The organism is Actinomadura gamaensis, assembly GCF_042652125.1.
Classification (GTDB): domain Bacteria; phylum Actinomycetota; class Actinomycetes; order Streptosporangiales; family Streptosporangiaceae; genus Spirillospora; species Spirillospora gamaensis.
Genome location: NZ_JBHSIT010000004.1, coordinates 339,529 through 451,034 on the forward strand (window position 1 = coordinate 339,529; position 111,506 = coordinate 451,034).

The window sequence follows — 111,506 nt, forward strand, 5'->3', positions numbered from 1 at the left end:
AGTCGGCGCCCTTGGCCGTCTCGACGGCATGGCCGCCGAACTGGTTGCGCAGGGCGGCGACGACCTTCATGGCGGGGGAGTCGTCCTGGCGGGAGGCGAAGCGGGCGAACAGGGACGCCGTGATCGCCGGGAGCGGGACGGCGTGGTCGACGGCGGCCTGGACGGTCCAGCGGCCCTCGCCGGAGTCGTTGGCGTAGCCGCGGATCTCGTCGAGCTCCGGGTCCTCGGCGAGCGCGCGGTTCATCAGGTCCAGCAGCCAGGACCGGATGACCGTGCCCTCCTGCCAGGAGCGGAAGGTGCCGGGGACGTCGGTGACGAGGTCGGACGCCTCGATCAGCTCGTAGCCCTCGCCGAACGCCTGCATCATCGCGTACTCGATGCCGTTGTGGACCATCTTCACGAAGTGGCCCGCGCCGATCTTGCCCGAGTGGACGAACCCGAAGTCGCCCTCCGGCTTCAGCGTCTCGAAGATCGGCATCAGCCGCTTGACGTCCTCGTCGGACCCGCCGACCATCAGCGCGTAGCCGTTCTGGAGCCCCCAGACCCCGCCGGACACGCCGCAGTCGACGAAGCCGATGCCCTTCTCGGCCAGCTCGCCGCCGTGCTTCTGGTCGTCCACATAGTGCGAGTTGCCGCCGTCGACCACGATGTCACCGGGGGACAGCAGTTCCCCCAGCCTGTGGATGGTCTCCCGGGTCGGGCCTCCGGCGGGCACCATCACCCACACCGCGCGCGGCGCCGACAGCCGCTCCACCAGCTCCTCGACCGAGGCGACGTCGCTGACCTTCGGATCGCGGTCGTAGCCCACCACGGTGTGGCCCCCGCGGCGAAGACGTTCGGCCATGTTGCCGCCCATCTTGCCGAGGCCGATGATTCCGAGCTCCATTGCTTCACTCCCCTGCGTGGCGCCGCCGCGCGCGGCACGCGGCGGCGTAGTGGTCCCCTGGTCGTCCCAGAAGGCCCCGGATCGTCCCGGGGTCCCCTGACATGCCCCCGGTCGAGATGCTTACCCAGAGAGTCGCACAGGCATGATCAGGTACCGGTAGTTGGGGTTCTCCCCATCCTGCGGCGGCTTACCGGTGAGGACGGCCGGCTTGGTCGGCGTCGTGAACGACAGCCGCGCGACGTCCGAGCCGATCGCGGACAGGCCGTCCAGCAGGAAGCCGTGGTTGAAGGCGATGTCGATGTCCTCGCCCTCCAGCGTGGCCTCCAGGGCCTCCACGGCCTGCGCCTCGTCGCCGGTGCCCGCCTCCAGGACGACCTCGCCCTGCCGGAACGACAGCCGGACGGGCGTGTTGCGCTCGGCGACCAGCGACACGCGCTTGACCGCCTCGATGAACGGCGCGGTCTGGATCTCGGCGAGGCCCGCGTACTCGCTCGGCAGCAGCGAGCGGTACTTCACGAAGTCGCCGTCCAGCAGCCGGGACGTGGTGCGGCGGCCGCCGCCCTCGAACCCGATCATGCCCTCGCCCGCGCCGCCCTCGGCGCCGCCCAGCGCGATCGAGACCTCGGCGCCGGCGGTCAGCGACTTGGCGGTGTCGGCGAGGGTCTTGGCGGGCACCAGGGCCACGGCGGAGAAGTCCGGGCGCTCGGGCTTCCAGTGCAGCTCCCGGACGGCCAGCCGGTACCGGTCGGTGGACGCGAGGGTGACGGTCTCACCCTCGATCTCCACCCGGACGCCGGTCAGCATCGGGATCGTGTCGTCGCGTCCGGCCGCGATCGCGACCTGGGACACGGCGGCGGCGAACTCGTCGGAGCCGACCGAGCCCGCGGCGGGCGGCATCGCCGGGAGCGTCGGGTAGTCCTCCACAGGCATGGTGAGGAGCGTGAACTTCGCCGAACCGCAGCGGAGCATCACCTTCGCGCCGTCCGTGGTCACCTCCACAGGGTGGGGAGGGAGGCTGCGGCAGATCTCGGCGAGCAGGCGGCCGGAGACGAGCGCCGTGCCCGGCTCCTCGGTGTCGATGTCGGTGGACACCTGGGCGGAGACCTCGTAGTCGAACGCCGACAGCTTCAGCCGGTCGCTCGCCTCGATGTGCATCCCGGCGAGGACGGGCACCGGGGGACGCACCGGGAGGGTGCGCGCCGTCCAGGCCACGGCGTCGGCCAGGGCGTCTCGGTCGATGCGGAACTTCAAGGGGACCCGCCTCCTGCAGGTTTCGGGCAACGGTGGGCTGGACGGACCTCGGTCGGGGCGGACCTCACGGATTTCCCCAGGCCCTGAGTTGAGATGGATCTTTTCTTGAGTAGAGAGAAGAGGAAGTACTCGTCATAGGGGCGGTGGATAGTGTGGACAACCCCTGTTCTCCCAGGTGAGAGCGCGTGTCCTCGTCCACCGGTCCTGTGCAGGGGCCGTGGACGGCGCGGCGCGGCCTGGGGACGGCGAAACGTTCCCCACACGTCGTCCTCATGTCATCCCCCGGTTGTCCACGAGTTGTCCGCAGGTTTCCCCCGCCCCCACGGGACGGACGCGGCGCGACGCCGGCCGGACGGGTCCCGGGCGCGGTGTTTGCACAGGCCGTCCCCAGGTCGTCCACGGAGTCGTCCCCATGATGCCGGGTGACCGTCCCCAGCCCGTCCCCAATCCGTCCACGAGTCGTCCTCAGATTCAACGGGGTTGTCCGCAGGTTTTCCCCCGGGTTATCCACCGTGTGGGGCGGAGTTTTCCCCAGGCTGTGACAGTCGATCTTGTGCGAGCACCCCCGGGACCGGCCGGAACCGCCGCCCGACGGGCCGGTTCAGCGCTTGCGCGCCTGGTGCTTGATGCGGCCGGTGAGCTCGGTGACCTGGTTGTAGATGGCCCGCCGTTCGGCCATCAAGCTGCGGATCTTCCGCTCCGCGTGCATCACCGTGGTGTGGTCGCGGCCGCCGAACTGCTGCCCGATCTTGGGCAGCGACAGGTCGGTCAGCTCCCGGCAGAGGTACATCGCGATCTGCCGGGCGGTGACGAGCATCCGGGACCGCGACGGTCCACAGAGGTCCTCGATCGTCGTCCCGAAGTACTCCACAGTCTGCGCCATGATCATCGGGGCCGTGATCTCGGGCCCGGTGTCGTTGGGGATGAGGTCCTTCAGGACGATCTCGGCGAGCTTCATGTCCACCGACTGGCGGTTGAGGCTGGCGAACGCCGTGACGCGGATCAGCGCCCCCTCCAGCTCGCGGATGTTCGTCGCGATCTGGGAGGCGATGAACTCCAGCACGTCCGGCGGGGCGGCCAGGCCCTCCTGGCGCGCCTTCTTCTGCAGGATCGCGATGCGCGTCTCCAGCTCGGGCGGCTGGACGTCGGTGGTCAGGCCCCACTCGAACCGGTTGCGCAGCCGGTCCTCCAGGGTGACCAGCTCCTTGGGCGGACGGTCCGACGAGATCACGATCTGCTTGGACGCGTTGTGCAGCGTGTTGAAGGTGTGGAAGAACTCCTCCTGCGTCTGCTCCTTGCCTTCGAGGAACTGGATGTCGTCCACGAGGAGGATGTCGACGTCGCGGTAGCGGCGGCGGAAGCCGTCCGCCTTACCGTCGCGGATGGAGTTGATGAAGTCGTTGGTGAACTCCTCGGAGCTCACGTAGCGCACGCGCGCGCCGTTGAAGAGGCTCTGCGCGTAATGCCCGATGGCGTGCAGCAGGTGGGTCTTGCCGAGGCCGGAGTCGCCGTAGATGAAGAGCGGGTTGTACGCCTTGGCCGGCTGCTCCGCCACGGCTACGGCCGCCGCGTGGGCGAACCGGTTGGACGAGCCGATGACGAACGTCTCGAACGTGTACTTCGGGTTGAGTCGTCCGGGCTCGGCCACCTGCTGGCCGGATCCGTTGATGGGCGCGGGCGCCGTGGGCGAATCGTCGTCCCGGTAGGACGAGTCGTCGGAACGGTACGGCTGGTCTGCGTCGCCACCGCCCCGGTAGGGCGGACGGTCGTTTCCGCCCTGAAAGACGTCCGAGGGGGGGAACGGCGATCCCTGGGGGCCTGCTCCGCCGTCGGGCCGTCCGCCTCGGGACGGCTCGGAGCCGGACCGCTGCGGGTCCCTTTCCGGACGTGCCGTACCGAGCGTGCGGTCGTTCAGGTGCGAGGGCGCGTGCGAGCCCGGCGCGGACGCGCCGCCGCCGATTCCCGGCGCTCCGCCACCCAGGCCAGGTGCGCCGCCGCCCATTCCGGGACGTCCGTTCCGGGGGCCGCCGTAACCGCCGTGATCGGTGACGGGGTAGCCGCCGCTCTGGTCCGGGCCGGAGAACCCGTTCTGGTCACCGACGCCGCCGCCGGCCGGGCCCGGCCCGGAACCCGGGTAGAGCGGGGCGGACTGCTCGGACACGCCGAAGCGGTCCTGGTCTGAGCCCGAATACCGGTCCTGTTCCGGGACGGAGGGGTAGCGGTCCTGGTCGGACGCGCCGGGATATCCACCGCCCTGTGGATTACGGCCCTGCGCGTCGAACGGCGAGCGACCACCGCCTGCGCCGGGACCCGGACCGGGGCCATAACCGGAAGGACGACCCCCGTAGTCGCCGCCTCGCGGAGCCCACCCGCGGTCGTCGTTCTCACGCTGGGACGCCCAGCCGCGGTCGTCCTCGTCCCGCTTCGGGCCCCAACGCTCCTCGTCCTGACCGGACGGGTAGTTCGACGGGCCGTATCCACGGTCTGTGTACGGCTGCTCCGGATAGGGACGCTCGCCGTAGGGACGTCCTTCATAACCCTGGTCGCCATAGGGACGGTCACGTTCGCCTCGGTCGTCCCGTGCGCCACGGTCCGCCCTGTCGTTCCGATCGTTCCGGTCGCCTCGGTAAGGCTGAGCGTCGTCGCCCCGATAGGACTGCGCGTCGCCCTGCCCTTGGCCGCCCTCGTGCGCGGGCGCGGGAGCGGAGGCCCCGGACGGCGCCGACGACTCGGGCTGGACGGTCACCGCGACACGGATCTCCCGCCCGAGCTCTTCGGAGAGGGCCTGAGTGATGAGGCCGCGCAGACGATTCTCCAAGGCGCTCTTGGCGAACTCGTTCGGCGCGGCGAGAAGCGCGGTGTCCTCTACGAGTGCGAGCGGACGGACGAGCGGAAGCCAGGCCCGGTGGTTGGGAGAAAGGTCACGGTCGGCGAGAGCCGCCACCGCGCGGGCCCAGGCGGATCCGAGGTTCTGTCCGTCCATGCGCATGGCCCCTCCCGAAAACTCCGTCACGTCGCCGCGCGGAGTACCCCTCAACCCGATCCACCCCACCGGTACGGGCTGCCACAAAGGCCCGTCCACCACGCGGGAGACTTACTCTCTCACGAGTTGTCCACAGAGTTGTCCACACCATGTGCATGAACATGGGGACGCCTGTGTAAAAGTCCATGGCACGACCCTGGAGGCCGTACGTAAGCAGGGATTCGTGGTCTCGGCGCACCCCGCGAGACCTGCGGGAACTGGGAGAACCGGTCGGCTGAGGCGACACACCGGGAAACTCGTCCCGACACTGTAGGGCCTGACTCCGGAAGGTCGCAACACGCCTCACGAACCCCGTCCGCACCGTGTTCGTCCCCACATGATCCACAGTTACCCACAGCCTTCGCGCGGGCGCATGAGGACAGTCAGAACGCCTTGACAAGCGCCGTCGCGCGGGCGCGCGAGCGCTTGTGGGAAAGGCGCGCGGAGGCGATCGAGCCGCTGTCCGCGGCGCCGCGGAGGACGCGGCGGAGGACGCGGCGGAGGACGCGGCGGGGGTGCGGAGATCGGCGGACGCTCCGTTTGACCAGATGGGCGAGTAGCCCGTAACGTGCTGAGGTCGAGTCGCATCGACGGAGATGACGCGTGCCCGCCGTCTCGCCCCGTTCATGGAGAGCCGGGCGGGCCCCCGCTGCGGGGGACCGGACGCGGCCCGCGGTGCGAATCATCGAGCCTGATCCACACCGACCGCAGCACTGGAGCCTGAAGTGAGCAAGCGTACTTACCAGCCGAACAACCGCCGTCGTCACAAGAAGCACGGCTTCCGGCTGCGCATGCGCACCCGCGCCGGCCGCGCCATCCTGTCTTCGCGGCGTGGCAAGGGCCGCGCGCGCATCGCGGTCTGACCCACCTCTGACGCATGCTGCCGTCCGGACACCGGATGCGGCGGCGGGACGACTTCACCCTGGCCGTCCGGCGCGGACGACGCGCCGGACGGCCAACTCTCGTCGTGCACCTGCACCGTGGGGACACCTCGGCCACGCCCTCTCCTGCCGGGCCGTCCGGCGCGGGGGGCGCCGCCGTGCGCTCGGCCACACACGCCGCGCGCTCGGCTGCAGACGCCGTCCGTTCGCCCACAGGCGAATCCCGGCCTGTGGAAAACCGTCCCGCCGGTGCTAACGACGCGTCCCGTCCACTCGTTTCGAGGGATGTGGACAACGAGCCCGCACTGGTCGGCTTCATCGTGGCCCGGACGGTCGGCAACGCCGTCGTCCGGAACCGGGTGCGGCGCAGACTCCGGCACCTCGTGCGTGCGCGCCTCGACCGACTGCCGGGGGGTAGCCTGCTCGTAGTGCGCGCCAACCCCGCAGCGGGAACGGCGCGCGGTGACGAACTGGCCGCGGATCTGGACTCCGCCCTCGACCGGGTGCTGCGGCAGACCTCCAAGGGACGGACATGACGAGCGGACCGGCGGGTGCGCCACCCGCGGACTCCCCGGTCGGACCCGGCCGCGCGGACTCCCCGGTCGAACCGGGCGCCGAACCGCGCCCGGGACCGATCGCCGCCGCCCTGATCCTCGCCGTCCGCGGCTACCGACGCTTCCTGAGCCCCCTGCTCGGGCCGACGTGCCGGTTCCGGCCGACGTGCAGCGCCTACGGGCTGAAGGCCCTGCAGGAGCACGGCGCGCTGCGCGGCTCCTGGCTGACGCTCCGGCGGATCGCCCGGTGCCATCCGTTCAACCCCGGCGGTTACGACCCGGTTCCGCCGCGCCGCGACCGCGCCTCCGCCCTGGTCTCGGACCCGGACGGACCGTCCACCGAAGGCGCTTCCGGGCGCTCCGCGGGCGGCCCGGCCGATCCCGCCCCGACCGGCGCGCGCGAACGGGCCGCGGAGCCCCCGAAGACCTCCGGCCGCGAGCAGAGCGGCCCCGCCCTAGCAGAGCCCAAGGAGCTGCCCGGTGCTTGACTGGTTGTACACGATCGTCTCCCAGCTCATCGTGTGGATTCACGCCGCACTGAGCGTCGTTGTCCCCAAGGACAGCGGATGGGCCTGGGGCGGCTCGATCATTCTGCTGACCGTCCTGCTGCGGCTGCTGCTGGTTCCGCTGTTCGTCAAGCAGATCCACGCGTCCCGGAAGATGCAGGAGCTCAACCCGAAGGTCCAGGCGCTTCGCAAGAAGTACAAGAACGACAAGCAGCGCCTCAACCAGGAGGTCATGAAGCTCTACCAGGAGAACGGCGCCAACCCGCTGTCGGGCTGCCTGCCGCTCCTGGTGCAGATGCCGGTGTTCATCGGCCTCTTCCAGGTGCTGAAGCGCATCTCCGACGCCAAGCCGGGCCACGGCGTCTTCGAGATGTCCCCCGAGCTGGTGCGCAGCGCGCAGCACGCGTCGATCTTCGGGGCGCACATCCCGAACACCTTCCTGAACGCGTGGAACGCCAACCCCAAGACCTGGAACGCGCTGATCATCACCGGCGTCGCGGTCGTGATCTCGTCCTGCACCACGTTCTTCACCGTGCGCGCCAGCATGAAGCGGCAGACGCCGATGGCGGACGAGAACAACCCGATGATGCAGGCCCAGAAGATGATGGTCTTCCTGGCCCCCGCGTTCGGCCTGTTCGGCCTCGGCTTCCCGCTGGGCGTGCTCATGTACTGGGTGACGTCCAACTCCTGGACGCTCGCGCAGTCGCACTACATCTACAAGAAGTACCAGTCGCCCGAGGCGCTGGAGAAGGCCAAGGACGACGGCAAGACCCCCGCGGCCGCCGGCGCGAAGGCCAAGGCCGGCACCACCGCGAAGGCCAAGAAGGGCGCCGCCGCGTCCGACTCCGCCGCCGCGCCCGACGGGGACGCCGCCGACTCCGCGCCCAAGGTCGTCCGGAACCAGCCGACGCGTAAGCCGCGCAGCAAGCGCAGCGGCTCCCAGAAGCGCTAGTTTTGACCCCGGTCCTCGCCGAAGAAGGAGATCCCGTTGAGCCAGACCGACACCACCGAGGTCGACGTCCAGGCGCTCGAGCAGGAAGGCGAGATCGCCGCCGACTACATCGAGGGCCTGCTGGACATCGGTGACTTCGACGGCGACATCGACATGGACGTCGAGGGCGAGCGCGCCCTCGTCGCGGTCGTCGGCGCCTCCCTGGACGAGCTGGTCGGCAAGCGCGGCGAGGTGCTGGAGGCGCTGCAGGAGCTGACCCGGCTCGCCGTGCACCGCCAGACCGGCAACCGCAGCCGGCTGATGCTCGACATCGGCGGCTACCGCGAGCGCCGCCGCGCCGAGCTGACCAAGCTCGGCGAGGAGGTCGCCGCGGAGGTCAAGCAGTCCGGCGAGGCCAAGCCGCTCGCGCCGATGACCCCGTTCGAGCGCAAGATCGTGCACGATGCCGTCGCCGCCGCCGGGCTGCGCAGCGAGTCCGAGGGCGAGGAGCCCGAGCGCTACGTCGTCGTCCACCCGTCCTGACGCTTCGGCGCTCCGCGCCCTGTCGTTCTGGGCGTCCTGAGGCTCGACGCGTTCTCAGGTTCGACGCGTCCGGACGGTCGGTCGGGCTTCGTCGCGGGACGTGCTGATCGTTTGATCGTTCAAGGCAGAGGCCCCGCACCGGAATCGGTGCGGGGCCTCTGTGTGTGCCCGGCCGCGGACCGCCGCCTTGCGCGCGGCCGGGCGTTCGAAACGCCTTGAAGGCCGGAGACTCAGCGCTCGTGCGGTGCGCGGCGGACCGGAGGCCGGTTGACGGCGGTCGGATTGTTCTGGACGGCCGGATCCTGCGCCACGGCCGGGTCCTGGGCGACCGTCGGGTCCTGGGCCGCGTGCCCGCCGCCCATATCCTCCTGGGTCGCGGGCCGTTCGATCACGCGTTCGACCACTTTGGGCTGATCGGCCCGCTCCACGACACGCTCCTCGACGAGCGGACGCTCCACCACGCGCTCTTCGACGAGCGGACGCTCCGGCTCGGTGTCGTAACCGGGGTCCGCGCCCAGCACCTGCTGCGACCGGCGGCGCGGACGGGTGTAGGCGAGGGTGAAGATCATGCTGATCACGCCGACGAGGATGAGGATCCAGCCGACGAGGTGGATGTCGAGTCCGCTGAGGTTCACGCGTACTGCGAAGGCGAGGATCATCCCCAGAGCTATGAAGGCCAGACTGACGCCGATACCCATGGTTTCGTGCTCCCTCCCGTCGCAAGCAGCGCCGCCACCCTCCTACCCCCTCTGCGACGAATATGCGTTTCGCCCTTCCTTGCCCGCCGTTCTGGGGGGCTGCCGGCGGACGTCCAGGGTGTTCGGCGGTCGTCGGGCGGGCCTCTGAAGGTCGTCAGCGGGCGTCGTCGGGCCGTCGCCGCGACGTGGCGGGCGCGTCACCGGGACGTGGCGGAGACGTGGCGGGCGCGACGTCGGGACCCGGCGGGGACGTGGTGGGGACGATCAGAGAGAGGGAAAGGGGGCGTCCGGAAGGCGTGTGAGCTGGCGTGGCGTGCCCGTCCGTGTACGCCGTGGCCGGTTTTTGTGGAACGATTCGTCTGGTGGGCATTGCACGTGAGGTATTCGGTGACGCGCTGCCGATCGCGGAACGCTACGCGGAGTTCCTCGCCGACGCGGGGGTCGAGCGCGGGCTGATCGGTCCACGCGAGGCGGACCGGCTCTGGGAACGGCATCTGATCAACTGCGCGGTGGTCGCCGAGGCCGTCCCGGAGAACGCCCGGGTCGTGGACATCGGCTCCGGTGCGGGCCTGCCGGGCCTGGTGCTCGCGATCGTCCGGCCGGACCTGTCGATCATGCTGCTGGAGCCGCTGCTCCGCCGGACGAACTTCCTGAACGAGGCGGTCGAGCTGCTCGGCCTCGACAACGTGGAGGTCCGCCGCGGCCGGGCCGAGGAGGTCGTCAAGGAGTTCTCGGTGGACGTCGCGACCGCCCGCGCCGTCGCCCCGTTGGAACGCCTGGCGCGGTGGGCGCTGCCGCTGCTGCGGCCGGGCGGGGAACTGCTCGCCATGAAGGGCGAGCGCGCGGCGGCCGAGATCGAGGAGGCCGCGCCGGTGCTCAAGCGATTCGGTGTGCGGACCACTGAACTACTCCAAGTCGGACAAGGTAAGGTCGAGCCGCCGACAACGCTTGTCCGGGTGGTGGCCGAACGCGCGCCGCGTCCCGCCAAAGGGTCGAAAAAGAGGTCTTCATGAGCACGGGACCGGTACCGGGCCGCTCTGGCAGCCCCGACGAATCCGCTGACGAGCAGGCCGCCTCGAGAGCCGCGGGCGTTCCCGGTCACGCCGATGCGCCGGGCCGCCGCGGCCCGTCCGGTCCCGGAGCCGACCAGGCCGGACGGCCGGACGCGGGCGCGCCGCCCGCCGCGGCCGCCGGCGACGCGGGGGACCGGTCCGCCACGCCGCGACCCGCGCAGGAGGCGGGCGCCGCCCCCTCCGGACACGCACTGTGGGGAAACACGACGTCCGGCACCGCGGAGACCGTCGGGTACGTCCCGACGGGCGGAGGCGGCGCGACGCTGCCCGCCCCGCGGCAGGGACACACTCAGGGGGAGTCAGAACTCGTGCGCGAGGCGCTGAAGGACGCCAAGGTTTCACATGAAACCTCCGTGACCGCGCTCAAGGTGATGCCGGGCGCGGGTCGCCGGGACGCCGAATGGCCGCGGCCGGGCCGCTGCCGGATCATCTCGGTCGCCAACCAGAAGGGCGGCGTGGGCAAGACGACCACGTCGGTGAACATCGCGGCGTCGCTCGCCATGCACGGCGCGCGGGTCCTGGTCGTCGACCTCGACCCGCAGGGCAACGCCTCGACCGCGCTCGGCGTGGACCACCACGCGGACATCCCGTCCATCTACGACGTGCTCATCGAGGACACGCCGCTGGCCGACATCGTCGTCCCCGCGCCGGAGATCCCGAACCTGTACTGCGCCCCGGCCACGCTGAACCTGGCCGGCGCCGAGATCGAGCTGGTCTCCAAGGTCGCCCGCGAGTCGCGGCTGCGCCGGGCGCTGGACGCCTACGACACCGACGGCTTCGACTACGTCCTCATCGACTGCCCGCCGTCGCTGGGCCTGCTCACGGTGAACGCGCTGGTCGGCGGGGACGAGCTGCTGATCCCGATCCAGTGCGAGTACTACGCGCTGGAGGGCCTCGGCCAGCTCGTCCGCACGGTGGACCTGGTGAAGGCGCACCTCAACCCGAAGGTGAACGTCTCCACGATCCTGCTCACGATGTACGACGCGCGGACACGGCTCGCCGCGCAGGTCGCCGAGGACGTCCGGGCCCACTTCGGGGACGTCGTGCTGAACACCGTGATCCCCCGCAGCGTCCGGGTCTCGGAGGCCCCCAGCTACGGGCAGTCCGTGATGACCTACGACCCGGGATCCAGCGGCGCGCTCGCCTACAGCGAGGCCGCTTCGGAGATGGCGCACCGGTGGGTGGAGGCCGCCCAGTGAGCAAGCAGCCGCGCGGGCTGGGCCGTGGGCTCGGCGCGCTGATCCCGACTGCCCCGCCGACGCCGCCCGCCGCCGACCCCGCGGCGGCCTCCGCGGAGAAGGGGTCCCCGTCGGCTTCGCGGGACGCCACGTCGGACGGCGCGTACCCCGAGGCCCAGGCGGTCGCCGGGGCGCACTTCGCCGAACTGCCGCCGAGCACGATCCGTCCGAACCCGCGCCAGCCGCGCGAGCACTTCGACGAGGAGGCGCTCCGCGAGCTGTCGGAGTCGATCTCCATCGTCGGCCTGCTCCAGCCGATCGTGGTCCGGCGCGTCCACGACGGCGGCGAGCACGACTACGAGCTGATCATGGGCGAGCGCCGCTGGCGCGCCGCCCAGCTCGCCGGCCTGGACGCGATCCCGGCGATCGTCCGGGACACCGGCGACGACGCGATGCTCCGGGACGCGCTCCTGGAGAACCTCCACCGCCAGCAGCTCAACCCGCTGGAGGAGGCAGCCGCCTACCAGCAGCTCCTGGAGGACTTCGGCGCCACCCACGAGCAGCTGGCGAGCCGCATCGGCCGGTCGCGTCCGCACATCACCAACACGCTGCGCCTGCTGAACCTGCCGCCGAACGTCCAGCGGCGGGTGGCCGCGGGCGTCCTGTCGGCCGGGCACGCCCGCGCGCTGCTGTCGCTGGAGACCGCCGAGGCGCAGGACCGGCTCGCGCAGCGCATCGTCGCCGAGGGCCTCTCCGTCCGCGCGGTCGAGGAGATCATCGCGATGCGCGAGGCGGACGACGAGCCGAAGGCCCCCCGCGTCCGCGGCAAGCGCCCGGTGGCCCCCGCCCTCAAGCACCTGGCCGACCGCCTCTCCGACCGCTACGAGACCAAGGTCCGCGTCGACATGGGCCGCAACAAGGGCAAGATCGTCGTAGAGTTCGCCACCCTCGAAGACCTGAACCGCATCATCAAGTCCATGGCCCCCGACGAAGCCGTCGAAGACCGCGACTGACCCACTCCCCACAACGCCCGCCTCCCACCCGAGGCGGGCGTTCTCGTTTTCCAGCCTCCGGCCCCCGTCCCTCTCTCCACCAGAAGCCTCGGCATCTCAAGCGCTCGACTTGATCCTCCTGCCCGAGGCCGCCCCCGTTTCACGTGAAACGACGCCCTCGGACGCCTGCCTCCCGCCCCGTGTCCTGACTGCCGTGATGTGGTTTCACGTGAAACGGCGGCGGAGGAGGGTTTCGCAGAGGGGGCCGAGGGTGAGGCCCGCGGCGGCGACGGCGCGGGGGAGGAGGCTGGTCTCCGTCATTCCGGGGGCGACGTTGACTTCGAGGAAATGGACTTCTCCGGCGGCGTCCACAATGAGGTCGGTGCGGGAGAGGTCGCGCAGGCCCAGGACGCGGTGGGCGGTGAGGGCGACGTTCGTGGCGCGTTCGGCGGCCTCGGGGGAGAGGCGGGCCGGGGTGACGAACTCGGTGTCCCCCGCGTCGTAGCGGGCGGTGTAGTCGTAGCGCCCGTTCGGCGTGACGATCTGGACGGCTGGGAGGGCGCGCGGGCCGTCCGGGCCGTCGATGACGCTGACGGCGATCTCGGTGCCCTCGACGTAGCGCTCGACGAGCGCGGCGTCGCCGTAGGCGAAGCAGGAGACGAGGGCTGCGGTGAGCTCCTCGGCCTTGTGGACGGCGGACGCGCCGAGCGCCGACCCGCCGCGCGTGGGCTTGACGAAGAGCGGCAGTCCCAGCCGTTGGACGATCAGGTCGAGCACCGCGGTGGCGCCGAGGTCGTGGAAGAGCTCCTTGGGGAGGGCGACCGAGGGCGGCGTGCTCACGCCGGCCTCGGCGACGACGGACTTGGCGGTGGGCTTGTCCCAGGCGATCCGGCAGGCGGCCGGGCGCGCACCCACGTACGGGACGCCTACGAGTTCGAGGATGTCGCGGATCGCGCCGTCCTCGCCCATGGCGCCGTGCAGGACGGGGAAGACGACGTCCGGCGGATCCGCGGCGAGGCGGTCCAGAAGGCCGGCGTCCGCGTCCCGGAGCTCGACGGGGATGTCGAGGGCGCGCAGCGCGTCGGCGACGCGGCGGCCGGAACGCAGCGAGACCTCGCGCTCGTAGGAGAGACCTCCGGCCAGGACGACGACGTGAGCGAATTCCACTGCGGTTCCTTCGGGGCGGGTCGGCTTCGGGACGGACCCATCATGAAGGCTTTCGCCGTTTCACGTGAAACGGGGGCCGCCTGCGGGCGGGTTATCCACAGAACGCACTTCGACTTTCGGTGGGCTGCGCCCGCCCGCGAGCATGGGTGCATGCGGAGTTCTAAGCAGCGCTCAGACCGTCTGGAGCAGCGGCCGACCGGCGGTCCACAAACGAAACCGCGCCCTCCGCCTGCGAGGCGGAGGGCGCGGAGGAGCCGATCGGGAAGGGGGTGAGAGGTAGGGATCAGAAGACTTCGGGGCCAGGAGTGTCCACGCCGGAGGAGCGGCGGTGGCCCACTCCTCCGAAGGTGTCGAGCGTGCGCAGCTCGTTCTCGATGACACCGGCCAGACGGCGTACGCCTTCGCGGATGCGGTCCGGTTCCGGGTAGCAGTACGAGATGCGCATGTCCCTACGGCCATTGCCATCGGCGTAGAAACCGGTGCCGGGCACGTAGGCGACGCGCTCGGCGATGGCGCGCGGGGCCATCGCCTTGGCATCGAGACCTTCGGGGAGCGTCAGCCACACGAAGAATCCGCCACCCGGGCGCGTCCAGGTGCACCCCTCGGGCATCAGCGTGTCCAGCGCGTCCAGCATGGCGTCGCGACGCTCGCGGTAGAGCAGGCGGAATTCCTTGATCTGCTCGCGCCACGGCTGCGTCGACAGGTACTCCCGGACGGCCAGCTGGGAGAAGCTGGAGTGGCAGAGCACCGCCGACTCCGCCGCGAGGACGAGCTTGGCGCGCACCGCGTGCGGCGCGAGTGCCCAGCCGACGCGCAGGCCGGAGGCGATCGTCTTGGAGAACGTGCCGAGGTAGATGACACGCTCGGAGTCGTCGGCGCGCAGCGCCCGCATGGGCTCGTCGTCGAAGCCGAGCAGCCCGTAGGGGTTGTCCTCGATGATGAGGATGTCGTATTCGGCCGCGAGCTCCAGCAGGCGCGTGCGCCGTGCCGCGGTGAGCGTCACGCCCGCCGGGTTCTGGAACGTCGGGACCGTGTAGAGGAACTTGACCGTGCGTCCCTCCCGCCGGAGCCGCACGAGGGTCTCCTCCAACGCCTCGGGGATGAGGCCGCCCTCGTCCATCGCGACGTGCACGACGTCCGCCTGGTACGACGCGAACGTGCCGAGCGCGCCCACGTACGAGGGTCCCTCGGCCAGCACCACGTCACCCGGGTTCACGAAGATCCGGGTGATGAGGTCGAGTGCCTGCTGCGCGCCGACGGTGACGACCACGTCGTCCGCGCACGCCTGGACGCCCTCCAGCGCCATCACGTCGCAGATCTGCTCGCGCAGCCGCGGATCTCCCTGCGCGGACGCGTACTGGAGCGCCTCGGCCCCGTTGCGCGCGATCAGTTCCCCGACCATCCCGCCGAACTCGTCCAGCGGCAGCGCCGACACGTACGGCATCCCCCCGGCGAGCGAGACCACCTCGGGACGCGAGGCCACGGCGAACAGGGCCCGGATCTCCGAGGCCACCATGCCGGCGGCGCGGTCGGCATAGCGGTCGGTGTAGGCATCTGTACGCGTGTGCTGCTCCACGAGGCACCTCCAGGGTGATCGGATTCCCCTGCAAACTACGGCATCGGGCCTACCCCGACCCGGCGAACCCCCCGCATCTCCCACGACCGGATCAGCCGACACCCCCCAACCGAGTCATCCCCACCTGACTACCCTCCACCCCGCCACCCGCCTTTCTCCGACGGCCTCCAACCCCAAGTCACGCACCCGCTCCACGCCCCGACATGTTGCTCGGGGCGGGCGGGGGTGCGGTCGGTATGATGCCGGGGGTTCTGGTGGTCGCCTCGCGGGGCGGCGGATGGGCGGGGGTGGCGGTCCGGTGTCGCGTCGTCTCGTCAATGTCACGCTGGACAACCTGGACGACCTGCCGCGGCGCTGTCGGCGGTGCGTGTTCTGGGAGCTGGATCCGGTCAGCGGGGCGCGGGCGCTGGAGGCGGGGGATCCCGGGCTGGAGAAGGAGGCGTGGATCTCGTCCACGCTGCTGGAGTGGGGATCCTGCGGGAAGATCGTCTATGTGGACGACGTCCCGGCCGGGTTCGTGCTGTTCGCTCCGCCGCTGTACGTGCCGCGGTCGATCTCGTTTCCCACGAGTCCGGTGAGCGCGGACGCCGTTCTGCTGATGACCGCGCACATCGTCCCGGAGTTCGCCGGGGGCGGGCTGGGGCGGATGCTGGTCCAGGGGGTCGCTAAGGACCTCACGCGGCGCGGGGTGAAGGCCGTCGAGGCGTTCGGGGATCTGAAGGGCGAGGACGGCGGTTGCGTCGTGCCCGCCGACTACCTGCTGTCGGTCGGGTTCAAGACCGTTCGGCCGCATCACCGGTATCCGCGGCTGAGGTTGGAGCTGAAGTCGGCTCTGTCGTGGCGTGAGGACGTCGAGGTCGCGTTGGAACGGCTTCTCGGCTCCATGACCCCGGAGGGGATGCTCCGGCCCGTCTGAGGCACGCTCAGGGCCCCGGTCCTGACGGAGCGGGGCCCTGGAGTGGATCGGATCAGAGGAACTCGGCGAGCTCGCGGACGAGGGCGGCCTTGGGCTTGGCGCCCATGATCTGCTTGACGACCTGGCCGTCCTTGTAGACGTTCAGGGTCGGGATCTGCAGGACGCCGTAGTCGGCGGGGATCTTCGGGTTCTCGTCGATGTTCATTTTGACGACCTCGATCTTGTCGCCGTGCTCGGAGGAGATCTCCTCCAGGATCGGCGCGACCATGCGGCACGGGCCGCACCACTCGGCCCAGAAGTCGACCAGGACGGGCTTGTCGTTCTGGAGGACGGTGGTGCCGAAGTCGGCGTCGGTCACGGCTTTCATCGAGTCTCCCTCGGTTCTCGTATGGGGAACGGTGCGGCGGCCCCCCGCCGCCGCACCTGCGTCATGTCCGCCCGGCCCGATGCGCCCGGCCCGATGCGCCCGGCTTGATCCGCCCGGCCGGATGCGTCCGGACCGATGCGTCCGGACCGATCCGTCCGGCCCACGACCAGTCCAAACCGGTCCCGGGCCCGGCCGGGTCGATTCGCAGGCCGGACCCGGGCTGGTCGGTGGGGTGTGGTCAGCCTTCGCCGGCCAGGACGGCCGGGTCGGTCTGCGGGACGGTGTCGGCCTCGCCCTGGTCCTGCAGCCAGCGCTCGGCGTCGATGGCGGCCGAGCAGCCGGTCGCGGCGGCGGTGATGGCCTGGCGGTAGGTGTGGTCGACCACGTCGCCGGCGGCGAACACGCCGGGCACGCGGGTCCTGGTGGTGGGGGCGTCGACGAGCAGGTAGCCCTCGTCGTCGGTGTCGAGCTGGCCGGTGAACAGCTCGCTGCGCGGGTCGTGGCCGATCGCGATGAACAGGCCGGTGACGGCGAGGTCCTCCTCGGCGCCGGTCTTGACGTTGCGCAGCCGCACGCCGCTCAGCTTCTGGTCGCCGTGCAGGGCGGCGACCTCGCTGTCCCACGCGAAGCGGATCTTCTCGTTGTGGAACGCGCGGTCCTGCATGATGCGGCTGGCGCGCAGCTCGTCCCGGCGGTGCACGACGGTGACCGTGCGGGCGAACTTGGTCAGGAAGATGGCCTCCTCCATGGCGGTGTCGCCGCCGCCGACGACCGCGATGTCCTGGTCGCGGAAGAAGAAGCCGTCGCAGGTGGCGCACCAGGAGACGCCGCGCCCGGACAGCTCGTCCTCGCGGGGCAGGCCCAGCTTGCGGTGCTGCGAGCCGGTCGCGACGATCACCGCGTGCGCGCGGTACACGTCGTCGCCGACCTTGACGATCTTCGGGTCGGAGGTGAGGTCGACCTCGGTCACGTCGTCGGTGATGAGCTCGGCGCCGAACCGCTCGGCCTGCTTGCGCATGCCGTCCATCAGGTCGGGGCCCATGATCCCGTCGGGGAAGCCCGGGAAGTTCTCCACGTCGGTGGTGTTCATCAGGGCGCCGCCGGCGGTCACCGAACCCTCGAAGACCAGCGGCTTCAGGTCGCCGCGGGCCGCGTAGACGGCCGCCGTGTAGCCCGCGGGGCCGGACCCGATGATGATGACGTTGCGGACGTCGTCGCTCACTGTCTCACGTGCCTTTCTCGATGGCCTTCGGTGCCGGAGGGGCGGGGGCGCCGGGCCGTTCCCCGGCGTCGCCGGTGCCGTTCCGGGCCGCCAGTCGCGTCAACCGATCCTAGGGCCCGCAGATTCCCGCCGGTCCCGGGACGGGGGCGAGCTGGACATAAGCTTGCCCACATGGCCCGGATTCTTCTCCTGCACTCCATGTACGGGCTGCGGCCCGCCGTCCACCAGGCCGCCGACCGGCTGCGCGCGCACGGCCACGAGGTGCACGTCCCCGACCTGTACGGCGGGCGTGTCGTGGACGACCCGGACGAGGCGGTCGCGATCAAGGAGGAGATCGGCATGGACGAGCTGCTGAAGCGCTCCATCGCCGCCGCCGCGCCGCTGTCGGAGGGCGGCGTCGTCTACGCGGGCTTCTCCCTGGGCGGCGCGCTCGCGCAGAACCTCGCGTTCGGCGACGAGAACGCGAAGGGCCTGCTGCTGATGCACGGTACGTCCGACATGACGGACGACGCGTCCGCGCCGGACCTGCCCGTCCAGCTGCACGTCGCCGATCCGGACACCTACGAGCCGGTCGACTGGCAGAACGCGTGGTATCTGCGGATGCGGCGCGCGGGGGCCGATGTCGAGGTCTTCCGCTACCCGGGCGCGGGCCACCTCTTCACCGATCCGGACCTGCCCGACTATGAACAGGAGTCGGCCGAGCGCGCCTGGGCGATCGCCGAGGACTTCCTGAAGGCGCTCTGACGAATCTCGATCGAGAATCTCAACGTTGAAGGACTTCTCTGAGAACGATTCTAAGAAGAGCGCCGAAGTGAGGCTCGGGAGGCGTCTCCCGCAGAATCCTCCTCAGAGAAGCCATGCGCGAGGGGCATTAAGGACCTAGTCGTCCCCTGAAGCGCCTCTTCGCGAACAACTCGGCCGAGAGTCCCTTTCGCCTCAGTCGCCGAGAAGGGCGAAAAAGAGAACGACGGCCGTCCTGTCCGGGACGGCCGTCGCCTGGGTGCGCATCGCGGATCGCCTGTCGCTCAGCCGGCCACCTGGGTGTGGCTGATCACCTGCTGGTCCCGCGGCGTGCACGTCGGGCGGACGACCCAGACGTCGTACCGGCCCGCGGACGGGCCCGGCAGCGCGACGATCACCGCCGGGGAGCCGTCGAAGCGGGCCTGGTCGACCAGGACCGGCCGGACCGACTTCGCCAGCGCCGCCAGACACTGCTGGAGCCCGGCGGACGACCCGCTCTGCATGGTCATGTTCCGCGTCCGCCCGGTGAGCGCCTTGGCGACCTGGCCGCCCAGGGACGCCGCGTGGTAGTCCGTCCCGGACGTCACGACCTCGTACCCGCCGGTGGCGGCGGCCGAGGGCGCCACGCCGGAACCGGCGGCGCTCGGCGCCGCCCCTCCGGACGGGTCGGTGACCGGGGACGAGACGCTGGCGCTGCCGTCGTGCGAGCCGCCGCCGCGCAGGAGGTTCGTTCCGACCGCCGCTCCGCCGCCGAGCACGACCACCGCGGCGGCCGCGGCGGACAGGACCCGCCAGTGCCGCTGCTTGCGCCGCTGCTCCAGGCTCACCACGGTGGCCGTGTGCAGCGATTCGGCGGCCAGCGCGGAGTCGATCCGCTCGGCCAGCTCGGCGGGCATGGACGGGAGAGGCGCCTCCGCGAGGATCCGGGAGACGTCCGCAAGGTCGGCGGATCGGTCCCGGCACTCGGCGCAGGTGTCGAGGTGCGCGTTGGCGGAGGCGGCCAGGTCGTCTTCGAGCATTCCCTCGGCGAGGTCCGCCAAGGTGTCGTAGTCGAGGTGCGGGGAAATCATCAGGGTGCGCCACCTCCTTCCACACCTCCGACGTTCCGCGCGTCCCGTCGGTTCCGATGCTGGCGCAACAGTGGCGCGAGCCTCGCGCGTCCGCGCGCGCACCGCGACTTGATCGTGCCTGGTGGGACCTCCAGGACGGCCGCCGCGTCGTCCACCGAATAACCCATCATGTCGACGAGGACGAGCGCCGCCCGCTGCTCGTACGGGAGGTGCGCGAGCGCCTGCTGGACGTCCAGGGAGACGCCGTGCGCGTCGGTGGGGTCGGGCATCTTGGGCGCGACGGCGTCGAAGGTCGCGTCGTCGCCCATGGGCGTGGCGGGGCGCACCGAGCGGCGGCGGATCCGGTCCAGGCAGGCGTTGACGACGATGCGGTGCAGCCAGGTCGTGACGGCGGCGTCGCCCCGGAAGCGGCCCGCGGCGCGGAACGCCGAGAGGCAGGCGTCCTGGAGCGCGTCGGCGGCCTCGTCGGGGTCGCCGAGGGTGCGCAGGGCCACGGCCCACATGCGGTCGCGGTGGCGGTGCACGAGCTCGGCGAAGGCGTGCGGGTCCCCCTGCGCGTGCCGTGCGAGCAGCTCCTTGTCGGGCACCTCGTCCACGCGCGGCGTGCTCACCGAAGCCATGACCGCGCGCCTTCGGTGGACACCCGGCGTCCGGGGGCGGCCGCGCCTGCTGAGGAAGACACCACAGATTCCTGGGGGGAGGGGACATTCTGCTCACAGAGACGATACCGAGAAGCCCCGCCCCACGTCACAACACGGAAACGCGCCGACCGGATCGCCGCCCCATCGTTACCGGTATCAGACGTTCCGTCTGATGCGGCATCCTCTGGAACGTCCGGTGCCGCGTCCGGGGCGCTAACCGGCCGTGCCCAGGATCGTGACCTCGCTCAGCTTGGCCTTGAACCCGTCGGAGACGGGCGTGGTGAACCAGACGCAGACGTACTGCCCGGTCGCGGACTTCTCGGCCTTGATGGAGAAGGCGCCGCTCTCGGAGGTCGCCTTGCCGACGACGTGCAGCGCGCCGATCTCCCTGCCGTCGCCGACGCGGAGCTGCATCGGAGCGCCGCTGACGCCCGCGGTGTTCACGCGGACGCTGTCGACCTTCACCTTGCGGCCCAGGTCGAAGACGACGCCGATGCCCTTGAGGAGGTTGCCGAAGTTCTCCCCGTGGTAGGTGGCGCTCTGCCAGAACCTGCTGTGGCTGCCGCCGCCGCTGGTCAGCAGGTCGAGGTTCTTCTCGAACTGGCTGTCGCGGCTGTCGCCGTCCTCGATCGGGAAGGCGTTCACGGGCTTCAGCGTGGTCGGGGCGGCCTGGGACGGCGAGGACGTCTGGCCGCCGTGCGCGACGCCGCCCTGCTTGCCGGTCTTGCCCGAGTCGTCACCGCCACCGCTGGACAGCGCCCACGCGCCGAGCCCGACGACCACCGTCAGTGCGGCGGCGGCGATGCCGAGCAGCCCGCGGTTCACCGGCTTGCGCGGTGCGCCGTGGTGGGCGGGCCGTCCGACCGGGGTGGTCGGCTGGACGGGCGGAGGCGAGGTGGACGGCGACGGCGACCGGCGCGGACGCGGCGGAACGGCCGTACGCGCCGGGGGAGGCGCCTGCGCCGGCTGGGCCTGCGCGGGCGGCGGCTGTCGGTAGGCGGCCGTGGCGTGCGTCGGCGCCGCGGGACGGGGCGTCGGCGCGCTGCCGAGCCCGGCGAACAGCGGCAGCGGCGTGCGCGGGACGCGGCGGAGCGCGGCGGCGAAGTCGGCCGGAGTGGTGATCGGCTGGGCGTCCGGGCCGCTCGCGGGGGCGGGCAGGCCGAGGCTGCGGCAGACGATGTCGTCCACGGCGGACGGTACCCCCGCCTGCACCAGGCGCGGGGCCAGCAGGGGCGCGGGCTCGTCGGGCGTGGTGACGTTCGCCTTGGAACCGGCGTCCGGCGTGGTGACGTTGAGGTCGGGCCCGCGCGCGGCGGACCCGCCGGGCCGGCCCGCCCCCTTCGAGGCGGCCGTGGGCGCGGCGGGCAGGGACGAGCGGGACGGCTCGCCCGGCCAGTGCGCGGTCAGCGCGGCGTAGAGCATGGACCCGAGGCCGCGGGTGTCCACGGCGGCGGGCGAGTCGGAGTAGTGGTCGGCCAGGACGGCGTCGGTCGCCACGCCCAGCACCTTGACCGTGCCGCCCGTCGTCCAGACGAGGTCGCGCGGGGACAGGCACAGGTGGGCGAGGCCGGCGGCGTGCGCCGCGGACAGCGCCTCGGCCGCCTCGTACAGCAGCGTCGTGGCGCGGCCGGGCTCCAGCGGCGCCTTGGCGAGCATCTGCTCCAGCGTCTCGCCGACGACCCACTCGCTGACCACGTAGGCGCGCTCGCCCGCGTCGTCGGCGTCGAACACCTGGGTGAGGCGCGGGTCGGTCAGCCGGGACGCGGCGCGCGCGGCGGTGACGACCTCGTGGACGCGCGGGAAGCCGGGTTCGAACGTCCGGACGGCGACGGCGCGCGCGAGGATCTCGTCGATGGCCTTCCACAGGGACGAGCCACCCGAGTCCTTGATGCGTTCTTCCAGCCGGTAACGGCCCGCCAGGCGGGCGCCGGGCTCGATGACGGACGTGCTCACGGCAGTGTCCAGCGCAGGTGGTCAGATCCCATGTTCGTGGCGTGGCAGCTTACGCCTCCGACCCTCCTCTTTGCAGTCCCCAGGGTGTCGCCCCGCAAGCCGTAGTCATCCACATGGTAGTGGCTCGCCCGCTCGCGGTCGCCTTAACCGCGCGGGTGCCGCGGACTTTGCGACACCGTCGTGCGGGCCGCGGCACAGACCGCGCGAAACGGGCGAACGGCCGCGACGCCCGGATGCTACCCGCGTCCGGGGGCGTCCTCACCCGCGACCCGGAATCCGGGAGCCGACCATGGAGAGCATCGACTGCACCTCGCCGACGCGCAGCATCCGGGCGAACAGCAGGTAGAGGACCCCGCCGCCCGCGCTGGCGACCACGAGGGCGAGCATTCCGGGCAGCAGGCCGCGGCCGAGTGCGGCCTCGATCACCGCGTGCACGGCGTAGGCGAAGCCGATCAGCGGCCAGAGCGCGACGAGCAGCTTCAGATGGGTGCCGATCACGCGCGGGCCGTCCAGGCCGCCGAGCTTGCGGCGCAGCACGACCCAGCAGACGACCGTGCCGACGACGTTGGCGAGCGCGAACCCCGACGCGATCCCGATGATGATCCACTTGACCGGCAGCAGGTAGTAGGCGCCGACCGCGCACAGGATGTTCGTGCCGACCGTCCCGAAGGCGATGAACGCGGGGGTGCGCGTGTCGTTGTGCGCGTAGAACACCCGCAGCATGAGCTGGTAGGACGAGAACGGGACGAGCGCGATCGCGAACGCCTGCATGACGCGGCCGATGACCTCGGCGTCCGGCACCGAGGTGGAGCCGTGCGCGAACAGCACCACCGAGATCTCCGGGCCGAGCACGGCCATCAGCGCCGCCGCCGGCAGGATGATCACCGAGGACAGCCGCAGCCCGGCCGAGAAGTCGTCCCGGACCAGCTCGGACGCGCCCTCGGTGGCGTGCCGGGACATCCGCGGCAGCAGCGCGGTGATCACCGACACCGCGACGATCGCGTACGGCAACTGGAAGATCATGTAGGCGGTGGAGTACGAGCCGTACCCGTACACGTCGCCCGCGCCCGCGTTGTGCGCCTTGGTTCCGGCGCTGTTGCACAGGGCCGTGACCACGGTGAACGCGACCTGCGTGAGCATGACGTACAGCAGCGTCCAGCCGGCGAGCCGGCCGACGCCGCTGATCTCGCCCTTCTGGAAGTTCAGCTTCGGCCGCCACCGGAACCCGACCCGGCGCAGCGACGGCCACAGCGCGACCGTCTGGAGCACGATGCCGCCGGTGGTGCCCGCCGCGAGCAGGTAGAACTCGGTGTCGGTGATCGAGGACGCGTTGACCCGCGCGCCGTCGGACACCCACAGGAACGCCCCGCCGACGGCGATCATGACGATGTTGTTGAGCACCGGCGCCCACATCGGCGCGCCGAACGACCCGCGCGTGTTCAGGATCGCGCCCGCGAACGCGCCGACGCCGTAGAAGAAGATCTGCGGCAGGAAGAACAGCGCGAACAGGATCGCGATCTTCCGCTCGTCCCCGTGGTAGGACGGCGCCGACAGGGTGATCAGCACCGGCGCGACGAGCATCGCCACCGCCGACAGCCCCAGCAGGCCCAGCACCGACAGCGTGAAGACGCGCTGCTCGTACTGCTCGCCGTAGGCCTTGTCGCGCTCCTTGGCGCGGACGAGCAGCGGCACGATGACGCTGGTCAGGATGCCGCCGAGCAGCAGGTCGTAGATCTGGTTCGGGAAGGTGTTGGCGGTGTTGTAGATGCCGAGCAGGGTCCCGTTGGACAGCGCGGCGACGATCGCCGCCGTCCGCAGGAAGCCGGTCACGCGGGACGCGATCGTGCCGAGCGCCATCATCGCGCCCGACTTCAGCAGGCTCGAACCGCCGCCCTTTCCGGCTCCGCCGCCTCCGCCGGCTCCGTCACCGGCCGTTTCGGCGGCGGCCGCGGTGGGCGCCGTGGGCACGCTCGGAGCCTCGGTGCCGGGCGGGAGCGGCAGGTCGAGCGCCGTCTCAGCGGCGGCGTTCATCCCCATCTGATGGCGGCCCATCGCCGGCGTCCCCGGACCCACCGCCGGACTCGGGCTCTGGCCCGGATGCTGATTCGGACCCGGACCCGGACCCGTTCCCGGGGGCCGACCCGTTCCCGGACCCATGCCGGCTCCGTGCGCCGAACCAGCCCCCGGCCTCGGTCCATTCGTCGGCCCCTGCGGACCGGCCGGACCGGCCGGACCCGGACGGCCCGGAACCGGCATCTGGACCGTCGGCTGCCGTCCCGGCGCGGCTGGAGGGTTCTGCCCGGCCGGAGGACCAGGAGTCCCGTACGGTGGCGCGGGAGTCGTTCCCTGGTAGTGGTGTCGGCCCGGTGCCGTTTCCGGACGCGTGGCCTCCTGCGGCCCGCCCGGACGACCCTGCCCCGGCCCCTGTCCCTGCGCCGTGTTCGGAGCGGGCGGCGTCCGAGGCTGGTCCCATCGGGTACCCGGAGCCGGGGGACCCTGCCGGTACCCCGGCGGAGGCGTCTGCCCCTGCGGAGGCCCCGGAGGCCCCGGAGGGACCTGGCCCGGCCTGGACCCCTGAGGCCGTCCCGGAGCCCCGCCCTGCGGATGCTGGGGGTGCTGCGGACGGCCCTGACGCGGATCCCGCGGAGGCGTCGGCGCTCCCGGCCCCTGAGCCTGGCCCGGCGTGGGGGGCTGCCCCTGCCGCGGCTCCTGGCGGGCCCCCTGCTCCTGGTCCGGGTTCGGGTAGCCCGGAGTCTCCCGCGACCAGGGGTTCCGCTCCGGGGTAGTAGGTCCCCGGCGCTCCGGTCGCTGGTTCCGTTCCGGTCCGTCCGTCACCGGCTGCCTCCGCTTTCCGGCGGCGCCTCGCTCGCATGGCCCGCACTCCGACGCCCACGAAGAGTACGGCAAGTGCGCCACCCGTGATGAGCAGCGACGTCCGTCCATACCCGGTGGTCCGGACGGTGATGACGTGCGGATCGCCGTAGTCGTCGCCGTCGGCGGAGGCGAGCTGCACCAGCAGCCGGAACCGTCCGTTGCCGTTGGCGGTGACCGGAAGGTTCCGGGTGACCTTGTCGCCCGGTCGGAGGTCGATCGGGGAGCGCCCCTCCAGCTTGCCGATCTGGAGCTTGGCGCTGTTCTCCGACGATACGTTCACCGTCACCCGGACGGTCTGGTCGGGGAGGTCGTTGGCGACCGTGATGTGCACCATGCCGGAGTTACCCGCCAGCGCGGTCTGCACGCTGACCACCCGGACCCGGCCGGTGTCCTTGCCGAGTTCGGCGCTGACGCGGCGGCGCGCCGCGTACGCCGTCGAGGGCCTGCCGCGCCACGACACCGACTCCAGCCGCAGGACGGCCCGCTCGTACACCGGGCTGGGCGAGTTCACCACGATCGAGGCGAAGGAGTTGGCCTCCTGCTGGATGCGGTGGACCTGGTCCAGGTAGCCGGGGCCGAGCTCGTAGCCCTGGAACTCGTCCGGATAGGGCTGCTGCGGACGCTGCTGCGCCGGGGTGCGCGCGATCTGGTCGAGCGTGCTCGCCTTCAGCCACGGCACGGACGCGGTGTCGTTCAGCAGGCCCTGGGCCAGGTCGGCGGGCGGGTTCCAGTGCCGTCCGGGGGCGACGACGAGGGTCCGGTTCGGGGTCTGCGGCTGCTCGGCCGTGATCATCGCCGTCTCGGCCAGGAACCGCTGCTCGGCCAGCACCTTCCGGCCGGGCGAGCGGGTGTCCTGGTCGAGCACGTCGGCGATCTTGTCGTCGTAGGTGAGGACGGTGTGCTGCCGGTTGTCGATCTCCGCGGTCGTCACCGCGTTCGGCGTGTAGCCGTTCTGCCCGCCGCCGAAGGCGTTCGCGCTGCTCATCAGGATCGGCCCGGTGCCGACCCGGCCGTACTTGACGAGCTGCTTGAGCGTGCTCGGGCCGGCGACGCCGAGCGGCGGCCAGGCCATCGGGGTGCTCGGCTGCGCGCCCAGGACGTCCGTGGCGACCTGCGAGTTCCTGTAGGCCAGCGCGATCTGGTTGTTCTGGTCGTTGCGGACGAGCGCGATCACGTCCGGGTCGGCGTAGGGCAGCGCGAAGTACGGATCGCCCTTCATGCCCTGCTTGAGGGACTTCAGCCAGGCGTCGGCGGCGGCGCTCTTCGGCTTGCGGACCGCCTTGTCGTCGCGGAGGCCCTGCACCTGGTAGGCGCCGCTCGCCATCTGGCGCGCGTCGTCCAGCAGCGCGGGGTCGATCGCCCAGGTCACCGGGGTCTTGGTCGCCGCGGCGGCGGAGACCAGGCCGTCCAGCCTGCCGTCCTTGCCCAGCTGGGTGTTGAGATCGTCGTCGGTGAAGACGTCCCCGGCGGTGCGGTGCTGGCGGTCGATCAGCGGCCAGACCCAGCCGACCTTGATCGGCTTCACGTCGCCCGGCTTCGGGCTGAACGTCACGAACGTGATGACCCCGGCGACGACCTCCTGCGCGGAGTTCACGACCTCGACGCCGACCGGGTAGACGCCGAAGCGCCGCATGCCGATGTCGGCGGTGTTCGCGCCGAGCGCGAAGGACTGCGTGCCGTTCGGCGCGGCGGCCTTCGTGAGCTGGACGAACTTCTTCCCGACCCCGGCGAGCAGCTGGGACGGCTGCCCGGCCGCGTACCGCTCCAGTTGCGCCCGCGACGTGAGTGGCGTGCCGTTGTACCGCATCCGGACGGTCAGCCCGGTCTGCTCGTGCCCGCTGCGGTTCGTGACGGTGCCGGTGATCCGCACCTTGGCGAGCTTGCCGGACGCCTCGGCGGCCTTGGGGCTGACGCTCGACAGCGCGAGCGTCACCTTGCCCTGCTGCGCCTTGTCCGGCGTAGCGGCGCCCTCAGGACTGCCGGGGAGACCGGGACTCCCGGGGAGGTTAGGGCTGCCGGGGAGATCGGGGCTGAGCGGCTCGGTGGCCAGGGTGCCCGCAGCCGTCCGGGCGCCCGTCGCGGCCGCCCCTCCGGCCTCGGGCGAGGGCAGGGCGAACGCTCCCGGCGCGATGCTCGTGAGAAGGCAGGGGACCAGCGCGGCCAGGGCCGCCACCCGACTCACCGCTCTCACGCCGCGCCCGCCCGCGTACCGCACAGGGGCGGCCGGGCGCTCAGTCTCCGCACCACGCGCTCGATGTTAGTCGTGCCCACGCTCCCGTCCGACCGTCCGAAGGGCACGCCGGCGAGATCCGCCGTCCCTGGACGTTCGCTGAACGGACGTCCGGGGACGGCGGCCCGCGAGCGCGCGGCGCCGGCCGGTCAGCCAGCGTGGCGCGAGCCGCTCAGCCAGCCCGGCGCGAGCCGCTCACCCAGCCCGGCGCGAGCCGCTCACCCAGCCCGGCGCGAGCCGGTCAGCGGACCCTGGGCGACGGATGGGACGTGCCGTGCGGCACGTCCCGCAGCGACGCCGCACCCGCCGTCCGGGCGGACCGCGGACGGCCCGACGGACGGCCCCGCAGCGCCGGCGAGTCGACGAACATCGCGGGCGGTGCCTTGGGCGCGGCGGGCGTCTCCAGCCCGCACGGCTTGGCCCCGGTCAGCGAGGCGAGGTCGGCCACCCGGATGCCGAGGGCCGTGGACGGCTCGCCGGTCGGGGTGTAGACGACGTCGTCCGGGGCCAGCACCTCGGTGATCCGCTCGTCGATCAGCAGCGGCATCGCGGAGGGGAGCAGCAGCGGCGCGACGAGCCCCGCCGCGTACTCGGTCACCGCGTTGACCATGTCGGCGCGCGCGGGCCTGACCCGCCTCGCGCCCACCCCCCTCCGGACGGTCTCCAGCGGCGGTTGACCGCCCGCGCACACCACGGCCCCGGCCAGGAAGCGGTCGCCACGGTAGACGCCTTCGCACGTGTAGACGCGGGTCACCAGGCACCGCACCGCCGGCAGACCGAGCGCGTCGGGCAGCTCGTCGGCGGTCGCGATGCCGAAGGGCAGCCGCACGATCTCGTGCCGCGTCTCCCCGCCGAGCAACGCGCGGTGGATGGTGAGGGCGTCCTTCATGTCCGGCTCCGTCCCGCGGGGCCCACACCCCGCATCCGGTGGTGTTCCGTATCCCCGTGAGCCACTCTGTGAGGGGCTTCCCCACATACCCGGCCATGCGGTCTTGATGCGTGACGTCTCGCCCCGGACGTCCGGTTTCCCGCTCCGACGTGGCCCTTCCGGCGTCGCCCGCAAGGTCCGGCGAGCCGCGCGGGATCCACTCCGCACGGCGTCGCCCGGCCCGGCCGGGTCCGCCCGCACCGGATGCGCCACGATCGGCGCGGCACCCGCGGTGGACCGCGCGCCCGGGGTTCCCCGCTACCGTTGTCGTACGGAGGTTCGCCGCCGGCCGCGCGGGCGCTCGCGGGGTGATCAGAACGTAACCCGGCTATCGCGCCGTGTACAGGGGCGTGGAGGGGTTCGCGGCGGTGAATAGTGCTTTGTCAGCAGTCGACCAAGGAAATACGCTCGATGGCCGTGCCTGAACCCGACGCGAACCGCAACGCTCCCGACGCCGGCCGGGCCGCGATCACCGAGCTGCTGTCCCGGGTCGCCCCCGTCGCCGAGGACCTGGCCGGACGGTTCGCCGCCGCCGGGCACGAGCTGGCGCTCGTGGGCGGCCCGGTGCGCGACGCCCTGCTGCGCCGTCCGACCAAGGACGTCGACCTCACCACCGACGCGCCGCCGAACCGCGTCCTGGAGCTGATCGACGGCTGGGCCGACGCGGTGTGGACGATCGGCATCGAGTTCGGCACGGTCGGGCTGCGCAAGGACGGCCACGAGCTGGAGATCACCACCTACCGCTCGGAGACCTACGACCCGAAGTCCCGCAAGCCCGAGGTGTCCTACGGGACGTCCCTCGTGGAGGACCTGCGGCGCCGCGACTTCGCGGTGAACGCGATGGCGGTGAAGCTGCCCGCCTACGAGTTCGTCGACCCGTTCGGCGGCCTCGTCGACCTCGGCGCGGGGCTGCTCCGCACGCCCGGCCTGCCCGAGGACTCCTTCGGCGACGACCCGCTGCGGATGCTGCGCGCGGCCCGGTTCGCGTCCCAGCTCGGCTTCTCGGTCGCGCCGGACGTGGTCGCCGCGATGTCCGCGATGGCGGACCGGATCGAGATCGTCTCGGCCGAGCGCGTCCGGGACGAGCTGTCCAAGCTGCTGTGCGGCGCGCACCCGCGCGAGGGCCTGGCGCTGCTGGTCGACACCGGCCTCGCCGCGCACGTCCTGCCGGAGCTGCCGAAGCTGCGCCTGGAGATCGACGAGCACCACCGGCACAAGGACGTCTACGAGCACTCCCTGATCGTCCTGGAGCAGGCGATCGCGCAGGAGGAGGACGGCCCCGACCTGGTCCTCCGCCTGGCCGCGCTGCTGCACGACATCGGCAAGCCGAAGACCCGCCGGTTCGAGTCGGGCGGGCGCGTCTCGTTCCACCACCACGAGGTGGTCGGCGCGAAGATGGCGCGCAAGCGGCTGACCGAGCTGCGCTACCCCAAGGACGTCATCGGCGACGTGTCCCGGCTGGTGGAACTCCACCTGCGCTTCCACGGCTACGGGACGGGCGAGTGGACCGACTCGGCCGTCCGCCGGTACGTCCGCGACGCGGGTCCGCTGCTGTCGCGGCTGCACAAGCTGACCCGCGCCGACTGCACCACCCGCAACCGCCGCAAGGCCGACCGGCTCCGCCGCACCTACGACGAGCTGGAGGAGCGCATCTGCCGGCTCGCCGAGGAGGAGGAGCTCGCCTCGATCCGTCCCGAACTGGACGGCAACGAGATCCAGCGGATCCTCGGCATCCGGCCGGGGCCGCTGGTGGGCAAGGCGTACAAGCACCTGCTCGACCTGCGCCTCGACCAGGGCCCGGTCGGGAAGGACGCGGCGACCGAGCACCTGCTCGCGTGGGCGGCGGAGCAGGGCATCGGCCCGGCGGAGGGCGAGCGATGATCGACCTGAACCTCGGGCGGATGAGCCCGCAGGCGGCCGACGACCTGGTCGCCTTCGACCGCGAGCACGTCTGGCACCCGTACGCGCCGATGCCCGCGACCGTCCCGGCGCTTCCGGTCGTGTCGGCGTCCGGCACGCGGCTGACCCTCGCCGACGGCACCGAGCTGATCGACGGCATGTCGTCGTGGTGGGCGGCGATCCACGGCTACGACCACCCGAAGCTGAACGCCGCGGTCACCGCGCAGCTCGGGAAGATGGCGCACGTCATGTTCGGCGGGCTGACGCACCCGCCCGCCGTCCGGCTGGCCCGCAAGCTGGTCGACCTGACGCCCGAGCCGCTGACCAAGGTCTTCTTCGCCGACTCCGGCTCGGTCGCGGTCGAGGTCGCGATCAAGATGGCGCTCCAGTTCTGGCGGTCGCAGGGACGGCCCGAACGGCACCGGCTGCTGACCGTCCGGGGCGGCTACCACGGCGACACCTTCGGCGACATGGCCGTGTGCGACCCGGTCAACGGCATGCACCACATCTTCAGCGACGTCCTCGCCCGGCACCTGTTCGCGGACGTCCCGCCGCTCGGCTACGACGCCGATCCGGATCCCGAGTACCTGGAGCGCCTGCGCCGCCTCGCCCGCGAGCACGCCGCCGAGATCGCCGGCGTGCTCGCCGAGCCGATCGTGCAGGGCGCCGGCGGGATGCGGTTCTACGCGCCCGAGTACCTCCAGGCGCTCCGCGAGATCGCCGACGAGCTGGGCGTGCCGCTGATCCTGGACGAGATCGCCACCGGCTTCGGCCGCACCGGCGAGCTGTGGGGCTGCGACCACGCCGAGGTCGTCCCGGACATCATGTGCGTCGGCAAGGCCCTGACCGGCGGTTACCTGACCATGGCCGCGACGCTGTGCACCGACGAGGTGGCCCGGACGATCACCGAGGGCGAGGCCGGGGTGCTGATGCACGGCCCGACCTACATGGCGAACCCGCTCGCCGCGTCCGTCGCGTCCGCGTCGATCGACCTGCTGCTGTCGCGCGACTGGCGGAGCGAGATCGACACGATCGAGGCCGTCCTCACGGCCGGGCTCGAACCGGCGCGCGACCTGCCGGACGTCGCCGACGTCCGCGTCCTCGGCGGCATCGCGGTGATCGAGATGCGCGAGCCGGTGGACATGCAGGCCGTCCAGGACACGGTCCTCGCGCACGGGGTGTGGCTGCGGCCGTTCGGGAAGCTGATCTACGCCATGCCCCCCTACGTCTCCACCGAGGACGACCTGGAGCACATCGCCGACGCCATGTACGCCGCAGCCGCCGTCGGCGTCGGCGGGACGCATGACGAGGACGCCGACCGCTAGCAGCCGGGGGTGAACCGGCGAGGTCAGGGGGCCGTTCCCAGCGGCGACGCAGCGCGGGCGGGGCCGGGCGTGACTACAGTGATCGGATGAGGGCGGGTGAGCTGCGGGGGATTCTGGGCGAGCGGAACTTCCGCCGCCTCTACGCCACGCGCCTGGTCTCGCAGCTCACCGACGGCGTCTTCCAGGTCGCGCTCGCCGGATACGTGTTCTTCTCCCCGGAGAAGCAGGCGTCGGCGGCGAAGGCGGCGGCCGCGTTCGCGGTGACGCTGCTGCCGTACTCGGCGCTCGGCCCGTTCGCCGGGGTCTTCCTCGACCGGTGGCGGCGCAGGCAGATCCTCGGGTGGGCGCCGGTGCTGCGCGCGGCCGTCGTGCTGCTCGTCGCGGCCATGGTCGCCGTGGACGAGGACGGCCTGCCCTTCTTCATCGGCGGCCTCGTCGTGCTCGGCGTCAACCGCTTCTTCCTGTCCGCGCTGTCGGCGGCCCTGCCGCACGTGGTGCGGAGGGAGCGGCTCGTCACCGCGAACGCGTTCGCGGTGACGTCCGGGACGATCATCGCGTTCGTCGGCGGCGGCCTCGGCTACCTGCTGCGCGGGGTGTTCGGCGCGGGGACGCGCGGCACCGCGTCCATCCTCGTCGTCGCCGCGGTGCTGTTCCTGGCCGCCGGGGCGATCGCCGCGCTGCTGCCCCGCGACCTGCTCGGTCCGTACGCGGACGAGACGTCCGGCGGCGGGACGGCCCGGGAGGTCCTGCACGGCCTGGCGGACGGCGCGCGGCACATCGCGCGGCTGCGTCCGGCCGCGCTCGCGCTCGGCGCGATCTCGTTCCACCGGTTCCTGTACGGCGTCGTGCTGATGCAGACGCTGCTGCTCTGCCGGGGCCACTTCACCGGCGACGCCGAGGACGGCCTGCGCGTCGCGGCGGTGATGCTCGGCGTGTCCGGCGCGGGCTACTTCGCCGCGGCGGTCATCACCCCGGCGGTCGTGCGGCGGATCAGCAAGCCCGCGTGGATCTCCCTGCTGCTGGCGGGCGGCGGAGCGTCCCTGCTGGTCCTGGGGCTGCCGTTCGCCGAGGTTCCGTGGGCGGCGGCGTCGTTCGCGCTGGGCGTCTCGTCGCAGGGCGTGAAGCTGTGCGTGGACACGATCCTCCAGGAGACCGTCGAGGACGCTTACCGGGGACGCGTCTTCGCCGTCTACGACATGCTCTTCAACGCCACGTTCGCCGCGGCGGCGGCGCTCGCCGCGAGCTGGCTGCCGACGAGCGGCGTCTCGTCCCGGACGGTCGTCGCGGTCGCGGTCGTGTACGCGGTGGGCGCGCTGCTGTACCGCGCCGCGTCCAACCGCGTGCGGGTGCTCACAGACGCTCCTCGAAACGCCGCTTGAGGTGCGTGTAGTCGTCCTCGGGGAACAGGCCGGGCAGCGCGTCGAGCGTTCGCTCCAGCCTGGCTCGCACCAGGTCGAACTCCTCGGTCGCCAGCGGCGCGCGGGTGAACAGGAACTGCCAGCCGAACGCTCCGCGGGTCAGCAGCAGCGTGTCCAGATACTCACGGTATCCGATGTCGAGCCTCCAGTCGGCGTACCGGATCGTGGACCACCACAGCTCCGGCTCGCCGCCGCCCGGACGCAGCCGGATCCCGGCGAAGTTGCCCGTCCCGGTGACGGGATGCTCGTCGATGATGCGCAGCTCCGCGGATGGGAAGCGCTTCCCGCCCTCCCAGGGGTCGATCCACGAGTCGTACGCCTGCGGCTTCGCGTGGGCGAGGGACGTCAGGAAGAACTCGCCGCCCACGCCGGGCTCGGTGGTCGTCCATTGGCGGCCCAGGCCGCGAAAGCGGACGAAGCAGTCAGCCAAGCCGGCGGGCGCGGTGATTTCGCCGCTCGCGTCCGCGGAACCGGCGCCGTGCGCGGTGTCGGAGGTGCTGTCGGGCGCGGTGCTGGAGGTGGTGTCGGAGGTGCTGTCGGGCGCGGTGCTGGAGGTGGTGTCGGGCGCGGTGCTGGAGGTGGTGTCGGGCGCGGTGTCGGGCGTGGTCAGTGCCGTCCAGGCCGCGTCGGGGTCGGCGAACCGGGCGTCGAGGTCGCCGTCGTTCCGGTACCGGACGCTGATCTCCGGGTGCGCGTCGAGCTCGGCGCACACCGTGCGCCAGCGGGCCTCGTACGCGTTCGGCTCCGTCGCCATGGCCGCCGCCTCCGCTTCTGGTCGATCATCGAAGCGGAGGACGATACCCGACCGCGGTCACCGAAACGCCCGTATTAATAAGGGTTTCTGCGGTTTCGGCCCCCTTCCCGTGCGCCTCATCCGCCAGGTGCTTCCGTGCGCGGAGGGAGAGAGCGGACTACGTCCGTGCCCCGGCGTCCTGAACACGCTGCACGCCCAGCTCTCCGCGCTCGACCAGCGTGCGAGCGAGATCGCGCGCACGAGAAGTCCTCGAACGCACGATCGCCGCCGCCGCGCGCAGCCGGCCGTCCTGATGGCCTGAGCCGCCGAGCCGGGTTGGTCGTGTCCTGGAGGAACGCGGGATCACCGGGCGAGGTAGATGCGGGTGTAGTCGTCACCGGCTGCGGTCGGGAGGAACAAGGCGTTTCGGACGCGCGAGGACGTGAAGATCGTGTACTTGCGGTCGAGGAGCGGCAGGATCGCCGCGTCCTGAGTGACCACCTGGTCGGCGCGGCGCCAGAGATCGGCGGACCTCGACTCGTCCGGGGCCGTGAGCGCCTGGTCGATCAGCGCGTCCACCCGGGGATTGCGGTAGCCGCCGTAGTTGGTGGATCCGGGCCCGAGGGAACGCCCCGACAGCAGCGGCAGGAGCACCGAGCGGCCGTTCGAGCCGTACCAGTCGGGCGTCCAGCCGGGGGCGGCGATGTCCCATTCGCCCGCCGCGCCGCGTCCGGGGTCGGCGAGCGTGCGCCCGTAGAAGTCGCCGCCGGTGTCCGGGGTGAGGACGGTCCGGACGCCGCAGGCCGCGAAGTTCCGTTCCAGGGACTCGGCGATCAGCTTGTGCACGCTGTTCACGCGGTACGGGAACCGGAGTGTCAGACCCCCTGGATAGCCTGCCGAGGCGAGCAGGCGGCGGCAGGTGGCGGGGTCGCCGGAGTCGCCCGGCGTCGGGAACGGGTCGGCGGGCGCGTACCCGGTCGTGCCCGGCGGGATGACCGTGTGCAGCGGATCGGCCACGGCCGGCCCGCCGACGACCTTGACGAGGGCGGAGCGGTCCACCGCGCGGGCGAGCGCGCGGCGGACGTCCCGGTCGGCCAGCGCGTGCCCGTTGTTCGGGCTGCGCAGGTTGAACACCAGGTACGGGCTGGTGGACGGCGCCTCCCGCACGGCGAAGCGGGGGTCGTGGCCGGAGCGCAGGCGCGCCAGCGCCGGGGTCGGCACGGGCTGGTCCCAGGCCAGGTCGGCCGCGCCCGTCTCCAGTTGCTGCTGGACGGCCTCGGGGGAGTCCTGCCCGAGCGTAATCTGGATGCGGTCGACGTGCCGCTCGCGCAGCGGGTCGGTCCCGGCGCGCCATGCCGGGTTCCGGGTGAGCAGGTAGGACGTGCCCGGACGGTACTCGGCGATCCGGTACGGGCCGTCCGAGACCGTGTGCTGCCTGAAGGCCGGGCCGTCCGGCACGTAGGAGTCGTACTCGCGCGGCGCGGCCGCCGTGTACCCGAGGGTCAGGAGGTTGAGGAAGTCGGAGGCGCGCCTGGTGAGGCGGAACACCAGGGTCCGGTCGTCCGCGGCGCGGACGCCCTCGATGTCGTGCGCGTTCTGGTAGGCGGCGAGCGCGGCGGCGGTCCGCGCGTCCGCGCCGGCCGAGCCCGACGTGGCCGCGCCGATGCCGCGCGCCCCGACCCGGGCGTATCCGCGGCAGTAGGCGTCCATGCCGCGCAGCGTCGAGGTGAAGTAGCTCCTCCCGGGGGACGGCGTCGCCGGATTGCACAGGCGCTTGAACCCGCGCACGAAGTCGGGCGCGGTCACCGGTCGCGGCGGCCTCGTGTCCCACATCGCGTCGCCGCGCAGGCGGACGGTGTAGGTCAGCCCGTCCGCGCTGATGCCGCCGTTCGCCCGCGTGGGGAGCCGCTCCGCCACGTCCGGATGCACCGGCACCGTCTCGGCGAACGTGTTGGACGCGACCGTCCCGAACAGGGTGCGCGCGAACGTCCGGTCGAGCCCGCGCGCCCCCACGCTCTCGGCCGACGCCGTGTCCAGATGCTCCACGTCGGACGACCCGACCACCCGCAGCGTCCCGCCGTCCCGAGGCACCCCCGCATGCGTCGGTCCGTCGCTCCCCGCCCACCCCGAACATCCCGCCGAAAGCGCCGCCACCCCAGTGACCAGCGCAACAACCCGCCGCCGCCGGCCCCCGACGTCAATACGCCGCTCCGCGCCGTCGCGTCGTGCTACGCCCGCGCGTCGTTTGGAGCCCGCGCGCTGCTCTGCCCGGTCGTGCCGTGCTGCGCCCGGCCCTTGTTCTGTACCGTCGCGGCGTCCTGGGCTTTTGCGCCAGGCCGCATGATCGCGCCGGCCGCCACGCTCGCGTGACTCCTTGGGCTGGTAGGTGTCCCTTCGGCCGTGCCGGGGCGGGCCTTCATGGCGGAGCGGGCGGTCGCGCTGGTCCGCTCGGCGGGGAGTGCGAGGGGCTGAGGTGCGGGAGCGGGTGGGGTGGGGCGCGGGGTGCCACGCCGGTGGTGCCATGGGGAGCCTCCTGGAAGGTCACGCGGGGTGCCAGGGTAGAGCCAGAGCGTGACAACAGGGGCTGTATCCCGATTTTCCCTATGAAACACGTGACCCCTGGCAGGACATGCCTGCCAGGGTCACCTGGACGATCGCGTTCCTCGTGGCGGCCTCAGCGGCGCGCGGTCACGGGGACGGAGGTCAGCGGTCGAGCTCGCCGTTGATGAAGGCCTCGACGGCGTCGTGCGCGTCGTCGTCGGAGTACTGCTCCGGCGGGGACTTCATGAAGTAGGAGCTGGCCGACAGGATCGGGCCGCCGATGCCGCGGTCCTTGGCGATCTTGGCGGCGCGGACCGCGTCGATGATGACGCCGGCGGAGTTGGGGGAGTCCCAGACCTCCAGCTTGTACTCCAGGTTCAGCGGGGTGTCGCCGAAGGACTTGCCCTCCAGGCGGACGTAGGCCCACTTGCGGTCGTCCAGCCACGGCACGTGGTCGGACGGGCCGATGTGCACGTCGGCCTTCGCCATCTCGTGCGGGATCTGCGAGGTGACCGACTGCGTCTTGGAGATCTTCTTGGACTGGAGGCGCTTGCGCTCCAGCATGTTCATGAAGTCCATGTTGCCGCCGAAGTTGAGCTGGTAGGTGCGCAGCAGCTCGACCCCGCGGTCCTCGAAGAGCTTGGCCATGACGCGGTGCGTGATGGTCGCGCCGACCTGGGACTTGATGTCGTCACCGACGATCGGCACGCCCGCCTCGGTGAACTTCGCGGCCCACTCGGGGTCGGAGGCGATGAACACCGGCAGCGCGTTCACGAACGCGACCTTGGCGTCGATGGCGCACTGCGCGTAGAAGCGGTCCGCCTCCTCCGAGCCCACCGGCAGGTAGGACACCAGGACGTCGACGTTCGCGTCCTTGAGGGCCTGGACGACGTCCACCGGCTCGGCGTCGGACTCCTCGATGATGTCGCGGTAGTACTCGCCGAGACCGTCGAAGGTGTGGCCGCGCTGCACCGTCACGCCGGACGGCGGGACGTCGGCGAACTTGATGGTGTTGTTCTCGCTCGCGAAGATCGCCTCGGAGAGGTCCATGCCGACCTTCTTGGCGTCCACGTCGAAGGCGGCGACGAACTCGACGTCGCCGACGTGGTACTCGCCGAACTGGACGTGCATGAGGCCGGGGACACGCGTCTCGGGGGCCGCGTCCTTGTAGAACTCGACACCCTGGACGAGCGAAGAGGCGCAGTTGCCCACACCCACGATGGCTACGCGCACCGAACCCATCCGGTTGCTCCTTCTCTTTAGCGGTTTGCGATCCTCGCCCGCCCCGAAGGGCGAACGCCACCTCTGCGGGACTTGAGGTGGTGCTCACCCGTCCCTCAAGGCCGCGCCGCGGTCAGCGGCCGGTCTCCCGAGGCATGTTCTGAATCGTTTGCTGGATACGTTCTCTGGTTCTTGCCTGTTCCTGCTCCGCCCGCTCGCGCCCGATCAGCTCGTTGAGCCACCGGACCTCGCGCTCGACGGATTCAAGTCCATGGTTCTGGAGCTCGAGGGTGTACGAGTCGACCCGCTCGCGGGTCCGCGCCAGTGCGGCGCGCACGCTCTCCAGCCGCTCCTCCAGCCGGCTGCGCCGGCCTTCCAGGATGCGCAGCCGCACGTCGGCGCGGGTGTGCGAGAAGAAGGCGAAGTGCACGCCGAACCCCTCGTCCTCCCACGCCGCCGGGCCGGCCTCGGTGAGCAGCTGCTGGAGCCGCTCCTTGCCGTCGGCGGTGAGCTTGTACACGATCTTCGAGCGCCGGCTCTGCAGCGCGAGCGGCACGTTCGGCTCCTGCGGCCGGTCCTCGACGATGAGCCCCTTGGCGAGGAGCTGCTTGAGGCACGGGTACAGCGAGCCGTACGAGAACGCGCGGAACATGCCGAGCAGGATGTTGAGCTGCTTGCGCAGCTCGTACCCGTGCATCGGGGACTCGTGGAGCAGCCCGAGCACGGCGAGCTCCAGCACGCCCGCGCCCTTCTTGCCCGCCATAGTCCCGTCCCGTCGCGTCGCCCGCGGAGCCGATGTCTCCATGTGATGTATCGAGTGAATGTATCGACTCGATACATCTGAAAGATACGTACCACCGCGCGTCCTGGCAAGTCCGCACGATGTGATCACTGCCGCACGGACCGGACGCGGGGCCCGCGAGGTGTCCCGCGCCCCTGCTCCGACGCACGTCACGGCCGGTCGGGACGGACACGTCGGGCGCGATCTTCCGATCGCGGGCGGGCCGGGCTTACCCTGCTGGAATGCGGGCCGGACACGGTGCTCGGAACCGCCGCTCATGAGGCCGCGGCTGATCGTCGACTACGGCCTGGCCAAGCGGGCGGCGCTGGCCGAGCTGCGTTCCGGGCAGCTGACCCGCGCGGACGCCTGCGACGCCCAGCCCTACCTGCTGCGCGCGGCCCGCTACCACGGGGAGACGACCGACACGCCCTGCCCGGTCTGCCACGCCGTCCCGCTCACCCTCGTCCGCTACGTCTACGGGGACGAGCTGGGCCGGCTCGACGGGCGCGTCACCGGGCCGGCCGAGCTCGCCGAGATGGCGCGGGAGTACGGGGAGTTCCGGGTCTACGTGGTCGAGGTGTGCCAGAGTTGCTCCTGGAACCACCTTTCGCGTTCCTATGTCCTGGGCCACGGGGATTCGTCGCCTGACGGATGAGCCGGGCCGCCCGCCGCGAAATCCCCGGTGGACCTGCCCGTTCACCGGTTCGAGGCCGCGTCCGGTGCCGCCGCGGGGGCCGCTCCGGGAGCGTCGCGCCCAGTGCCAAGGTCTCGTCCGCACCCGGCACACCCCTCTCCCGTTCACCGGACGGCCCAGTACTCTTCCGACACCACAACTGTCGTAGTCCCCTGCCGAACGAGGTCACGTGAGCACTCCAGGCCAGCCCCGACCGGAACCCGGTCCGCTGCGGCCGGGCGGACGGCACGTCCCCGCGCCCGGCGGCAGTCCGGACGCGTCGGCGAACACTCCTCCCTTCCCTGGCCGCGACGGGTCCGGCGCGTTCGGCGCGACCGGCGCGACCGGCGCGTCCGGTGGTCCGGGCGGTCCCGGCGTCGGCGCCGGCCCACCGCCGGTCGGTTCCCCACCACCCGCGTTCCCGGGCAGGGCGTCCGGTGGCGGAGCCGCGATGGGCATGCCGGGGACGGGGCATGGAGGCGGCGAGCTCACGTTCGGCTACCCCGAGCCGGTCGGTCCAGGACGACCCGGCGGCCCGGGCGGCCCGGGTGGGCCTGGAGGTCCCGGTGGCCCCGGTGGGCCCGGAGGCGGACGGCGACGGAAGCAACCGGAACGCGGGCCCCGGCGCTGGTACGACCACTTCCGGTCGCGGACGACCGGCTGGCGGCGGTTCCTGCCGTCCTGGAAGCTGGTGATCGGGTCCGGGCTGCTCCTGACGGCGGGCGCCGGCACGATGGTCGGCATCGCGTACGCGCAGACGCCCGTCCCGGACGAGGGCAACGCGGACGCCACCAAGACCGCCGCGATCTTCTACTACTCCGACGGCAAGACCGAGATCGGACGGATCGGTAAGAACCGGATCACCGTCCCGATCGGCAAGGTGCCGATGCACGTCCGGTACGCGGTCGTCGCCGCGGAGAACCGCTCGTTCTACAGCGACAGCGGCTTCTCGCCCACCGGCATCACCCGCGCCATCTGGACGAACGTGTCCGGCGGCGACACCCAGGGCGGCTCGACCATCACGCAGCAGCTCGCGAAGAACTACTACCTGAACGACAAGCGGACGATGGGCCGCAAGTTCAAGGAGCTGTTCATCTCGCTGAAGCTGGAGGACAAGCTCGGCAGCAAGGACAAGATCCTCGAGCTGTACCTGAACACGATCTACTTCGGCCGCAACTCCTACGGCATCGAGGCCGCGTCCAACACCTACTTCGGCAGGCACGTCGAGCAGCTCACGCCCGACCAGGGCGCGCTGCTCGCCGCGATCATCCAGCAGCCGGGCAAGTACGACCCGCGCAGCGGGAACAAGCAGTGGCAGGCCGAGACGCTGGCGCGCTACAAGTACGTCCTGGACGGCATGCGGAAAATGCACAAGCTGACCGACGCGCAGTTCGCCCAGTACAGCCGGCAGATGCCGGAGACCAAGGAGATCGGCGGGCCGTCCACCTTCGGCGGGCAGCGCGGCTACGCCATCAAGCGGGCGCTCAAGGAGCTGGACCGGCAGGGCATCACCGAGCAGACCGTGGTGGAGAAGGGCCTGCGCATCACCACGACGTTCGACAAGGACAAGATGGCCGCCGCGAAGAAGGCCGTCGAGACCGCCGTGCCGAACGTCGACCCGAACAAGCTGCTGAAGAAGCACATCCGGCTCGGCCTGGCGTCGGTCGACACCTCGAACGGCGAGGTCGAGGCCATCTACGGCGGTCCGAGCTACCTGAAGGACGCCTACGACAACGTCTGGATGGGCAGCGCGCAGGCCGGGTCCGCGATGAAGCCGTACGTCCTCGCGGCGGCGCTGGAGAAGGGCTACGGGCTGAAGAGCCTCGTCGAAGGACGCTCCGGGATGGGCTTCGACGGACAAGGCAACTCGGTCAGGGGCGGCGCGCCGAACGACGTCACGCAAGGCGGTCTACCGAACTCGCACAACGCCAAGGGCGGCATCACGCTGCTCCAGGCGATGAAGGAGTCCACGAACACGGCCTTCGCGCAGCTCGCGTTGAAGACCGGACCGTCCAACGTCGTCTCGATGGCCGAGCAACTGGGCGTCAGCCCCGACATGGTGGGCCGGTACAAGGGCCAGTACGGCATCGCGCTCGGCATCAACGACATCCGGCCGATCGAGCAGGCGTCCGGTTACTCGGTCTTCGCGAACGGCGGCACGTGGTACCAGCCGCACGTCGTCCGGAAGGTGGCGACGGCCGACGGCAGGGCCTTCAAGGCGCTGAACTGGCAGGTGAAGAAGTCGGCGCTGTCGAAGCCGATCACGCAGGACGTCACCTACGCGCTCCAGCAGCCGGTGAAGCCGGGCGGCACCGCGCCGTCGGCGGCGCTGTCGGACCGTCCGGTCGCCGGTAAGACCGGTACGACCGACAAGAACGTGGCGACCTGGTTCGTGGGATACGTCCCGCAGCTCTCGACCGCCGTGACGATGTACAACAACGACCGGAAGACGCTGGTCGTGCCGGGCATCGGCGAGGTGGTCGGCGGCACCGTCCCGGCGCGGATCTGGCACGCCTACATGGCCGAGGCGACCAAGGGCATGCCGGTCGAGCAGTTCCCGCCGCCCGCCTGGGTCGGCACCCCGCAGAAGTGGGTGGACGTCTACAAGGAGAAGAAGAAGGACAAGCGCCCGCCGTGGTGCGACAACAACCCGTGGGCGCAGCTCGACCCGCAGTGCCGTGGCGGCGGCCACGACGGGGACGGCGGAGGCAAGCAGCCCTGCCAGTCGCCCTTCCCGGACGGCAACTGCGACCCGAACAAGCCGCCGTCCGACCCGCCGCCGCAGTGGTGGTGCTTCCAGCACCGCGGTGACGACCGGTGCGACGGCCGCGGAAGGGGACGCGGGCACGGCAACAACGGCCCGGCGTGGCCGAACTCGCTGGCGGACCGTCCGCGGATCCTCGTGACACCGCCGCCGTCGAGACCGTAACCCCGGTCCTGACCGAAACCAGGCGAGCCCGGCCCGACAACCCGTCGGGCCGGGCTCGCGTCTTGTGAAGGGAGTGAGAAGCCGAAGTTCGACCTTCGGTGCCCGCCGCGGCACCGAGAGTGATCTACCTCATTAAGTGACAAAACAGTAAAAGCCCCGCTGAACTGGGACTTTTTGTGTCGATCCCGCGTTGATCGTGCGTCCGTGCGTGTCCGGGCCGCCCCCAGCGCCCCGTGGTGCACAGTACTCTCGGACGACGCACAGCCGTACCCCCACCAATGAGGTCGTGTGAGTTACCGAAGCCAATACGGACCGGAATACGGAGAGAGCCCGCGTCAGGCGCCGGGCTCCAACCGCCCCGGCGGTAGCGCCATGCCCCCGGGCCGGGGTACACCGAACGGTGACCCCGGCGCCCCCGCGCGAGGCCGCCGGCCGGCCCGCGTCGGAGGCCGGGGCGCGCCGTCCCGCCAGGGCGGAGGCCGCCAGGCGCCGCCGGGTGGCGGCGGACGCCGAGGCGCGCCCCCGAACGCCCCGCGCCGTCCCGCGCCGGGAGGCCCCGGCGTCGGCAGCCCGATGGGCCCCGGCGGCCCGATGGGGCCCGGCGGCCCGGGTCGTCCGGGCGGCGGAGGCCGCGGCCCGGGTGGGCCCGGCGGTGGCGGCGGCCCGGGCGGACCGGGAGGCCCCGGCGGTCCGGGCGACGACTTCTGGGGTTCGGACGAACGCGAGGGCCGTCGCGGACGCGGCGACGGCGGCAGGGGCCGTAAGGGCCGCAAGCCGAAGAAGACCGGCTGGCGCCGCTGGGTGCCGTCCTGGAAGATCGTTTCGGCGGTCACCGCGCTCTGCGTCCTCGCCGTCGCGACGCTCATCGTCACCGGCTACATGCTCACCGACGTGCCCAACGGCGTTCAGGACGGCGTCGTCGACCAAGGCACGACGATCATGTACACGGACGGCAAGACGCCGATCGCCCGGGTCGGGACGCACCGGCAGAGCCTCCAGCTCAACCAGATCCCGGAAGTCGTCCAGAAGGCGGTGCTCGCCGCCGAGGACCGCAACTTCTACAGCGAGACCTGGGGCGTCTCGCCCAAGGGTCTCGCCCGCGCGCTCTACCTCACCGGGACCGGCGGTGACGTCCAGGGCGGTTCGACGATCACCCAGCAGCTCGCCCGGAACTACTACCAGGGCTTGAGCCGGGATAAGACGATCAGCCGGAAGGTGAAGGAGATCTTCATCTCCATCAAGCTCCGGCGCAAGATCGACGCCAAGCAGATCCTGGAGATGTACCTGAACACGGTCCCGTTCGGGCGCAACGCCTACGGGATCCAGGCGGCCGCCCAGGCGTACTTCCGCAAGGATGTCGGAAAGCTCGACTACCAGCAGGCCGCGATGCTCGCCGCGATGATCCAGCGGCCGAACTTCTTCGCGACCCAGGGCACCTCGATCAACCACACGCTCCTGATCCAGCGCTGGCATTACGTCCTCGACGGCATGGTCAAGATGGGCGCCATCACCGACCAGCAGAAGCAGAACGCCCAGTTCCCGAAGACGACCACGCGTTGGAGCGACGTGAAGGGCGCCAACGGCCAGGGCATCTACATCCAGCAGCGGGTGGAATCCGAGCTGAACGGGATCAATCTTCCCGACAACTGGGATAAGAACGGGGCCCGGATCGTCACGACCATCGACTCGAAGTGGATGGACTACGCCGCGCAGGCGGTGGACGAGGCGGACGTCAAGAAATGGCCGAAGTACATTTCCAGCGGCCTCATCGCCGTCGACCCGAGCAACGGCGAGATCAAGGCGTTCTACGGCGGCGACAAGAAGCACAACGGGGACTACGACAGCGTCTTCAACCCGAGCGCTCAGGCCGGTTCGTCGTTCAAGCCCTACGTGCTGGCGACGGCGCTCAAGGCGGGCTACAGCATCAAGTCCACGATCGACGGCCACTCGCCGCAGTGCTTCGACACCCAGGGCGAGAACATCCCCGGCACTTCGGATCGGACGTCGTGCCGCCTCAAGGGCGGATATCCCGTCTCCAACGACGAGGGTGACGGCCCGATGGGCGTCATCGACATGGTGAAGGCCACCGAGAAGTCGGTGAACACCGCGTACGTCAAGCTCGGCCTCAAGCTGGGGACGAACCAGGTGGCCAAGACGGCCATGGAGTTCGGCGTCCCGCAGAAGTCCATCGACGGCATCAAGCAGCGCGGCGGCGGCATCCCCGGTGGTATCGCCCTCGGTATCGCCGACGTCCCAGCGGTCAACCAGGCGGCCGGATACGCGGCCTTCGCCAACGGCGGCCTGAAGGTCACCCCGCACCTCATCAGGAAGGTGCAGGGTTACGACGCGGTCCACAAGAAGTGGGTGGACTACAAACTGCCCTGGGACAAGAAGAAGCCCGAGCGGATCATGGACCCCGACCTGGCGGCCCAGGCCGACACCGCGATGAAGGCGGTCGTGCAGAGCGGTACCGCGACGCGTGCGCAGCTCGATGACGGACGCCAGGTGGCCGGTAAGACGGGTACCACCGAAGAGAACGTCGCCGCGTGGTTCGTGGGCTACGTTCCGCAGCTCTCCACTGCCGTGACGATGTTCAACACGAAGCACAAGACGATCAGCGGTATCCCCGGCTTCCAGGGCAACAGCGTCTACGGTGGCACGATCCCCGCGGAGATCTGGAAGTCCTTCATGGAGAAGGTCATCCACGGGGAGAACATGGAGGCGAAGAGCTTCCCGGAGCCGACGTACTCGGGCACCGAGCCGAAGCAGTGGGACCAGCCGACCACGGCGCCGAAGACGTCGGACTCGCCGACCATGACGCCGACCTGCCCGTCCGGCCAGACGCCGGTCCCGGGCAAGGGCAAGAAGTGCAAGCCGACCACGTCGACGCCTCCGACGCCGCCGACCACGCCGCCGACCACGCCGAGTGGCAGCCTGCCGCCGTGTCAGCTACCGGGCATGGGCAAGCCGCAGTGTGACCCGGACAAACCACCGCTCGGGCCCAACGGAAAGCCGCTGAAGTGGTGGTGCGACAGTCATCCGGGCAGGTGCAAGCCGACGGACCCGAACGACCCGAACCAGGGGCAGGGGCAGGGGCCGCAGGCGCTTCCGCAGTACGCGGGCACGCCGCCACGCGAGGCGTCGTCCTAAGAGGGCGCGCGAAACACGCGGTCCGGCGCGGGGTCGCCGTCCACACCAGGACGGCGGCCCCGCGCTGGCGTTTCAGCCCTGCGCGCCCGCTTCGGGCGTGCGCTGCCCACTTCAGACGGCCGACGCCCGCTTTCAGGCGTGCGGCGTCTGCTTCAGGCGCGCGACGTCCGTTTCAGGGATGCGGGGCTGCTCGCACGCTCAGGCCGGGCGGCTGGACTTCGCCTTGGCGACGGAGCCGGGCGCCCAGGTCCGCGGCCGTCCTCTCTCGGCGGGCGGCTCCCCGCCGTTCTCCCATCCGTCGATCCGGGCCGCCGCGGCGCCGTCGCCTTTCCCGCGATCGGTGGCCTGGACCGTCCAGCCGATCCGGTGCAGCAGCAGGTCCACCCCGGCGAGGGTGTACTCGACGCCGAAGCGGCGGTGGACGAGCAGGGCGACCCGGGCCAGCGTCCAGCCCTGGTCGCGGTCCCAGCCGTGCGCGGCGGGACCGGCCTGCAACTCGCGCTCCAGGATCCGCAACTGGGCGCGGGTCAGGCGGCATCGCGCGCCGCCGGGTCCCTTGGATCTCAGTGCCGCCCGTCCGCCGGTGGCCAGCGCGCGCCGCCACCGGTTCGCCGACATCCGCGTCACTCCGAACCGCCGCGCGACCTCCCGGTCGCTCGCACCCATCTCGATCATCGTGGCCGCGGCCATGCGCACCCGCTCCCGCCGGGCCCGCTCCTCCGCGGTCAGCCCGCCTCCATCGGGATACCTCATAGCTTCGGCATAACAGGTCCGGGGGCAGTCGTCACCAGGCTTCTCGCCGCCGCGGCGGTCACTGGGACGCCAGCGGAGAACCGTGCCGGACGGGGGCCGCGAGGTTCCCGTGAGCGGCTGTCCACAACAGGACGCGCGTGGACGCGGTGATGTCCGATACGGCGATCTTCCGGACGGTAGCGTGCCGGAAAAGCCCATGATCACGGGAGTAGCACATGGGATCCAAGGCCCTGGTGGCATCTCTGGTCTCGACGCTGGTGGCGGGGACGGTGCTGGCCGTCGCCGCGCCGGCGCAGGCGGCCGAGCCGCCGTCCGCGCAGGCGAAGCAGTGCGCGCTGGGCAAGTGGACGCTCGTCGGCACCAACTCGCAGTCCACCGGAACCAACCGCTGGTACAAGGGATCGCGGACCGGTGGCGGCGGCGCGAAGCTGACCATCACCAAGAGCAAGTCGTACTACAACTTCGACAGGTCGGCCCGCATCTGGGAGCTCGACTACCTGAAGAAGGGCCACAAGCCCAACAAGGCGTACGACGTCTACCGGAAGAACATCGCCATTCCCTCGTCGGTGAGCGGCGGGGCGAAGGGCGTCTTCACCACGAAGACGCGCGCGGCCACCGGGAACGGGACGTTCAAGTCCGTCGGCGTCGTCCCGCCGGGGCCGGGGCCGAGCGGGAGCCTGGTGCAGGTCCTCTTCAAGCGCGGGATCGACGTGATCCAGGTACCGGGCAAGGTGTCGTTCACGTGCTCGCGCACCAAGATGGTCTGGAAGCGCAGCTACACCTGGTACAACCCGTCCGCGAAGCTGCACGCCAAGGAGGTCGAGACGGCCACCTGGCGGCGCGGCTGACGCCGTCCGACGCGGCCTGTCGTCCGTGGCGGCGCGTCGCCCGTGCTCTCGGAAGCCGGGGCGGCGCGCCGCTCGCGCGTTCAGAAGACGGTGTGCCAGGCCGTGCAGCGTTCGTAGGTGATCTTCGGGTAGGCGCTGGACGAGTCGACCTTGCTGGCCGTGCAGGTCCGGACGCGGAACGTTCCGGTGCATTTCGAGTCGAAGGTCGCGGTGTGGGTCTCGCCGGGCTTGGTCCACTCGACGCCGTAGTCGCACATCTTCGCGCCGTCGGCGTGCTGGTGCTCGAAGACGGCGAAGCCCTTGGGCGACGACATGCGGAGCACGAGGGTTCCGGTGAACCGGCCACCGCGGGTGTCGTAGGTGCCGGTCGCGCTGATGCCGGGCGCGGCGGCCGGCGCGGACCAGCCGCCGGACGACTTCCGCGCCGGAGCCGGTGGCGATCCGGAATCGCTCGGTGACTTCGTCGGACGGCCGGTCTTCTCCGACTGCGCCGGCGCGGACGACGAGCGCGACGGCGACACCGGCGTGGACGGCGCGCTCGAAACGGGCGGACCGCTGATCGTCGTCGTGTCGGCGGGCTTCCTGTCCGGCCAGAACGCGTAGGCGGCGGCTCCGGCGACGAGCACGCCCGCCGCGACGCCCGCGGCGACTCCGATCACCGTGCCGAGGCGGCGTCCGGGCGGCTGCGGGCCGGGAAGCGTGTGCTGAGGCTGGGCGGCGGCACCGGCGCTCTGGGACGGCGGCGTGCCATGACCCGGCGGCTGCGTCGGCCCGGCGGGATGGCCGGGATGGCCGGGATGAGGATGGGCAGCCGGGGAGCCCGCCGAGCCCCAGGCGCTCGGCGCGCCCTGGGGGCCGGGGGCGGACGCGGGGGAGCCCTGGCCGGGCCTGGCGGCGCTCTGGTCTCCGGACTGGAGGGGGCTCGCGGCGAGGTTCGCGCCCATGCCGAGGATCTGCGACGCGGTGGGCCGCGCCGGGACGGTCCCTGAGGCCCGGCCGGTGAGCAGGCGAAGCAGCAGGTCCTGCGCGGCCGGACGGCGCGACGGGTCCTTGTCGAGGCACTCGCGGACGAGCGGCAGGAGCCGGTCGGGGACGCCGTCCAGGCCGGGCTCCTCGTGCAGGACGCGGTGGCTCGTCATGGCGTCCGCGCCGAAGGGGGGCCGTCCGGTGGCGACGAAGACGAGGGTTCCGGCCCAGGCGAAGACGTCCACGGCGCTCGTCGGCGAGGAGCCCTGCAGCAGCTCGGGGGCCATGTAGGCGGGCGTGCCGACGACGGCCGTGGTGACCGCCTCGGGCCCGACGGCGCGGGCGATGCCGAAGTCGATGACGCGCGGACCGTCCGGGCCCATGATCACGTTGGCGGGCTTGAAGTCGCGGTGCACGACGCCCGCCTCGTGGATCGCGACGAGCGCGGTCGCGGTGGCGACGGCGATCCGGTCCAGGTCGGAACCGGTGCGCGGACCGCGCTCGGCGATCATGGCCTGGAGCGACGGGCCGGGCACGTACTCGCTGACCAGGTAGGGGCGGCCCTGGTCGTCCCCGACCGACAGGACGCGGGCCGTGCAGAACTGCGCGACCGCCATCGCCGCGTCCGCCTCGCGGGCGAACCGGCGGGCCACGTCCTCGGGCACCGCGCCGGGCGCGTCGCCGCCGAGCAGCTTGATCGCGACCAGTCCGTGCTCGGCCGATTCGGCCAGATAGACGACGCCTTGCCCGCCGCGGCCCAGCCGGCGGCGGATATCGTACGAGCCCAGCGTCCGCGGATCCCACGGTCCGAGCGGGTCGCCGATCGTGGCCGGATCCATCTGCCGGGGCCCCCTCTGGTGTCGCGGACTATGGAGTGAGACGAACGAGTATGCCGACCGAAAACCCCGAAGATCAGGAATTGATGGCACTGTGAGGCTACCCACCGCCCGGCTCCGGCCGGGCGATCGCCGTGCGCTCGCCCTGTGGCTCGGGTCCTGGGTCGGCGTGATGTTCTTCGTCGCCGTGGTGCCCCGGGTGCTGCCGTCGATCTACGACGGCAAGCCGTACCTGGACCGCTGGGCCCAGTGGGACGCGGTGCGCTTCCTCGACATCGCGACCTACGGGTACGGCGGCGTCCCCGGGGAGAAGTTCGATCCCGGCTGGCCGGCGTTCTTCCCCGGATATCCGCTCGCGCTCAAGTTCACCGGCCTTTTCACGGGCGGTGACTACAAGCTCGCCGGACTGGTGATCTCGTTCCTCGCGGGCGGTGTCGCGGCGCTCGCCCTCGGGCGCCTCGCCGAGGACGAGCTGACGTCCCGCCGCCCGCGCCGTCGCGGGTCGTCCCGTGGCCGCCTGTCCGGCAGGACGTCCCGCCTGGGAGACGCCGACGAGCCCGCGCCGGACGCGGACGCCCACGACAGAACAGCGCACGGCGACCTCGCGTCAGCGCACGGCAGCGACACCGTGACGGACGACGACCGCGACGAACGCGGTGGCCGTGGCGATCACCACGAACAGGACGATCACGGTGGCCGCGACGATCACGGCGCTCACGGCGCTCACGGCGCTCACGGCGCTCACGGTGGTCGCGGTGATCTCGGTGGTCGCGGTGACTACGGTCGGCGAGAGGGGCTCGGTGGGGGCGGGACGGTCCGGCATCGCGTCCACGCGGCGGAGGCCGCGCCGCGTGCGACCGTGCGACGCTCCGCGCCGTTCGCGAACGGAACCGCCGCACCCGAGGACGACGTGGACGTCGCGGACGACCAGGTCGGGACGGTCGGGGCCGGCGCGGTCGCGGCGATGCTCGCGAGCCCGGCCGCGGTGTTCCTCTTCGCCGGATACTCCGAGTCGCTGTTCCTGGCGTTCGCGCTGCCCGCGTGGCTGATGGCCAAGCGTGGCCGGTGGGCGTGGGCGGCGCTGCTCGCCACGCCGTCCTCGGCCGTCCGGATCACGGGGCTGTTCCTCGTCCTGGCCATGATCGTCGAGTACCTCGTCGGACGGCACGGACGCCGCGAGCAGGGCTGGGCGCCGATCGGCTGGCTCGTGCTGCCGTTCGCTCCGCTGGTCGCCTACACCGTCTACCAGTGGCACCGGACGGGCGACTGGATGGCCTGGCAGCACGCGCAGGAGGCGGGCTGGCACCGCAAGTTCACGATGCCGTGGGACGCCTTCACCCTCACCTGGAAGTCGGCGTTCGACACCGACTACGAGTTCACGCTCGCGTTCCGGATCGAGGTGTTCGCGGCGGCGGTGGGCGTGCTGCTCTCGCTCTACCTGCTGTACCGGCGGCGCTGGCCGGAGCTGGCGTACGTCGGGCTCCAGCTCGGGGCCCTGATGACCTCGTCGTACTACCTCTCGATCGGGCGCGCGACGCTGCTCTGGTGGCCGCTGTGGCTCGGGTTCGGGATGCTCGCGCTGCGTCACCGGTGGCTGTTCGGGGCCGTCGTGGCGGCCGCCGCGCCGTTCGCCCTGCTCCAGTTGCTCACCTTCACCTCGGGTGGCTGGGTCGGGTAAGCGCAACGTCCGTCCCACGGTTGGGTCATTTCCCCTCGGGGCTCCTTGTCGGCCGTCCGCGAGCCCGGCAAGGTGGCGGCCCGTCCAACCCCCTACCGAGGAGGATTCATGCGGCGTACCGCTCTGGCTCTCGGCACGATGGGAATCGTCGGCGCCCTGACCGGCGCCACCCTCACCACCGGCACCGCACTGGCCGCTCCGCCCGTCCCGTCGGCCGCGAAGACGCACGGCTGGAGCCTGTCGGTCCACGGCGGCAGGGCCTACGGGGCCTACCTGGTCACGAAGAAGGGGTTCGCGTCCACGCTGAACCTGCGGAAGACCGTCCGGAACGGCGAGTACCTGGTCTTCTGGCACCGGCAGGCGACCAGGAGCGGCAGGTGGGGCCGTCCGGGCGTCAACTGGACGCGGTCCACGGCGCTGTACAAGGCGTCCTTCAGCGCGCCCGAGACCGGCTACTTCCAGGCCAAGCTGTGCTGGGCCGACAGGGTGTACGCGCACAACCACGCCGTGGGCTTCAAGAACCTGCGGTGCCCGCAGCCCCGGACCTGGAAGCTCGCCCGATAGCGGGAGCACTGCCAAGGTCCACGGGCCACTCGTGAACACGGCGGGACGCATCTCCGAACCCTGGAGGCCCGTCCCGCCGTTTCCGTCTCCGGACGTGCAACGTCGGACGGGACGACAGGACCGGACGGCGGGACGGGACGGGAGATGCCGCCCGTGTGCGACGATCACCGGGTGAAAGGAAGGGCCCACATGACGCTCGGACGGAGGCTTCGCCGGACGCTGCTCGCCCTGGTCCTCGCGCCGCTCCTGGCGCTGACCGGGCTCGCGGCCTGCGGAGGCGGATCGTCCGGCGGCGACGCGGGCGCGTCCGGCCCCTCGGCGCCGCGCACCGGCGTCCGCCAGAGCAGCGGGACGCCGAAGGCGCGCGGCGCGATCCGCGAGGTCCCTGCGTCGAGCCTGCCCGCCGAGGCGCAGCGGACGCTGAAGCTCATCGCCGCGGGCGGCCCGTTCCCCTACCGCAAGGACGGGACCACCTTCGGCAACCGCGAGCGGCGGCTGCCCGCCGAGCCGAACGGGTACTACCGGGAGTACACCGTCCCCACGCCCGGATCCGGTGACCGCGGCGCGCGCCGCGTCATCGCCGGGAAGGGCGGCGAGCGCTACTACACGCAGGACCACTACCGCAGTTTCGTCCGGGTCACCGGGGGATGATCCGTCCGACCGCGGGACCGGACACGGACGGGGAGATGACGTGGACGCGAACCAGGCTCTCGACGAACTCCTGACCGGGCGGCTCAAGCCGGGCGTCTACCAGTGGCGGACGCCCGCCGGAAGGGGCGCGGCCGGCGACACCGGCTGGATGGAGCGCGCAGAGGAGCAGGGCTGGCGACCGTTCTACCTCGACGGCCGCCAGGCGCGCGACAAGGACGGCTTCCTGACCCTGTGCGCCGAGGCGTTCGCCTTCCCGGACTGGTTCGGCCGGAACTGGGACGCCCTGGAGGACAGCCTCACCGACCTGTCCTGGGCGCCGGCCGAGAACGGCTACCTGGTGTTCTACGAGTCCTGGGCGCAGCTCGCGGACGCCGACCAGGCGTCCTTCCGGACGGCCCTGGACGTCTTCGCCGAGGCCGTCGCGTCCTGGCGCGACACCAAGACCCCGATGACCGTCCTGCTGTCGAGCGTCGGCGTCGAGGTCGCGGGCGTTCCGCGCCTCACCTGACGCCCGCCTCGCGCCGAGGCGCGCGGTATGTGCGAAGCCCAGAGATGCGGGGTGCGGGGTTCGCGGGGTGCCCGGCCGGACCGCTGGGCTGGACGGCCCGACCGTACGACGGCGTCTCAGTAGGTGGTCGACGACCCGGACGAGCCGACGAGCGCCGCCCAGAGCCCGATGTAGAAGATCCAGAAGATGATCCAGCCGACGGCGACGATGTAGCCGAGCACGAGGCCGGCCGTCGCCATCCCGGAGCCGCCCTCGCCGGTCCGCTTGATCTGGCTGTGCGCGATGTGCCCGAAGATGATCGCGAGCACGGAGGTGAAGCCGCAGAAGAAGATTCCGACCAGGCCGAGCACCATCGACGCGGTCGCCATGCCGTTGGTGGACTGCGCGGCCGGCGCGCCGTAGTAGTTGTGCTGCACCGGAGCGGGCTGGGCGTACGGCGGGGGCTGCTGGGCGGCGTAGGGGTCGTGCTGCTGCCCGTAACCGCCGTACGGGTCGTAGGGGGGCTGTGCCATAGATGTCCCGATCGGGTCGCGCGCCCGCCGTCGAACCTGCTGTTCCGCGCGTGCGCTGGTGGTAGGGGAATCCGGATTATGCCAGTGTGGCGTGACATCGGGTCTGCGCGATATTAGATGGTGCGCGCCCGGGCCGGGTTCCCGCCGCGCCCCCGGAGTTCCCGCGGCGTCCGGCCGACACTGGCCAGCCCCCACTCGCCGGTGCCGGACGTCGGGCGGCTCACCGGGACATCAGGCGGAGAGGTGCTCGCGCAGGAAGGCGATGTCGGCGGCCTGGCCGTCCGACGGGGTCTCGACGACGACCGGCGCGCCCGCGCCGCGCACCACGCCGAGGATCAGCTCGGGGTCGATCGTGCCGCTGCCGAGGTTGGCGTGCCGGTCGGCGCCGGAGTCGAAGGCGTCCCGGCTGTCGTTGCAGTGCACCAGGTCGATGCGGCCGGTGATGGCCTTGATCCGGTCGACGGCGTCGATGAGCTCCTCGCCGCCCGCGTGCGCGTGGCAGGTGTCCAGGCAGAAGCCGACCTTGGACTCCAGGTCCGGCAGGCCCGACAGGACCTCCCAGAGCCGGGCGATCCGGTCGAACTTGCGAGCCATCGCGTTGCCGCCGCCCGCCGTGTTCTCGATCAGGACCGGGATCGGGACGTCGTCCATCCGCTCGAAGACCTTGCGCCAGTTCTCGAAGCCGGACTCGGGGTCGTCGTCCTTCAGGACGTGCCCGCCGTGCACGATCAGGCCCTTGGCGCCGATCGAGGCGGCCGCCTCCAGGTGCTGGGCCAGCAGCTTGCGGCTCGGGATGCGGATCCGGTTGTTGGACGTCGCGACGTTGATCACGTACGGGGCGTGCACGAAGACGTCCACGCCGGAGCCCTGGAGGTCGGCCGCCCCCTCCGGGATGACCGGCTTCTTCCAGCCTTGCGGATCGCCCAGGAAGAACTGGACGACGTCCGCCTTCCGGGCGCGGGCGCTCTCGAGCGGGCTGGTCTGGTCGACGTGGGCTCCGATGCGCATGGGACCGAGCCTATCCGCCCGCCCCGGCCCCGGATTCAGCTCGTTCAGATGTTGAAGCCGCCGTGCCGCAGGGCGAAGCCGAACCCGACGAACGAGCCGACCATGCCGACCACGTTCAGCCAGCGCTCACCGGTCGTCCTGGACACCATCTGGGAGTAGAGGGCCAGGGGAAGGCCGACCACTCCGGCCAGCGCGCCGAAGAAGTGCGTCGCCGGGATCCAGCCCAGGACCAGCGCGATCAGCCCGATCGTGATGGCGCCGCCCGCGAGCGAGTCCTCGACCGCGTGCCGTTCCGCGCGGCCCGCGCCCGCGACGTCGCGCTTGCTGCTGCTCCCCGCTACCTCCTGTGGCATCGGGTCACCCCCTCGAAGTTGCGTTCCGTGACTCGGGGTCGCTCTGTGACGGTGCCGTGCTCGCCGGACGCCTGTGGCGGGCGCACCGTGCTGTCCCAGAGATTCCCGGACGAAGCGGAGATCAATCCGGAGCGCGTGCGCGGAAATGTCGGCGGGAGCCGGTAACGTCGAACATGAATTCGACCGGACGAGTCCGGGCGGGGAGGGACTGATCATGAGGGAGAGCGAACTGGCGGTCATCGGCGACGCCGAGCTCGTCGAGGAACTGTCCATGCTGACCACCCAGACCGCGCGCATGCGGTCCCGGATGGCCGACATCATGGCCGAGCTCGAACGCCGCCGCTGCGCCCGGCCGGCGCAGCACGCCGCGTCCGCCCGCCGCTGACACCGCGCGGTGGGCCGGTGCGGGCGGGAATGGCTCGCACGCTGCCGAGTCTTGATAGCCTGTATCGGTCTCGCGGCCGGTCCGCCGGTGCGGACGGGCGCCGCAAGGCGCGGCCGCGACGGACGCAAGAAGCCCTCCTGTCACGGAGAGACCGTGACCGCACCAGTCCAGAGGAGGTAGGGACAAGCATGCGTCGCTACGAACTCATGACCATTCTCGACCCCGCCATCGACGAGCGCACCGCGGGTGCCGCCCTCGACCCGTTCCTGAAGGTCGTCACCGGTGACGGCGGGAGCGTCGAGAAGGTCGACGTCTGGGGCCGCCGCCGGCTGTCCTACGACATCCAGAAGAAGTCCGAAGGCATCTACGCGGTGATCGACCTCACGGCTGAGCCCGCGACGGTCAAGGAGCTCGACCGCCAGCTCAACCTGAGCGAGACGATCCTTCGTACCAAGGTCATCCGCCCCGAGGTCCACTGAGCCGGAGCGGTCCAGCCCAACACCAGCCGGAGCGAGCCCCATGGCAGGCGACACCGTAATCACGATCGTCGGGAACCTCGTAGAGGACCCGAATCTCCGCTTCACCCCGAGCGGCCAGGCGGTCGCGTCGTTCCGCATCGCCTCGACCCCGCGGTTCTTCGACCGCCAGTCGAACGAGTGGAAGGACGGCGAGGCGCTCTTCCTGACCTGCAACGTCTGGCGGCAGGCGGCGGAGAACTGCGCCGAGAGCCTGCAGCGCGGCATGCGGGTGATCGTCCAGGGCCGGCTCAAGCAGCGCTCGTACGAGACGCGCGAGGGTGAGAAGCGCACCGTGTTCGAGGTCGAGGTCGACGAGGTCGGCCCGTCCCTGCGCAACGCCACCGCCAAGGTCAACAAGACCCAGCGGCAGGGCGGCGGCGGAGGGGGCTTCGGCGGCGGTGGCGGCTTCGGCGGTCAGGGCGGCCAGGGCGGCGGCGGTTTCGGCGGCGGCGGCCAGCAGGGCGGCCCCGGCGGGGCCCCGGCCGACGACCCCTGGGCCACCGGCGGCGGCGGGGGCGGCGGGTTCTCCGACGACCCCCCCTTCTAACCATTCACACCACGTCCATTCCCGCGTGAGCGGGGCTCTCCTTAAAGGAGCACCACGATGGCGAAGCCACCTCCGCGCAAGCCGAAGAAGAAGGTTTGCGTGTTCTGCCAGGAGAAGATCTCCTACGTCGACTACAAGGACACGGTCCTGCTGCGGAAGTTCATCTCCGACCGCGGCAAGATCCGCGCCCGTCGCGTGACCGGCAACTGCACCCAGCACCAGCGGGACGTCGCCACGGCGATCAAGAACGCCCGTGAGATGGCGCTGCTGCCCTACACCAGCACCGCGCGCTGAGTCAGGGGGAAGTGACACCATGAAGCTCATCCTGACCCAGCAGGTCTCCGGCCTCGGCGAGCCCGGCGACGTCATCGACGTCCGCGACGGCTACGGCCGCAACTACCTCGTCCCGCGCGGCTTCGCGATCCAGTGGACCCGCGGCGCCGAGAAGCAGATCGAGTCGATCAAGAAGGCGCGTTCGGCCCGCGAGATCGCGACCGTCGAGCACGCCAAGGAGATCGCCGGCCGCCTCCAGGCGCTGAAGGTCGACCTGCGCACCCGCACCGGCAGCAACGGCCGCCTCTTTGGCGCCGTCACCGCTTCCGACATCGCCGCCGCGGTCCAGGCCGCGGACGGCCCCGAGCTCGACAAGCGGCGGATCGAGATCGGCAACCCGATCAAGACCGTCGGCACCCACCGGGTCAGCGTCCGGCTGCACCCGGAGGTCAGCGCCACGATCGACGTCAACGTCCTCGAGGGCTGAGCTCGACCCGAGTAGCGGACGGCCGGATTCCCCGACTGGGGAGTCCGGCCGTTTCCGTTTCATGTGAAACGTCAGCGAACCGCCGGGTGCTTGGGCCGACGACCGCACACCGACTACTTTCCGTAACCACACTCTTGGTTCGAAAGGGTCAGTGTGCAGGGTCTTCCGTCAGAACAGCCAGATCAGCCCTCCCCACCCGAGGAGGCGGCGCGTTCCGCCGTCGCCGAAACGGTGACGCGGCGCAGCCTGCTGGGCGGCGTCCTCGGGCTCCTGGGCGCGGACGCGCTGTGGGCGCCGCAGAATGCGGCCATGGCCGAAAACCTTCCGGGCGCGCAGCCCCCGTCCGATGTGCACGGCGGTCCCCACGCCAGCGGAGGCGGGTACGGCACGAGTGGCTACGGCGGGAGTGGCTACGGCGCGAGCGGTGACGGCGGAAGCGGTTACGGCGAGCCTTATCCGCAGGACTCGCTCCGGGCGCGCGGGGCCGGTCGGGGGCTCGGGGGCAGGGGCGCGGAACCGCTCGTCCATCCGCGTGCCGACTGGAACGCCCGTCCGCCGCGCCGTCCGGCCACCGTCCTGGACCGCGCGCCGGACCAGATCGTCGTCCACCACACCGCGTCGCCGAACTCGCCGGACACCTCGCTCTCCCACGCCTACCGGCTGTCCCGCGACATCCAGCGCTTCCACATGCGCGGGCGCGGCTGGGACGACTGCGGCCAGCAGCTCACCATCAGCCGCGGCGGGCACATCATGGAGGGCCGCAACCGCAGCCTGCAGGCCATCCGGGACGGCAAGCTCGTCGTCGGGGCCCAGGCGCTCCACCACAACTCGCACACGATCGGGATCGAGAACGAGGGCACCTACACGTCCGAGGACCCGCCGGATCCGCTCTGGTCCTCCCTCGTGGAGGTGTGCGCCTGGCTCTGCGTCCGCTACGACCTGGACCCGTCCGACGCGATCGTCGGCCACCGCGATCTCTGCGCCACCGACTGCCCCGGTGACCGCTTCTACGCGCGGCTACCCGAGCTGCGCGACGCCGTCGCCGAGAGCCTGAACCGGCAACAGAGCGGCCCATCAGACGGGCAGCAGCCTCCGGACGCGCCTCCACCGCCCGAGTCCGAGTCCGAGACCGAATCCGAAGACACCTCGCCCGAATTCCGTCGCCGTCCGCGCTGAACCGTGCGAGAAGGTGCTGCTTCAGTCGTGCGCGAGTTTGCTGAGTGCGGCGGCCGTCTCGGTGAACGTCGTGTCGCCGAGGATGGCGCGTAGCTCGCCGTTGAAGTCGTCGATCGTGGGTTGGGCGGCGCGGAGGGCGGCCTCCCCGGCCGGGGCCAGCCGCAGCACCACCGCTCGGTGCTCCTCAGGATGCGGCTCGCGGACGATCAGCCCGGCCGCGGTCAGGCGGGTGACCAGCGCGGTGACGGCGGACTCGCGCAGGCCCAGCGTCCGGGCGAGGTCGCGCTGGGTCAGTCCCGGCCGGTCCTGGACCGCGAACAGCGCGCCGAGCTGGGCCGTGGTGACGCCGGCGGCGGCCAGGCAGCGCCGGTCGGCCGCGATCCGCAGCCGGTGCGCGGCGCGTTGCAGCAGGAAGTAGAGGCGCTCGTCGGGTTCGGCCATGCGCCGATCTTGACAGAGCGGCGCGCCCCGGACCATCCTCACTTCACCAGTGAAGTGAGGGAGCCGATGGAACTCGATCTCGACCTCGCCCGGAAGGTCCTCGCGGCGCAGCCGTTCAGCCGGCTGCTCGGCGCGCGGATCACCGAGTTCGGCGACGGCGCGGCCACGCTCGAACTCGACATCCGCGACGAACTGCGCCAGCAGAACGGTTTCGTTCACGGCGGCGTGCTCGCCTACGCGGCCGACAACACCCTGACGTTCGCGGCGGGTTCGGTCGTGGGCGCCAACCTCATCACCGCCGGTTTCACCGTCGACTACATGAAGCCGGCCGTCGGCGCGATCCTGCGGGCGCGCGCCGAGGTCGTCCGCGCCGGGCGCACCCGCGTGATCTCCCGCTGCGACATCACCACCGTGGACGGCGAGGGCGGCGAGACGCTCTGCGCGGTGGCGCAGGGATCCATCGCCGTCGCCTCGGATCGCTGAGCGGCGGACTGCTGAGCGCCAGACCGCTGAGCGTCCGGCCGTCGAGCATCGGACCGTCGAGCGTCCGGACGCCGTGCGCCTGAGACGGGTAGGGGCGGTTGGTCCTTCCCCGAAAACCGGCGTTGCCGACTATTCGCGGTTGCGGGGCGTGCCGTAGCGGACGCGCCGGCGGGCGATCTCGGGGTCGAGCGCCTCGACGATGGACCACAGGCCCGCGATGCGGGCCGAGAGTTCCTCGGGGGTGAGCGCGTCGGGAGCGGCGTCCGCGAGATCGTCGATCGCGTCGGCCAGCCGGTCGATGCCCTCGTCCTCCGGTGAACACATGTTCGAATGGTAGCGACTGGGACACCCGGTGCGCGTGAGGCTGACGCTATGTCCGCAACGTCGATCCGGTTACGTTACGGAGGCGTCCTCCCGTGCCCGCCGGACGGCGCCGGTCACGAGCCAGCGATCGCCTCGTGCGCGCGCGCTCAGCGTGACCATGCGCGTCAGCATCCACAGGCCGATCGCACCCCACAGGCCGACCAGGCTCCAGTCCACCCAGTACGAGACCAGGGCGGCGGGCAGGAAAACGACCGTTGCGATGAGGGTCGTCCACGCGAGGTAGGTCCCGTCGCCCGCGCCTATGAGGATGCCGTCCAACACGAACACCACACCGGCGATCGGCTGGAGCGCCGCGACCATGAGGAGCGACGCGAGCAGCAGATGCCGGACGTCCGGATCCGACGTGAACAGCGAGGGCAGCCAAGGCCGGACCACCACGATCCCCAGGCCGAACACCATTCCCGCGGCGACGCCCCAGACGACCATGCGCCGCGTCACCGCGCGCACGCGAGGGACGTCCGCTGCGCCCAGGTAGCGTCCGGTGATGGCCTGACCGGCGATCGCGAGCGCGTCGAGGGCGAACGCCAGAAGCGACCACACCTGGTACCCGACCTGGTAGGCCGCGATCTCGGCGTCCCCCATGCGCGCGGCCACGGACGTCCCCACGATGAGGACGATGCGCAGCGCGGCCGTCCGTATCAGCAGGGACGCTCCGGCGGAGGCGGCCGTGCGCAGGCCCGCCAGGTCCGGACGGACGCCGGCCCCGTGCCGCCGCGCCGCGCGCACCACCACGGCGACGTACACGGCCGCGCTGCCCGTCTGGGCGATCACCGTGCCCCAGGCGGATCCCGCGATGCCCCAGCCGAAACCCAGCACGAACACGGCGTTCAGCAGCAGGTTCAGCGAGAAGCCGCCCACCGAGACGAACAGCGGCGTGCGGGTGTCCTGCAAGCCGCGCAGCACGCCCGTCCCAGCGAGGACGACCAGCATCGAGGGCACGCCGAACAGACTGATCGCCATGTACGTGCGCGCGTAGGGATCGACATCGTGCGACGCACCGAAAACGTCCACGAGCCACGGGACGAGGGGCAGCCCTATCGCGACCACGCCGACGCCGATGACGAGCGCCAGCCACATGCCGTCCACGCCCTGCCGGATCCCGGCGCGCAGATCGCCCGCGCCCACCTGCCGCGCGACGCCCGCCGTCGTCCCGTAGGCGAGGAAGACCGACAGGTAGACCAGGGTGTTGAGGAGCTGGCTCGCGACGCCGAGGCCGCCGAGCGGCGCGGTGCCGAGCGTCCCGACGATGGCCGAGTCGGACAGCAGGAACAGCGGCTCGGCGACCAGCGCGCCGAACGCGGGCACGGCCAGCCGCAGGATCTCGCGGTCCTGCCTGCGGGATGCGCTCATGGGCCTCGTCACGCCGATGGTCGGTAATCGGCGTTCATCGTACTCCCCTTACTTCGGGCGAGATGCCCGACTTTCTTTCCCACACACCCGGTGGACAGTGTTCTCGCAGGTCATAGGCCCGATGTGGAGAACCCTCCGAAGATTTCCCCAGGGTTGTCCACAGGTCGTGCACAACCTGGACGGCGTGTCTGCACAGGGACTCCACAATCCCGTCCACAGATCCTTTTGGTGCCCGGCCCGGCGCCGGACGAGAATGTCGGAGCCCTGGGATAGATGTGGGCTGGACGAAGGCGACGGTCGGACGGGGCCGCCGGCGCCCGAGGTGAGGGGGGTGTGCCCGGGATGAGCGTTTCCGAACTCGAACCCGGTGACCGGGAGTTCGAGCGGACGCCGCCGCACGACATCGCGGCCGAGCAGGGTGTGCTCGGCGGCATGCTGCTGTCCCAGGACGCGATCGCCGAGGTGATCGAGGTGCTGCGGACGGCCGACTTCTACCGTCCCGCGCACCAGATCATCTTCGACGCCGTGCTCGACCTGTACGGCCGCGGCGACCCCGCCGACGCCGTCACCATCGCGGGCGAGCTCACCAAGCGCGGCGAGATCGGACGCGTCGGCGGCGCGCCCTACCTGCACACGCTCATCTCCTCGGTGCCCACGGCCGCCAACGCCGGGTACTACGCCCGGATCGTCCGCGAACGCTCCGTCCTGCGCAAGCTGGTCGAGACCGGCACCCGCATCGTCCAGATGGGCTACAACGCCGACGGCGCCGACGCCGACGAGATCCTCGACCGGGCCCAGGCCGAGGTCTTCGCCATCGCCGAGAAGCGCTCCGGCGAGGACTACGTCCCCCTCTCCGAGATCATGCCCGGCGCCCTCGACGAGATCGAGGCGATCGGCAGCCGCGGCGGCCAGATGGTCGGCGTCCCCACCGGCTTCGCCGACCTCGACGCCCTCACCAACGGCCTGCACCCCGGCCAGATGATCGTCGTCGCCGCCCGTCCCGCGATGGGCAAGGCCCTGGCCCTGCCCACGCTGATCCCCACCCCGTCCGGCTGGACGACCATGGGCGCGCTCCGCGTCGGCGACGAGGTCCTCGACGCCGGCGGGAACCCCACCCGCGTCGTCGCCGCCACCGAGGTCATGCACGGCCGCCCGTGCCACGAGGTCGAGTTCTCCGACGGCGAGATCGTCATCGCCGACGCCCGGCACCAGTGGCGCACCAGGGTCGCGGGCGAGAGCGCCGTCCGCACCACCGAGCAGATCGCCGCCACCCTCGCCGAGGTCCACGTCATCGAGGGCCCGGACGACCGGCTCACCAAGATCGTCGATGTCCGGCCGGTGCCGAGCGTCCCGGTGCGCTGCGTCCAGGTCGACAACCCCGACCACCTGTACCTGGTCGGCCGCTCCCGGGTGCCGACGCACAACTCGACCCTCGCGCTCGACTTCGCCCGCGCGGCGTCCATCAAGCACGGCCTGACCTCGGCGTTCTTCAGCCTGGAAATGGGCCGCAACGAGATCACCATGCGCCTGCTCTCCGCCGAGGCCCGCGTCGCCCTGCACGCGATGCGCTCGGGCACCATGCAGGACGAGGACTGGACGCGCCTGGCCCGCCGCATGAGCGAGGTCGCCGAGGCCCCCCTGTTCATCGACGACTCGCCGAACATGTCGATGATGGAGATCCGCGCGAAGGCTCGCCGCCTCAAGCAGCAGCACGACCTGCGCCTGGTCGTCATCGACTACCTCCAGCTGATGACGTCCGGAAAGCGCGTCGAGAGCCGCCAGGTCGAGGTCTCGGAGTTCTCCCGCTCCCTGAAGCTCCTCGCGAAGGAACTCCAGGTCCCCGTCATCGCGCTCTCCCAGCTGAACCGAGGCCCCGAGCAGCGCACCGACAAGAAGCCCATGGTCTCCGACCTCCGCGAATCGGGATGCCTGACCGCCGCGACGCGGCTGATCCGCGCCGACACCAACGCGGAGGTCACGATCGGCGAGCTGGTCGAGAGCGGGGCGAAGGACGTTCCGGTCTGGGCGCTGGACGAGCGGCTCAAGTACGTCCCGCGGACGATGACCCACGCCTTCTCCAGCGGACGCAAGGAGGTCTTCAGAGTCACCCTCGCGTCCGGGAAGCAGGTCGAAGCGACGGCGAACCATCCGTTCCTGACCTCCTCGGGCTGGACGCCACTCGGCGAGCTGTCTCCGGGCGACCGTGTGGCAGCCGCCCGGCACGTCCCACCGCCGCTGGAGATCCGTCCCTGGCCGGAGGAGCGCGTCGTCCTTCTCGCGCACCTCCTCGGCGACGATTCTTTCGCGCAGGGGCAGCCCATCAGCTGTGCGGCGCACGAGAAACGCGTCCCCGACGAGGTGTTCAGCCTTCCCAAGGAGCAGGTGGCGCTCTTCCTGAGGCACCTGTGGGCCGCCGGCGGGTGCGTCCAGTGGAACGCGGAGTCGGCGAAGTGCGGCGTCTACTACTCCTCGACGAGCCGTCGGCTCGCCGAGGACGTGTCGAGGCTGCTGCTTCGGTTCGGCATCCACTCCCAACTCAAGACCGTAACGAAGGGCGCCTGTCGGCCGGGATACGAGCTCCACCTCGACGGCGCCGAGAACCAGTTGGCGTTCTTCGAGGCCGTCCGCGTGCACGGAGCGCGCGGTGCCGTCGCGGCTGCCGCGGCGACGGCGCTCCGCGAGGCCCGGCTGAACACCGACCTCGGCACGGTTCCGCGAGAGGTATGGGGGGACGTTCGCCAGGTCCTTGAGGGCGAGACGCATCGCGAGTTCGCCGCGGCGGCGAAGACCGGCTTCAGCGGCAGCGCGACGAGCGAGCGCGCTTCGGGCGGGCAGCGGCTGGGACGCGTCGCCACCGTTCTCGACAGCGCCGAACTGGAGATGCTGGCCGTCAACGACGTCCTCTGGGACGAGATCGTCTCGGTCGAGAGCCTGGGAGAGCAGGAGGTCTACGACGCCACCGTCATGGGCCTCCACAATTTCGTCGCGAACGGAATCGCTCTCCACAATTCGATCGAGCAGGATGCGGACATGGTGATCCTGCTGCATCGTGAAGACGCCTATGAGAAGGAATCGCCTCGCGCGGGAGAGGCCGACCTGATCGTGGCCAAGCACCGTAACGGTCCCACGGCCACGGTTACCGTCGCTTTCCAGGGGCACTACAGCAGATTCGTGGACATGGCTCAGTAGCGTCTGGAGGCGCTCATGTGGGGTGCGATCGCGCTGTTGGAGGGCAGGGGCGCCGGAGCCATCCGGCATCCCGGCGGGACTTTGCTGGCGCATCTGCGGCGGGTCCATGGGCGGCTTGAGGAATGGGGCGGCCGGGAGGAACTGCTCGCCGCCGGCCTGTGCCACGCCTTCTACGGGACGGACGGTTTCGCCGTTTCGCTCGGAGACGCGGCACGGCGCCACGAGCTCGCGGACGTCATCGGCGCGGACGCTGAGCGCCTCGTTTACGTCTACGGATGTTGTGATCGGAAGCGGTCCTATCCGGGAATGGCCGATGGCGGGGAATTCGTCGACCGCTTCACCGGTGACGTGCTGGAAGTGACCGATGACGAACGGCGGGATTTCGCCGAGATCACCGTCGCCAACGAACTGGACGTCGTGGACGCCAGCGCGCTGGACGCGGAGCAGGCCCGCGGCCTGTACGAACTGTTCGGTCGCTGGCGCCCGTTGCTGAGCGACCTGGCCGCCCTCGAAGTGGACCGGCGCCTCTCAAGCTGCCCGGAACGGCGAGACGGCTAGACCGGCCGCCACCAGCCCGAACCCCAAGGCGGCCGCCCAGAGCACGGCGCGGTCGCCGAGCGCGTCGGCGGCCAGCCCACCGAGCGGCGCGCCGATCACGATCATGGCGCGGTTGGTGGAGCGGAGCGTGGCGTTCATGCGTCCCTGCAGGTCGTCGGGGGTGACGGACTGCCGGTAGCCGAGTTCGTTGGCGTTCTCCGCGCCCATGGAGAGCCCGAGCACGAACTGGGCCGCGGCGAGAGCAGCGCCGGACGCGGCGACGGCCGTGACCCCCCAGGTCCCTCGACGGCTCCCGCGCGGACGCCGCGGAACGAGAGTGAGCGCGACGGAGGTTCGGTGACGCGCACGCGCATGAGGAGGACGCCGGAGATCAGGTAGCTCGCGGCGTCCACCAGCACGGCCCATGGCGCGGTGAAGAGGGAGACGAGCCCGCCTGCGAGCGCCGGACCGGACGTCTGGGCCACGGCGTCGCTCTGGTCGAGCCGTGCGTTCGCGGCGGTGAGGAGGCGCGCGGGCACGAGCCGGGGCGCCCTCGTGCAGCGTGACCACTAGGAGCACCTGGAGGGCGACGGTCGTCACGTAACTGCCGAAGGACGAAATGGTGGACGCCGTCCAGACGCGGACGAATCCGGGGCTGTCGCGGAGTCGTGGCCTCGCCATCGGACCGTTCTATGCCGGTTTCGTCCGGTGGGCCACGGGAGTGTGGGCTGCTTCACAACGAGGGTGGTCAAGGGCGGGGCAAGATCTGGCCGGCAGGCGATTCCGGGGCCGCGGGCCGGGAAGGGGAGCGAGCAGCCCCGGGCCGTCGCCGTCCGGGGTGAAGCGTTCGTGTCCTGCGATCGGAAGGCCGTCATGTCGATTAGGGTTCGTCTGCACCAGATGCCGGTGCGGATCGCGACCGGGGCGTTCATCCTGAACTCCGGGCTGGGCAAGCTCCAGAACACCGAGGAGATGGCGGACGGCATCCACGGCACCGCCTCGGCCGCCTACCCGTTCCTGAAGGACTGGGAGCCGGCGCAGTTCACCCGGACGCTCGGCGCGGCCGAGGTCGCGGTCGGCGCGACGCTGCTGCTCCCGATCGTGCCGTCGCTGCTGGCCGGCGCGGCGCTGACCGGATTCTCCGCCGGGCTGCTCGGCCTGTACCTGAAGCTTCCGGGGATGCGCGAGGAGGGCAGCCTGCGCCCGACCCAGCAGGGCATCCCGCTGGCGAAGGACTCCTGGATGCTGGGAATCGGCCTCAGCCTGGTCACCGAGGCCTTCCACCGCAAGCGCTGCCGCCACTCCTGACGCGATCCCGCCGCAGGGAGTCGCTCGCGAGCCGGTAGGGGCGTGCGAGGGGACGGCGGTTAGGGTCGGCGTCCATGGAACTGCGGCAGCTTCGGTACTTCGTGGCGGTGGCGGAGGAGGCCGGCTTCACGCGGGCGGCCGAGCGGCTGCACGTCGCGCAGCCGGGGATCAGCGCGCAGGTGCGGCAGCTTGAGCGCGAGTTCGGGCAGGAGCTCTTCGATCGTTCCGGACGGTCGGTGAAGCTGACCGAGGCGGGCGAGGCGGTGCTGCCGTACGCGCGGGCGGCGCTGTGGGCGGCGGACGGCGCGCGGCTCGCGGTGGACGAGCTGTCCGGGCTGGTCCGCGGCCGGGTGGCGGTCGGGACCGTGACGTCCATGCCGTCCGATCTGGTGCCCGACCTGCTGGCCGGGCTGCACCGCGACCATCCCGGCGTCGAGATCACGCTGGTCGAGGGCGCCTCGGCCGACCTCCTCCGCGATCTCCTGGAGGGACGGCTGGATCTGGCGTTCGTGGGTCTGGCGGGCGATCCGCCGCACGGGATCGCCGTCCAGACCTACGTCGACGAGCGGCTCGTGGTCGTCGTCGCCGAGGACGACGAGCTGGCCGGGCGGACCCGCGTCGCGCTGCCCGAGCTGCGGGACCGGCGGCTCATGAGCCTGCCGCGCGGCACCGGGATCCGGGCGATCGTGGAGGCCGGGTGCGTGGCGGCGGGCTTCGAGCCGACGATCGCGTTCGAGGCCGCCGACCCGCTGGTGCTGTTGCAGCTGGTCACGCGCGGGCTCGGGGTGGCGGTCGTCCCGGCGTCGCTGGCGCGGGCGCACCCCGACCTCGTCCGGATGATCGAGATCGACGGCCCGGAGCTGCGCGGACGCGTCGCGCTGGCCTGGCGCTCCGAGGGGCCGATGAGTCCGGCCGCCCGCGAGCTGGTGAGACGCGCCCGCGCCGCCCTCTGAACCGCGGGACGCGGGCGCGGGCGCGGACGCGGGCGCGGTGGGGCGGCGGGAGCGCCGCCCCACGGTTCGGCCGCGGGAACCGGCCGGGTCACGCGGCGGCGGGGACCTTGTCGAGGAAGCCGTGGACCTTGGCGATGCGGCCGTCCTCGTCGAGCACCGCGACGTCGAAGCCGACGACCGGGGCCTCGGCGCCCTCGGGGCCGAGCTCCCAGGTGAAGCGGACGATGTCGTGGTGCGCGTCCACCGGGCCGGCCAGGCGGAACACCAGGCCGGGGAACTGGGCCTGGGCGCCCGCGATCACCGCGTCGATGGCGTCCCGGCCCTCGACGGCCGCGAGCGGGTCGGTGTAGGTGGCGCCCTCGGCCCAGACCTCGTCGATCGCGGCGCGGCGCGCGGCCGGGTCGGTCTCGTTCCAGATGGCGATGTAGCGCTCGATCTGCTGCTGCGCGTTGTTCATGATCTTCCCTTCCGGTCGGGACCGTCCCGACGCGTCCAACGATGTCGCGGATGGTGTGGAAGATCGATTACCTCCCGGGTCATGACGCTCGGCGGATCGCGCCCCGGATAGGGTCGGGCCTCCGAGGAGGGGGTGCGGGTGGGCGCTGGGACCATGACGATGGCGGACGCGCGGGCGTGGGGACGTCCGGCGGAGCGGCGGCGCCGCGCGGGCGCGGCCTTCCCGGGCGGCGGCGCGACGGCCTCGATCGGGCTGGGCGTGCTCGGCGCGCTGTTCTTCTCCTCGTCCTTCATCGCGAACCGGCTGATGGCGGTCGGCGGCGGCGCGTGGGAGTGGACGGCGTCGCTCCGGTTCGTCTACTCGCTGCCGATCTTCCTCGCGATCGTCGCCGTGCGCGGCGCCCGCGCCTCCCGGACGACCGCGACAGCGCAGGTGGGAGGTGGCTCGCGGGCGGGCGAGGCCGGGCTCGCGCCGGTTTTCGCCGCGCTGCGGGCCGCGCCTGGACGCTGGACGCTGTGGAGCACGGTCTGCTTCGGCCTGTTCTACGCGCCGCTCTGCTTCGCGGCGACGACCGCGCCCGGCTGGATGGTCGCGGCGACGTGGCAGGTCACGATCGTGTGCGGGGTCGTCCTCGCGCCGCTGCTGTACGGGCGCGGTGACGAGCGCCGGCGGGTGCCGCTGCGCGGGCTGGCGCTGTCCGGCCTGATCCTCGGCGGGGTGTTCCTGACGCAGCTGGGCGGCGGGGCGTCCGCGCTGAGCTGGAAGGCGGCGCTCGGCGTGGTGGCCGTGCTGGCGGGCGCGATCGCCTACCCGGTCGGCAACCGGCGTGCCATGGACCTCGCCGGGGACGGCCTCGACACCTTCCAGCGGCTCGCCGCCATGTCCCTCGCCTCGCTGCCGTTCTGGCTGGTCATCGCGGTGATCGGCGGGTTGCGGGCGGGGCTGCCGACGGGCGGACAGCTCACCGCGACCGCCGTCGTCGCGGTCTGCTCGGGCGTGGTCGCGACCTCGCTGTTCTTCGCCGCCACCCATCGCGAGCGCGCCCACCCGATGCGGCTCGCGGCCGTCGAGGCGACGCAGGCAGCGGAGGTCGTGTTCGTCGCGCTGCTGGAGCCGGTCGTCCTGCGCTCGTCCGCGCCCGGAATGGTCGGCTGGGCCGGTATTGTCGCGATCACGGTCGGCGTCATGCTCTACGCCTTCGCCGGCAAGCGCTGAGCTTCCCGGACGACGTTGATGTCGTTTTTCCGCTAGTGGGCGGCCCGGTCCTCGGTGATGCTGGAGGCATGCATGAGGACACGGAACGGTGCGTGCGGGCCGTCCAGGCGAAGGACGCCCGGTTCGACGGGTGGTTCTTCACCGGCGTGGTGACGACGGGGATCTACTGCCGTCCGAGCTGCCCGGCCGTCCCGCCCAAGCCCGCGAACATGCGCTTCTACCCGAGCGCCGCGGCGGCGCAGCAGGCGGGCTTCCGGGCCTGCAAGCGGTGCCGTCCGGACACCAGTCCGGGTTCGCCGGAGTGGAACCACCGCGCGGACGTCGTCGCGCGGGCGATGCGCCTCGTCGCGGACGGTGTCGTGGACCGCGAGGGCGTGCCGGGCCTCGCGACCCGCCTCGGCTACAGCACCCGGCAGATCGAGCGGCAGCTCCGCGCCGAGCTGGGCGCGGGCCCGCTCGCGCTGGCCAGGGCGCAGCGCGCGCAGACGGCCCGGCTGCTGATCGAGACGAGCACCCTCCCGATGTCGGACGTCGCGTTCGCTTCCGGTTTCGCGTCCATCAGGGCCTTTAATGACACGATTCGGGAAGTGTTCGCGCAAACGCCGACCGAATTGCGCGATCGAGTGTCCCGCGGCCATCCGACCGCCGTGAACGGCACGCTGTCGCTACGGCTGCCGTTCCGCCAGCCGTTCTTCCCGGACAACCTCTTCGGGCACCTCGCCGCCACGGCCGTCCCGGGCGTGGAGGAGTGGCGGGACGGCGCGTACCGGCGGACGCTGCGGCTCCCGCACGGTCCGGGCGTCGTCTCGCTGAAGCCGACCCCGACGTACGTGGCCTGCACCCTCACCCTCACCGACCTGCGCGACCTCACGATCGCGATCAGCCGGTGCCGCTGGATGCTGGACCTGGACGCCGACCCGGTCGCGGTGGACGAGCTGCTCGCGCACGACGACGTCCTCGAACCGCTCATCCACAAGGCGCCCGGACGCCGCGTCCCGCGCACGGCCTGCGGGGTGGAGTTCGGCATCAGGGCCGTCCTCGGACAGCAGGTGTCCACGGCCGCCGCGCGTACCCACGCGGCACGCCTCGTGCGCGCGCACGGGGAGCAGGTGGACGACCCGGCAGGCGGCCTTACGCATCTGTTCCCGATGCCCGAAGCGCTCATGGATCCGGACCCGGCGACCCTCGCGTTCCCCGAATCCCGCCGGGCGACCCTGAAGGCCCTCGTCACCGCCCTCGCCTCCGGCGACCTGGACCTCAGCGTCGGCGCCGACTGGGACGAGGCCCGGGCGAAACTGGCGGACCTGCCCGGCATCGGCCCGTGGACGATCGAGACCATCGCGATGCGGTCGCTCGGCGACCCCGACGCGTTCGTCGCGACCGACCTCGGCGTCCGGCACGCGGCGAGGCTGCTCGACCTGCCCAGCACCCCGGCCGCGCTCACCCGCCGCGCGGCGGCCTGGCGCCCCTGGCGCTCGTACGCCGTCCAGCACCTTTGGGCGACGGGCGACCACGCCATCAACACGATTCCCGCATGAAACGAGATCTCCTGTGCACACCCACGTCGTGATCGACAGCCCGGTCGGGCCGCTGACGCTGGTCGCGGACGGTCCGGAACTGGTCGGGCTCTACATGACCGAGCAGCGGCACCGCCCGGAGGAGGAGACCTTCGGGTCGCCCGGAGACCCGCAGGACGAGCCGTTCGCGTCCGTCGCCGCGCAGCTCGCCGCCTACTTCGCCGGTGAGCGGCACGACTTCGATCTCCCGCTGAAGATGAAGGGCACGCCGTTCCAGCGGCGCGTCTGGGACGCGCTGACCCGGATCCCCTACGGCGAGACCGTCAGCTACGGCGAGCTCGCGGCCGAGCTGGGCAACCCCTCCGCGTCCCGCGCGGTGGGCCTCGCCAACGGCCGCAACCCGATCGGGATCATCGTCCCGTGCCACCGGGTCGTCGGCTCGACCGGCAGCCTCACCGGCTACGGAGGCGGCATCGAGCGCAAGCGGTTCCTGCTCGACTTCGAACGCTCGAACCAGCCGTCCAGGGAAACCTCCGCCGCCGCCCTCTTCTGAACCGTCCGGCTACGGCTGCCTCGCCGTGGCTACCGCCGCCTCGCGCCGCTTCCGCCGCCTCGCGCGGCTTCCGCTGCCTCGCGCCGCTACGGCTGCCTCGTGCGCCCGCGCGCGAGGCAGCTCGCTGCGACGGCGAACAGGATGCCGCCCGTCAAGAACCACGGTTCGTAGAGGAACGTTGCGAAGCGTTCTTCGGACGTGAAGTCCGCGCTGTCGCGCGCGCCCACGAGGAGTGCCGCCCAGTCGGGGACGCTGGGCAGCGCGTGCAGGACGAGCAGCGCGGCCGTCCCCCACACGGTCACGGCAAGCGCCCTGCTCGGCAGGCGCCGGCCCCAGGGACGGACGAGCGCGAGCGCCATGCCCGTGGCTCCCAGCGACGCCGGAATCGCGATCACGTCGATGACCAGGAGCGCCGGGGTTCCATAGATGCTGCGGCCGTCCGGGAGACCGAGCCGTCCGTCCGCGAGCCAGTACACGTGGACGGCGGAGAACAGCACGCCCCAGAGCGCGGCGAGGTAGGCGAACGGCCGTCCGGCCACTTCCCCGGACACGAGGCGGGCGACCGGGTGCCCGATCGCCTTCCGGGAGACAGGGTGGACGACCGGGTGCCCGATCGCCTTCCGGGACACGAGGTGGGCGACCGGGTGTCTGATCGCCCTCCCGGAGACGGGAGCGGGGCGGCGGGCTGAGCTGGTCTGCATGCCATCGATCCTGCTGGGAAGGCCGTGACCTGCGCTTCCCCCGTCCCGGCGAAAGACGTCCCCCGCGCGGGGGAGTTTCTGTCGGTGGTGGCCGTTAGGGTGCGGGGGGTCGCCGGATCCGACCAGCGAAAGGGGAGAATCATGGAGTTCCGGGTCGAGCGCGGGGCGCTCGCCGACGCGGTCGCCTGGGCCGCCCGCACCCTCCCCGCGCGTCCGGCGCTGCCCGTCCTCGCGGGCCTTCGCCTGGTCGCCGACGCGGACGGCGGGCTGGAGCTGGCCGGTTTCGACTACGAGGTGTCCGCGCAGGCCAGGGTGGACGCCGACGTCGCCACGCCCGGCCGCGCCCTGGTCCCCGGCCGGCTGCTCGCCGAGATCGTCCGCAGCCTGCCCGCGCAGCCCGTCGAGTTCCTGACCAAGGACGCCGAGCTCGTCCTGCGCTGCGGCAGCGCCGAGTTCGGCCTCCAGACCATGCCCGTCGAGGACTACCCCACCCTGCCCGAGCCGCCCGCCCGCGCGGGCACGATCGCCGGCGACGCGTTCGCCGCGGCCGTCGCGCAGGTCACCCCCGCCGCCGGACGCGACGACACCCTGCCCATGCTCACCGGCGTCCGCCTCGACCTCGAAGGCGACACGATGTGGCTGGCCTGCACCGACCGCTACCGCATCGCGGCCCGCGAACTGACCTGGTCGCCGGATTCCGGCGACTTCCAGGCGGGCGTCGTCGTGCCCGCCCGCACCCTCGCCGACACCGCCAAGGCGATCCGTCCGGGCGCGACCGTGTCGCTGGGCCTGACCGGCGAGTCCGACACGCTGATCGGGGTGTCCGGCGGCGACCGCAGCATGACCACCCGCCTGCTGGACGAGCAGTACATCGACTACCGCAAGCGCCTCACCGGCGACTGGACGTCCGTCGCCCGCGTCCGCACCGCCCCCTTCGTGGAGGCGATCAAGCGCGTCGCGCTGGTCACCGAGCGCAGCACGCCCGTCCGGCTCGCCTTCACCGGCGCCGAGGTCAGCATCCGCGCCGCGTCCGGCGACGCGGCGCGCGCGAACGAGTCCCTCGCGGCCGAACTCGAAGGCGACGACATCGACATCGCCTTCAGTCCCCAGTACCTCCTGGACGGCCTGGCGGGCATCCACTCCGAGTACGCCCGCCTCGAATGCGCCGGGCCGACCAAGGCCGCCCTCCTCACCGGCATCCCCGACCCCGAGAAGGAGGACGAGCAGCCCGACATCGACGCCGACACCGGCTTCCGCTACCTCGCCATGCCGGTCCGGCTGACCTCCTGACCTCTCTCACCGCCGAGGGCCACGTCCGTTCTGAGGAGTAGCCGGGTAAGGCCGTCGGGCCGGAGGCTCAGGCGTCGTTCGGACGCGCCGTCAGGGGCCTCGAGGCGCCGTCGGACGCGGTCGCCTCGTGTGCCCGCGTGCCCGCCAGCCAGAGGACGCGGTCCGGGCCGGACGCCGAGGCCAGCCAAACGGTGTTTCCTGGCGAGGGCAGAACGGTCCAGCGGCGGCCGTCGAAGTGGGCCAGCTCGCCGTCGCCTCCGGCGAGCCAGACCTCGTCCCGCGCCCGTGCCGTGACGGTGTTCGGTGAGGTCAGCGGGGCTTTCACGCGAGACCAGCGGCGGCCGTTCCAGTGCAGGACGCTGCGCTGGCCCGCGACCCAGACATCGTCCGGCGCGGCGGCCGAGACGGCGGTCAACGGCCCTTTCGCCGGGGCCGGGACGCGCGTCCATTCGCGTCCGTCGAAATGGAGGACGAGGCCGTCGCGGTCGGCGGAACCGACCGCCCACACGTCGTCCGGGGCGACGGCTGCGACACCGGCGAGCCGTCCGCGCGCGACCTCGGGGAGAGCGGCCGGCTCCCAGGACGCGCCGTCCCAGCGCAGCGCGCGAAGCCCGTGCGGAGACGCGTGGCCCACGGCCCACGCCTCGTCCGGCCCGGTGAACGCGACCGCGTTGAGAACCAGGCCGCGCAGCGAGTCGGGGGCCTCCCAGGCCGTCCAGGCGGAACCCGTCCAATGCCGGATGAGCCCGATATCCGCCCGTTCCAAGCGGTCATAGGCACCGCCGACCGCGATCACGGCCACGGCCTCGTCTCGGCCTCCGCTCCCGCCATCGTCCGCGGATCTCCCCAGGTCACCGGCCTTACGCCGGGTTTCCCCCGAAACCGCGCCAGCCGCGTCCCCTCGACCTGAAGCCGCCTCCGACGCATCCGAACCCTCCACCCGACCCCAAACCGCGTCCGTTCGGCTTGAGGCCGCGTTCGTCCGGTCCGGAGCCGTGTCGACTCGGGCTGGGAACGCGGGATTCGCTTCGCCCGTGGTTGCCGCGTGCGCTCGGCCTTGCGAAGTCGTGTCTGTTTGGCTGGAGGCGGTGGGTTTCGCCTGGCGGGCGGCGTTCGGGGTGACCTCGGTGGTCGTCCTCCGGTGGGCCGCATCCGGCGTCGAGGCTTGGGCGGGGCGGCAGGCGACGCCGCGCAGGCGGGTGCCCAGCAAGGCCGCGGACGCCAGGGACGATTCAGACGGGTCAGGAAATGTCGTCCAGGAGCTGCCGTCCCACCGGGCGGCCAGGGGTCTGTGCCCGGACGTGCCGACGACCCAGACGGCGTCCGGGGACGCGGCGATGCCGTACAGCAGGTGTCCGCTACCGGGAAGGGGGGCGGGCAGTGGCGCGTTAGGTACAGACCCGGACGAAACGGATGCGATAGGAATGTCCGGGGAGAGCGCCATCAGCGCGCCGGCCGCTTCGCTGCGGGTCCGGGCCGCGTTGCGGTTCACCGTGGGCAGCCCCTCGTGAAGGTGGAACGACACTTCCGTCGGTGGGGATCATCGACGGCGCGGGGTGTCCTGACAAGCCTCCCCTACTCGGAGAACGCGCGAGCGGCATTGGCTCGTTCCAGCGCGGGGAGCCGGTTACAGGTCCTGCACCGCGAGGATGAAGCGGACTGTCTCGGAGGTGTCGTTGCCGTACCCGTGCGTCCGGTCGCCGGGGAAGACCGCGGCGGTTCCGGCGGGGACGGGCTCGGCATGGCCGTCCACGTAGAGGGTGAGCGTGCCGGTCTCGACGTGTGCGATCTCCTTCGTGCCCGGCTTGTGCGCCTCGCTCTCGCGCAGCTCGCCCGGCCGCAGCTCCCAGCGCCACAGCTCCATGGTCGGCCGCGGGTCGGTGCCCGCGAGGAGCGTGCCGGTGCCGCCCGACTCGCCCTGCCACAGCACCACCTGCCGCGGCGGCGGGAACAGTCGGACCGGCGGTTCCTCCGACACCTGCACCAGCCGGACGAGCGGGACCCCGAGCGCGTCCGCGACCCGGATCAGCGTGCCGAGGTTGGGATTGCCGCGCGCCTGCTCCAGGTTGACCAGCACGCCCTTGCTGACGCCCGCGCGCTCGGCGAGCTCGTCCAGGCTCCAGCCGTGGCCCGAACGCAGCGTCCGGACGGTCCGCGCGACGGCCGCGCCGACGGCTTCCTGATCGCTCACCCGTGTCACCCTACCTTCGGTCGATATAATGGTATACATGGTTCGCTGAAATGACCGAGGGGAGTGCCGCCATGCTGGACGAGATCACCGTTGACACCGCCGTACGCGAGCTGCGTCCGGACTTCGCCGTGCTCCTCATGTCGGCGGAGGGCCTGGTCAACGGCCCTTCGGACGCCGCGTCCGAGGGCTGGCTGAGCGCGGCCGGGGCCGCGGCGAACGCCGAGGACCCGCACGTCGAGGCGTGGCGCGAGGCCTACACGGCGTTCGGCGCGAAGCCGAAGCGCACCCGGCCCTCCGTCGACGCGCTGCTCCGCCGCGCCGACTCCCTCCCCGCGATCAACCGGGTCGTGGACGCCTACAACGCCGTCAGCGTCGAGTACGCCCTGCCCATCGGCGGCGAGGACCTCGACGCCTACGAAGGGCCGGCCCGCCTCGTGCGCGCGCGTGGGGACGAGCCCTTCGACGTCATCGCCAACGGCGAACCCGCCGTCGAGCACCCGTCCGAGGGCGAAGTCGTCTGGCGGGACGACAAGGGCGTGACGTGCCGGCGCTGGAACTGGCGGCAGTGCGTCCGCACGCGCATCACCGAGGACACCAAGAACGCCCTGTTCCTGCTGGAGCGCCTGGAGCCGTACCCGCTCGACCGCCTGCGGGCCGCCGGCGACGCGCTCGCCGACCGCCTCCGCGAGATCTCCCCGGGCGTCCGGATCGAGTCGCGGCTGCTCGGCTGATGGTCACGATCCTCGCGCTGGGGGCCGCGCTGTCCTACGGCGTCGCCGACTTCCTCGGCGGCACGGTCACCCGGCATTCCAGCACGCTGAAAGCGCTGTTCTGGTGCGTCCCGGTCGGCCTCGCGGTGCTGTTCGGCTCCGCGCTGCTCACCGGACGTGTCCCCACGGCGACCTCCCTGACCTGGGGATTCGCCGCCGGGCTGGCGGGCGGCGCGGGCCTGATGACCTTCTACCGGGCGCTCGCCCGCGGACCGATGTCGGTGGTCGCGCCCGTCTCGGCGCTGGCGTCCGCGCTGCTGCCGATCGCGGTCGGCGTCGCGCGCGGCGAACGCCTCGACCCGACCGTCCTCGCCGGGGTGCTGATCTGCCTGGTCGCGATCGGCCTGGTCAGCATGGAGAAGTCGGACGGCCCGGTCGAGCGGTCGGGCAGCCCGCTCGACAACGGACCGCTCATGGCGGGCGTCTCCGGCGTCTGCTTCGGTCTGTTCTTCGTCCTGGTCAAGGCCGCCGGGACGGGCGGCGGGCTCTGGCCACTCGTCGCCGCCCGCGCGGGCAACCTGACCGTCGTCGCGATCGCGTTCGCCGTCGTCCTCGCGCGCGGCGGCCTGCCCGGAACCGGGGTGTCAGGCCGCCGCCTGATCGGGCTCGCGGTGCTCTCCGGCGCCCTGGACGCGTCCGCGAACGCCCTGTACTACCTCGCCGTGAACTCCGGCCTGCTCAGCCTCGCGGCCGTCCTGACCTCGCTGTATCCGGCGATCACCGTCCTGCTCGCCCGGATCGCCTACAGCGAGCGCCTCCGCGCCGTCCAGCGCCTGGGCCTCGCCCTGGCCGCCACCGGCGTCACCCTCGTGACCATCGGCTGACCGCTCCGCGCCGCCCCGCGCCGCCTCCCGAGCCCTCCGGCCGCCGAGCCACCGGGTCGCCGGTCCGCCCGGCCGCCGGTCCGCCCGGCCGCCGAGCCGTTGGTCCGTCCGCCCCCGCCGCCGCGTCTCGGCGGGGGCGGACGGGGCTCAGATGCCGGCGTGCTGCCGGACCACGCGCCTGGCCTGGGCGAACAGCATGCCGACGTTCACCGACTTGCGGCAGACCGCGACCGCCACGACGTCCTGCCGCGCGGTCATCCGGACGAACAGGTGCGTCACGTGGTCGCTGTTGACCAGCACCTCCTGGAAGTAGTGCTGGTCGCTCTCGACCCCGCGGCGCTCCTTGAACACGTCCTCGATCATCAGCACGGTGCGGCCCTGGAACAGGTCGAGCGTCGCGCCCGCCAGCAGGTCGAGCACCTCGCGGGGGTGGCTCTCGACCGTCTCGTACGCCAGCAGCATCCCGGTCGCCATGTCGACCACGCCGGCCGCCACGCAGTCGGGAACCTCGGACTGCATCGTCTTGACCAGGGACATCACCTGGTCGTTGAAGCCCTCGGGCAGGTGCTTGGGGGGCATTTCCTACTCTCCTTCGATGAGGATCGATCCGATCCGGTCCAGGACCGGCCGCGAGTGGCCGCGCAGCCGGCCTATGTCCAGCCCCTCGTCCCCGAGGACGACCATCAGCGCCAGGTCGCCCACGGCGTAGACCGCCGTGTAGCCCTGGCTGCAGTGCGCCACCGACTGGTCGAGATCTCCCTGGTCGGTCACCGCCGCCATCCGCCGCGCGATGCCGAGGCCCGCCGCCGCGACCGCGGCGATGTCGTCGGGATCGACTCCCGCCCCGGTGTCCGACGCGACGACCAGGCCGTCGGTGGCGGCCAGCACCGATCCGGTGATTCCGGTGACCCGTCTGCGCATGGCGCGCATTTCGCCGATCACCGCGTCCTGATCCATTTTCCGCCCTCCCGATCTCCGCGCCGCCCGGCCGTGCGCGGGTCCGCCCGCTTTCTCCGCCGACGAGAAATTCGCCGCCTCAATAGTCGGTGCCACGAGCCCGCCCCCGAAATCTCAGGAAATCTCGCCAGGTGGGTTCGTGGACTTCCGTTTCATCGTTTTCTTCAGGTGCTTCGCGCCGCCTTTTCGGGAGGGCGCTCGATACGACGACCGAACCGGCGGGCCCGGACGGATCGACCGGCCTCGGCGGGGGCGGCTCGAAGGCATTCGGCGGGGGTGCCTCGACCGATCTCGGCGGGCGACCGGACGGCGGCTCCGGCGGATCGAAGGGGCTCGGCGAGGACTGCTCGTAGAGGCTTGCCGGGGACTGCTCGAAGGGGCTCGGCGTGGACGCCGCCAGCGGGCGCAGCGGGCTCGCGGTGTCCCTGGCCCGCAACCCCGGTTCGCTCCCGTCCGGAACCACGGTCAGCTGCCCCTCGGCGAGCATCGAGGACGCCTGGACCGTCACCGAGTACACGCCGCGGCCGAGCACGAACGCGATGTCCCGGCAGCTCCGGCGGCCGTCGGCGGCCCGCAGGATCTCCCGCCGGTCCGTGGCCAGCGCGCCGCCGTCCGGGTTCACCACCGCGGCGAGCCGCTCGCGGTCCGGCAGCACCGCCCGGGGCAGCGCGGCCAGCGCCGCCAGCCTCCGGGACGCCTCGCGCAGCAGCGTCTCGGCCGGTTCGCCGCGCGCGGGACCGGCGTACGGCTGCGGATGGGTCACGCAGTCGTCCATCCGGCCCGCGATGATCGCGAATGTGGCGTCCAGCGCCGCCATGAGCCGCACGACGTGCAGTCCGGCCTCGCCGACGCTCCGGTTCGGGACGGTGTCCCCGGCGAACCGGTCGGTCGTGCGGAGCCGTCCCGACCGGGTGAGCAGGGTCTCGGGACCGGGCGCGCCCGGGCTGTCCACCGCCACGACCAGCCCGCGGCGCAGGTGGAACGTCCCGCCGGGCCGTCCGGTGACCCGCAGGACGCCGGAGAGCCCCTCGGCCGCGTTGAGGCCCAGAACGTGCGACAACATCCGGAAACCGGCGTCGTCGAGGCTCGCGTGAATGCCGGTCATGCCACCACCCGTCCGGCGCGATCACCGGGCCCGCGCGGGCGGGACCGGCGTTACTGGATGCCTCTGTCTACCAGTCGTAGGCGGCAATTCCGCAGGATTGGCGAGCTTTTCTCTGAAAGGAATATTCCCGGCATGTCGCAATGCGGGCAGCGGCGTGTTTCGCCGGACAAGTCGTATTAACCGAGAACGCCCCGGTTAAAGGGCTGAAGTCTGAATAGAAGATCGCTGGCCCGCGCCGCCGGCACCCCCTAGAGTGGACGCCCGTGTCCGAAACCTCCACTTACCCGAGCGCCACCGCAGACGCCTACGACGCGGTGGCCGACCTGTACACCGAGCTCGTCCAGAACATCCTGGACGACCAGCCCCTCGACAGGGCGGTCCTCGCCGCGTTCGCCGACCTCGTCCGCTCGACCGGCCGCACGCGGGCGGTCGAGGTCGGCTGCGGCCCCGGCCACATGACCGCGCACCTGCGCTCCCTCGGCCTGGACGCGTTCGGCCTCGACATCGCCCCCGCGATGATCGACATCGCCCGCCGCGACCACCCCGGCCTGCGCTTCGACCTGTCCTCCATGGACGCCGTGGACACCCCGGACGGCTCGCTCGCCGGCGTCCTGTCCTGGTACTCGCTGATCCACACGCCGCCCGCCGAACTCCGCCCCTACCTGGACGAGTTCCACCGCGTCCTGGCTCCGGGCGGCCACCTCCTGCTCGGCTTCTTCGAGGGCCCCGAGATCGCCCCGTTCGACCACAAGGTCGTCACCGCCTACCGCTGGCCCCTCGACGCCCTCGCCGAGCAGGCCGCCGCGTCCGGCTTCACCGAGATCGGACGCATGGTCCGCGAGCCCCGCACCGGCGAGCGCCACCGCCAGGGCCGCCTCTTCCTCACCCGCTGACCCGAGTCGCGGCCCGCTGGATCCTCCGGCACGCCTACGCCGTCCTGACCGAGATCCAGGACGGCGTAGACCCGCGGTCGGACGAGTACACGAAACCGCCCTACGAGCGCCTCGTCGGCGCCGTCCAGTCGTTCCGCGTCGAAGCGCGCAAGCAGCTACGCGTCGAATCCCCCGAGGACATCGCCCCCGAAGAACCCTGACCCCAGCCCGGTGCCCTTGGGAAAGCGAAAGGGGCGCCGGGCTGCCTTCGCAGCTCAGCGCCCCTTTACGGAAGCGGTGGCGGTGGGATTCGAACCCACGGAAGCTTGCACTTCACACGCTTTCGAGGCGTGCGCCCTCGTCCACTAGGCGACGCCACCGCAGAAGAGCCTACCGGACTCTGCGGGATGCGAAGAACTCGATGAGCGGAGCGGCGCACTCGTCGGCCAGGACGCCCACGATCACTTCCGGGCGGTGGTTGAGACGGCGGTCGCGGACGACGTCCCACAGCGAGCCGACCGCGCCCGCCTTCTCGTCGATCGCGCCGTAGACGATCCGGTCGACGCGGGCCTGCACGGCGGCGCCCGCGCACATCGTGCACGGCTCCAGCGTCACCACGAGCGTGCAGCCGGACAGCCGCCACTCGCCCCGCGCGGACGCCGCCTGCCGCATCGCGACGATCTCGGCATGCCCGGTCGGGTCGCCGGTCAGCTCGCGGTCGTTGTGACCTCGCCCGATGACGCGTCCGCCCGGGTCGAGCACGATCGCGCCGACCGGGATGTCACCCGCCTGCCCGGCGAGGAGCGCTTCGTCGAGGGCGAGACGCATGCTCGGCTCGTACTCGCGCGCGGCCTCGTCGGCGGACGGGATGCCGAACTCCACACTTTCCCCCGGCCCGGCGTCATCGGGAGGCGACGCGGCCAGCTCGAGGTGCGCCCCGGGTGCGCCGTCGGCGGTGCGCTGGGCACCGGACTCCGCGTGTGGATCGCGGGTGGCGTTGTCGGTGGGCGGGGCGCCGGACTCCACGCTTGGCTCGGGTGCGGCGTCGTCAGTCACGGAGGCGGTCGAACTCCTCGCCGAAGCCCGCGCGGTCGGCGACCGCCATCAGGGCGTCCCCGGGCAGCGCCCGTTCGCCCAGGTCGGAAAGCTGCTCCCCGTCCACGCCGAGGTCGTCGAGCAGGGCGGCGTCGCCGGACGGGTCCCCGTCGGGGGCCTCCCCGACGAGCGGCTGGAACAGGCCCGCGAGCCGGTCGTCCCGCACGGCGGACACGTAGGCGCGCGGCTCGTCGTCGCCGTCCAGGCGGACGATCGCGAACCAGTCGTCCTCCCGCTCGACCAGCAGCACCACCGCGTCCCCGTAGGACTCGACGGCGGCCTCGCGCATCTGGTCGGCGATGTCGTCGACGCTCTCGGCCTCCGCGAGCTCGGCCTCGGTTCCCACCCAGCCCTGCGGCGTCCGGGCGAAGACGGCGGCGAAATACGACACCTGTTCATTGTGGACCACGAGGATCCGCCGGTCACACCCCTCGCCGGGCGAGTTCACCGGACGTATGCCCGGAACGACCCGGAACGCGCCGTCAGGCGACGGCGTCCAGCGCCCGCTCGAAGGCGATGGCGAAGCCGAGACGGCCCGCGATGCTGAGCAGCATCTCGTCCGGATAGAGCTCCAGGTCGCCGGAGATCGCGCCCAGCTCCATCTCGTCCAGGCCCAGGTCCGCGAAGATCGACATGTCGCCGACCGGGAGCACCTGGTCGAGCTCCTCGTCCTCCGGGACGGGGATGTCCAGGTACTCCAGCACCTGCTGGGCGAGCGGCCAGTCCACCGAGGCGGTCACGTCCGAGAGGAAGACCATGTCCTCCTCGCCCAGCAACCGGATCGCGACGAAGAAGTCGTCACCCACCGATACCAGCCCGATCGTCCCGCCGAGGCTCGGCTGCTGGCGGAGGGCATGGATCAGCCCCTCCAGGTCCTCGGTCAACGCGACCGGGAGGACCTCAGCCTCCCAGCGAGCGTCCTCTCGGTACACCACGACGGCGAAGTCCGCCGCGTCCACATCCGTCATGTCCACCCCACCGGCGCGCGTGTCCTGCGAGGACCGGGGGAACGGGAGCCCCACCCCTCGCGAACCCCGCCGCCGTACCGGGCGGGGTGCCACGGCGTCCCTTCCGGACACCGCGCCGTCCGAATCTACTCGATCCGGCCCCGCCGGGAGCCTCGGATGGCCACCAGGGCAGCCCAGCGGGGACGATCGGGCACCCGGCGGCACGTTCACGACCTTGCCGGACGGCCCGTCTCAGCACTCTGACCAGGAAACTCGCCGCGTCGCGGCCCGGATCAGCCCAGGAACCGGAAGGTGCGGCGGCGCAGCGCCGCATGGATCTGCTTCCGGCGCGCCCGGTGTGGCGTCACCCGTTCACGCAGCTCGCGGGCCTCGGCCAGCTCCCGCAGGAACCGCGCACGTCGCCGCAACCGCTCCCGCGACTCCTCCGGCGTGAGATTCAGCACCCCCGCCTCCTGAAGGCTCGACTCCGTAGATACGTCCTCATCCCGGCCGGCGGCCGACCGGGCTCCCGGCCCGGCGGCCGACCGGGCTCCCCGTTCGGTGCCCTCGACCTCGGGAACCTCCTCGTCCCCGGCAGCCCGCGCGGCCCTCCGCCGCAGCGCGCGCCCGGCCTCCGACCGCAGCGCCCGGTCGCCACCGAAGTCCAGATCCCGCCGAGCGACTCTCCTGGCCACGAACTCGGCATCCCTCGCAGCCGCCACACCAGATGTGCGCCCGGACTCGGACCATGCGCCCGACTCACCACCCGAAGGCGCCGCCGTCTCACCGTCCACAGTGGCCCTCCTTCCGGAATCCGACCGCGGCCGCGCAGCACCGCGCCCCCACCGGACGCCCGAGCCGTCCGCCCCACGGCTCCCCGCGTCCTCCGGCCGCGTCCTCACACCTTGTTCAACGCCCGAGCGGGCCTCAACATCCCAGAGCCACGTAGAAACACTGCCCCCATAGGGCCGCGTCCCAGCCATCTCCGCCTCTTCCCCCGAACATCGCCGAGCCTCCGCGCCCGGCCCAGCCTCGGTACCCGTTTTGTCAGCATTTTCACCCCGCCGCCCCGTATCGGCAGCCGAGGGCTTCCCGTCCGCCTCCGGCACTCCCCGGTCTTCCGCTCCGCCGCCTGCCGGCGCTCCACGGCCCACGTGGTCGCCCTTCGGCTCCGCGTGATCTTCCGAGCTCCGAAACGCCTGCTCCGCGCAGCCCGCGGCCTCCCGAGCCGCGTCCCGCCCCTCCCTTTCCAACGCCCCCAGCGCCCCGCCCTCATCCCAAGCCGGGCTGGCACGTTCGTCTCGGCCATGCGCGACGCGACCAGCCGGAACGTGCACTACGCGCTCATACTGAGCAAGCGCCGAGGGGTCAGACTGCGCCCGCAGCGGCCCGTCATCTCGGACATGCGCCGCGCCGCAGTGCTCGGCTCCCGCCGGGTAGTCACCCCCACCTCCCGCTGCCCCGCCTCCCGCGGGATGCGCTGGGAAGCCCTCCCGAGCAGGCGCTGCACAGTCACATTCGGTCCGCGCTGAGGCGTCCTGCGCATGTGCTGGGCAGTCGTCCTGCGCATGTGCCGTGTGGCGATGTTCGGCTTGAGCTGGACGGTCTTCCCGAGCAAGCGCCGCGCAGTCGTCTTCGGCTCGCACGGGGCGGACGTCCTGCACGTGCGCCGCACGGCTGTTCGCGCGCTGCATCGGGGCATCGCTCTGGGGGTGCGCTGCGCGGTCAAGTTCGGCTTGTGCTGCGCGGTCGCTTTCCGCGGGCGCTGCATAGGTGTTCGTGCGTGGCGTCAGGGCGTTGTCTTGCGAGTGCGCTGCCTGGCCGCGTGCGGGCTGCTGCGCTGGGCGGTCGTTGTCCGCGTGCGCTGCTTGGCTGTCTGCGTGTGGCGTGGGTGCGTCGTCCCGCGGGTGCGCTGCGCGGTCGCGTTCGGCTTGTGCTGCGCGGTCGCTCACCGGGTGGGTTGCGCAGCTGTTTGCGCATGGCATCGATGCGTCAACCTGTGAGCGCGCTGGGGGGCCGTGTTCGGCTTGGGCTGGACGGTTGCTCCCTGCGGGCGCTCCATAGGCGGTCGCGCGCGGCATCAGGGCGTCGTCCTGCGAGTGCGCTGCCTGGCCGCCTGCGAGCTGCGTTGGGCGGTCGTGCGCTGTGCCCGCTGGGCGGTCGTGCTGTGGTTGTGCTGCTTGGTCCTGGGCTCGCGGGCCATGACCGTGCTGGTCCAGCGCTGGACGTTGGTCGCGTGTCGCAGTGCCTTCGTGGGGTGGTGGAGTGCGTTCGTCCTGGTGCGGAAGGGTGCGAACGTCCTGGCGTGGGGCGTTGCGGGCGTTCGAGGAGCGGCTGGCGTTGCTTTCGTGAGAGCACGCGGCGCGGTCAGTGTGGGATGGGTGAGCGCCTGGGAAAGGGCCTTCGGTGCCGATCTGGAGTGGGCTGGGCTCCTGGGCCTGCGCGTACTGGCCGGCTTGTGACTGTGCTCGCGCCGAGCCGGCTTGCTGCGGCTGGACGGCGGGAGGCTGTGGGACGTGGCCGGGGTGCTGTTCCGAGGGCTCGGCCGGGGGGAGATTGCGGGCTTGATCTGCGGGAGACGCGGTGGCGAGGGGCGGGGAGGACGGCTCGGTGGGCGGCTGAGGGGCGGAGGGCCCGGGCCGGGTGGGTCGGTGGTCGGGTGCTTCCGGACGGGCGCTTGGGGTGTGCGCCTCAGCGGGAGGGTCGGGGGCAGGCTCCCGGACTGGCCGGGAGCCGCCTCTCAGACGAGCTTCACGATCGCTGTCCATACCGGGATGGTGCCCAGCGGTTCGTCGTCCTATCCGCAGGCCGGGCGCGATCTGATCAGCGGTCCGAGGTCGGCTACCGTGAGCACATGCAGACCCTTGCCGTCGACCACCCGCTCGTCGCCCACAAGCTGACCACGCTGCGGGACGTGCGCACCGACTCGCCGACCTTCCGCCGCCTGGCGGACGAGCTGGTGACCCTTCTCGCCTACGAGGCGACCCGGGACGTGCGGGTGACCGATGTCACCGTTCGGACGCCGGTGGCCGAGGCCCACGGCGTCCAGCTGGCCAGCCCGAAGCCGCTGGTCGTGCCGATCCTGCGGGCGGGCCTGGGCATGCTGGACGGCATGACCCGGCTGCTCCCCACCGCCGAGGTCGGCTTCCTCGGGATGATCCGGGACGAGGGCTCCCTCCAGGCCCAGACCTACGCCACCCGCCTGCCGGACGACCTGTCCGGACGCCAGTGCTACGTCCTCGACCCGATGCTGGCCACGGGCGGCACCCTCGCCGCCGCGATCAAGCTCCTCCTCGACCGCGGAGCCCGCGACGTCACGGCTCTGTGCCTGCTCGCCGCTCCGGAGGGTCTCAAGTACCTCGAAGAGGACCTCGCCGACACGGACGCCCCCATCCGCGTGGTGACCGCCGCCATCGACGACCACCTCAACGAGCACGGCTTCATCATCCCCGGCCTCGGCGACGCCGGCGACCGCCTCTACGGCGTCGTCTAACCCGCCCGGCCGCCCCCGCGCTCGCGCCATCCCCACGCTCGCGCCATCCCCGCAACCGCTCCGAGCTCAAGCCACGCCGCCTCCGTCGACGCCACCCCTGCCCGCGCGCACGCTGCCCCCGCGCCGCGACCGTCCGACGCGTGACGCTCGGCTCGTCCTCTTGAGCTGTCCGGACGCCGGGACAGCTCAAGCTTGGCTGGCCTGGCTCGCCCGCTCCCGACCTAGCCCCTCGGATCGGTATGACGGTCTGGCATGACCGGTCCGGCTCGTCGGCTTGACCTCGTCCGGCTGGACCTCGTCCGACTCGGCTCGGCTCGGCCCGCCCGGCTGGGCTCGGTCTCGTCCGGCTCGGCTCGGCCGACTCGGCCCCATCCGGCTCGGCCCCATCCGGCTCGGCTCGGCCGACTCGGCCTCGGCCAACTCGGCCTCGGCTGGAGCGGCCTGTTCTCGGGCCGTCCGGGCTGACCGGGGTAGTTGGCTTGAGCTGGGCGTTCGGCTCGTCGGAGCTCAACCTGTCCGGCTGTTCCGACCAGCTTCAGCTCGCGGCCCGGCTTGTCCCAGGCCACCTGGTTTGGCTGGTCTGGGTTGGCGCTCTCGACGGACCGGAGCGGACCGGGCCGTGGGCGCGGGGAACTTGGCTGGCGCTCGGCGGGTGCCCGTGGCGCTTGGTTAAGGCATGGGCTCCGGCGCCCACAGTCATCTGGTCTCCGATAGATCACTCCAATGCTCGTCGGTGAGGCTTGTTCGGGCGCAAGCACGCGGCCACTGAGGCGCAGGGCGCGTCACGTTCGACCGGAGAAACGTCATGCCGGCATGGGGGCCTGCTTAAACGATCTTGGGTTCCCCGGGTGTTCGCGGTGGGTAGTAGCCCATTACGGAACGTCGGTGGGCGTTCCTCTCCGCCGCTCCGGCATACGGGGACGGTTCAGGACCGGGGCGGGGGGCGCGCGCTTGGGGGAGCGTCATGGCTCAGCGACCGGACTCCGAAGCTCCGTACGACGAGATCGGCGAGCGGCTCGCTCGCGAGTTCTCCGGGGTGCACGACGGACGGACCGTGGAGCGGTGCCTGGCCGCCGCGCGGTACGGCGCGCTCGAGGTGACCGGGAACGCCTCGCCCGAACTGGTGGAGCGCGTCGCCCGCAAGCACCTGAAGGTGCTCGCCGTCGTTGCCGCCGAGAAGCGCCGTCGATCACCGCGTACCTCACTGGGGAACACCCCCTGACCCTTCCGTCTCCGTCGTCCCTCACCCCACAGAACGAACGAGCCCCGCGAAACGTTGGGGCCAGGTTCGGGTGACACGGCGGCGGGGACGCTGCGCGGGTGCTTTGCGCTGCCTGAACGCTGTGCGAGACTGACCGAGGGTCCGTGGGTCATCCGCACCGGGAGGCATGAGTGCCCGCCAAGAAGTACGTCGCGTGGGCGGCCGCCGCGGTGGCGGTGGCCTACCTGGTGCAGCGGCCCGAGGGGGCCGCGCGCTCGGTCGCCCGCGCCGCGGAGGGCCTGACCTCCGCCGCAGACTCCGTGGCCACCTTCCTCAACGCGCTCGGCTGAGGTTCCCATGCGCCTGGTCACGCCCGGTGACTCCGCTCCCGCGTCGGTCAACAAGTACCTGCTCCCGCACGAGACGCAGGTGATCACGGTCCGGCGGCATCCGGCCGTGCTGATGCTGCCGGTCGGGCTCGTCCTCGGCGGCCTGATCATCGCCGGGGTGCTCAGCAACACCCTGGCCAAGGACGCGGGCACGGTGATCAGCTGGATCTGGTGGGGCTGGCTGATCCTGCTGGCCTGGTTCGTCTGGCGGGTGGCGGAGTGGTCGGTGGACTACTTCGTGATCACCAACCAGCGGATGCTGCTCACCACCGGCCTGATCACGCGCAAGGTCGCGATGATGCCGCTGGCGAAGGTCACCGACATGAGCTTCAAGCGGACGGTCGCGGGCCGGATGCTCGGTTACGGGGAGTTCGTCCTGGAGTCGGCCGGTCAGGACCAGGCCCTCTCGGCCGTCCCGTACCTGCCCTACCCGGAGCAGCTGTACCTGGAGGTCTGCGAGATGATCTTCCCCAACAAGAACGCCTCCGACGACTGACCCTCCGCGCCGCATGTGATCTGCGTCACTCAGCGGTGGAGGCTGCGACCGCCCAGGTCACGGGCGGACGCGGCGACACGCGGTTTGGCGTGCGCCTTCTCCTCGCCCGCCCGTCCGGCAACGCTCCGGCCAGCGGGATCAGGCGATTGCGTCGGGTGAACGTGGCCGTGGTACGGCTTCCGTGCGCGATGCCCGTAGAGCATGATCTACTGGGTTGAACCGTTATCACCGCCAAAGCCGTATCTAGGGACGACTGGGACCGCTTCGTTACTCTCGACGTGCGATAACCGACGATGTGCAATTATGTCGGAACCCCAGCCGCCTGTTTACTTCCGCTAAGTGAGTTCTCATGCCGGGTCCAGGCAACGTCGGGGAGCGCGTCCGCAACCTACGGCTGACCAGACGCTTGTCACAGGCGCAGCTCGCCGGACACGACCTCTCCGACAGCTACATCTCGTTGATCGAGTCCGGAAAGCGGACTCCAACCCCAACCGTGCTGCGGATGCTGGCCGAGCGTCTCGGGTGCACGCCCGAGTACCTCGCCGAGGGCGTGGAGCCCGAGCAGCGCGCCCACCTGGAGGTGCGGGAACGTCACGCGCATCTCGCCCTGCTCGCGGGTGATCCGCGCGGCGCGGCGTCGGTGTTCGAGGACGTCATCAAGCGCAGCGACGACCCGGACCTCACCGCGCGGGCGCGGGAGGGCCAGGCCCACGCGCTGGAGCGGCTCGGCCGCGTCGAGGACGCGATCGCGCTCTTCGAGGAGCTGCGCGAGCAGGCCGAACGCGACCCGGGGCGGACCAGCTGGCTGCCCCCGGTGATCGCCCTGGCGCGCTGCTACCACGCGGTCGGCGACCTCGGCCAGGCCATCGCGCTGGGGGAGCGGACACTCGCTCGCCTGGACGAGCTGGGCCTCGCGCGCGGGCACGAGCGGATCGAGGTGGGCCGCATGTTGCTGCTCGCCTATGTGGACCGCTCTGATTTCGGACGTGCCCACGCCCTCGGCCGCAGGCTGCTCGCCGCCGAAGAGGCAGGACGGTCCGGAGACGGCGACACGCTGAGCGTCTGCTACCAGCAGGCCAGCGTCCGGGCGCTGGACCAGAACGCGATCGGCGACTCGCTCTACTTCGCCGACCAGGCCCTGGCCGCGCGCGGGGAGGGCACCCGTCCTCGTGCGCTCGCGCGTCTGGACCTCGCGGCTGCGAAGGCCCTGCTCCGTGGCGTCCCGGCGTTCTCCGCCGAGACGCCCGTGCAGGAGGACATGCCGCTCGGCGCGTCCCCCAGCGCGGCCGAGGAGGCGCTCCGCCTCCTGCAGGGCGCCGAGGACCTGGAAGGCGCCGAAGTCACCGAACGCACCGTCGAGACGGCGCGCGCCCTGGTCATCCTGGGGCAGCCCGCGCAGGCCATCTCCCGTTTGGAGGAGTTCCTCGAAACGGGGATGGCCCTAGCCGCTCCGACGGAGGACGGCGTCAGCGGCCTCGGCCCACCGCCGGGTACCGATCTGGTCGCCCGCACGCACAAGGTGGCTCAGGCTCGGCTCGTCCTCGCGCGCGCACGCGTCGCGCAGCACGACCCGCAGGCCGCGCTCGTCGTGCTCCGCGCCGCCGCCACCCAGCTCGGCGAACTCCCCGCGAACCGCGGGACCGCCCGGCTCCTCCACGAACTAGGTGAACTGTTCCAGATCGCCGGTGACACCAACGCCGCCACGACCGCTTACCGGCAGGCGCTGGAGGCCGTCGGCCTCCGCGCCGCGCGTCCGCACACCGCCCCCTGCGACGTCGGGGTCTGACTCCACGCCTGATCGGAAGCGCCACTCGGGTACCTGCTGCCGCTCGTCTCGCAGCTCCCGAGTGGCGCGTTCCATCTGTGCGAGGGGCCCGTGTCGCTCCGCGCTCGGGAATGTCAGAGGCGCTGGATACGGTGCGGACGTGATCGTGCTTTCGCGGGCGGACGTGGAGGAGTTGCTGGACGTCGGGGCGCTGGTGGACGCCCTGGCACCGGCCATGGCCGACCTCTCGGCGGGGAGGGCGGCGGTTCCGGACCGGACGGTGGCGCCGGTGCCGGACGAGGACGCGTTGCTGCTCGACATGCCCGGCTACGCGCCGTCCGCGAAGTTGCTGATCAGCAAGCTCGTCTCGGTGTTTCCGGGGAACGCCGGGAGCGAGGTGCCGGTCCGGCAGGCCGTGGTGGTGGCGTTCGACGCGCGAACGGGGGAGCCCGCAGCGTTCTTGGACGGGACGTACATCACCGCGGTCCGGACGGCGGCGTGCGCGGCGCTTTCGGCACGCCTGCTGGCGCGTCCGGACGCGTCGGTCGCCGCGGTTTTCGGAACCGGCCCGCAGGCCCGCGCGCACGTGCGAGCGTTGCCGTACGCGCGTACCTTGCGGGAGATCCGGGTCGCGGGACGTGAGTTCGAGCGATCGCGGGCCTTCGCCGACGAGATGTCCGGCGATGTCCCGGTGCGTGCTGTCGCCTCCTACGAGGAGGGATGCGACGGCGCGGACATCGTGTGCGGCGCGACCTACGCGGTCGAGCCGGTGATCCGTCGTGCCTGGCTCGCCCCCGGCACCCACGTCACCTCGATCGGCTACAACCCGCGCGGGCGCGAGGTGGACGACGCGACCGTCGCCGGCGCGGCGCTGTTCGTCGAGTCGCGGCGGGCCGCGCTGGGGGCCGTCCCGCCGAACCTCGACCTCGCCGAGCCCCTGGAGCGAGGCGTGATCACCGCGGAGCACGTGCGGGCCGAACTGGGGGAAGTGATCGAAGGCACGCGGCCGGGGCGGACGAACCCGGACGAGATCACGCTTTACAAGTCCGTCGGCGTCATCCCGCAGGACATCGCCGCCGTTTCGCTGATCCTGGCGGCGGCACGCGAACGAGGGCGTGGTGTCACCGTCGGGTAGGTGATCAGTACCACCTCGGGAAGGAATGAATTACCGGCGCGCGACGTCCTAACATGGAGACATGGGATGATTGGTTCACCGGAGGCCAAGCCCGTCCTACGTGCCCTGTGAGGAGGAACGTGACTCTGCGGACAGCTCGCCGCTCGTCCCTCGTCGAGCAGGTGATCGACCAGCTCAGGGACGAGATCGTCGCGGGGGCCTGGCCGGTCGGCGGCCGGATCCCGCCCGAGCCGGCGCTGTCGGAGAGCCTCGGCGTGGGCCGGAACACCGTGCGCGAGGCCGTCCGGGCGCTCACGCACGCCGGAATCCTGGAGAGCCGCCAGGGAGACGGCACGTACGTGCGTGCGACGAGCGAGATGTCCGGTGCCATGCGGCGCCGGCTGGAACGCGCCGAGTTCGTCGAGATCCTCGAGGTCCGGCGCGGGCTGGAGGTGGAGGCCGCGCGGTCGGCCGCCGCCCGCCGCACGCCCGCCGACATCTCGGCGATCGAGGCCGCGCTCGTCCTGCGCGATGCCGCGTGGGCCGCCCGCGAGCACGCCGAGTTCGTCGAGGCCGACCTCGCGTTCCACACCGCCGTCGTGGAAGCCACCCACAACGGCATGCTCATCGAGCTGTACCGCGACTTCAGCGCGGCGCTGCGCGCGAGCATCGGCGCGGCCGGGCCGCTGGTCGAGCACGCCGACATCCCGCACGCCCCCATCGCGGCCGCCATCACCGCGGGCGACGGCGAAGCCGCGGCGTCCGCCGCGCGCCGATGTCTCGACCGGATCCTGGACGAGACGGCCGGCGACCACCCTCCCGGTGACGACGTCGAACGTTCCGTTCCCGACGTCCCCTGACCCGTCGTATCGCCCCTTTTCCGAAAGAACGGTACGAGTTACGGCCGGCGAGCCAGCGCTCCCTCCCAGAGCGCTCGGTTGCGGCGGGCCGGAGCGATGCAGCGCGGCAACGCTCCTGGTCAAGCCCGCTGGCCGTGATCGTGGTGACGCAGCGTCGCGTCCCTTGACCCCGCTTGAGGGGACCGTCTTTTCGGCCACTTCGCCGGTTTCGGCTCCATGGCGTCCGTCCCCACGGGCAGCCCTCTCGCCAGGCGATGCGGCATGCCCGAGCTCTTGGGACGGGCCGAACAGCAGCCGGCGGCTCGGCGGCCTGTGAGCCGTTTGTAGCCGGGCCTTTCGGGGCGCACCAGAACAAGGCGGCATCGGCGCCGCGGACATGGCCACCAGACAGATCACGACGATGTCGCCGCGCCGGCGGCGGCCAGGACCGAAGGATCATGACTACCACGACACGCACCCCCGCCCCGGCCGTCTCGCGACTGACGGCACTCTGGACCCTCGCCGGGCTCGTCCTGCTCACCGTGAACCTGCGCGCCGCGATCACCGGCGTCGCCCCGGTCCTCGGTGACCTGCAGGATTCGCTGCACCTGAGCGGCGTCGAGGTCAGCGTGCTGACGACGCTCCCCGTGCTCTGCCTCGGGCTGTTCGCCTCGGCCGCGCCCGTGCTCGCGCGGCGGATCGGCGCGGAGGCGGCGATCGCGGTCGCGCTCGTCCTGATCACGGTCGGGATCGCGCTGCGGGCCGTCCCGGCGCAGCCCGCGCTGTTCGGCGGGACGGTGCTCGCGGGCGCGGGCATCGCGATGGGCAACGTGCTGATGCCCGCGGTGATCAAGCGCGCCTTCCCGAGCCGGGTGGGGTCGCTGACGGGTCTCGCGATGATGCTGATGGCGGGCAGCGGCGCGATCGCCGCCGGGCTGGCCGTCCCGCTGGACGGCGCGGGCGGATGGCGGCTGGCGCTCGCGGTGTGGGCCGTCCCGTCGCTGATCGCGGTCCTGGTCTGGGGACCGCTGGCCCTGCGCTCACGCCGAGCCCGCCGCGCCGCAACGCTTCCCGCCGCGTCCCCCGCCGGGCCCGCTGCCGCGCCCGCCGCCGCGTCCCCCGCCGGGCCCGCTGCCGCGCCCGCCGCGGCGTCTTCCGCCGGTTCCGCCGCCGCATCCACCGCCGCGCCCGTTGCCGCGTCTTCCGCTGGGTCCTCCGCCGCGTCTTCCGCCGGGTCCGCGGTCGCGGCTGCGGTGGCGCCCGTTTCCGGGTCTGCGGTCGGCGAGTCGGACGCTGCCGTTCAGCGTTCGTCGTCGCTGGGGCAGGCCGAGGCCGAGGGCGGCACGCTGCTGCGTTCGCCGCTGGCCTGGTTCGTCGCGGGGTTCATGGGCCTGGCGTCGCTCATGTTCTACGTCCTGATGTCGTGGCTGCCGCAGATCATGCGGGATCACGGCTTCGCCGCCGGCGAGGCGGGCGTGATGGTCTCGGTGATGATGCTGATCGGTATCCCGCTGGGCTTCGCGACCCCGGTCGCCGCCGCCCGGATGCGCCACCAGAGCGCCCTGGTGCTCGGGGTCGCCGTGACGATGGTCCTCGGCATCGGCGGGCTGCTCGTCGCGCCGTCCGCCGGATGGCTCTGGGTGGCCTTCCTCGGCCTCGGCACGGGCAGCGCCTTCCCGCTGGCGTTCACCCTGCTCAACCTGCGGTCGCCGAGCCCGATGATCGCCGCGCGGCTGTCCGGGATGGCGCAGACCGCGGGCTATCTCCTCGCCGGTGTCGGCCCGCTGGCGGTCGGCCTGCTGCACGACCTGACCGGTGGCTGGACGATCTCCCTCGGGCTGCTGTTCGTCCTGATCGTCCCCGAGGTGATCCTCGGTGTGCTGGCCTCGCGGCCCGGCTTCGTCCAGCCGAGCGCGACCACGGCCGAATCGGAGCTGGAGCAGCTGATCGAGACCGAGGCGGCGCTCTCCGTCCGCGAGCCCGCTCGGACGCGCTGACCCACCCTCCGTCCGGAAGGCGGCTCAGACGACAGCCGTGAGTCGTCCGGTCGTCCAGGGCCCTCCGGTTTCCAGCCCGGGGCTGACGGACGATCGCCGTGATCGTGACAGGGGCCGGCGCCCTCGGCCGCACCGAGGCCTCGGACGATCGCGCTGTTCGGCCAGCATGGCACCGCTTATCGCCATGCTGGCCGTGTTCGTCCTCCTCCGCGTTCGGTTTGAGACTGGAAGAGTCTGCGGTCGTCCCTTCACCTTGATCGCGGCGTCCCGGGTCGGGACGTCGGGTTCGCGCGGGCGTCCGTGTCAGGAGACCAGCAGCACGAGCTTTCCCCGGACGCGGCCGTGCTCGCTCACCCGGTGCGCCTCGGCGACGTCGGCTAGCGGGAAGGTATGCACCGTCGGCGGAGCGAAGCGGCCGGACTCGATCAGCTCGCCGATCTCGTTGATGACATGGACGGCGCGTCCGGCGTCACCGCGGCTGAAACGCACGCCATGCTCTTGGGCCCCGGCGAAGTCAGCGACCGTGATGACATGCTCCGCGCCGCCCGCGAGGTCGGTCAGCTCGGGAAGCACTCCACTTCCGGCGACGTCGAGCGCGAAGTCGACGCCGTCCGGCGCGAGCGCGCGCACCCGCTGAGACATGCCCTCTCCGTAAGCGACGGGCTCGGCCCCGAGCGAGCGAAGGTAGTCGTGGTTCGCTGGACCGGCCGTGCCGATCACACGCGCTCCGCGCGCCACGGCGAGCTGGACGGCGGCGCTGCCGACGCTTCCGGAAGCGCCGTTGATGAGCAGCGTGACGCCGTCCCCGACACCGAGCTGGTCGAGCGCGCGCGTGGCCGTCTCGAGCGCGGCGGGCAGCGCGGCGGCGCTCGCGAAGTCGAGCGTGGGCGGGATGGGCGCGTAGTGATCCAGCACCGCCAGCTCGGCCTGCGCGGTCCCCTCCCCGGAGAAGCCGAAGACACGATCGCCGACGGCCACGTCCGTGACCCCTTCGCCGATCTCGTCCACCACCCCCGCGGCCTCGTGGCCCATGCTCTGCGGAAGCTCCTGATCCATTAGCCCCTGGCGTTTCTTCCAGTCGCTCGGGTTCACCCCCGCGGCCCGCACCGCGATCCGCACCTGCCCGGCCCCTGGGTGCGGATCAGGAAGCTCTTCGATCTCCAGAACCTCCGGTCCCCCGAACCGATGGAAACGAACTGCCTTCATCCTGCGCTCCAACCCCAGTCCCCGAGTGCCATCCTCACCACCCATCCAACAACCCGCCGTCCGTCCGGCCCCTCCCGCCCCACACGCAGCACCTCGGCCACCCACGCAAAAAACCCGCGTCCACACAAGCGACGCTGACGTCGTGCCATATCGGGGCGGTGCACCGGAAATTCGGGGCATGTGGGGGCCGGCTCACCCCTTATGGGCGGGACGGGGCCTGGCTCATGCGCACGGGATCGTGCGCGCTGGCCTGGGGCCGTGGTGCGCGAGCCAGGGACGTGGTGCGCGAGCCAACGGACGTGGTGCGCGAGCCAGGACGTGGGAAGCGGGGAGCGTCGCGGTGGCGGGGAGGGGGGCTGTCGAGTTAGGGGTTGCCCAGGTCGACGACGTCCAGGTCGAGGATTCGGGCATGGAGGACCAGGCGTTGCTGGAGGGCGGCGCGGAGGGCTCGGTGGAGGCCGTCTTCCAGGTACAGCTCGCCCTTCCACTGGACGACGTGGGGGAACAGATCGCCGTAGAAGGTGGAGTCCTTGGCGAGCAGGGACCCCAGGTCGAGTTCGCGCTTGGTGCTGATGAGCTGGTCGAGCCGGACCTGGCGCGGCGGGATCTTGGCCCAGTCCCGGGAGGACAGGCCGTGCTCCGGATAGGGCTTTCCGTCGCCAACCGCCTTGAAGATCACGGTTTCGAGTTTACGGTCTTGCGGGCGGCGGACGGTGTGTGCGCCCTTCGGGGGCGTGGAGCGCGGGTTCGGCACGGGACGATGGCGCGTTCTTGTCGTGATGTGGCGGTCATGGGCGTCCTTGGGGTTGTGGGGAACGGGTCAGAGGGAACCGGAGAAGGTGTCGCACTGGGCGGGGTCTCCTGTCTGGTAGCCGGTCGAGAACCATTTCTGCCGCTGGGCGGCGGTGCCGTGGGTGAAGCCGTCCGGGTTGACGTGGCCTTGCGCGCGCTGCTGGATGCGGTCGTCGCCCACGGCTCCGGCGGCGTCGAGGGCCTGGTTGACGTCATCCTGCGTGAGGCGGGTCAGGAAGCCGGTGGACACGGCGTGCTTGGCCCACGTGCCGGCGTAGCAGTCGGCCTGGAGTTCGAGCCGGACGGAGCCGCTCGTCGCGCCCTTGGCGTTCGCCTTCACCTTGTTCATCGTGCCGAGCAGGTTCTGGATGTGGTGGCCGTACTCGTGGCCGACGACGTAGGCCTGCGCGAACGGCCCGCCCTTCGCGCCGAAGTCGCGTTGCAGCTCGTCGAAGAAGGTCAGGTCGAGGTAGACGCGGCGGTCGGCGGGACAGTAGAACGGGCCGACCTGCGAGGTCGCGTAGCCGCACCCGGTCTGGGTCGCGTTGCTGAACAGCCGCGTCTTGGCCGGGGAGTAGCGGCGCCCCTGGTTGGCGAACTCCTGCGACCAGTACTTCTGGACGCTGTTGACGGTGCCGACGATGCGGCAGTCGGCAGACTGGTCGGCGTCCGCGCCCGTTCGGCACTTGGCCGCGAGGTTGCTCCCGGAGCCGATCTGGCCGGACGGGTGCGAGCCGCTTCCGGAGCCACCGGTCAGGTTGAGTCCGAACACCAGCGCGACGATCGTCACGATGACGCCGACGGCGCCGCCGCCGATCATCATGCCGCCGGGCAGGCCACCGCCCCCGCCGCGCGCGTCCTCCACCTGCGAGGCGTCGAGCTCGGCGTCGTCTCTGAAATCCATCCCGATCCTTTACCCGGTGCTCTCGTGGTCAAGAGCGTTCACTCCAGGGTGACACGGCCGACCTGAACTCGCGCCTGGCGCGGCGATCTGTGGATAACTCCGACGCGATAGCGCTGACCTGGGACGATGTGGTCAGCTCGCCGGTGGAGGCAGGCGGATGTCGTGCCCGCCGAGGCCCAGCCGGCGGAGGATTCCGCCCGCGTGTTCTTGCAGCAGCCGTCGCGCCCGGGGGGCGTCGGCGTCGCGGAGAGCGGCCGCGATCCGGCCGTGCTCCTCGACGTCCTCGGCCGCGTTGTCGGGGTCGGCGACCGAGCCCGCGGTCAGGCGGAGCTGCTTGTTCCACAGCCGCGCGTACATGTCCTGGACGACCGAGTTGCCCGCCGCGGCCAGCAGCCGGTTGTGGAAGGACGCCCCCATGTCCACGAAGTCGTCGTCCCGGACGGGACGGTTCGGGTCGGCGTCCGGGGCGAGCGCGTGTCCCAGTTCGCGCAGCTTGTCCGGGCCCATGGCGGCGACGCGGTCCAGCGCGTACAGCTCCAGCAGCAACCGGGCCTCCATGGTCTCCCGGCCTTCGGTCAAGGTCACCGGGACGACCAGCCAGCCGCGCTTCGGGTAGAGCCGTAGGAAGCCCTCCGCCTCCAGCCGGTGGAGCGCCTCCCGTACGGGCGTCCTGGAAATGCCCAGGTGTTCGGCAAGCGCTGCCTCGGACAGCAGCGTGCCGCCGGGATGCGTGCCGTCCAGGAGGCTCCGCCTGACGTGCGAGTACGCGCGTTCGGCGGCGGGCGTGCGCAAGGTCATATCGTCATCGTCCCGCAGATCGCACTCGCGCAGCGGCGCCGATGCACTCGCGCGCCGCCTGCACGCACCGAACGCTGAAGACTGCGCGTTGTGCCAGACGCGTCGTGCTCCGTATCGGACGCCTCATGCGCGGTATCGGACGCGTCAGGCTCGGTGTCGCACGCCTCAGGCTCGGTATCGCAAGCGTCAGGCTCGGTTGCGGACGTGTCATGCCTGCGCGTTGGCTTGATCGCTGCGCAGCGCGTCCCGCCGGGTCGGCTCGTGCGCGCGCGTGGGTAGGTGGCGACGCGAGTTGGTGGTCACGACGCTCAGGCAGGCGAGCACCACGACCGTCACCAGCAGTAGAAGGGTTGTGTAGGAGAGTGCGTCGGAGAGGAGAGCCAGCAGTGCGGGAAGCAGGAAGCCCGTGTACGTGAGCGCGTAGAAGACGCCCGTGAGGCCCGCGAGGTCTCGTCCAGTGGCGATGCGTTGGATCTCCAGAAGTCCGTTCACGAGCCCGATGCTGTAGCCCGCCCCGAGGACGATCGCCACGGCCAGCCCTGCCCACGGTGAGCGAGGGCCTGCGTTGAGCGCGCACATGAGCGTTCCTAGCGCGACGAGCGCCAGGGCGGCCATCGCACCGCGCGCAGTAGAGAGCGAGTCGAGTCGCTTGGCGATCGGTTGCACCGCCACGCCCGTTCCCAACGTCAGGACGGTCAGCGCAGTCGCATAGAGAAGCTGCCAGTCGCCCATGCGGTCGGCTTCGAGTTGCGGCGTGATGGCGTAGGCGATCCCGGCCGCACCGAAAATCCACGGTGCGGTAGGGAGAACGACCCGGATGAAGCGCCGATGCCCTGCGGCGGGGACGCGTAGGTCTCGCCATAGCGGCCCTTCGATCCGTCCCGGAGAAAGTTGCGGAACCTTCGGCAACATCGTCAGCACCGTGAGGGACAGGACGATGGGCGGCAGATAGGGCAGCACCATCGGCCACGGTGCCCACTGTGCGAGCGCCCCGGCGACACCCGCGCCCATCGCGAATCCGGCCGTGAGCGCCAGGGAAGCCCGTCGCGCGCCTGCGCCTGCCGACGCGTCCGGATCGAAGGGCGCTCCGGATAGTTCCTTCACCCAACTCGTCCCGACGGCCATCGCGACGCCGACTGCTACACCGGTCAGCATCCGGCCTAGGAAAATGGGACCGACGCCCAGGGGACCGGCGGCGAGCACTGCGCACGCGATCGCCGCTAGGGCCGTCCCACCGAGCATGAGCGGCCGACGTCCATACCGGTCCGACGCAGGGCCGCCGATGAGAAGACCAGGGACGAGTCCGAGCACGTAAGCGCCGAGCATCGCATCCACGGTGAGCGGCGAGTAGCCGCCGAGCCGCCGGTACATCACCAGCAGCGGCGTGAACTGGTTGCCCGCCCATCCGCAGCAGAACATCGCGGCGGCGACGGGCCTCCACGCGGACGTGGCGGGGCGCGGTTCGTCCGTTCCGGGCACGGCGGGACCTCTCGTCTCGAAAGGCTTGCATCCTTAGAATATGCGACTTGTATACAAGAGGTGCGCGCGAGCTGTCCACTGCGAAAGTGAGTCCTGACCTGCGAAAGCTCCGGCGAGCGCCGTCTGGCGGCGTCCTAAAACCGAGGGCGGTACCCGTAGTACCGCCCTCGGCGCGACCGTGCTACCTAGCCGAATGCCTCAGTTCGTAGCGAAAGCGTCACACACCAGGGATCTGCCTAGCGGCGAAGGCCTGCCGGACGGTTTCGGCGGCCTTGTCGCCGTACATCGAGCGGGCCGTGGCGACCGTGGTCTTGGCGGCGGCGCTGAAGCTGGTGTCGGGCGCGAACGAGAACTGGGCGTTGACGATGATCCGGTCGGCGGTGCGCGCGCCCAGCGCCTGGCGGATGTCCCACAGGGCGTTGGACCAGATCTCGCCGTCGGCGTGCACTTCGCCCACCTTGTCCCCGTACACCTTGCCGGTGTCGAGGCGGCGCAGGCAGTGCGGGACGGTGGTGGTGTAGGACGTGGAGTCCCAGTCGCCCACGCACGGCTCGGGGGTCCTGCGCGGCCAGCCGTACCGCGCGTCGGCGGCGAGGCCGACCTCGACGCCCAGGTAGTCGCCCCACGCCTCGCCGATCGCGCCGGCCTCCTCGGAGGTGCCGAAGCCGGGGACCTGCGCCTCGTGGACGGCGTGACCGTACTCGTGGACGATCACCTCGCCGTCCTCCGCGTCGTCCACACCGCCCTTGCCGAAGCGGATCTCGTGCTTCTTGTCCGTGAAGAACGAGTTGTCGGCTCCCCACTGGTTGATCCGGACGTTCTGCGGCTTGTCGTTCGCGCCGGGCAGCTCGCTGCCGAAGCCGAGGCTCTGCAGGTACTCCTGCGCCTCGTTGACCCAGAAGTAGGCCATGACCTGCTCGAACTGATCGACGTCGCGGGTGTAGCGGAAGTCGCCGGTGGGTGAGTAGGCGGGCGCGCCCGTCTCCGAGCGGACGACGGCCCAGCGTCCGGAGAGGTTGCCGCTGCCGTCCAGGTTGCGCAGGGCGACCGTGGCGTACGCGGAGGTGGGGACGGCCGAGGCGGCGTCCTTGTCGTCGGTCAGGTTCTCGTCTCCGGAGGACTGGACGGGGTTGACCATGAAGACCTGACCGGTGCCGGTGCTGTAGCCCGCGCCGGCGAGCGCGGTGGGCGCGGTGGGCGACGCGACGGCGGGCGCGGCGGCGAGTCCGGAAGCCGCGGCGATCGCGACACCGGTGGTCAGGGCGATGCGGGGTAGGCGGATGGAACGGGACAAGGCTCCTCCAGGGGCCCGAGCTGCCGGCCGGGTGGGCAGGGGCCGGTTGAGGGATCATGCATCACCGCAGGACCGTTTTGGTAGAGCCCGCCCTGTTGTGTCCCGGTCAGGTTCTAGAGGCGTCGATGAGCGGGAGGGGCATGTTCAAGCTTGAGTAAAGAGTGGGGGCGCTGTTAGCTTCAGCCGGTGGACGGCATGCGTGCACGTGCGGAGGCGATCGAGCACTTCGCGGCGGTTCTCCGGGAACTGCGGAATTCGGTGGGCAACCCGTCTTTCCGGGAGATGTCCGGCCGGTCGAAGGCGATCTCGCACGCGACGCTGCACGAGGCCACGAAGGGCAACCGGCTTCCGAGCTGGCCCACCACCGTCGAGTTCGTCAAGGCGTGCGGGGCGGACCCCGAAGCGTTCCGTGAACGCTGGGAGAAGGCGAACCTCGTGGTGAGGTCGGTGTCCACCGGCGGCCATCCGATCGTCACCGCGTCCGCTGAGACTCCTACGGACGCATCGTCCGCAGAGATCCTGCCGAGCGGCCAGACGACAGGCGAAATACTCGCGACCAACGGGGCGCTTGGCGCGAGGCTTCCTGAGGACGCGCACTCGGTAGACGCGCCTACCGGAGATGTCCTCCTGGCCGTCCCGGAGGCGGAACGGCGGAAACGGTTCCGCCTGAGCCGCCCGGTAGCGGCGACGGTGGCGGCGGCGGTCGTCACCGGAGGCGTGGTCGTCGGCGTGGTCTTCCTCAACGACGGCTCCTCCGAGCCTGCCGGACACAACCTGAACCCGTCCGGGGCGACCTCCGAGGCGGGGACGTCCGGGTCGTCCTGCCCGGTGCACGCGCCACAGCCGTCGCCGTCCGCGCCCGCGCACGAGGGCGACGCGTCCATCTTCGTCAAGGACGTCACGCTGCCCGACTGCACGCATGTCGCCCCTGGCAAGAAGGTCACGAAGACCTGGCGGATCAAGAACATCGGAAAGGTGCCCTGGACGGGGTACTCGCTGGCCCGGCTGGACCTGCCGCAGCGTCCCGACCAGTGCCGGACCGCCACGCACGTCCCGATCGAGGACACCCCGCCCGGAGCGTCGGTCGACATCTCGACCGACATCGTCACGCCGTCCAAACCGGGCCTCTGCTACGTGCGGTTCAAGATGCTGGACGCGACGGGAACTGTCGCGTTTCCCGGGAAGCGTCCGGTGAACTTCCAGATCATCGTGGACGAGCCGTAATCCCTGGTTCCCCTATGGCGCGACCACAGCGGGAACCAGGGATCCGGTCAGTCCGTCAGCGGATCAGGAGACGACGATCCCGCGGTAGTAGTACCTGAGGATGCTGGCGAAGTTCCATCCCGCGTTGGCCTTGTCGCGCGAGCCGAACTGCGACATCCACTCGCCGTCGCGCCACGCCCCGCAGGCGGACGAGGTGGAGCAGTACTGCGCCTGGAAGATGCTTCCGCTGCGGGTCATCCGCGTGCCCCACGTCGCGTCCACCGCGGAATTCGTGGACGCCGTAGCGGAGCCCGGACGGTACACCTGGCTCGACGTGCTGTCGTAGACGTCGAAGCACTGGCCCCAGGACGTCTTACGCGTCGAGTGCATCGCCCAGTACCAGCCGTAGTTCTTCACGGCCATCGCCCCTGCGCGCAGGGACTCCCGCGGCCAGCTCGACACCCACTCGTTCGGGAGGACGTTCTTGACGTACGTCCTGAAGTCCACCCGGTCGACGCGGTGGAGACCCGTCCGGTAGACGAGGATCGAGGACGGAACGCGCGTGTTAGAGCCGTCCGTCTTGCAGCTGTTCGGTGGCGGCGGGGGAGGCGGAGGCGTGGTGTACATGAACTGGTGCGAGGCGTTCTGGTTCTTCAGCGCCAAGTCGAGATTGCCGCGCGCGCCCGCGCGTACGTCCTGGTAGCGACCGCCGTAGCGGCTGTTGTAGTAGACGCGGACGGTGACGTTGCTGCGGTTCCAGACGGACGCGGCGTTGTTCTTGACGCAGATGCCCTTTCCTGCGCCCGGGCCCTTGAAGTCGTAGCAGGAGGGCTGCTTGGCGCCGTAGTCGGCGACCGATCCGGTGAAGTCCGAGACCGATCCCTTCTCGCCGCTGTTGAAGTAGTAGCAGAACTCGCCGGGGTCGCAGACGCCGTTGCGTCCGGCCGCCATGGCGGGGGCCGCGGTGGCTATCACCGCTCCGCCGAGCGTCATCGCGGCTGCGGCGACGCTGAGGGCCCGCGTGGTTCGTTTCGACACGGTCATCCTTCGCTTGGGGTCGGGCTTCGCGTGGGCGGGGCTTCGCGTTGGCGGGGTTTCGTTTGGGTGGGGCTTCGCGTGGGCCGGTTTTCGCGTGGGCCTGGCTTCGCGTGGGCCGGGCCGGGTGGCGTCAGCGGACGTTGTAGCCCTGGGAGATCCAGAACTGGGTGGGGTTCGGGTTCTCGAGGTGCCAGTCGCCGACGCTCTTCGCCGCGAGCGTCCAGCGGCCGACCCGCATCTCCACGTGGGTGTGCGCGCCGCCCGGTCCCGAGACGCCGCGGTAGGACTCGGACGCGATGACCTGGCCCTTGCTGATCCACTGGCCGGTGCGCAGCGAACCCAGCGGGGCGGAGTGCAGGTAGATGATCGTCCGGCCGAGCGAGGCGTTGTAGACGGCGATCGTGGACAGACCGGACGAACCGGTGTGTCCCCAGGCGACGTTGATGATCTGGCCGGCGACCAGGGCGTGGACGCTGGAGCCGATGCCGCGGGCGATGTCGATGCCCTCGTGGCGTCCGGGCGTGCTGGTGTAGCCGTCGAAACCGCAGGTGATGCGCCCGCCGCTCGCCTGGTACAGCGCCCACGACAGGTTCGTGCGGGTGGGAGGCGGCGGGGTGGAGCCGAGGAACTGGTGCGAGGCGTTCTGGTTCTTCAGGACGGAGTCCAGGTTGCCCCGGGCGCCAGGACCGAAATCCTGGTAATGGCCGCCGTAGCGGCTGTTGTAGTAGACCCGCACGGTGCTGCCGCTGCGGTTCCACACGGAGGCCGCGTTGTTCTTGACGCAGACGCCCCGGCCGTTGCCCGCGCCCTTGAAGTCGTAGCAGGAGGGCTGCTTGGCGCCGTAGTCGGCGACCGATCCGGTGAAGTCGGAGACCGATCCCTTCTCGCCGCTGTTGAAGTAGTAGCAGAACTCGCCGGGGTCGCAGACGCCGTTCCGTCCCGCCGCCATCGCGGGCGAAGCGGACGCGACGACGGCACCGCCGAGCGCCGCCGCGGCGGTCGCCGCGGTGAGGAACTTGCTGAAAGTGCGCATGCCTGTCTCCATCTCTTTGCGGTGCGGGGTTTCGTAATCCGGACGGGTCGGTGGATCTCGGACCGGTCAGCGGGCCGGCGGGGTTGCGGACGGGTCAGTGGAGGCGCAGGTACTCCTCCCAGGTGCGGATGGGCACCTTCGGGCCGTCGTCCGGGCCGTGGTCGGCCAGTCCGTTCAGGCCGAGGTAGTAGGCGCCGATCTGGTGCTGGGCGGGGCCGGAGAGGTCCGTGTCGCTGATCGCGGCGGCGTGGATGTGCCAGGGCCAGTCGCCCTGCGCGGGATTGCGCACCCAGGCGGCGAACCCGACGCGCCGCAACGTCCGGGCGACCGAAACGCGGGTTTCGGCGCTCATCCCCTTGACGTCCACGTCCACGACGCCCCCGCCGTCGTGGGTGCCGGCGGAGGTCGGGTCACCGCCGGGGTTGTAGGACCCCTGATCGAGGGTCAGCCTGCGATGGAGCAGCCGCTGAGCCTCGTCGAGCATCTTCTGGGTGCGGGTATTGACGACGAACGCGCCGACCTTCACCCGCGCGCCGGGCGTGATGATGTGAGTGACCTTGAAACGGCCTTCGCCGAGCTTGACGAGCGACGCTTTTCCCGGCAGTCCGGTCGCGCCGAGCCCGCTATAGCCGAGCGACTTCTGGTATTTCGCGTAGGCGGCGATCGTCGTCGTGCCGAAATAGCCGTCCACCCACTTCTTGTCGAGCAGATGCCGATCGAGAAGCGCCTTCTCGACCAGAAGGACGCTGGCCTTGGCGCCCGGCGTCAACGTGTTGTCCGGCCGTTGCGGGTCGATCTGGGCCGCCTTGACGACGGCCTCCATATTCACGCTCGGCAGCGCCTTGGGTTTCGGTAGAGGCGCCGCCGAGGCCCCGGACGCGCCCGCCAGAGAGGCGAGCAAGACGACCGCCGTGAGGCCGGCGGCGCTGGAAAGCGGCTTCATCGGTTCTCCCCGTTGCGAAGCTGGGACGTGTCGCGAGCCGGAGCGGTCGGCCCGCGAGTGGCTCGCAAGGTCGAAAGCGTCACGATTTCCGCGGCTGTCAACAAGAGATCCGGTGTCGTCAAACTGTCAGAGCCCCTATGACCAGCAAAGATGCGATGCCTGAAAGGAGCCTGGACAGTGGTTGGACACGTCCCGCAAGAGCTCCTGGACGCCGCCGAGGGATGCGCACGAGCCGCAAGGGTTGCCGTTCACGCACCGGCTACGCCACGCCGACGTTGATCCGAGCCCGCCGTCCCAACGCGCAAATATGACTGCGCCCTACTCGCGCACTAATGCGAACCCGTTGGTTCGGGCTCCGAAGTCCTTGGTCGGGGGCGCGGTGAACGGACGCGTGATCCGGTGCCTAACGTGGTGAGTGCCGAGGGACGATCTAAAGGGGGCTGATCGTGCGGTCGATACCGACCGAGGAATATCTGGTACGGCAGGACGCGGGCAGGCGCCTGGCGGCGGATGCGGGTCTCGACGGCCTGATCGCTTGGTCGCGCGGCGGTTCCTCGCAGGACGGTTATGCCGACGTCTATTACTTCAGCGGTTACTACCAGCACCAGCCGCGAGTACCGGACGTCCCCGGTATGTGGCGGGCACAGGGCCATATGGCTTTCGTGCTGCCCGTCAACGGCCCCGCGACCCTGCTGACCGACGCCGGGATCATCCAGGATCCGCAGCCTGTGGCCGACCGGATCCGCACGGACGCCGATCTGGTGAAAGCCCTGGCCGAGGAAGCCCGGGTGTCCGGCGGCGGACGACTCGGCGTGCTCGGCTCCCCGATGCTGGCGTGGCCCTGGTGGACGGACCTCCGTTCGGCCCTGCCCGATCACGACCTGATCAACGCCGATCACCTCGGCTGGCGGTTGCGCCGCGTGAAGAGCCCGGCTGAGCTGGACCTGATGAGGGCGGCGGGCGCGGTCGGCGTCCGGGCCATGGACGCGGCGATGGCGTCCGCCGTCCCCGGCGTGACGGAGGCCGAGGTCGCCGCGACCGCGATCGCCGAGATCGTCCGCGCGGGCGGCGCCTATTACGGCATGGGCATTTCGTCCGGCGATGCGTCGCACACCTTCGCCCCGTCCGGTCCGGGCACCGCCTCCTCGACGCGCCGCCTGGACGAGGGCGATCTTCTGCGCATCGACATGTACGGCTCGATGGAGGGCTACCTCTTCGACTTTGCGCGCACCCGCGTGGTCGGCGGCAACCCAACTCCCGAACAACGGGAGATGCTCGACGCCGTGCACGACAGCGTCGAGGCGGGAACGGCCCTACTGCGTCCGGGAGCGAGGCTCGCTGACGTGGCGCGTCGCTGCGAGGAGGTCATGGCCGCTTCGGCTTTCGCCCGCAGGCACGGCGTCCCCGAGTCACAGATGGGCGGCGCCTGGGGCCACGGCCTCGGCCTGTCGTTCGAGCCCCCGTGGATCACCACCGACACCGACGAGACCCTCGAACCGGGAATGTGCCTGGCCCTGGAACGCCGGATCGCGATCCCCGCTCTCGGTGGCGTCAACTACGAGAACAACATCCTCATCACCGCCACCGGCCACGAGGTCATCACCCCCGCCACCCCCGAATACCTCGGCTAACGCACCGTCCCAGAAGTCCGACCTCTGCCCGGCGACCTGCGCCAACGCGCCCCGCAGGCCATCCACGAACCTGTCTCCGCGCCATTCCGTCGTTTCGGCCTGGAAAACGCACGACGACGGTGTCAGCCCGCGCCGTCCTCCGCTCCCTGTTCGGTGACGAAGGTGCCCTTGCCCCTCACGGTGTGGACGAGGCCGCGGTCGGCGAGAAGGGCCACTGCGGAACGAGCGGTCGGACGGGAGACGTCGAACTCCTCACAGATGGCGGCTTCGGACGGGATACGTCGCCGGGGCGGATAGGTGCCCTGGGCGATCCGAGCAGCGAGAACCGCCGCGATCTGCTCGTAGAGCGGCTCGGGGCCATCGAAATCAATGCTCACAATGCGACCGTAGGCGGCCTCAGACATGTGATGTGAGCTGACAACAGATGACAGGTACTGCACGCTTGCCACATGACCAGCGGAGATGCGGCCAATGGCCGCCTCGCCGCACGTCGGGCTGGAAGCGTGCGAAGCCGGGGTCAGCGCTGGCCGTTCTCCGCTTCCTCGGGCGCTCGCTCTGTGACGAAAGTGCCCATACCCTGCACTGTCTGGACGAGCCCCTCGTCCTTCAGAACCTGAATCGCTTTGCGAAGGGTGTCGCGGGCGACCTCATACTCCTGCTCAAGCTCGACAAGCGAAGGGATGCGGCGCCCTGCCGGGATCTCGCCGGATTTGATGCGTTTCCGGAGAGTGTCGGCGATCTGCTGGTAGGGCGGGACGGGCCCGTCGCGGTCGATGGCCATGATCCGTACGCTAGTTGACCAGCGAAGGCCCCTCATAGCTAGCCCAAGCCGCCCATGTGGCTAGACGGGGGTAGTACACCGGCGTACGGTTGGCCTTAAGGACGTGACGGCGGATCGCTCACGTCCTCAGGCGTCCGACCCCCGCTCAAGGAGGTGCCGCTGTGCGCGCCCCATCCCGGCTTCCGGATCCACCGCCACCGATCTACACGTGGGACATCGTCGGTGAGGGCGGGTCCGAAGCAGGCGTCACGAGAGATCACGACAGGGCCAGGGATGCCGTAGAGGCGGCCCTGCACCGTGCCCCCGAAGGCTGCATGGCCGTCGTCCGGCGGGTTGAGCTGCCGCCGTCCGGACGGAGCATCTACATCCCCGTCGGCAACGCCGCCCTTGCGTGGCTGACCGGCGAAGGCGACGCGGTGCTCTGGGCCGAATGAACAAAGTGGGAGCCCGGCGCCTGATCGGCTTCCCGCACCGGACGGTCCTCACTGGGGCATCCACAGACCTCGCGGCGTGTGCCGCGCGACCAGGAAGGGAGGTGCCTGTAGGTGGTCATTCCATCCAACGCGGACTTGCCCCTTGCGGCACTCGCTGTCCGACTGAAGCTTTGCGGTCTGACCGTCCATTTCGCTGCTGAGGGACTTCATGTGATCAACCCGGACGCGTCGGGGTGTTGCGACGTGGTTCGCCATCCCGCTGACCGAATTACCTGCGCGACGCGTCCTCCCGAGGACGGGCATGGTGAGGAGTGCTGGTTCTGGACGAGTTGGGGCGAGCCGCTGGCGCCTGTTCACAGGGTGGATGACGCGGTCGTGCGTATCCGGGCCCTCCTGGGGCGCATGGGAGGCGCTTAAGCAGTGAAGGCGGCACCCGTAGGTGCCGCCTTCAGCGCAGAGGTGTTACAGCCCCTTGTCTCTGCGGTACTTCGTTATCCCAAGGCCGATCGCGGACACGAGCACACCCGCCACGCTCAAAGGGATCACCAGGAGGAAAATTCCGACAAGCGTGACGAGTACGCCTAGCGGTTCGAGCCAGGCATACCAGGTTCCAGATCCCCCGCGTTGACCGTCCCAAGCCGCGAGCGCCACCAGGCCAAGCCCCACTGGATAGGCGATGAGCGGGATGCCGTGCGGGGTCAACTGGATGGCTTCGATCGGCTCCACACGCAACTCCTCGCCGAAGCGCCTAGCGAACGACAAATTTATCGATTCCCGCCTGACCCTCGGCGTCCGGCCTCCCAACGAAGGGGCCTTCGCGGTGGGAGGGCGTGGGCGAGGCCACGATCTCGAAGTTCTTCGATAACGCAGCGGACGGTGTCGAGGGCGACACCGTACTCCTCAGCGAGGTCGTGCTCTCCGGGCAGGTGGACACTGGTGAGAGTCCGTTAGCCGCGATGCGTGCGGCGATGTGCTCGACCGATCGGCGGACGCCGAAGCCTGCTCTGACCTCCAAAGCGGTCTCATGCACAGAGATGCGGGCTTCCTCGGCGAACATCTTGATCGTTGTATGCCGGCTTGGCTAACGTCCCGGCTACAAGCCGAGACGACCACCGATCGGAGACCGATGCGCTAGCGCACTCCGGAGGCTCGCCGGGAGCCACCCAAAGATGGGCGACCTCGTGCAGGTAGCGAGGAGCCACCTTCCCTAGGTGGAGTCTGCCCACATTTGGGTCAAGGCGAGAAGGAGTGGGCACGTGACAGAGCGGCAGATCCGAGCCATGTGGGTCTCCATCGCAGCGCTGGCGTCAGTGATCATCAGCATGGTCGGCGGATTCTTGGAGTGGCGGATCGGCCACTCAATCCCTGCTGCCGTTCTCTACGGCGCTGGTGCTTTCGCGGCGAGCATCACGGTGATCCTCGGCATCCTGGGAGTGCTCGGAGCCTTCGAGATCAGAGGAAGGTAGCCGGTCCGGCTCGGCCTCCGGGACATCTCCCGGAGGCCGAGCCCGGCTCCGGCCAAGCTTACGCGCGGGCAACTGAGACTAGAACGCAGTGAAGGCGGCACCCCGTAGGTGCCGCCTTCAGCGCGTTTGCCTGGTGCAGGCTGGCGGAGGATACGAGATTTGAACTCGTGAGGGGTTGCCCCCAACACGCTTTCCAAGCGTGCGCCCTAGGCCACTAGGCGAATCCTCCGCCGCAAAGCTTACCGGGTGTCGGGGACTGGTCGAACCTCGATTACGGCCGAGAGGGGGATCGGGCCGTAGACGTGGGGGAACAGGCGGCCGTCGGCGGGTTCGAGGCGGACGTCCAGGCCGGCCGCGGAGACGGTCAGGAGGACCAGATCGGACGGAGGGACGTCCTGGTAGAAGGCCTTGAGGACCGTGCGGACCTGGTCGAGGTCCGAGGAGCAGTGGATGAAGCCCTCTTCGGCCAGCGTCCGGCCGCGGGTGGACATCGCGTACGACTCGCCGGAGGACTCGGCGGATTCCCAATGGCGGCGTTCGGCGATGTGCAGGACGGTTTCGGGTGGTGAGGAGGGAGGCTGGTCCGTCATGGAGGTGGAGCCTACGTCCGGAGACGGGCGCGAGCGGCGCGGAGGATGTCATAGACTCTGGGCAGACCCCTCGCACGGCGTCACCCTGTGAACCTCCCCAGGGCCGGAAGGCAGCAAGGATAAGCAGGCTCTGGCGGGTGTGCGGGGGGTCCTTTTCGCTTCTGACGCTCTGCTGCGCGAGGGAGGGCGGCCCCTGATGAGCCTGGCTCTGTACCGCAAGTACCGGCCGGCGACGTTCGCCGAGCTCAAGGGGCAGGAGCACGTCGCGGAGCCGTTGCAGCAGGCGTTGCGCAACGGACGCATCAACCACGCGTACCTCTTCAGCGGGCCGCGCGGGTGCGGCAAGACCTCGTCCGCGCGCATCCTGGCCCGGTCGCTGAACTGCGAGCAGGGGCCCACGCCCGATCCGTGCGGCGTCTGCGACTCGTGCGTGGCCCTCGGGCCCACCGGGTCGGGCCACATCGACGTCATCGAGATCGACGCCGCGTCCCACGGTGGCGTCGACGACGCCCGTGACCTGCGGGAACGGGCCTTCTTCGCGCCGGTGTCCGCGCGCTTCAAGGTGTACATCATCGACGAGGCGCACATGGTCACCCGGGAGGGCTTCAACGCGCTGCTGAAGCTCGTCGAGGAGCCGCCGCCGCACCTCAAGTTCGTCTTCGCGACCACCGAGCCCGAGAAGGTCATCGGGACGATCCGGTCGCGGACGCACCACTACCCCTTCCGGCTCATCCCGCCGGGGACGTTGCAGGAGCTCGTCGAGGAGATCCTGAAGTCCGAGGACGTCCCGTACGAGACCGCCGCGCTGCCGCTCGCGGTGCGCGCGGGTGCGGGATCCGCGCGGGACACGCTGTCGATCCTGGACCAGCTGCTCGCCGGGTCGGACGAGAAGGGCATCACGTACGCCCGCGCGGTGTCGCTGCTGGGGTACACGGACTCGGCGCTCCTGGACGAGGTCATCGGAGCGTTCGCGGCGCGGGACGGCGGGGCCGTCTTCGCGGCGATCGACCGGGTGATCGAGAGCGGGCAGGACCCGCGCCGGTTCGCGGCCGACCTGCTGGAGCGCCTCCGGGATCTGGTGATCCTTTCCAACGTGCCCGAGGCGGGCGGATCCGGGCTGCTGAACGTCCCGCCGGACGAGCTGGAGCACATGCGGCGGCAGGCGTCGTCGCTCGGGCCGGGCGAGCTCACGCGGGCCGCCGACCTGCTGCACACCGGGCTCACGGAGATGCGGGGAGCGACCTCGCCCCGGCTGCTGCTGGAACTGATCGCCGCGCGGATCCTGCTGCCGGCGGCCTACGGGGACGAGGCGTCCCTGATGGCCCGGCTCGACCGACTGGAGCGGGCCGCGGCGTCCGGTGGCGGGTTCGGCGGGGGCGACGCCGTTTCCGGTGTCCAGCGGTCCAACGCCGTGTCCAGTGTCCAGCGGTCCCCGGGGTCCGCGGAAGCCGAGCGCGGTTCTGTGGATAACCGTGGAGCGGCGGGCGGCGGCGGCCGGGGAAGTGGCGGCCAGGACCTCGGCCAGGGCAACGGTGGCCAGGGGAGTGGCGCGCATGAGGGGCGTGGCGGCCCTCATGCTGTCTCGGCAGCTAGCGCGGCTCCTGCCGTGGAGGCTTCCGCTGGGGCGGCCTCTGGTGGGGCGGCCTCTGCTGGGGCGGGTGCTTCGGACTGGCCTGCGCCCGCTGGTCGCGTCGCCTCCAATGCCGCCTCCAATATCCCTGCCCATACCGTTTCCGCGGCCGGTTCCGCTGGGGCCGCGGCTGCGTCCGCTCCTGCGCAGGCCGCGGGGGGCGAGGACGTGGCGGGGATCCAGCAGCGCTGGCCGGAGATCGTCGAGGCGGTGAAGTTCAAGAGCCGCGTCGCCTGGGTCTCGATCATGAACGGGGTCCGGCCGATCGCGCTGGCCGGGAACCAGCTCACGCTCTCCTTCGACGCCGAAGGGGCGCTCAAGAACTTCACCGCGGGCAACCGCGACGCCGTCCTCCGCGAAGTGCTCAAGGAACGCCTCGGCGTCGACTGGCGCATCGAAGCCGTCCACGGCGGCGCGGCGCCTCCTCCGCGCCACGGCGGCTCCGGCGGCGGCTTCAACGCAGGGGCAGGCGCAGCCGGAACCGGAAGCGCAGGCGGCACCGGAGGCGCTGGTAACGCGCCGGCCGCCGGATTCTCCGGTGCGTCCACTCCGGCACCGCCGCCCGCTCCGGGGCCGCGGCCGTCCACGCCTCCGCAGGCACCGACCGCTCCGGCGCCCAGCCGGCCCGCGTCCGGCCCGGCCGTGCCCGCGCCCTCCGGCCCGGGCGGCAGGACGTCCGCGCCGAGCGGTGGCGGTCGCGCGCACGCCGCGTCCGGAGCGGCGCAGGACCCCGGTCCGCTCCCGCCGCCCCCGGACGAGCCGCCCCCTCCGTCCGAGCCCGGCCCGCCGGACGACATCGACGTCGTCGATCCCGAGGGCGACGCCGACTACGACGGCACGGAGGCCGAGGCCGGCGGCATGGCGCTGATCCAGCGCGAGCTCGGCGGCCAGATCATCCGCGAGATCGACAACACGTGACGTTCCGGGGCGGGCCACCTCGGCGCGCCCCGGCGCGCGGTAGTCCGCACATCCTCATGGACACCCGCGACGTCATGAAGTCGGTCACCTTCACCACCTGCTGACCGCCGCCGCACCCGACCCGTGCGCGACGGCGCGGACTTCGGACGCGCGGTGAGATCGGGAGGCATCCGCCAGACCCGACGGGGCCGGGGCACGGGGCGGTGAATACCGCATCGGGTTCCAAACCCGTAGTCTCAGGTAGACAGAACGTCCGGTGCCGGACGGACGGGTCACCCCCGACCCGCGCGTCCGGCTGGGGGATGCGACGGAACGGAGCTCACCGTGGAACCCGGTGGATTCAACATCCAGGATCTGCTGCAGCAGGCGCAGCGCATGCAGCAGCAGCTCTTCGACGCCCAGCAGGAACTCGCCGAGGCCGAGGTCACCGGCACGGCGGGCGGCGGGCTGGTCACGGCCACGGTGAACGGCCAGGGCGAGGTCACCGGCCTCACGATCGACCCGAAGGCGATCGACGCCGACGACCCGGCCGACACCGCCGAGACCGTCGCCGACCTGGTCCTCGCCGCGATCCGGGACGCCGGGCGCGCCGCGCAGGAGCTGCAGCAGCAGAAGATGAGCCCGCTGGCCGAGGGGTTGGGCGGCGGCATCCCGGGCATGGGCGAGGGCGGCATTCCCGGTCTCCCCGGCTTCCCCGGCGGCGGCCCCGAGACGCCCGGCATTCCGGGAACCCCCGGCGGCGGAGGTCCCGGCGGCGCTTCCGGCGGAGGTCCCGGCGGCAGCTCCGGCAATCCCGGCAACGCCGGCTAGACGAACCCTGAACCCCACACCCCCGGAGCCCCCGGAACCCAGAGCCAGCCAGTAGTGGCAGGACGCCGTCGCCCCCGGCCCGGCGTCCCGCCCCCAGCCTCTCACCAGGAAGGACCCGACCGTTGTACGAAGGGGTCGTCCAGAACCTGATCGACGAACTGGGCCGCCTGCCCGGCGTCGGCCCCAAGAGCGCGCAGCGGATCGCCTTCCATCTCCTCGCCGCCGATCCCGCCGACGTCGAGCGCCTCTCCCGGGCGCTCAAGGAGGTCAAGGACAAGGTCCGCTTCTGCCGGACGTGCGGCAACGTGGCCGAGGAGGACGAGTGCCGCATCTGCCGCGACCCGCGCCGCGACCCGCAGGTGATCTGCGTGGTCGAGGAGTCCAAGGACGTGGTCGCGATCGAGAAGACCCGCGAGTTCCGCGGCCGGTACCACGTGCTCGGCGGGGCGATCAGCCCCATCGAGGGCGTCGGCCCCGAGGACCTGCGGATCCGCGAGCTGATGCAGCGGCTCGCGGACGGCACGGTGAAGGAGCTGATCCTCGCGACCGACCCCAACCTGGAGGGGGAGGCCACCGCAACCTACCTCGCGCGGCTCGTGAAGCCCATGGGCCTCACCGTCACCCGCCTGGCCAGCGGCCTTCCGGTGGGCGGCGACCTGGAGTACGCCGACGAGGTCACGCTGGGCCGCGCATTCGAAGGACGGAGGCTGCTCGATGTCTGATTCAAACAGCCCGCAGGAGTGGAACACCCTGGCCGAGCGCGTGGCCTGCCACGTGGAGAACTACCTGAGCGGTCTGGAGGCCGTCGCGCGCGGCGAGGCCGGGACGCACACGGTCCCGATGCTGCTGCTGGAGGTGTCGCAGGTCATCCTGGCCGGCGCGCAGCTCGGCGCGAGCGCGGACGTGATCCTGCCCGACAACTGGGAGCCCGAGGTCGGCGACGACCCGGACCTCGACCAGGTCCGCCAGGGCCTCGCCGAGCGGCTGCTCGCGATCGACGAGTACGTCGAGGTTTTCGACCCGTACAAGGACACCGAACCGACGTCCTACCGGCTCTCGGACGACCTGGTCGACGTCGCCAGCGACCTCGTCCACGGCCTGCGCCACTACCAGCAGGGACGCCCGCTCGAAGCACTCTGGTGGTGGCAGTACTCCTACTTCAACCACTGGGGCAACCACGCCGGCGCCGC

At 71.4% G+C, this 111,506-nt stretch carries 106 protein-coding genes, 2 tRNA genes, 1 other RNA gene and 1 pseudogene (2 of these 110 only partly in view); 56 read left to right on the forward strand and 54 right to left on the reverse strand.

Annotation, left to right across the window (positions count from 1 at the left end; translation table 11 throughout):
* From gnd to dnaA, 3 genes are all read right to left on the reverse strand, one after another.
* Window positions 1-886: the 5' portion of a phosphogluconate dehydrogenase (NAD(+)-dependent, decarboxylating) gene (gene gnd, locus ACFPCY_RS15665; protein WP_378255703.1), read on the reverse strand. The gene continues 35 nt to the left of window position 1, outside the view; 886 of the gene's 921 nt are visible here — the first part of the coding sequence; the start codon lies at window positions 884-886; the stop codon falls past the left edge of the window.
* Between the two features lie 120 nt (window positions 887-1,006).
* Window positions 1,007-2,137 (reverse strand): DNA polymerase III subunit beta, encoded by a 1,131-nt coding sequence (gene dnaN / locus ACFPCY_RS15670; protein WP_378255705.1) that lies wholly within the window; start codon window positions 2,135-2,137, stop codon window positions 1,007-1,009.
* Between the two features lie 601 nt (window positions 2,138-2,738).
* Window positions 2,739-5,126: a chromosomal replication initiator protein DnaA gene (gene dnaA / locus ACFPCY_RS15675; RefSeq protein WP_378255707.1), complete on the reverse strand. Its 2,388-nt coding sequence runs from the start codon at window positions 5,124-5,126 to the stop codon at window positions 2,739-2,741.
* A 758-nt stretch (window positions 5,127-5,884) separates the two neighbouring features.
* On the opposite strand from dnaA, the gene rpmH reads away from it, so the two are divergent.
* Genes rpmH through ACFPCY_RS15700 form a run of 5 tightly spaced genes read left to right on the forward strand, consistent with a single transcriptional unit; the run spans window position 5,885 to window position 8,574 of the window.
* A complete protein-coding gene (rpmH, locus tag ACFPCY_RS15680; protein ID WP_378255709.1) occupies window positions 5,885-6,022 on the forward strand; it encodes a 50S ribosomal protein L34 in 138 nt (45 codons plus the stop codon).
* Between the two features lie 35 nt (window positions 6,023-6,057).
* A complete protein-coding gene (gene rnpA / locus ACFPCY_RS15685) occupies window positions 6,058-6,576 on the forward strand; it encodes a ribonuclease P protein component (RefSeq protein WP_378256440.1) in 519 nt (172 codons plus the stop codon).
* Window positions 6,573-7,082, forward strand: a complete 510-nt coding sequence (yidD, locus tag ACFPCY_RS15690) for a membrane protein insertion efficiency factor YidD (RefSeq protein ID WP_378255711.1) — start codon at window positions 6,573-6,575, stop codon at window positions 7,080-7,082. Before rnpA ends, yidD begins: the two co-directional genes overlap by 4 nt.
* The gene (gene yidC, locus ACFPCY_RS15695) at window positions 7,075-8,052 is read left to right on the forward strand and encodes a membrane protein insertase YidC (RefSeq protein WP_378255713.1); all 978 of its coding nucleotides are present in this window, start codon (window positions 7,075-7,077) and stop codon (window positions 8,050-8,052) included. The genes yidD and yidC overlap by 8 nt, the downstream gene beginning before the upstream one ends.
* A gap of 36 nt (window positions 8,053-8,088) precedes the next feature.
* Complete coding sequence (locus ACFPCY_RS15700; RefSeq protein WP_378255715.1) at window positions 8,089-8,574, forward strand: Jag family protein; 486 nt, start codon at window positions 8,089-8,091, stop codon at window positions 8,572-8,574.
* Between the two features lie 230 nt (window positions 8,575-8,804).
* On the opposite strand, the gene ACFPCY_RS15705 is transcribed toward ACFPCY_RS15700, so the two are convergent.
* Window positions 8,805-9,272 (reverse strand): DUF6458 family protein, encoded by a 468-nt coding sequence (locus ACFPCY_RS15705; protein ID WP_378255717.1) that lies wholly within the window; start codon window positions 9,270-9,272, stop codon window positions 8,805-8,807.
* A 362-nt stretch (window positions 9,273-9,634) separates the two neighbouring features.
* Between ACFPCY_RS15705 and rsmG the strand changes: the two genes are divergently transcribed.
* The 3 genes from rsmG to ACFPCY_RS15720 all read left to right on the forward strand — a co-directional run bounded on the left by rsmG (window position 9,635) and on the right by ACFPCY_RS15720 (window position 12,536).
* Complete coding sequence (gene rsmG / locus ACFPCY_RS15710) at window positions 9,635-10,285, forward strand: 16S rRNA (guanine(527)-N(7))-methyltransferase RsmG (protein ID WP_378255719.1); 651 nt, start codon at window positions 9,635-9,637, stop codon at window positions 10,283-10,285.
* Between the two features lie 431 nt (window positions 10,286-10,716).
* Complete coding sequence (locus ACFPCY_RS15715; RefSeq protein ID WP_378256442.1) at window positions 10,717-11,544, forward strand: ParA family protein; 828 nt, start codon at window positions 10,717-10,719, stop codon at window positions 11,542-11,544.
* Window positions 11,541-12,536, forward strand: a complete 996-nt coding sequence (locus ACFPCY_RS15720) for a ParB/RepB/Spo0J family partition protein (RefSeq protein WP_378255721.1) — start codon at window positions 11,541-11,543, stop codon at window positions 12,534-12,536. The genes ACFPCY_RS15715 and ACFPCY_RS15720 overlap by 4 nt, the downstream gene beginning before the upstream one ends.
* A 204-nt stretch (window positions 12,537-12,740) precedes the next feature.
* Here ACFPCY_RS15720 and ACFPCY_RS15725 read toward each other — a convergent pair whose 3' ends face one another.
* Window positions 12,741-13,682 (reverse strand): D-alanine--D-alanine ligase family protein, encoded by a 942-nt coding sequence (locus ACFPCY_RS15725; RefSeq protein WP_378255723.1) that lies wholly within the window; start codon window positions 13,680-13,682, stop codon window positions 12,741-12,743.
* 283 nt (window positions 13,683-13,965) lie between these two features.
* The gene (locus tag ACFPCY_RS15730; protein WP_378256445.1) at window positions 13,966-15,198 is read right to left on the reverse strand and encodes an aminotransferase-like domain-containing protein; all 1,233 of its coding nucleotides are present in this window, start codon (window positions 15,196-15,198) and stop codon (window positions 13,966-13,968) included.
* 358 nt (window positions 15,199-15,556) lie between these two features.
* On the opposite strand from ACFPCY_RS15730, the gene ACFPCY_RS15735 reads away from it, so the two are divergent.
* Window positions 15,557-16,174, forward strand: coding sequence for a GNAT family N-acetyltransferase (locus ACFPCY_RS15735; RefSeq protein WP_378255725.1), 618 nt, complete (start codon window positions 15,557-15,559; stop codon window positions 16,172-16,174).
* 52 nt (window positions 16,175-16,226) lie between these two features.
* On the opposite strand, the gene trxA is transcribed toward ACFPCY_RS15735, so the two are convergent.
* Both trxA and trxB read right to left on the reverse strand, forming a co-directional pair.
* Complete coding sequence (trxA, locus tag ACFPCY_RS15740; RefSeq protein WP_378255727.1) at window positions 16,227-16,541, reverse strand: thioredoxin; 315 nt, start codon at window positions 16,539-16,541, stop codon at window positions 16,227-16,229.
* 238 nt (window positions 16,542-16,779) lie between these two features.
* Window positions 16,780-17,763, reverse strand: coding sequence for a thioredoxin-disulfide reductase (gene trxB, locus ACFPCY_RS15745; protein WP_378255728.1), 984 nt, complete (start codon window positions 17,761-17,763; stop codon window positions 16,780-16,782).
* Between the two features lie 171 nt (window positions 17,764-17,934).
* Here trxB and ACFPCY_RS15750 point away from each other — a divergent pair, with 171 nt between their 5' ends.
* Window positions 17,935-18,507 (forward strand): dienelactone hydrolase family protein, encoded by a 573-nt coding sequence (locus tag ACFPCY_RS15750; RefSeq protein ID WP_378255730.1) that lies wholly within the window; start codon window positions 17,935-17,937, stop codon window positions 18,505-18,507.
* 281 nt (window positions 18,508-18,788) lie between these two features.
* Here ACFPCY_RS15750 and ACFPCY_RS15755 read toward each other — a convergent pair whose 3' ends face one another.
* From ACFPCY_RS15755 to ACFPCY_RS15780, 6 genes are all read right to left on the reverse strand, one after another.
* Entirely contained in the window at window positions 18,789-19,574 is a 786-nt protein-coding gene (locus ACFPCY_RS15755; protein WP_378255731.1) for an anti-sigma factor family protein, read from the reverse strand.
* Entirely contained in the window at window positions 19,574-20,194 is a 621-nt protein-coding gene (sigM, locus tag ACFPCY_RS15760) for an RNA polymerase sigma factor SigM (protein WP_378255733.1), read from the reverse strand. The genes ACFPCY_RS15755 and sigM overlap by 1 nt, the downstream gene beginning before the upstream one ends.
* Before the next feature lie 234 nt (window positions 20,195-20,428).
* Complete coding sequence (locus tag ACFPCY_RS15765; RefSeq protein ID WP_378255735.1) at window positions 20,429-22,168, reverse strand: protein kinase family protein; 1,740 nt, start codon at window positions 22,166-22,168, stop codon at window positions 20,429-20,431.
* Window positions 22,169-22,426: 258 nt separating this feature from the next.
* Window positions 22,427-24,199: a murein biosynthesis integral membrane protein MurJ gene (gene murJ / locus ACFPCY_RS15770; protein WP_378255737.1), complete on the reverse strand. Its 1,773-nt coding sequence runs from the start codon at window positions 24,197-24,199 to the stop codon at window positions 22,427-22,429.
* On the reverse strand, window positions 24,183-27,224 hold the full coding sequence (locus ACFPCY_RS15775) for a DUF6049 family protein (protein ID WP_378255739.1): 3,042 nt from the start codon (window positions 27,222-27,224) through the stop codon (window positions 24,183-24,185). Before ACFPCY_RS15775 ends, murJ begins: the two co-directional genes overlap by 17 nt.
* A gap of 289 nt (window positions 27,225-27,513) precedes the next feature.
* Window positions 27,514-28,161 carry a YbaK/EbsC family protein gene (locus tag ACFPCY_RS15780; RefSeq protein ID WP_378255741.1) on the reverse strand — a complete coding sequence of 216 codons (648 nt, stop codon included), beginning with the start codon at window positions 28,159-28,161 and terminating at the stop codon, window positions 27,514-27,516.
* Between the two features lie 450 nt (window positions 28,162-28,611).
* On the opposite strand from ACFPCY_RS15780, the gene ACFPCY_RS15785 reads away from it, so the two are divergent.
* The 3 genes from ACFPCY_RS15785 (at window position 28,612) to ACFPCY_RS15795 (ending at window position 32,803) form a co-directional block, all read left to right on the forward strand.
* Entirely contained in the window at window positions 28,612-30,081 is a 1,470-nt protein-coding gene (locus ACFPCY_RS15785) for a CCA tRNA nucleotidyltransferase (RefSeq protein WP_378255743.1), read from the forward strand.
* Window positions 30,078-31,424 carry an adenosylmethionine--8-amino-7-oxononanoate transaminase gene (locus tag ACFPCY_RS15790; protein ID WP_378255745.1) on the forward strand — a complete coding sequence of 449 codons (1,347 nt, stop codon included), beginning with the start codon at window positions 30,078-30,080 and terminating at the stop codon, window positions 31,422-31,424. Before ACFPCY_RS15785 ends, ACFPCY_RS15790 begins: the two co-directional genes overlap by 4 nt.
* Before the next feature lie 86 nt (window positions 31,425-31,510).
* Window positions 31,511-32,803 (forward strand): MFS transporter, encoded by a 1,293-nt coding sequence (locus ACFPCY_RS15795; RefSeq protein WP_378255747.1) that lies wholly within the window; start codon window positions 31,511-31,513, stop codon window positions 32,801-32,803.
* Here the strand turns inward: ACFPCY_RS15795 and ACFPCY_RS15800 are convergent.
* The 4 genes from ACFPCY_RS15800 to ACFPCY_RS15815 all read right to left on the reverse strand — a co-directional run bounded on the left by ACFPCY_RS15800 (window position 32,775) and on the right by ACFPCY_RS15815 (window position 38,100).
* The gene (locus ACFPCY_RS15800; protein WP_378255749.1) at window positions 32,775-33,596 is read right to left on the reverse strand and encodes a hypothetical protein; all 822 of its coding nucleotides are present in this window, start codon (window positions 33,594-33,596) and stop codon (window positions 32,775-32,777) included. The two genes, ACFPCY_RS15795 and ACFPCY_RS15800, sit on opposite strands and share 29 nt — an antisense overlap.
* Before the next feature lie 342 nt (window positions 33,597-33,938).
* Window positions 33,939-35,666, reverse strand: coding sequence for an ABC transporter substrate-binding protein (locus ACFPCY_RS15805; RefSeq protein WP_378255751.1), 1,728 nt, complete (start codon window positions 35,664-35,666; stop codon window positions 33,939-33,941).
* 612 nt (window positions 35,667-36,278) lie between these two features.
* On the reverse strand, window positions 36,279-37,358 hold the full coding sequence (locus ACFPCY_RS15810) for an inositol-3-phosphate synthase (protein ID WP_378255753.1): 1,080 nt from the start codon (window positions 37,356-37,358) through the stop codon (window positions 36,279-36,281).
* Window positions 37,359-37,470: 112 nt separating this feature from the next.
* Window positions 37,471-38,100 (reverse strand): PadR family transcriptional regulator, encoded by a 630-nt coding sequence (locus ACFPCY_RS15815; protein WP_378255755.1) that lies wholly within the window; start codon window positions 38,098-38,100, stop codon window positions 37,471-37,473.
* 295 nt (window positions 38,101-38,395) lie between these two features.
* Between ACFPCY_RS15815 and ACFPCY_RS15820 the strand changes: the two genes are divergently transcribed.
* The 3 genes from ACFPCY_RS15820 (at window position 38,396) to ACFPCY_RS15830 (ending at window position 44,870) form a co-directional block, all read left to right on the forward strand.
* Window positions 38,396-38,773: a DUF5318 family protein gene (locus ACFPCY_RS15820; protein ID WP_378255757.1), complete on the forward strand. Its 378-nt coding sequence runs from the start codon at window positions 38,396-38,398 to the stop codon at window positions 38,771-38,773.
* 208 nt (window positions 38,774-38,981) lie between these two features.
* Window positions 38,982-41,720 carry a transglycosylase domain-containing protein gene (locus ACFPCY_RS15825; protein WP_378255759.1) on the forward strand — a complete coding sequence of 913 codons (2,739 nt, stop codon included), beginning with the start codon at window positions 38,982-38,984 and terminating at the stop codon, window positions 41,718-41,720.
* Window positions 41,721-42,311: 591 nt separating this feature from the next.
* A complete protein-coding gene (locus ACFPCY_RS15830) occupies window positions 42,312-44,870 on the forward strand; it encodes a transglycosylase domain-containing protein (protein ID WP_378255760.1) in 2,559 nt (852 codons plus the stop codon).
* Window positions 44,871-45,068: 198 nt separating this feature from the next.
* Here ACFPCY_RS15830 and ACFPCY_RS15835 read toward each other — a convergent pair whose 3' ends face one another.
* Window positions 45,069-45,623, reverse strand: coding sequence for a winged helix-turn-helix domain-containing protein (locus ACFPCY_RS15835; RefSeq protein ID WP_378255762.1), 555 nt, complete (start codon window positions 45,621-45,623; stop codon window positions 45,069-45,071).
* A gap of 215 nt (window positions 45,624-45,838) precedes the next feature.
* Between ACFPCY_RS15835 and ACFPCY_RS15840 the strand changes: the two genes are divergently transcribed.
* Window positions 45,839-46,471 carry a hypothetical protein gene (locus ACFPCY_RS15840; protein WP_378255764.1) on the forward strand — a complete coding sequence of 211 codons (633 nt, stop codon included), beginning with the start codon at window positions 45,839-45,841 and terminating at the stop codon, window positions 46,469-46,471.
* Between the two features lie 80 nt (window positions 46,472-46,551).
* On the opposite strand, the gene ACFPCY_RS15845 is transcribed toward ACFPCY_RS15840, so the two are convergent.
* Window positions 46,552-48,276: a serine/threonine protein kinase gene (locus ACFPCY_RS15845; RefSeq protein WP_378255766.1), complete on the reverse strand. Its 1,725-nt coding sequence runs from the start codon at window positions 48,274-48,276 to the stop codon at window positions 46,552-46,554.
* A 91-nt stretch (window positions 48,277-48,367) separates the two neighbouring features.
* On the opposite strand from ACFPCY_RS15845, the gene ACFPCY_RS15850 reads away from it, so the two are divergent.
* The 4 genes from ACFPCY_RS15850 to ACFPCY_RS15865 all read left to right on the forward strand — a co-directional run bounded on the left by ACFPCY_RS15850 (window position 48,368) and on the right by ACFPCY_RS15865 (window position 51,674).
* Window positions 48,368-49,951, forward strand: coding sequence for a hypothetical protein (locus ACFPCY_RS15850; protein ID WP_378255768.1), 1,584 nt, complete (start codon window positions 48,368-48,370; stop codon window positions 49,949-49,951).
* A 108-nt stretch (window positions 49,952-50,059) separates the two neighbouring features.
* A complete protein-coding gene (locus ACFPCY_RS15855; protein ID WP_378255769.1) occupies window positions 50,060-50,515 on the forward strand; it encodes a hypothetical protein in 456 nt (151 codons plus the stop codon).
* A gap of 189 nt (window positions 50,516-50,704) precedes the next feature.
* Window positions 50,705-51,166 carry a guanyl-specific ribonuclease gene (locus ACFPCY_RS15860; protein ID WP_378255771.1) on the forward strand — a complete coding sequence of 154 codons (462 nt, stop codon included), beginning with the start codon at window positions 50,705-50,707 and terminating at the stop codon, window positions 51,164-51,166.
* Window positions 51,167-51,206: 40 nt separating this feature from the next.
* Window positions 51,207-51,674 carry a barstar family protein gene (locus ACFPCY_RS15865; protein WP_378255773.1) on the forward strand — a complete coding sequence of 156 codons (468 nt, stop codon included), beginning with the start codon at window positions 51,207-51,209 and terminating at the stop codon, window positions 51,672-51,674.
* Window positions 51,675-51,790: 116 nt separating this feature from the next.
* On the opposite strand, the gene ACFPCY_RS15870 is transcribed toward ACFPCY_RS15865, so the two are convergent.
* From ACFPCY_RS15870 to ACFPCY_RS15880, 3 genes are all read right to left on the reverse strand, one after another.
* Entirely contained in the window at window positions 51,791-52,186 is a 396-nt protein-coding gene (locus ACFPCY_RS15870; protein WP_378255775.1) for a DUF4190 domain-containing protein, read from the reverse strand.
* Window positions 52,187-52,417: 231 nt separating this feature from the next.
* Window positions 52,418-53,194 carry a deoxyribonuclease IV gene (locus ACFPCY_RS15875; RefSeq protein WP_378255777.1) on the reverse strand — a complete coding sequence of 259 codons (777 nt, stop codon included), beginning with the start codon at window positions 53,192-53,194 and terminating at the stop codon, window positions 52,418-52,420.
* 44 nt (window positions 53,195-53,238) lie between these two features.
* Entirely contained in the window at window positions 53,239-53,547 is a 309-nt protein-coding gene (locus tag ACFPCY_RS15880) for a hypothetical protein (protein WP_378255779.1), read from the reverse strand.
* Between the two features lie 214 nt (window positions 53,548-53,761).
* Here ACFPCY_RS15880 and ACFPCY_RS15885 point away from each other — a divergent pair, with 214 nt between their 5' ends.
* The 6 genes from ACFPCY_RS15885 to ACFPCY_RS15910 all read left to right on the forward strand — a co-directional run bounded on the left by ACFPCY_RS15885 (window position 53,762) and on the right by ACFPCY_RS15910 (window position 56,933).
* The gene (locus ACFPCY_RS15885; RefSeq protein ID WP_378255781.1) at window positions 53,762-53,932 is read left to right on the forward strand and encodes a hypothetical protein; all 171 of its coding nucleotides are present in this window, start codon (window positions 53,762-53,764) and stop codon (window positions 53,930-53,932) included.
* Window positions 53,933-54,120: 188 nt separating this feature from the next.
* Entirely contained in the window at window positions 54,121-54,411 is a 291-nt protein-coding gene (gene rpsF / locus ACFPCY_RS15890) for a 30S ribosomal protein S6 (RefSeq protein WP_378255783.1), read from the forward strand.
* Between the two features lie 40 nt (window positions 54,412-54,451).
* Window positions 54,452-54,997 carry a single-stranded DNA-binding protein gene (locus ACFPCY_RS15895; protein ID WP_378255785.1) on the forward strand — a complete coding sequence of 182 codons (546 nt, stop codon included), beginning with the start codon at window positions 54,452-54,454 and terminating at the stop codon, window positions 54,995-54,997.
* 57 nt (window positions 54,998-55,054) lie between these two features.
* The gene (rpsR, locus tag ACFPCY_RS15900; protein WP_026403973.1) at window positions 55,055-55,291 is read left to right on the forward strand and encodes a 30S ribosomal protein S18; all 237 of its coding nucleotides are present in this window, start codon (window positions 55,055-55,057) and stop codon (window positions 55,289-55,291) included.
* 19 nt (window positions 55,292-55,310) lie between these two features.
* Complete coding sequence (gene rplI / locus ACFPCY_RS15905) at window positions 55,311-55,757, forward strand: 50S ribosomal protein L9 (RefSeq protein ID WP_378255787.1); 447 nt, start codon at window positions 55,311-55,313, stop codon at window positions 55,755-55,757.
* Window positions 55,758-56,066: 309 nt separating this feature from the next.
* A complete protein-coding gene (locus tag ACFPCY_RS15910; protein WP_378255789.1) occupies window positions 56,067-56,933 on the forward strand; it encodes a peptidoglycan recognition protein family protein in 867 nt (288 codons plus the stop codon).
* 21 nt (window positions 56,934-56,954) lie between these two features.
* Here ACFPCY_RS15910 and ACFPCY_RS15915 read toward each other — a convergent pair whose 3' ends face one another.
* Window positions 56,955-57,374, reverse strand: coding sequence for a MarR family winged helix-turn-helix transcriptional regulator (locus tag ACFPCY_RS15915; protein WP_378255791.1), 420 nt, complete (start codon window positions 57,372-57,374; stop codon window positions 56,955-56,957).
* Window positions 57,375-57,440: 66 nt separating this feature from the next.
* Between ACFPCY_RS15915 and ACFPCY_RS15920 the strand changes: the two genes are divergently transcribed.
* On the forward strand, window positions 57,441-57,857 hold the full coding sequence (locus ACFPCY_RS15920; RefSeq protein ID WP_378255793.1) for a PaaI family thioesterase: 417 nt from the start codon (window positions 57,441-57,443) through the stop codon (window positions 57,855-57,857).
* Between the two features lie 129 nt (window positions 57,858-57,986).
* Here the strand turns inward: ACFPCY_RS15920 and ACFPCY_RS15925 are convergent, their stop codons facing one another.
* On the reverse strand, window positions 57,987-58,181 hold the full coding sequence (locus ACFPCY_RS15925) for a hypothetical protein (protein WP_378255795.1): 195 nt from the start codon (window positions 58,179-58,181) through the stop codon (window positions 57,987-57,989).
* A 69-nt stretch (window positions 58,182-58,250) separates the two neighbouring features.
* Entirely contained in the window at window positions 58,251-59,591 is a 1,341-nt protein-coding gene (locus ACFPCY_RS15930) for an MATE family efflux transporter (protein WP_378255797.1), read from the reverse strand.
* A gap of 342 nt (window positions 59,592-59,933) precedes the next feature.
* Here ACFPCY_RS15930 and dnaB point away from each other — a divergent pair, with 342 nt between their 5' ends.
* Window positions 59,934-62,780, forward strand: a complete 2,847-nt coding sequence (dnaB, locus tag ACFPCY_RS15935) for a replicative DNA helicase (protein ID WP_378255799.1) — start codon at window positions 59,934-59,936, stop codon at window positions 62,778-62,780.
* A gap of 15 nt (window positions 62,781-62,795) precedes the next feature.
* On the forward strand, window positions 62,796-63,338 hold the full coding sequence (locus ACFPCY_RS15940; protein ID WP_378255801.1) for a DUF6817 domain-containing protein: 543 nt from the start codon (window positions 62,796-62,798) through the stop codon (window positions 63,336-63,338).
* On the opposite strand, the gene ACFPCY_RS15945 is transcribed toward ACFPCY_RS15940, so the two are convergent.
* Complete coding sequence (locus tag ACFPCY_RS15945) at window positions 63,309-63,560, reverse strand: MFS transporter (protein WP_378255803.1); 252 nt, start codon at window positions 63,558-63,560, stop codon at window positions 63,309-63,311. The two genes, ACFPCY_RS15940 and ACFPCY_RS15945, sit on opposite strands and share 30 nt — an antisense overlap.
* Before the next feature lie 657 nt (window positions 63,561-64,217).
* Between ACFPCY_RS15945 and ACFPCY_RS15950 the strand changes: the two genes are divergently transcribed.
* Together ACFPCY_RS15950 and ACFPCY_RS15955 are read left to right on the forward strand one after the other, a co-directional pair.
* Window positions 64,218-64,625, forward strand: coding sequence for a hypothetical protein (locus ACFPCY_RS15950; RefSeq protein WP_378255805.1), 408 nt, complete (start codon window positions 64,218-64,220; stop codon window positions 64,623-64,625).
* 74 nt (window positions 64,626-64,699) lie between these two features.
* Complete coding sequence (locus tag ACFPCY_RS15955; RefSeq protein WP_378255807.1) at window positions 64,700-65,578, forward strand: LysR family transcriptional regulator; 879 nt, start codon at window positions 64,700-64,702, stop codon at window positions 65,576-65,578.
* A gap of 88 nt (window positions 65,579-65,666) precedes the next feature.
* Here the strand turns inward: ACFPCY_RS15955 and ACFPCY_RS15960 are convergent, their stop codons facing one another.
* Window positions 65,667-66,035 carry a nuclear transport factor 2 family protein gene (locus tag ACFPCY_RS15960; protein ID WP_378255808.1) on the reverse strand — a complete coding sequence of 123 codons (369 nt, stop codon included), beginning with the start codon at window positions 66,033-66,035 and terminating at the stop codon, window positions 65,667-65,669.
* A 138-nt stretch (window positions 66,036-66,173) separates the two neighbouring features.
* On the opposite strand from ACFPCY_RS15960, the gene ACFPCY_RS15965 reads away from it, so the two are divergent.
* From ACFPCY_RS15965 to ACFPCY_RS15975, 3 genes are all read left to right on the forward strand, one after another.
* The gene (locus ACFPCY_RS15965; RefSeq protein ID WP_378255810.1) at window positions 66,174-67,250 is read left to right on the forward strand and encodes a DMT family transporter; all 1,077 of its coding nucleotides are present in this window, start codon (window positions 66,174-66,176) and stop codon (window positions 67,248-67,250) included.
* Between the two features lie 68 nt (window positions 67,251-67,318).
* On the forward strand, window positions 67,319-68,788 hold the full coding sequence (locus tag ACFPCY_RS15970; RefSeq protein ID WP_378255812.1) for a DNA-3-methyladenine glycosylase 2 family protein: 1,470 nt from the start codon (window positions 67,319-67,321) through the stop codon (window positions 68,786-68,788).
* A 13-nt stretch (window positions 68,789-68,801) separates the two neighbouring features.
* On the forward strand, window positions 68,802-69,320 hold the full coding sequence (locus tag ACFPCY_RS15975) for a methylated-DNA--[protein]-cysteine S-methyltransferase (protein WP_378255813.1): 519 nt from the start codon (window positions 68,802-68,804) through the stop codon (window positions 69,318-69,320).
* 86 nt (window positions 69,321-69,406) lie between these two features.
* On the opposite strand, the gene ACFPCY_RS15980 is transcribed toward ACFPCY_RS15975, so the two are convergent.
* Window positions 69,407-70,021, reverse strand: a complete 615-nt coding sequence (locus ACFPCY_RS15980; RefSeq protein WP_378255815.1) for a DUF3995 domain-containing protein — start codon at window positions 70,019-70,021, stop codon at window positions 69,407-69,409.
* A 141-nt stretch (window positions 70,022-70,162) separates the two neighbouring features.
* Here ACFPCY_RS15980 and dnaN (ACFPCY_RS15985) point away from each other — a divergent pair, with 141 nt between their 5' ends.
* Window positions 70,163-71,311: a DNA polymerase III subunit beta gene (dnaN, locus tag ACFPCY_RS15985; RefSeq protein WP_378255817.1), complete on the forward strand. Its 1,149-nt coding sequence runs from the start codon at window positions 70,163-70,165 to the stop codon at window positions 71,309-71,311.
* 67 nt (window positions 71,312-71,378) lie between these two features.
* Here dnaN (ACFPCY_RS15985) and ACFPCY_RS15990 read toward each other — a convergent pair whose 3' ends face one another.
* Both ACFPCY_RS15990 and ACFPCY_RS15995 read right to left on the reverse strand, forming a co-directional pair.
* Window positions 71,379-72,077 carry a WD40/YVTN/BNR-like repeat-containing protein gene (locus ACFPCY_RS15990; RefSeq protein WP_378255819.1) on the reverse strand — a complete coding sequence of 233 codons (699 nt, stop codon included), beginning with the start codon at window positions 72,075-72,077 and terminating at the stop codon, window positions 71,379-71,381.
* 861 nt (window positions 72,078-72,938) lie between these two features.
* A complete protein-coding gene (locus ACFPCY_RS15995; RefSeq protein ID WP_378255821.1) occupies window positions 72,939-73,502 on the reverse strand; it encodes a helix-turn-helix domain-containing protein in 564 nt (187 codons plus the stop codon).
* 50 nt (window positions 73,503-73,552) lie between these two features.
* Between ACFPCY_RS15995 and ACFPCY_RS16000 the strand changes: the two genes are divergently transcribed.
* The gene (locus ACFPCY_RS16000) at window positions 73,553-74,233 is read left to right on the forward strand and encodes a B3/B4 domain-containing protein (RefSeq protein WP_378255823.1); all 681 of its coding nucleotides are present in this window, start codon (window positions 73,553-73,555) and stop codon (window positions 74,231-74,233) included.
* Window positions 74,233-75,096, forward strand: a complete 864-nt coding sequence (locus tag ACFPCY_RS16005; protein WP_378255825.1) for an EamA family transporter — start codon at window positions 74,233-74,235, stop codon at window positions 75,094-75,096. The genes ACFPCY_RS16000 and ACFPCY_RS16005 overlap by 1 nt, the downstream gene beginning before the upstream one ends.
* Before the next feature lie 147 nt (window positions 75,097-75,243).
* Here ACFPCY_RS16005 and ACFPCY_RS16010 read toward each other — a convergent pair whose 3' ends face one another.
* From ACFPCY_RS16010 to ACFPCY_RS16020, 3 genes are all read right to left on the reverse strand, one after another.
* Window positions 75,244-75,675, reverse strand: coding sequence for a hypothetical protein (locus ACFPCY_RS16010; protein ID WP_378255828.1), 432 nt, complete (start codon window positions 75,673-75,675; stop codon window positions 75,244-75,246).
* A gap of 3 nt (window positions 75,676-75,678) precedes the next feature.
* Window positions 75,679-76,017 carry a roadblock/LC7 domain-containing protein gene (locus ACFPCY_RS16015; RefSeq protein WP_378255830.1) on the reverse strand — a complete coding sequence of 113 codons (339 nt, stop codon included), beginning with the start codon at window positions 76,015-76,017 and terminating at the stop codon, window positions 75,679-75,681.
* A gap of 115 nt (window positions 76,018-76,132) precedes the next feature.
* The gene (locus ACFPCY_RS16020) at window positions 76,133-77,158 is read right to left on the reverse strand and encodes a hypothetical protein (protein ID WP_378255832.1); all 1,026 of its coding nucleotides are present in this window, start codon (window positions 77,156-77,158) and stop codon (window positions 76,133-76,135) included.
* Window positions 77,159-77,421: 263 nt separating this feature from the next.
* On the opposite strand from ACFPCY_RS16020, the gene ACFPCY_RS16025 reads away from it, so the two are divergent.
* Window positions 77,422-78,051, forward strand: coding sequence for a class I SAM-dependent DNA methyltransferase (locus ACFPCY_RS16025; protein ID WP_378255834.1), 630 nt, complete (start codon window positions 77,422-77,424; stop codon window positions 78,049-78,051).
* Window positions 78,052-78,325: 274 nt separating this feature from the next.
* Here the strand turns inward: ACFPCY_RS16025 and ACFPCY_RS16030 are convergent.
* From ACFPCY_RS16030 to ACFPCY_RS16050, 5 genes are all read right to left on the reverse strand, one after another.
* Window positions 78,326-78,410, reverse strand: a tRNA-Ser gene (locus ACFPCY_RS16030).
* A gap of 10 nt (window positions 78,411-78,420) precedes the next feature.
* Complete coding sequence (tadA, locus tag ACFPCY_RS16035) at window positions 78,421-78,858, reverse strand: tRNA adenosine(34) deaminase TadA (protein ID WP_378256446.1); 438 nt, start codon at window positions 78,856-78,858, stop codon at window positions 78,421-78,423.
* A gap of 220 nt (window positions 78,859-79,078) precedes the next feature.
* Window positions 79,079-79,516: a tRNA adenosine deaminase-associated protein gene (locus ACFPCY_RS16040; RefSeq protein ID WP_378255836.1), complete on the reverse strand. Its 438-nt coding sequence runs from the start codon at window positions 79,514-79,516 to the stop codon at window positions 79,079-79,081.
* A 91-nt stretch (window positions 79,517-79,607) separates the two neighbouring features.
* Window positions 79,608-80,093 carry a tRNA adenosine deaminase-associated protein gene (locus ACFPCY_RS16045; RefSeq protein ID WP_378255838.1) on the reverse strand — a complete coding sequence of 162 codons (486 nt, stop codon included), beginning with the start codon at window positions 80,091-80,093 and terminating at the stop codon, window positions 79,608-79,610.
* A 272-nt stretch (window positions 80,094-80,365) separates the two neighbouring features.
* Window positions 80,366-80,767: a hypothetical protein gene (locus ACFPCY_RS16050; protein ID WP_378255840.1), complete on the reverse strand. Its 402-nt coding sequence runs from the start codon at window positions 80,765-80,767 to the stop codon at window positions 80,366-80,368.
* Window positions 80,768-82,926: 2,159 nt separating this feature from the next.
* Between ACFPCY_RS16050 and upp the strand changes: the two genes are divergently transcribed.
* The 8 genes from upp (at window position 82,927) to ACFPCY_RS16090 (ending at window position 91,366) form a co-directional block, all read left to right on the forward strand.
* Complete coding sequence (gene upp, locus ACFPCY_RS16055; RefSeq protein ID WP_378255842.1) at window positions 82,927-83,565, forward strand: uracil phosphoribosyltransferase; 639 nt, start codon at window positions 82,927-82,929, stop codon at window positions 83,563-83,565.
* A gap of 964 nt (window positions 83,566-84,529) precedes the next feature.
* The gene (locus ACFPCY_RS16060) at window positions 84,530-84,787 is read left to right on the forward strand and encodes a hypothetical protein (protein ID WP_378255844.1); all 258 of its coding nucleotides are present in this window, start codon (window positions 84,530-84,532) and stop codon (window positions 84,785-84,787) included.
* A gap of 170 nt (window positions 84,788-84,957) precedes the next feature.
* The gene (locus ACFPCY_RS16065) at window positions 84,958-85,116 is read left to right on the forward strand and encodes a hypothetical protein (RefSeq protein WP_378255846.1); all 159 of its coding nucleotides are present in this window, start codon (window positions 84,958-84,960) and stop codon (window positions 85,114-85,116) included.
* A 7-nt stretch (window positions 85,117-85,123) separates the two neighbouring features.
* A complete protein-coding gene (locus tag ACFPCY_RS16070; protein ID WP_253879999.1) occupies window positions 85,124-85,651 on the forward strand; it encodes a PH domain-containing protein in 528 nt (175 codons plus the stop codon).
* Between the two features lie 349 nt (window positions 85,652-86,000).
* Window positions 86,001-87,437, forward strand: coding sequence for a helix-turn-helix domain-containing protein (locus ACFPCY_RS16075; protein WP_378255849.1), 1,437 nt, complete (start codon window positions 86,001-86,003; stop codon window positions 87,435-87,437).
* A 139-nt stretch (window positions 87,438-87,576) separates the two neighbouring features.
* Window positions 87,577-88,551 carry an ornithine cyclodeaminase family protein gene (locus tag ACFPCY_RS16080; protein WP_378255851.1) on the forward strand — a complete coding sequence of 325 codons (975 nt, stop codon included), beginning with the start codon at window positions 87,577-87,579 and terminating at the stop codon, window positions 88,549-88,551.
* Between the two features lie 119 nt (window positions 88,552-88,670).
* Window positions 88,671-89,390, forward strand: a complete 720-nt coding sequence (locus ACFPCY_RS16085; protein WP_378255853.1) for a FadR/GntR family transcriptional regulator — start codon at window positions 88,671-88,673, stop codon at window positions 89,388-89,390.
* Window positions 89,391-89,827: 437 nt separating this feature from the next.
* Entirely contained in the window at window positions 89,828-91,366 is a 1,539-nt protein-coding gene (locus ACFPCY_RS16090; RefSeq protein WP_378255856.1) for a CynX/NimT family MFS transporter, read from the forward strand.
* A gap of 303 nt (window positions 91,367-91,669) precedes the next feature.
* On the opposite strand, the gene ACFPCY_RS16095 is transcribed toward ACFPCY_RS16090, so the two are convergent.
* The 6 genes from ACFPCY_RS16095 to ACFPCY_RS16120 all read right to left on the reverse strand — a co-directional run bounded on the left by ACFPCY_RS16095 (window position 91,670) and on the right by ACFPCY_RS16120 (window position 97,839).
* A complete protein-coding gene (locus tag ACFPCY_RS16095; RefSeq protein ID WP_378256448.1) occupies window positions 91,670-92,572 on the reverse strand; it encodes an NADP-dependent oxidoreductase in 903 nt (300 codons plus the stop codon).
* 364 nt (window positions 92,573-92,936) lie between these two features.
* Complete coding sequence (locus ACFPCY_RS16100) at window positions 92,937-93,251, reverse strand: type II toxin-antitoxin system VapB family antitoxin (protein WP_378255858.1); 315 nt, start codon at window positions 93,249-93,251, stop codon at window positions 92,937-92,939.
* Window positions 93,252-93,392: 141 nt separating this feature from the next.
* Entirely contained in the window at window positions 93,393-94,268 is an 876-nt protein-coding gene (gene ypfJ, locus ACFPCY_RS16105; protein ID WP_378255860.1) for a KPN_02809 family neutral zinc metallopeptidase, read from the reverse strand.
* A gap of 132 nt (window positions 94,269-94,400) precedes the next feature.
* A complete protein-coding gene (locus ACFPCY_RS16110; RefSeq protein ID WP_378255862.1) occupies window positions 94,401-95,066 on the reverse strand; it encodes a GntR family transcriptional regulator in 666 nt (221 codons plus the stop codon).
* 207 nt (window positions 95,067-95,273) lie between these two features.
* Window positions 95,274-96,545: an MFS transporter gene (locus tag ACFPCY_RS16115; RefSeq protein WP_378255864.1), complete on the reverse strand. Its 1,272-nt coding sequence runs from the start codon at window positions 96,543-96,545 to the stop codon at window positions 95,274-95,276.
* A gap of 217 nt (window positions 96,546-96,762) precedes the next feature.
* Window positions 96,763-97,839: a M4 family metallopeptidase gene (locus ACFPCY_RS16120; RefSeq protein ID WP_378255866.1), complete on the reverse strand. Its 1,077-nt coding sequence runs from the start codon at window positions 97,837-97,839 to the stop codon at window positions 96,763-96,765.
* A 195-nt stretch (window positions 97,840-98,034) separates the two neighbouring features.
* Here ACFPCY_RS16120 and ACFPCY_RS16125 point away from each other — a divergent pair, with 195 nt between their 5' ends.
* On the forward strand, window positions 98,035-99,063 hold the full coding sequence (locus tag ACFPCY_RS16125) for an NBR1-Ig-like domain-containing protein (RefSeq protein ID WP_378255868.1): 1,029 nt from the start codon (window positions 98,035-98,037) through the stop codon (window positions 99,061-99,063).
* A gap of 63 nt (window positions 99,064-99,126) precedes the next feature.
* Here the strand turns inward: ACFPCY_RS16125 and ACFPCY_RS16130 are convergent, their stop codons facing one another.
* The 3 genes from ACFPCY_RS16130 to ACFPCY_RS16140 form a co-directional block, all read right to left on the reverse strand.
* Entirely contained in the window at window positions 99,127-100,080 is a 954-nt protein-coding gene (locus tag ACFPCY_RS16130; protein WP_378255870.1) for a SpoIID/LytB domain-containing protein, read from the reverse strand.
* 130 nt (window positions 100,081-100,210) lie between these two features.
* Window positions 100,211-101,113, reverse strand: a complete 903-nt coding sequence (locus ACFPCY_RS16135; RefSeq protein WP_378255872.1) for a peptidase inhibitor family I36 protein — start codon at window positions 101,111-101,113, stop codon at window positions 100,211-100,213.
* 94 nt (window positions 101,114-101,207) lie between these two features.
* On the reverse strand, window positions 101,208-102,056 hold the full coding sequence (locus tag ACFPCY_RS16140; RefSeq protein WP_378255874.1) for a peptidoglycan-binding domain-containing protein: 849 nt from the start codon (window positions 102,054-102,056) through the stop codon (window positions 101,208-101,210).
* A gap of 446 nt (window positions 102,057-102,502) precedes the next feature.
* On the opposite strand from ACFPCY_RS16140, the gene ACFPCY_RS16145 reads away from it, so the two are divergent.
* Window positions 102,503-103,687 (forward strand): M24 family metallopeptidase, encoded by a 1,185-nt coding sequence (locus ACFPCY_RS16145; protein WP_378255876.1) that lies wholly within the window; start codon window positions 102,503-102,505, stop codon window positions 103,685-103,687.
* A gap of 122 nt (window positions 103,688-103,809) precedes the next feature.
* On the opposite strand, the gene ACFPCY_RS16150 is transcribed toward ACFPCY_RS16145, so the two are convergent.
* Window positions 103,810-104,136 carry a GntR family transcriptional regulator gene (locus ACFPCY_RS16150; RefSeq protein ID WP_378255878.1) on the reverse strand — a complete coding sequence of 109 codons (327 nt, stop codon included), beginning with the start codon at window positions 104,134-104,136 and terminating at the stop codon, window positions 103,810-103,812.
* A gap of 68 nt (window positions 104,137-104,204) precedes the next feature.
* Window positions 104,205-104,468 (reverse strand): GntR family transcriptional regulator, encoded by a 264-nt coding sequence (locus ACFPCY_RS16155; protein ID WP_378255880.1) that lies wholly within the window; start codon window positions 104,466-104,468, stop codon window positions 104,205-104,207.
* Window positions 104,469-104,629: 161 nt separating this feature from the next.
* On the opposite strand from ACFPCY_RS16155, the gene ACFPCY_RS16160 reads away from it, so the two are divergent.
* Window positions 104,630-104,902, forward strand: coding sequence for a hypothetical protein (locus tag ACFPCY_RS16160; protein ID WP_378255882.1), 273 nt, complete (start codon window positions 104,630-104,632; stop codon window positions 104,900-104,902).
* A gap of 462 nt (window positions 104,903-105,364) precedes the next feature.
* Here ACFPCY_RS16160 and ACFPCY_RS16165 read toward each other — a convergent pair whose 3' ends face one another.
* Entirely contained in the window at window positions 105,365-105,628 is a 264-nt protein-coding gene (locus ACFPCY_RS16165) for a hypothetical protein (protein ID WP_378255883.1), read from the reverse strand.
* A gap of 22 nt (window positions 105,629-105,650) precedes the next feature.
* The gene (locus ACFPCY_RS16170) at window positions 105,651-105,959 is read right to left on the reverse strand and encodes a hypothetical protein (protein WP_378255885.1); all 309 of its coding nucleotides are present in this window, start codon (window positions 105,957-105,959) and stop codon (window positions 105,651-105,653) included.
* 199 nt (window positions 105,960-106,158) lie between these two features.
* Here ACFPCY_RS16170 and ACFPCY_RS16175 point away from each other — a divergent pair, with 199 nt between their 5' ends.
* On the forward strand, window positions 106,159-106,368 hold the full coding sequence (locus ACFPCY_RS16175) for a hypothetical protein (RefSeq protein WP_378255887.1): 210 nt from the start codon (window positions 106,159-106,161) through the stop codon (window positions 106,366-106,368).
* 141 nt (window positions 106,369-106,509) lie between these two features.
* Here ACFPCY_RS16175 and ACFPCY_RS16180 read toward each other — a convergent pair.
* Window positions 106,510-106,597, reverse strand: a tRNA-Ser gene (locus ACFPCY_RS16180).
* 10 nt (window positions 106,598-106,607) lie between these two features.
* The gene (locus ACFPCY_RS16185) at window positions 106,608-106,958 is read right to left on the reverse strand and encodes a DUF952 domain-containing protein (protein ID WP_378255889.1); all 351 of its coding nucleotides are present in this window, start codon (window positions 106,956-106,958) and stop codon (window positions 106,608-106,610) included.
* A 61-nt stretch (window positions 106,959-107,019) separates the two neighbouring features.
* On the opposite strand from ACFPCY_RS16185, the gene ffs reads away from it, so the two are divergent.
* The 5 genes and pseudogenes from ffs to ACFPCY_RS16210 form a co-directional block, all read left to right on the forward strand.
* Window positions 107,020-107,115: signal recognition particle sRNA small type (gene ffs, locus ACFPCY_RS16190), an RNA gene on the forward strand.
* 39 nt (window positions 107,116-107,154) lie between these two features.
* On the forward strand, window positions 107,155-109,506 hold the full coding sequence (locus ACFPCY_RS16195) for a DNA polymerase III subunit gamma and tau (RefSeq protein WP_378255891.1): 2,352 nt from the start codon (window positions 107,155-107,157) through the stop codon (window positions 109,504-109,506).
* 324 nt (window positions 109,507-109,830) lie between these two features.
* Window positions 109,831-110,199 (forward strand): annotated as a pseudogene (locus ACFPCY_RS16200) (YbaB/EbfC family nucleoid-associated protein); the annotation flags it as partial.
* Window positions 110,200-110,438: 239 nt separating this feature from the next.
* Window positions 110,439-111,038, forward strand: coding sequence for a recombination mediator RecR (recR, locus tag ACFPCY_RS16205; RefSeq protein ID WP_378255893.1), 600 nt, complete (start codon window positions 110,439-110,441; stop codon window positions 111,036-111,038).
* Window positions 111,031-111,506, forward strand: partial view of a DUF5063 domain-containing protein gene (locus ACFPCY_RS16210; protein ID WP_378255894.1) — the 5' portion only. The gene runs 73 nt beyond the window's last position; 476 of the gene's 549 nt are visible here — the first part of the coding sequence; it begins with the start codon at window positions 111,031-111,033; the stop codon falls past the right edge of the window. The genes recR and ACFPCY_RS16210 overlap by 8 nt, the downstream gene beginning before the upstream one ends.

Excerpts from the sequence above, each read along its gene's own strand:
- ACFPCY_RS15860 (WP_378255771.1), top strand. The coding sequence starts at position 50,705 with ATGACGCTCGGACGGAGGCTTCGCCGGACGCTGCTCGCCCTGGTCCTC.
- ACFPCY_RS15730 (WP_378256445.1), bottom strand. The coding sequence starts at position 15,198 with ATGGTGGCCTCGGAGATCCGGGCCCTGTTCGCCGTGGCCTCGCGTCCC.
- ACFPCY_RS16110 (WP_378255862.1), bottom strand. The coding sequence starts at position 95,066 with ATGACCTTGCGCACGCCCGCCGCCGAACGCGCGTACTCGCACGTCAGG.
- ACFPCY_RS15980 (WP_378255815.1), bottom strand. The coding sequence starts at position 70,021 with ATGCAGACCAGCTCAGCCCGCCGCCCCGCTCCCGTCTCCGGGAGGGCG.
- sigM (WP_378255733.1), bottom strand. The coding sequence starts at position 20,194 with ATGGCTTCGGTGAGCACGCCGCGCGTGGACGAGGTGCCCGACAAGGAG.
- ACFPCY_RS15790 (WP_378255745.1), top strand. The coding sequence starts at position 30,078 with ATGATCGACCTGAACCTCGGGCGGATGAGCCCGCAGGCGGCCGACGAC.
- ACFPCY_RS15785 (WP_378255743.1), top strand. The coding sequence starts at position 28,612 with ATGGCCGTGCCTGAACCCGACGCGAACCGCAACGCTCCCGACGCCGGC.
- ACFPCY_RS15715 (WP_378256442.1), top strand. The coding sequence starts at position 10,717 with ATGCCGGGCGCGGGTCGCCGGGACGCCGAATGGCCGCGGCCGGGCCGC.
- upp (WP_378255842.1), top strand. The coding sequence starts at position 82,927 with ATGCAGACCCTTGCCGTCGACCACCCGCTCGTCGCCCACAAGCTGACC.
- ACFPCY_RS16170 (WP_378255885.1), bottom strand. The coding sequence starts at position 105,959 with ATGTTCGCCGAGGAAGCCCGCATCTCTGTGCATGAGACCGCTTTGGAG.
- ACFPCY_RS16060 (WP_378255844.1), top strand. The coding sequence starts at position 84,530 with ATGGCTCAGCGACCGGACTCCGAAGCTCCGTACGACGAGATCGGCGAG.
- ACFPCY_RS15910 (WP_378255789.1), top strand. The coding sequence starts at position 56,067 with ATGGCCGAAAACCTTCCGGGCGCGCAGCCCCCGTCCGATGTGCACGGC.
- dnaB (WP_378255799.1), top strand. The coding sequence starts at position 59,934 with ATGAGCGTTTCCGAACTCGAACCCGGTGACCGGGAGTTCGAGCGGACG.
- ACFPCY_RS16090 (WP_378255856.1), top strand. The coding sequence starts at position 89,828 with ATGACTACCACGACACGCACCCCCGCCCCGGCCGTCTCGCGACTGACG.
- ACFPCY_RS15880 (WP_378255779.1), bottom strand. The coding sequence starts at position 53,547 with ATGCCACAGGAGGTAGCGGGGAGCAGCAGCAAGCGCGACGTCGCGGGC.
- ACFPCY_RS15755 (WP_378255731.1), bottom strand. The coding sequence starts at position 19,574 with ATGATTTCCCCGCACCTCGACTACGACACCTTGGCGGACCTCGCCGAG.
- ACFPCY_RS15915 (WP_378255791.1), bottom strand. The coding sequence starts at position 57,374 with ATGGCCGAACCCGACGAGCGCCTCTACTTCCTGCTGCAACGCGCCGCG.
- ACFPCY_RS16185 (WP_378255889.1), bottom strand. The coding sequence starts at position 106,958 with ATGACGGACCAGCCTCCCTCCTCACCACCCGAAACCGTCCTGCACATC.
- dnaA (WP_378255707.1), bottom strand. The coding sequence starts at position 5,126 with ATGCGCATGGACGGACAGAACCTCGGATCCGCCTGGGCCCGCGCGGTG.
- ACFPCY_RS15705 (WP_378255717.1), bottom strand. The coding sequence starts at position 9,272 with ATGGGTATCGGCGTCAGTCTGGCCTTCATAGCTCTGGGGATGATCCTC.
- ACFPCY_RS16000 (WP_378255823.1), top strand. The coding sequence starts at position 73,553 with ATGACCGAGGGGAGTGCCGCCATGCTGGACGAGATCACCGTTGACACC.
- ACFPCY_RS15855 (WP_378255769.1), top strand. The coding sequence starts at position 50,060 with ATGCGGCGTACCGCTCTGGCTCTCGGCACGATGGGAATCGTCGGCGCC.
- ACFPCY_RS16155 (WP_378255880.1), bottom strand. The coding sequence starts at position 104,468 with ATGGCCATCGACCGCGACGGGCCCGTCCCGCCCTACCAGCAGATCGCC.
- ACFPCY_RS15875 (WP_378255777.1), bottom strand. The coding sequence starts at position 53,194 with ATGCGCATCGGAGCCCACGTCGACCAGACCAGCCCGCTCGAGAGCGCC.
- ACFPCY_RS15840 (WP_378255764.1), top strand. The coding sequence starts at position 45,839 with ATGGGATCCAAGGCCCTGGTGGCATCTCTGGTCTCGACGCTGGTGGCG.
- ACFPCY_RS15750 (WP_378255730.1), top strand. The coding sequence starts at position 17,935 with ATGGCCCGGATTCTTCTCCTGCACTCCATGTACGGGCTGCGGCCCGCC.
- ACFPCY_RS15895 (WP_378255785.1), top strand. The coding sequence starts at position 54,452 with ATGGCAGGCGACACCGTAATCACGATCGTCGGGAACCTCGTAGAGGAC.
- ACFPCY_RS15845 (WP_378255766.1), bottom strand. The coding sequence starts at position 48,276 with ATGGATCCGGCCACGATCGGCGACCCGCTCGGACCGTGGGATCCGCGG.
- ACFPCY_RS16195 (WP_378255891.1), top strand. The coding sequence starts at position 107,155 with ATGAGCCTGGCTCTGTACCGCAAGTACCGGCCGGCGACGTTCGCCGAG.
- ACFPCY_RS15810 (WP_378255753.1), bottom strand. The coding sequence starts at position 37,358 with ATGGGTTCGGTGCGCGTAGCCATCGTGGGTGTGGGCAACTGCGCCTCT.
- ACFPCY_RS15795 (WP_378255747.1), top strand. The coding sequence starts at position 31,511 with ATGAGGGCGGGTGAGCTGCGGGGGATTCTGGGCGAGCGGAACTTCCGC.
- trxA (WP_378255727.1), bottom strand. The coding sequence starts at position 16,541 with ATGAAAGCCGTGACCGACGCCGACTTCGGCACCACCGTCCTCCAGAAC.
- ACFPCY_RS15870 (WP_378255775.1), bottom strand. The coding sequence starts at position 52,186 with ATGGCACAGCCCCCCTACGACCCGTACGGCGGTTACGGGCAGCAGCAC.
- dnaN (WP_378255817.1), top strand. The coding sequence starts at position 70,163 with ATGGAGTTCCGGGTCGAGCGCGGGGCGCTCGCCGACGCGGTCGCCTGG.
- ACFPCY_RS16020 (WP_378255832.1), bottom strand. The coding sequence starts at position 77,158 with ATGACCGGCATTCACGCGAGCCTCGACGACGCCGGTTTCCGGATGTTG.
- ACFPCY_RS15800 (WP_378255749.1), bottom strand. The coding sequence starts at position 33,596 with ATGGCGACGGAGCCGAACGCGTACGAGGCCCGCTGGCGCACGGTGTGC.
- ACFPCY_RS15925 (WP_378255795.1), bottom strand. The coding sequence starts at position 58,181 with ATGTGTTCACCGGAGGACGAGGGCATCGACCGGCTGGCCGACGCGATC.
- ACFPCY_RS15950 (WP_378255805.1), top strand. The coding sequence starts at position 64,218 with ATGCCGGTGCGGATCGCGACCGGGGCGTTCATCCTGAACTCCGGGCTG.
- ACFPCY_RS15940 (WP_378255801.1), top strand. The coding sequence starts at position 62,796 with ATGTGGGGTGCGATCGCGCTGTTGGAGGGCAGGGGCGCCGGAGCCATC.
- ACFPCY_RS15815 (WP_378255755.1), bottom strand. The coding sequence starts at position 38,100 with ATGGCGGGCAAGAAGGGCGCGGGCGTGCTGGAGCTCGCCGTGCTCGGG.
- ACFPCY_RS16015 (WP_378255830.1), bottom strand. The coding sequence starts at position 76,017 with ATGCGCAGACGGGTCACCGGAATCACCGGATCGGTGCTGGCCGCCACC.
- ACFPCY_RS16045 (WP_378255838.1), bottom strand. The coding sequence starts at position 80,093 with ATGACGGATGTGGACGCGGCGGACTTCGCCGTCGTGGTGTACCGAGAG.
- ACFPCY_RS16125 (WP_378255868.1), top strand. The coding sequence starts at position 98,035 with ATGCGTGCACGTGCGGAGGCGATCGAGCACTTCGCGGCGGTTCTCCGG.
- rpsR (WP_026403973.1), top strand. The coding sequence starts at position 55,055 with ATGGCGAAGCCACCTCCGCGCAAGCCGAAGAAGAAGGTTTGCGTGTTC.
- ypfJ (WP_378255860.1), bottom strand. The coding sequence starts at position 94,268 with ATGGATTTCAGAGACGACGCCGAGCTCGACGCCTCGCAGGTGGAGGAC.
- ACFPCY_RS15830 (WP_378255760.1), top strand. The coding sequence starts at position 42,312 with ATGGGGCCCGGCGGCCCGGGTCGTCCGGGCGGCGGAGGCCGCGGCCCG.
- ACFPCY_RS15930 (WP_378255797.1), bottom strand. The coding sequence starts at position 59,591 with ATGAGCGCATCCCGCAGGCAGGACCGCGAGATCCTGCGGCTGGCCGTG.
- ACFPCY_RS16095 (WP_378256448.1), bottom strand. The coding sequence starts at position 92,572 with ATGAAGGCAGTTCGTTTCCATCGGTTCGGGGGACCGGAGGTTCTGGAG.
- ACFPCY_RS15970 (WP_378255812.1), top strand. The coding sequence starts at position 67,319 with ATGCATGAGGACACGGAACGGTGCGTGCGGGCCGTCCAGGCGAAGGAC.
- ACFPCY_RS16075 (WP_378255849.1), top strand. The coding sequence starts at position 86,001 with ATGCCGGGTCCAGGCAACGTCGGGGAGCGCGTCCGCAACCTACGGCTG.
- murJ (WP_378255737.1), bottom strand. The coding sequence starts at position 24,199 with ATGAACGCCGCCGCTGAGACGGCGCTCGACCTGCCGCTCCCGCCCGGC.
- ACFPCY_RS16140 (WP_378255874.1), bottom strand. The coding sequence starts at position 102,056 with ATGAAGCCGCTTTCCAGCGCCGCCGGCCTCACGGCGGTCGTCTTGCTC.
- ACFPCY_RS15780 (WP_378255741.1), bottom strand. The coding sequence starts at position 28,161 with ATGAAGGACGCCCTCACCATCCACCGCGCGTTGCTCGGCGGGGAGACG.
- ACFPCY_RS15960 (WP_378255808.1), bottom strand. The coding sequence starts at position 66,035 with ATGAACAACGCGCAGCAGCAGATCGAGCGCTACATCGCCATCTGGAAC.
- ACFPCY_RS15885 (WP_378255781.1), top strand. The coding sequence starts at position 53,762 with ATGAGGGAGAGCGAACTGGCGGTCATCGGCGACGCCGAGCTCGTCGAG.
- ACFPCY_RS16005 (WP_378255825.1), top strand. The coding sequence starts at position 74,233 with ATGGTCACGATCCTCGCGCTGGGGGCCGCGCTGTCCTACGGCGTCGCC.
- ACFPCY_RS16010 (WP_378255828.1), bottom strand. The coding sequence starts at position 75,675 with ATGCCCCCCAAGCACCTGCCCGAGGGCTTCAACGACCAGGTGATGTCC.
- ACFPCY_RS15835 (WP_378255762.1), bottom strand. The coding sequence starts at position 45,623 with ATGAGGTATCCCGATGGAGGCGGGCTGACCGCGGAGGAGCGGGCCCGG.
- tadA (WP_378256446.1), bottom strand. The coding sequence starts at position 78,858 with ATGCGTCTCGCCCTCGACGAAGCGCTCCTCGCCGGGCAGGCGGGTGAC.
- rpsF (WP_378255783.1), top strand. The coding sequence starts at position 54,121 with ATGCGTCGCTACGAACTCATGACCATTCTCGACCCCGCCATCGACGAG.
- rplI (WP_378255787.1), top strand. The coding sequence starts at position 55,311 with ATGAAGCTCATCCTGACCCAGCAGGTCTCCGGCCTCGGCGAGCCCGGC.
- yidD (WP_378255711.1), top strand. The coding sequence starts at position 6,573 with ATGACGAGCGGACCGGCGGGTGCGCCACCCGCGGACTCCCCGGTCGGA.
- ACFPCY_RS15820 (WP_378255757.1), top strand. The coding sequence starts at position 38,396 with ATGAGGCCGCGGCTGATCGTCGACTACGGCCTGGCCAAGCGGGCGGCG.
- ACFPCY_RS16070 (WP_253879999.1), top strand. The coding sequence starts at position 85,124 with ATGCGCCTGGTCACGCCCGGTGACTCCGCTCCCGCGTCGGTCAACAAG.
- rnpA (WP_378256440.1), top strand. The coding sequence starts at position 6,058 with ATGCGGCGGCGGGACGACTTCACCCTGGCCGTCCGGCGCGGACGACGC.
- ACFPCY_RS16135 (WP_378255872.1), bottom strand. The coding sequence starts at position 101,113 with ATGCGCACTTTCAGCAAGTTCCTCACCGCGGCGACCGCCGCGGCGGCG.
- ACFPCY_RS15955 (WP_378255807.1), top strand. The coding sequence starts at position 64,700 with ATGGAACTGCGGCAGCTTCGGTACTTCGTGGCGGTGGCGGAGGAGGCC.
- ACFPCY_RS15920 (WP_378255793.1), top strand. The coding sequence starts at position 57,441 with ATGGAACTCGATCTCGACCTCGCCCGGAAGGTCCTCGCGGCGCAGCCG.